Raw genomic sequence first — 115,343 nt, forward strand, 5'->3', positions numbered from 1 at the left:
GAACTCGGAAGTTAAGCTCTTCAGCGCCGAAGGTAGTGCCAGGGAAGCTTGGTGTGAGAAAAGGTCAATGCACCCTCTTTATTTTAGAAAAACCCCGAGCTTGTCTTGGGGTTTTTTGTTTTTAGGGGTCTGGTTTAACTCGTTTTTAAGTCTATCAAAATGCTTTTTCATTTCCAAAAAAAATTCATGATGTAGAATTTAAGTATGAATACAAAAATACTTAAATACGAACTGTTCGCTCTATTTTTCCTGACGATTATTACGCTTGTTGTGTTTTATTATAGAGACACTTTGCCGGATAATTATCTTTCGATTTCGTCTGCGTCCTCACATGGGTTCTTTGCTTATTATGGGACAAGTTTTTTAAATTTCATTAATTACTATTCTGGGCCGTGGGTTTTTATTCCATGTGCTGTCTTTACTTCATTCTATGTTTTAGTTTTTTCAAAAAGAGCTGACTGGATTGATGCCTTAAATATTATCTCACTTTCAATTTTTTCATTATTTACTATTTTTTATTTTCAACCGGGGCTTTTAGGAGCTGGGTTGTATCAGATTCTTGATATGACGTTTTCGGCGTTTTCTATGTTTTTAGTTTGGGCCGTGACTGCAACGTTATTTTTATGGGGGGCTTTCAGAGGAAGCTTTACTGATAAAGTTAAAATGGCAGCAGATGAAATTAAGAATTTCAATTATCAAGAGACTTCTGAAAATGTTCAGGAGAAGTTTTTATTACTTAAAAATAAATTTGGGATTAAACCTCGCGAAGATCAAGAGTTGTTAGAAGAAGATGAAGGTCTTCCGGCGATCGAGATGGCAAAACCTACTTTAAAAGAGAAAGTGGCGGCGAAGATTGCGAACTATGCGAAGCCTATTGAAGATAATTCTGAGAAAGAGGCGATTATGTTGCCGAATAATTCTCAGGAAAACCAAGAAGGAAAAGAAGTTGTCGATCCGGTTACAGGGGAGATTACGACTTCTACTGAAACTCAGACGAATGAAGGGATGTTTCTAGTTCCGATTACTGAGGCGAAGAAGATTGAAGCTTCTGATGACTTTGGGTTTGATGCAGTTGATGAGAGTTATCCGGTTGTGATTTCAGATGATGATGAATATGTGGATGAGTCTGAGATTTCTACGTTTAATAGTCATACAAATAAAGTTGAAACGTTTAATGAAGATAAATATTTTAATCTGGTGAAGCTGGCTTCGCATAAGAAACAAGATATGAAGTTTTCTCAGCCGGAAGATAAATACTTTCACGATATTATTTCTAAGATCCAGGCGAAGCTTGGGGAGTTTAAGATTCAGGGGCAGGTCATCAACGTTCTTAAAGGGCCGGTTGTTGATACGTTTGAATGGGAGCTTGGGCCTGGAGAGAAAGTTTCTAGGTTAACTTCGATTGCTGAAGATTTATCGTTAGCGCTTTCTGGGTCGCCGATTCGTATGGTTTATCCAATGAAAGGTAGAACGACCGTGGGGATTGAGGTTCCTAGGAATCCGAGAGATTTTATTTTCTTGGATGAGATTATTGGATCGAAAGATTTTACGAATACAAGTCATCAGCTTCCGCTTGCAATGGGGAAGGATGCGTTTGGTGAACCGGTTGTTGTGGATTTGGCAGCGATGCCTCACATGCTGGTTGCGGGATCGACTGGTGCTGGTAAGTCGGTTTTCATTAACTCTGTTTTAGTTTCTCTACTTCTTAAAAAGTCTCCTAATCAAATGAAATTGATTTTGATCGATCCGAAGCAGCTCGAGCTTGCGCTTTATTCACGTCTTCCGCATTTAATTATGCCGGTTATTACTGAGGCGAAAACAGCGACGACTGCACTACTTTGGGCGTGTCAGGAGATGGAGAGACGTTACTCGATTATGTCGGAATTTGGGGTGAGGAACATTGAAGGGTTCAATCATAAATTAAAATCGGCGGCGAGACCGGCGCTGGATAAGATCAGTAAATTTTATGAATTTGCGACTGAAGATACTTATGAGCTTCCATATATCGTTATTATTATCGATGAATTTGCTGACTTGATTCTGACTCAAAAAGGGAAAGAGATTGAGAATCATATTTGTAGATTGGCGGCCAAAGCGAGAGCTGCGGGTGTGCATTTAATGATCGCGACACAAAGACCTTCGGTTGATGTTATCACGGGATTAATTAAGTCGAACTTCCCTACACGAGTGTCTTTCCGAGTGACGTCTTCGACTGACTCGAGAACGATTTTAAATGCGATGGGAGCTGAAAAGCTGCTTGGTAAAGGGGATATGTTATATAAGCAAGGTGTGGACACGACTCGTATTCACTCGGCGTATATTGAAGAATTAGAGATTGAATCGCTGACTGAAAAGTTATCTGAAATGACTCCTTCGTTTGATCCGAATGTTATGGAATTTTTGGAAAATGGTGGAGAAGAAGAGCCTGTGACATCTGTTTCGATGAGAGATGGTGAGACAGCAGGTGGGAAAGATGACAAGTATGATGAAGCGGTGCGTGTTGTTCTAGAGCATCGTTCGGCTAGTGCGTCATTGCTTCAGAGAAGGCTTGGTGTTGGGTATAACCGTGCGGCGAATTTGATTGAAGAGATGGAATCAAAGGGAGTTGTGGGGCCTGCGCAGGGGTCTAAACCGAGAAAAGTTTTGATGGGATCTGAGTCTATTCCTTAATTAAAAAATGTTTTGGGCCTGTCTTGTGATGGGTCCAAAATAGTCTGTTTTTAACACTATAAATAAAATCGAATTTCATTGCGAAAATATCTGCGGCGAACTCTAAATAAGAAGTAAAAATGCTGCGCATTTTTTCGCCGCAGTCTTGCTCAAATTCAGGGCATATGTTATCAACATAGCTCATTAATAATTTCAGTTGTCTGAAATGTTGGTCCTTGAAAGAGGCTCACAGACAATTCGATTAACCAACGGAGTATCTATGTCAGAATTAAATCTAAAAAGCTTGCTTGAAGCAGGCGCACACTTTGGTCACCAGACTGAAAAGTGGAACCCAAAAATGAAGAAATACGTTTTCGGTGAGAAGAACGGTATCTACATTATCGATCTTGCTAAAACTATTCCTCTTGCAAAAGACGCTTACGACTTCCTTAAAAAAACTGCTTCTGAAGGGAAACCAGTTCTTTTCGTAGGAACAAAAAGACAAGCATCAGATACTGTAAAACAAGCTGCTATCGACTGTGGAGCTAACTTTGTTACTTCAAGATGGTTAGGTGGAATGCTTACTAACTGGAAAACTGTTTCTCTTTCGATTGATAAAATTCGTAAAGTAGAAAAAATGAAAGAAACAGGAGATTTCGGTCTTCTAACTAAAAAAGAAAGAATCAACATTGAGAAAGAAGTAATCAAGCTAGAAAAAGTTCTAGGCGGGATTAAAGATATGAAGAAGCTTCCAGGAGCTCTATTCGTTATCGATCCAAACAATGAAAGAATCGCTATCCTTGAAGCAAACAACCTTGGAATTCCTGTTGTAGCTATTACAGATACAAACTGTGATCCAACTGGTGTTGATTATGTTGTTCCAGGAAACGACGATGCAATTAAATCTGTATCAATGTTTACTGAATACTTCGCTAACTCAGTTACTGAAGGGATGAACCTTGCTAAGAAAAATAACAAGATTGAATCAAACTCTAAAGATTCTTCTCGTGACATGGCCCTTGAAAAAGAAATCATCAGCAAATACGAAAAAGATATCGATCTTGCTGACGAAGAATAGTTATAAGTTTTAGATTTTAATTTTTAAGTTTAAGGAAAATAGATATGACACAAATTACTGCAAAGCTTGTTTCTGAATTAAGAGAAAAAACTGGTGCTGGAATGATGGACTGTAAAAAGGCCCTTGGCGAAGTTGATGGTGACCTTGAAAAAGCGATCGATTACCTAAGACAAAAAGGTCTAGCTGCTGCTCAAAAGAAGCAATCTCGTATTGCTGCTGAAGGCTTAGTTGGATCATACATTCACGGTGGAAGAATTGGTGTAATGGTTGAAGTAAACTGTGAAACTGACTTCGTAGCAAAGTCTGAAGACTTCGTTACTTTCGTAAAAGACGTAGCTATGCACGTAGCTGCTGCTGATCCGAAATTCGTTAGAGCTTCTGAAATGGACCAAGCATTCGTAGAAAGAGAAATCGCAATCTACACTGCTCAGTTAAAAGAAGAAGGGAAACCAGAAGCAATGATCTCAAAAATCGTTGAAGGAAAAGTTAAAAAACTTTCTACTGAAGTATGTCTTCTTGATCAAAAATTCGTTAAGAACCCGGACATTTCAGTTCAGGATCTTATCAATGAACTTACTATCAAAGTTGGAGAGAAAATCGACGTAAGAAGATTTGTAAAATTCAACCTTGGAGAAGGTATTGAGAAAAAAGTTGATGACTTCGCAGCTGAAGTTGCTTCTATGACTGGTGGAAAACAGTAGTTATTATTTTATGAAAATTACAAAAAGGGGCTTTAAAGGCCCCTTTTTTTTGACCTACAAATTAAGGAAGAACTAATGAAGTACAATCGAATCCTTTTGAAACTTTCTGGAGAAGCACTTGCTGGTGAGCAGGGACATGGAATTTCGGCAGAAGTGCTGGACACAATTGCTGGAGAAGTTAAAGAGCTTCAAGTCATGGGTGTTGAGATCGCAATCGTTATCGGTGGTGGAAATATTCACCGTGGAGTAGCGGGAGCAACTAAGGGAATGGATAGAACGACTTCTGATCATATGGGGATGTTGGCGACAATTATTAACTCGCTAGCACTTCAAGACAGTCTTGAAAGACATGGAATCGATACGAGAGTATTGACTGCAATCGATATGCAAGAAATTGCAGAGCCGTACATTAGAAGACGTGCTGTAAGACACCTTGAAAAGAAAAGAGTGGTGATCTTTGCTGCTGGAACTGGGAATCCGTATTTTACAACGGATACAGCTGCGGCGCTTCGTGCGAATGAGATTGACGCACAAGTAATTATGAAAGCAACAAAAGTTGATGGAATCTACAATAAAGACCCAATGAAGTTTAAAGATGCCGTAAAAATTGATAAACTTAAGTTTATGGACGTTCTAAACCAAGGTCTTGCTGTTATGGATTCAACAGCTATCAGCCTTTCTATGGACAACGAAATTGATATTTTAGTTTTCAATATGTTTGAAAAAGGGAATATCAAACGTGCTGTATTAGGTGATAATATTGGGACAATTGTAACGAATAAATAATTTAACTAACTAACGAAGGGGATGTCATTATGATGAAAGAAACTCAAGCTTCATTAAATGATTCAATGAAAAAAGCGGTTGATTCGCTTAAGCATCAATTAACAAAAGTACGTACAGGAAGAGCATCAGCATCTGTTTTAGATGGTGTTCAAGTTGAATATTACGGATCTCTAACTCCGCTTTCTCAGTTGGGACAAATTTCAACTCCAGAAGCGCGTTTACTTCAAATCCAACCATTCGATAAAACGATGTTGGGTGCGATTGAAAAAGCACTTTTCGGTGCAAACCTTGGTGTTACACCAACTAACGATGGTAACTTTATCCGTCTTAACTTTCCTTCACTAACTGAAGACAAAAGAAAAGATATCGCTAAAGAAATCAAAAAAATTGGTGAAGATGCTAAAGTTGTTTTAAGAAACTTACGTCGTGATTCTAACGAAGCTGTTAAAAAAGCTGAGAAAGATAAAACTGTTTCAGAAGATGATTCAAAGAAAATCCAAACGGAAATTCAAAATATCACTGATAAGTTCACGAAAGAAATTGATACTGTTATTGCTAACAAAGAAAAAGAAGTACTATCAGTTTAATTGGATAAGATGGAACCACTTAGTCACAATATTAAGCACGTGGCCGTCATCATGGATGGCAATGGCCGTTGGGCCAAACAACGTTCTCACCCGAGAGTGTGGGGGCACGTGCGCGGTTCTGCAGTGGTTTCACATATTGTTCAGGAAGCAGATGACTTAGGGATCGAAGCGCTTACGATGTATGCGTTTTCTTCTGAGAATTGGAGTCGTCCACAGACTGAAGTTTTAGTTCTGTTTAATCTTCTTTATAAATTTTTAAAGAAAGAGCGAGCGAGAATTTTAAAAAACAATATCAGATTTAAAATTATGGGAGATATTTCTAATCTTCCGGAACAAACTAAAAAATTAATTGGGCAGCTTGAAAGTGAAACTGCTCATCATACAGGACTGAAACTGACGTTTGCTTTTGGATATGGCGCGAGAGCGGAGATTGCTTATGCAGTTAACCGTTTTATGAAAGCTAATCCAGGAAAAGACATTACAGAAGATGCTCTTAATGAATATTTAATGATCCCTGATTTAGGGGACGTTGATTTACTAATTAGAACTGGTGGAGATCACCGTGTTTCTAATTTTATGTTATGGCAAATTGCTTACGCTGAGATGTTTTTTACTGAAACGAAGTGGCCGGATTTTACGATCACAGAGTTCAGATACATCATCGAACAGGTGGCAAAAAGAGAGAGAAGATTTGGGGCAGTCGCTCCAGCAACTTCGCTTCAGGATAACATCATAGTAGCTCGCGAAAACCAAAGAATACTTCGAGGCTAATGATGTCGAATACAAAAGAAAGAGTTATTTCTGCGTTGGTAATGGCCGTGTTGGTTGTTGCTGCGGTTTACTTTGGTAAATCGACAACTCTGATTGCAGTGTTAGTGGCCAGTGTTCTTTGTATTGATGAAATGCTGATTAATTTTGCAAAACTCACACGTAAAGACTTTATTTATAAGTACGTGATGGTGTTCTTTAGTTTATTTTTCATCGCGATTAACGGGATGAACGCAAGAGTCTCGTTGAATGTTTTTACAATCGCGGCGATTCTTATGAACTGCTTTTTAATTTACTATTTGTTTAGAGTTCCTCTGGCAGATGGGTTTATGAAAAAGAGTACTGAAAAAAATCCTTCGATCATTGCAGTTCTTGTGGCCGTTCCTATGCTTTCTTTTGGGATTCACTTTGAGAGTGATGCCTGGAGACAAATTTTAGGGATGCTTTTGATTGTTACTTACTCAATGGATACTGGTGCTTGGTTTGTGGGCAAAAATTTTGGAAAACATAAACTCTGGCCAGCTGTAAGTCCTAAGAAAACTGTAGAAGGTTTCATTGGTGGGATAATCATCGCAGCTGTCTGTGGATCATTTGCCTGGGATATCTTTTTCGGTCAATTCAGATGGTATTACTCAATTATTTTTGGTCTTTGTGGGGCCATGTCACAAGTTGGTGACCTGATTCAGTCAAAGATTAAGAGAGAATTCGAAATCAAAGACAGTTCCAACCTCATTCCGGGGCATGGCGGGGTATACGATCGTATAGACAGCCTTATCTTTCTATCGCCTTTTTTCGTTATTGTTGTAAAATATCTAGGACAGCAAATCTCACTTTAGAACTCTGAAATTAAGAGGCTTCCAATGTTATTAGAAAAAATTGCAATTTTTATCATCTTTTTAGGTCCGCTCGTGTTCTTTCACGAATTGGGTCACTTTTTATTCGCTCGTCTTTTTGGCGTAAGAGTAGAAGTTTTTTCAATTGGTTTTGGGCCAAAGATCTTCAAGAAAAAATGGGGAGAAACAGAGTACGCTGTTTCTGCTATTCCACTTGGTGGATATGTAAAAATGTTTGGGGATGATCCGTTTAACAAAGACGACATTCCTGAAAGCGAGCGCAAGCACAGCTTCACTCACCAAGGTAAGTGGGCGCGCTTTTGGATCGTTATGGGTGGACCTCTAGCGAACTTTATTTTAGCGTTCGTGATTTTCTTTTCTCTATTAATTGTTGGAGAGAGAATTCCTGAAATTAAAATTGGTGCTTTAACTCCAGAGACTGCTCTTTACCAAAATGGTTTAAGAACAGGGGACGTTCTGGTTAAAGTTAATAACAACGATGTTTATAATCCTTCAGACTTAATGGTTGATGGCAATACTGCTGTTAGTTCGTTAACAGTAAAAAGAAATAATGAAACGAAAGTATTATCGGTGAACTTTGCTGGTGATAAGTTTTTTGAAGAAGTTTTAAAATACCCTCCATTTTTAAGAAAGCCGTACTTCGTTGATCAAAACGCAAACCGTTTTGTTGTCACTCCAGTTAAAGGGCAAATTGATTTCAAGCATTCGATTGAAGAGCTTGCGACAATGGAAAATGTGAAGAAGCTTTATGTTTATCCAATTGCTGCCGGAGAAGATCTTTCTACGGATACAGTAAAAGTTGATATGAACGCTGGAAAAGAAATGGCAGTGGAATACACTGACCTTAAATCTTTAATCATGGCACTTGATGGTAGAGGACTTCGTACGATCGATCTGATGGTAAGAAGTGTAAACATGGGTTCTCCTGCTGATAAAGTTGGGATTAAGAGCGATGACGTGTTCGCTAGTCTCGAAGGTCAGAAAGTTTATAGCTTTGAAGAGTTACGAACTAAACTTCAAACGATTGCAAAAGCTTCTGTGGACGTTGAAGTATACAGTAAGGGAGAGTTGAAGAAGTACACTGTGACTCCTGAAACGAGCATGCAAGATGGTAAGTCGGTTAAGCTTCTTGGAGTTTATAGCTTCGTTGAAGTCATGAAGACGAACTTTGTTTTAACGAAATCAAAAGGTCTGTTTAGTTCTGTGAGTGTTGCTGTAACACGTACATGGGACTCGATGAAAAAGACTGTTGATGGGTTTGTTAAGCTTATTACGAATCAAGTTTCACTGAAGTCAATCGGCGGGCCACTGGCGATTGGTAAAGTAGCACACGATTCATTTAATACATCACTATCGTATTTCTTCCAGTTAATGGCACTCATTTCTGTAAACCTTGGGGTTATTAACTTGTTTCCAATTCCAGTTCTTGATGGTGGGCATATTATGTTCATCGCGCTTGAGATTGTTAATCGCGGGCCTTTATCAAGACGTAAAATGGAAATTGCTCAACAGGTTGGTTTATCAGTTCTGTTGATGTTAATGGTTGGTGCGATTTTCAATGATGTGACTAGGTTCTTTTAATGCATTCTTTATATGTGGATAGTACTTCCGGATTAGTTATTGGCCTACTCGATTCAGAATTTAAATGGGTCGAGTACCATGATACAAATGAAAAAAAGCCTTCGGAAGTCATCCATGTTGAAATCTATAATCTGATTAAAAAATACAATTTAGATTTAAAAACGATGAACTTCTTCTTTTCTGCAGGCCCGGGGTCATACACGGGAATGAGATTGGGAGAGGGAATCGCGCAAGTCCTTGCGTGGGAAAATCGTAATGTTTTTTCATTTCTTCATTTTGAAGTGCCGACGTTTGTTGGTGTGAAAAAAGGATTTTGGGTTACCAATGCTTTTAAAGGGCAGGTTTTTAGTTATAACTGGAATCTTGAAGAAGGGACGAGTGAAAAAGAATTGATTAACTCGGCCGACTTTAAAATCATGGATACAACTTTAGGGTATACGCTGGCCGCAGACTCGAAAGATTTTTCTGAACTTAAAAATACAAAAGATCTGATTAAGAATTCTTCAGAAGTGATTTTTGCTCATGTTTATAAAGAAAAGATGAGAGAGCCACCTTATTATTTTAGAACTCTGGATGAGGAGTTTAATAAGTAGTTATGCTGAAATCTTATCTTCCGGCGAAATTTAATACACTCGCATTTATTATTCTATTCTTCCTTTGGGTTTTTAGTTGTTACAAAATCCTGACGGTGGCGTTTTTAGCTTACATCGTTTTGTATATCAGCTTAAGACGTAATAGAAACGACTTTCGTGATGATCCCATCGTAACGAAAGGAGTTATCTTTGCTCCGGCCAACGGGAAGATCATTCATATTGAAAATAATGTTTCACATGGAATGTATGGAGACCAACTGGTTGAAGTGCAGATCATGATTCCGTGGTGGAAAGAGATGGGTGTTTCGATGCCTTTATCAGCGGAGATTAAAACGCTGTTGGTTTTGAAAGGTCAGTCGTTCTTTCGTTATCACTACGCGGTTGAGAAAATCGGGACGAAAGATGGAAAAGGTGTTGCTCTAGCGTTAGATAACCGCGGCGAAACTGTGGGTCTTACGTTTTTCAAATGCAAATTAGGATTATGGCCGGAACTCATGGTTATGCCAGGGGATCGCGGAGGAAGACGAGTGAATATTGGCTACTTTCCCTTTGGTGGAACAGTGATGCTTTATTTACCAAAAAAATATGAGATACTACTTAAAATAAATGATGAAGTTACGGCAGGTGAAACAATCCTTGCAGTAATTCCTGACCATGCTTAAAGGTTATTAGAAATGTTGAACACACCACGCAGACTTGCTTTTTTTCTTCCGAATACTTTCACGGCACTTAATATGGCCTGTGGATTTTTCTCAGTTATTCTGGGATGGAGAGGAGAATTTACCCAAGCTTCATTGCTTTTAATTTTAGGTGCAGTATTCGATTCAGTTGATGGGCGAGTAGCACGTATGACGGGAACGCAATCTGCTTTTGGTGAGCAGTTCGACTCGATTTCTGATGTTGTAACTTTTGGTGTGGCGCCAGCGTTTTTAGTTTATAACAAATTCTTTTTTAATATGGGCCGTTTGGGTTTGATTACATCTTTTATCTTTCTTCTTTGTGGAGCGCTTCGTTTAGCTCGCTTCAACGCTAACATTGATAAAGTAAGTTCTGATTTTTTCCAAGGGCTTCCAATTCCAAGTGGAGCACTTGCTATTGTTGGGTTGATTCTTTTTACAGGAGAGTATCCTGAAGCTGGAATCATGGATCATCCATGGATTGCAGTTGTTTATGTTTTATTTTATGCCTTCTTAATGATTTCAAATATCCCTTTCAATTCTTTCAAGAATTCTCCGTGGGTAAAAAGTCATAAGAAGAGAGTGTTGTTTCTTATTTTCATTATCATGATTTTAATTGTGTTAGCTTATGAAATTATGATTGGTGGATTAATTCTTCTTTATGTTCTCGGGTCACTACTTTATTTTTTCAAAAATAAAGGTGCACTTGAAGAAATGTTTCACTGGAAAGGTGAGGAAGACGATGACCAAGGTCATCAGATCTAATTAGTTTTAAACTTTTTTTGATACGAGATACTTAGTAGGAGTATTGATATGCATAGAAGGAATCTAGCGTTTTTCATTTCCCTCTCAATTCTTTCATTCAACGCAGTGGCGGTGGATCTGGAGCATTCTGTTTCAGGTGATAATGAAATTGAGAACTCCTTAGAAAATACAGAAATCAAAGGGACGAGTCCTTATGTTGATGGCATAGAGTCTGGAGGCAGTGTCGAGACTGCAAAGAGTACTGGCGTTGATTATATTTTTGATCACGGTGTAAAGGAAGTTACAGATAAGCCTACACTTAAGAAAAAGTATGAAGACTTTGGTTACACCGCTCCAGGTACTTTTGATAAACAAGAAAACTACATTGAAACTGATAAAAAGATGCTAGCAAAAGACTTTAGAAAAGCTTCTGCTGGATCATTCAATATTACTTTCATTAAAAACGATTTTGACTACCAGTCTACGAATGACATTATTAACCGCACAATTGGAACGGGTTATAGGCACATCAAAGGTGGAGCTCTTTATTTCCGTAATGATGATTATATTGTAAAGAGAGATTTAATTAATGCTTATTGGTCATTAGGAGCAGGCGTTGGTTACAATTCGGGGAAAGGGATTTTCGCTTCTGATGGAACTCGCAGTGATGCGACTTTTAATCTTTGGGAAGTTCCGGTAGATCTAGGAGTGGGAATGGAAGTTCCACTTTATAGCTGGTTTAAAATTGCAGGAACCGGAGGAGCAAGTGTGCTGGGGTTAATGCAAAACAGATCGGACTATCAACGTGGTGAAGATGGTAAGAGAAAGTTTCAGGTGAGCCCTGGGTATTTTCTAAATGGGCAGATGAAAATTAATCTTACTGGTTTTAATGAAGACACAGCTAATGATTTATTTACATCAAGCCAGATTACAAACTTATTTTTAAATCTTGAGGCCCGTCATCAGTCCTATAGCAATTTTCAAGATGAGATTAAAATCTCAGGTACGTCATTCGGGATAGGTTTTACATTTGAATATTTATAGAATCACTGTTCAGTATAAAGGAACCCATTACTCTGGGTTTCAAGTTCAGTTGAGTGATAAGACCATTCAAGGTGAAATTAATTCTGTTTTAAAAGTTCTTTCTAAATCTGAAGATATTAAAAGTGTTGGTTCGGGTAGAACCGATGCAGGTGTGCATGCACTTGCTCAAGTGATGCGAATTGAAATTCCGGTTGATATTCCAGTTCAGGGTTTAGTGCGTGCGATGAATTCACTTTTACCTGAAGACATTCGAGTAGTAGATGCCGTTGTCGTGAATGATAAGTTCCATCCAATTTATAGTGCTAAATCAAAAGAATATAATTACGTTTTTACGACTGATGAAGTGATCTCGCCTTTTGCTCGCGAGCTGATCACTCATTTTCCCTTTGATCTGGATATTGAGTTGATGAAAAAAGGCTGCCAAATCTTTTGCGGTGAGCATGATTTTATCAATTACCAATGTGTCGGGACTGATATTGAGAGCACTGTGCGCAAAATTATCTCTTGCGAGTTAGTGCGCTTTGAGTCGAGTGGGCATTGGGGAAATCTTGCGGGAGAGTATTACGTTTTAAAAGTCGTAGGAAATGGATTTTTAAAGCAAATGGTACGTCTTCTCATGGGTGCGTTGATCTCGTTAGGTAAGGGCAAAATCACTTTAGAAGACCTCGAAAAATCGCTTAAAACACCGCTTAAAAATCGCCTGGGGCCAACGGCTCCGCCACAAGGGTTATATCTAAAAGAAGTCCACTACTAAATCTGTCTCTTTCACTGGGCAAATGTAGCCTTTACATTGACAATTATGGCCTTCTTTAATACTTTTGGAGAACTATTTTTAAGAGAGGATTTTTATGTCTTACACAGTAAAAAGCGTCAATGGATGCACAAAGAAAATTGAGTTCAATTTCGCAACTCTAGATCTATCAAAAGAAATCAAACAAGCGGTTGTTAGAAAACAAAGTACAACAAACGTTAAAGGATTCAGAAAAGGTAAAGCTCCTCTATCAATGGTAGAGCAAGTTTACGGACCTCAAATCGAATCAGACGCTCTTAATTCATTTGTTCAATCACAACTTTTCGAAGCTGTGACAAAAGAAAAATTCAAGACTGTTGGATACCCAGCATTCGAAAACATTAAGTACGATGCAGGTAAATCTGTATCTTTCGACGCTGTTGTTGAAGTTTTCCCAGAAATCAAACTTGCTGATTACTCTGGATACTCATTCAAAAAAGAAAGTGCTGAAGTGACTGCTGACGACATGGATAAGCTTACAAAGAACTACCTTGGTTCAAAAGCTGAAATGACTGAAGTAACTGACGCTAAAGCTGCAATCAAAAAAGGTGACTTCGCTGTGTTTAACTTCGAAGGTGTTAAAGCTGACGGATCAAGACCAGAAAACATGAAAGGTTCAGAATACCTTCTTGAAATCGGTTCAGGTCAATTCATTCCAGGATTCGAAGAAGGAATGATCGGAATGAAAAAAGGTGAGAAGAAGAATATTCTTTTAACTTTCCCAGCTGATTACCATGCTGTTGAACTTCAAAACGCAAAAGTAACTTTTGAGTGTGAACTTCTAGAAATTAAAGAAAAGAAATTCCCGGAACTTAACGATGAACTAGCAAAAGAATTCGGATACGAATCAGTTGCTGACTTCAACGAAAAAAATAAGAAGAACCTTGTTGCTCAAAAAGAAAGACAAGCTGCTGAAAAACTTCACCAAGACATCCTTGAAAAACTTGTAAACGAAAACAAGTTTGATGTTCCAGCTACTCTTGTTCAAAACCAAGAAAAATATCTTCAAGAAGATCTTGCTAAGAACCTTAAGGGTCAAGGATTCAATGAATCTATGGTTGCTGAGTACTTCGAAAGATGGAAAGGGGATATCCACACTAAAGCTAACTTCCAAGTGAGATCAGGACTTGTTCTAGATCATCTAGCTCAGGAATTTAAGATCGAAACTTCAGAAGCTGACTTCAACAAAAAACTTGAAGAAAGTGCTGCTCAAGCTGGAATTGATGTTGAAACTGTTAAGAAGTACTACTCTTCTAACGATCAAATCAAGAACAACATGATGTATGCAATCCGTGAAGAAAAGACATTTGAAGCTCTTAAAAAGAAAATCAAACTTTCTTAATACGTGTGTTAAAATTGAAATAACAGAGGCCCTGTCGCAAGACAGGGCTTTTTTTTATCTTTTTTGTCCACTTTTAGGGGAAATACATGTTGAAGCTTGTTCTTGGATTGTTTCTGGTAAGTAGTTCTGCATTTGCCGGCGCTAATGGATATGATCTGAAGTTTGACCTTTCTCTTAACGGAAAGCACATTTCATCACCACGCATGTATGTTTTAGAAGGTGCTGTGGCCTCTATTGAGCAGAAGAATTCGACAGACTCAAGTTACATTGAAGTGAAAGCAACTGAGACGATGGTGTCGAATAAAAAGCGCATCAAGATGAATTTTACTGTTGGGGTTGTGGATAAGTTTGGACAGAAGACAGTGATCTCAAAACAAAATATTATTGTTAAAGAAAATGAATTGATGAAAGTGACGTTGAATGAGAATGAAGATAATTCGAAGCATTTGGCGTTGTCTGTTGTAGCTAAAAGAAAATCATTATAAGAAAATAAAAGGCCCGCTTAAAGCGGGCCTTTTTTATTTTAGCCTTTAAATTGAACTAAATTTTCCTGGATACTTTGGATCTTCTCACGAAGCTCTCTTTCGTTCTGCTTTACTTCTTCACGCACATTTTCTGGTGCATTTGCCATAAACTTTTCGTTGTTCATTCTTGCTTCATAATTTTTATGGTCAGCAGTTGTTTTTGCTAATTCTTTTTCCAGTCGTTGGATCTGATCTTTTAGATCGATAACTCCATCAAGAGGAAGAAAGACTTCAGTGTGAGTCGTGATGTTAACGATAGATTTATTAGGACGATTTAATTCCTTGTTACCTACTGTTAAGCTTTTTACACGAGCTAGCTCCTGGAAGTTAACTAGGTTTGCTCTAAAGTACGTTACCAGCTCATTGTGGTCAGTGAAGAGTTCAACATTAACTTCGTCTTTTGGTTTAATGTTTACGCTGGCACGAAGATTTCTGATGCTAGTTACAACTTCAACGAACTTATTCATTTGGTCCTGGTCTTGTGTGAACTCCAGGGCCTTATCGTATTCAGGGTAATCTTGAGCAATCAATAGATCCTCATTTGCTTCTTTTAATTGTGACCAAAGCTCTTCAGTGATGAATGGCGTGATCGGGTGAAGAAGCGCCAGGATTTTTCTGAAAACGAATTTTAGAACTGATGCACGTTGAAGTTTAACAGCAGCGTTGTCACCATTTAAAATGTTTTTAGAAAGCTCGATGAACCATGAGCAGTACTTGTCGTATACGAATGAGTAAACGGCAGCACAAGCTTCGTCGTAGCGGTAAATTTCAAGGGAGTCGTTCATTACTTTTGTAGTTGTGTTTAGTTCTGCAAGAATCCATCTTTCATGGTGGTCTAGTTTGCTCATATCTGTGAGTTGAGCAGATCCAGCTTGAAGATGAGGGTAGATGAAACGGAATGCGTTCCATACTTTGTTAATGAAGTTTCTGTATCCGCCGATTCTATCCGGATCTAGGTTGATACCGCGGTTGTACCCGGCACCACTTGCTAGAGCGAATCTGAAAGCGTCTGTTCCGTATTGAGCGATCATATCGAAAGGATCAATTCCGTTTCCTAATGACTTACTCATTTTACGTCCCAGCTTATCTCTTACTATCGCGTGGATGTATGTATCTTTGAAAGGAACTTGGTCCTGAGTTTGAAGAGACATCATCATCATTCTAGCTACCCAGAAGAAAATAATATCGTAGCCAGTTACTAGAACTGTTGTAGGGAAGAAAGTATGAAATTTCTTTTCTTCCATAGCTTTTTCATCAGGCCATCCTAGTGTCGACATTGGCCATAGACCAGATGAGAACCATGTATCTAGAACGTCTGGATCCTGGTGAACCTTAGTTGATTTACATGTTGGGCATTCTGTATCGTTATGCTCGCTTGCCCATTGGTGATTGTTGTCACAATAGAAAACCGGAATTTGATGTCCCCACCATAATTGGCGAGAGATACACCAGTCTTTTGGATTTCTTAGCCATGAGTAGTAAGTGTTTTCCCATTCTTTTGGATAGAATTTCATATCGCCATTTTCAACAGCAACTACTGCACGTCTACTCATGTCGTTTACGTTTACGAACCATTGTTTTGAAACCATTGGCTCGATTGGAACACCTGAGCGTTCACCGTGACCAACTGGGTGCGTGTGAGGTTTTTTATCTAGTAAAAGTCCTAGTTCATCTAGTTTTTTTGAAACTACGTTACGAGCTACCTTTGTAGATAGACCTTTGAACTCTAGACAAATATCGTTAAGAGTTCCGTCTTTATTTAGGATGTTGATGATTGGAAGGTTATGACGTTTTCCGATTTCGAAGTCGTTGAAGTCGTGACCTGGAGTCACTTTTAAGCATCCAGTTCCTTTTTCAAGATCAACGTGTTCGTCTCCAATGATAGGAACTTCGCGGTTACATAATGGGATGATGGCCGTCTTACCGATTAGGTGTTTGAAGCGCTCATCACTTGGGTTAACTGCAACAGCAGTATCACCGAATAATGTTTCTGGTCTTGTTGTCGCAACTTCTAGAGTTTCATCAGATCCTTTGATCGCGTATTTAATGTGAAAGAAATTACCCGCAACATCTTTGTGATCAACTTCTTGATCTGATACAGCTGATTGAAGCATTGGATCCCAGTTAACGATATAGTCACTTTGGTAGATCATCTTCTTGTTGTACATATCAACGAAGAATTTCTTAACAGCTTTATTCGGGATTGGATCAAGTGTGAAAGTTAAGTAGTCCCAGTCACAGCTTGCACCCATAGCACGTTGCTGATCAAGGATATGATTTCCGTATTCTTCTTTCCATGCCCAGATTTTTTTAACGAATTCTTCGCGCGTGAAATCACGACGAGTTTTCTTTTCTTTTTCAAAAACCATTTTTTCAACTACTGATTGAGTTGAGATACCAGCGTGGTCTAGTCCTGGTAAGAAAAGTGTTTCGTATCCTTTCATTCTTTTGAATCTGATCAAGGAATCCTGAGTCGTGATATCAAGAGCGTGACCAGCGTGCAGTTTACCTGTTACGTTTGGTGGAGGAACGATGATACAGAAAGACTTGTTAGCTTTCCCTTTTTTCGGTTTGAAGTATTTTCCTGACTCCCACTGTTTGTACCATTTAGATTCAACGTCAGCTGGAGAGTAGGTTGTTGCAAGTTCATTTGTATTATTATTTGTTGTCATAATTAAGCCTTAATAATTTTCAGAATTGATTCAAGGTCGTTTAAATCAATTGTGTGTTGTTCTTTAGTCGCCAGGTTCTTTAATTGAATTTGGTTTTTTGCAAATTCATCGCTTCCCATAAGTGTGACGAAGCGGACTCCTTTTTTCTCAGCGGTAGGAAAGACCTTTTTAAACTTGATGGCATCTAAGTTTGTGACGACTTTTAAACCAGCTTTTCTTAAAGAGCGTGCAAGCTTCATTGAAACTTCAATGGCCTGGTCTTCTTGAAAAGTAATCATGATGTCATTAACTGGATGATCAAAATTGGGTAACAGATTGTGGACTTCAAGGAAGTCTTGGAAAGTGACGTCACCTAAACCGAATCCTACTCCTGGAAGTGGGTCTTCGTTAAAGATTTGAAGTAGGTTGGCAAATGCTCCACCACCACAAAGAGCTCGACGGTTATCAGGGTGCTTATCAAAAATTTCAAACACGATACCAGTATAGTAATCAAGTCCTCTTACGATGCTTGGGTCATATACAAGGTATTCAGACAGGTCGTTACTTTTAGTTAATGAAATGAAATTTGCAAATAAATCTGCAATCTCAGTTTCGTTATTCTTTTTTAAGAAAGCATCAACCTCATCAAAAGTTTTTAATTGTAGATAACTGTAAAAAATATTTTCAGCTGCGGGAGTTAATCCTACTTCTGCGACCATCTTCTTCAGACCTTCTTCATTTACTTTTTTAGACTTATCAGCAATTTTGTAAAGTCTGTAAGTTTGAGCATCAGTTGCTCCCATAATTTTTTTGAAAACTGTATCAACAATCGCGCGGTCGTTTAAAACGATTTCAAAGTGAGACTTGTTAGCACCGTAGTTTTCAAATAGTTCTACAGCGACTTGAAGAATTTCTACTTCACCTGTTCTTCCCGGAGCTCCAAAGATATCGCAGTTAAGCTGCCAGAATTCACGCATTCTTCCGCGCTGAGGTTTTTCATATCTCATTAATCTTGGAATTGAATACCAACGCAGAGGCTTACTAGACTCGCGGTGAACCTGTGCCACAAGTCTTGCAACCGTAGGAGTCATCTCTGGTCTAATGGCCATATTGCGTTCACCACGATCGATGAAAGAATAAATTTGTTCATTGATTAACTCTTCACCAGACTTAGCTTTGTAAAGTTCAACTTCTTCCAGAAGTGGACCATCGTATGGTTCGTAACCGAAACTCTCAGAAGTTTTAATCATTATCGAAAACAAGTAATCTTGAATCCTTTTATCTTTCGGAAAAAAGTCACGTGTTCCGCGGTAAGGCAGTTTATTTAGCGCCATTGGTAATCCTTAAATATTCATTAGGAGAATAGTGGGTTTTCAGAGGTAAAATATAGCACAGAATGGACTAAAAGTCTTGTAGCCATTCAGCGTCATTGCTAGGTTTTGGAAGATTCTGAAGAGACGGAGGAGTGTTTTCGTCTTCGAGCCAATTTTCTTCAGTTGGCTTAGGAAGATCGGCCGGAGTTATGTCAGTGATAGGGGCCAAAATATCTTCCACGCTTTTTTGTCCAGCAGCAACAGGCGCCTTCGGGGCCTTGGCCGGAGCGACGTCTTTGACTGCGAAGAATTTTAAGTCGGCTTCACTGGTAAGAGGAGCTGGTAGAGGAGTCATGCTGGCCTCTTTGGCCATTAGGTAAAAGCTGTTTTGGATATTTTTTAGAGCATCAAGCATTTTTGGAGTCAGCTCATTAGTAAATGCATCTAAACCTTCAGGGGTAATCTTAGAAACCCAGAACTGAATAAGTTCAGCTTTCTTTTCCAGCTTTCTGTATTCAATCTTTTCATTTTTTACGTTGGCATTTTTTTGTAATAAAAATTCTTTATAAATCGGGCTGCCGGTTAAATCTAAACTGTCTTTCAAAAGTGCCTGCAGGAACCATTTCACAAAATTGTCGTTTGTTTTTTTCATGGCCGAACGCAAAGTTGCGACAGTTGCTCCATCAATTGGCGTTTTGATGGGAGTAGCGTAATTCTTTAATAGAGTTTTATAAACTTCGATTTTCCCAATGAGAAAAATATCTTCTTTGGACATTGAGCGGGCATACAAGTCAATGTTCATCACTAAAGGAAGAATCTTTTTATAGTTTTCAGGACTTGTTGCCTGAACACTATCAACAAGCAAGTTGATTTCAAGTGGAAGATCTTTTGAGCCTGATATAGTTTTTTCGGCATAGGCAGACCCTATGCAATTCATTGCAAGCAATATGAAGACTAAATATAAGTTTCGTCTTTTAGTCATTTTCTCTTTCTTTATCTATCGCTTTAATGGCTTCGGTCGCTCCACTTGGTGGGAGAGACTTTAGTGAATCAATATTTTTATAATCAGTATTACCTTTAACGATAAAATACTTTCCTTTATCAAGTGCCAATAGAGTTCCATCCATATTGATAACACTTGTAATGGTTTTCATTTCACTTAAGAGAGTCAGTGCCTTGGTTTGTGTATTTAGGTCCACCAGGTCGGTACTGAAGTGCTCGTTTGTCCCGTAGTTTTTAATAAAAGTGATGTTGTCTTTACTGTAGTCACAAACCAGCTGACCGAAATCGTTGACCAGAGAATTGTAAATCGTGTCGCGTTTTGAGAAATCAGTAATAGGAAGAGGGGCGCGGTAGATGGTCGTTCCTTCTTTAGAATAATTGATTCCAAAAAGTCCCATGATCAAACTGTTATTATGCAGGCAGATTTCTGCTTTTAGCATTGGAGTATTCGCTTTAAAGATAACTTCTGCTTTATTAGTATTTCTTTGGTACTGCAATAAACCAACGGCACCTGTTTCACCAAGGTCAGTGTAGTAAATGGTATTTTCATCACTCATTAGCACCTGAGGAGTGAAATAAGGATTAATTTTATTATTCAATTTAATTGTAAATTTTAAGGCCTTATTGGCCGTGCTTTCAAACGTGATGATTTTTGTATAATAGTCATAATATGAAATCCACGTGTCATCTAAGTGAAGAGCTGGAGCTGATCCCATTCCAACTTCTTTAAGAGTGGTATCGCCAAAATTGAGCAAGAAGATTTTTTCCTGAGCTCTCAATGCATAAAAAGTATGGAAGATCTGATTTTGCATGACGATGATTTTTTTACGAGCAGCTGTCCCAATCAATGTGTACTGAGTTCCGATCTGACCTTTTAAGATCTCCATCACTTTATAGTTACTAGAGTAAAGAAGGCTTCCTGAACGTTTTTGATAATAAGTAAATTTTCCATCCTGGCTTAAAAAGCGGATGTTGCTCACAGCTTGCTTAGCAAGAAGCTCAGGCAGAATAATCTTTGCCTGAAGAGATCCTGCTAAAAGGAATGTTAGTAAAATGAAAATTTTCATAACCTTATTATTTTTTAATGCCATATAACGTCCATGTATTTAACGGGTGAAGTTCTTGATAGGCACTAACGGCATTAAAAATATTAGGCCACATCAAAAATCTTGGAGTGTGAATATCGTCAATTGATAAGCGCGCTACTAAAAGCGATTCGCCATCTTTTTCTACGTGTCCATCAACGATGAACGGTAGTGGGTGACACTGGTTAATGGCTGTTCTCTGGAATTGCTCAGGCATTAAGTCTTCGGCACAGCCGATCCCGTGAATCACACCATTAGGCATTTTATCCAGCCAGTATTTAACATCAGTTAAATTTCTTACAATACGTTCCTGAGTTCCTTTCACTTCATTGATTAAACTCGTAAAAGCGTAACGTTCACTAATGTAAGCAGTAGGAAAATAATCAAAGACCGGAAAGCCGACAAAGTGGATATCTTTTTGTTCTTTTTCTTCCCAGATCACTTTTTTATTACAAGCAAGAGTTGAGCAGGTTTCAGGGTTGAATACGATGAAGCATCCGAACTTAAACTCTGATCTAAGCGGATTATAGTTTTTAGCATCCACTAGCTTACATGTAGTTTTTTGTGGAGCACCTTTTTGAGCGTAAAGAATTTTGGCCACAACCTGGTCTTCACTTAAAGGCTCATCTGCTCTGGCACCAGGAATGTAAGTGTCACATGTTTCTTTGCCTTCAACTCGGTTCATGTAACAAACTTTTAGCGGCCAGCCTGATTCGTGTTTAATATCGAGATTTAATCTCGCTAAAGTATAATTGGCCTCGCCACGACAAGTTTCTTTTGAAGTGATGATTTTTCTAGGTGCAAAGTGGTTAACCAAACGGTGGATGTTGGTTAGAGCTTCATTATCAATATTTCCCGGGCAATCCTGATAGTCAGTTACGAGCTTTGATTTATTTAAAGCATCTGAAATATTGTTACAGTTTTGCAATGGGAAATTGGATGGAAAATCCTGAGTTCCTCTTGTTTCACAAAATTTATTATCTGTTGCCAGTTTACTTGCACAGTTTCTCATTTCCTGAACAGTCAGCTTTATTGTTTTGTTGTACATCTGCTGGCATTTGTAGCTCATTTTATAGTCAGGCATTTCAGATGTTAGGATTTTATTCCAAACATCGCCTTTTAAATAACTGCTGCAGAAGAGTTCTGGGTTACTGATAGAGTTACAAATATTATCCAGGTAAATTCTCTGCATAAGAGGAATGCGCTCGCGGTAGTAGTCAGCGATTTTTCTTAAAGCAGGTTTTTTAAAAACTTGTTGAATTCTGCAAAGATAAGGAGTGTAAGGGTTATCCAGCCATTCATTGTGGATTGCCGTACATTCATTCTTTGTTTTAGGAACTGTGAACTTGATTCCTTCAATTGTTTTTTGAGCGTTGGCCTCAGTAAATAAAATTGAGTACTCGCGATTGTTTAAACATTTTCTTTTATAGATCTGATCAAAGAAATCATCCTTGAGCATTGTCGCACTTTCAATTTTTCCGTCTTTGGTTTTGTAATTGATAAGAATATTGTCGATGTTTCCTTCAGTCGTTTTTAGAAGATTGGTTTCAAGCATCGAAAGGAAGCGGCATTCGTCTTTAAGGGCCAGTTTAACAAAACGCTCATCAGAGTGAAGGATAAGTGACTTCACATATTGTGGGTCGAGTTTAACTTCTTCAAAACCACTGAGGCTTGAAACTGCTTTTAGGTTTGATTGAATGCTGATTTTGTTTTTTTGGAATTGGTCTTTGTGGAGTTCTAAGAGTCTTTCGAAACTTTCGATGATTCCAGGATTAGTCGTTTCATTAGAGCCTTGAGAAAAGGCCTTACCAGATAAACTGGTAAGGCATATAAGCATAATTATCTTATAAAACTGATCTGGCCAGAATAGAGGCGATATCTTCAACTTCAAGGTTTTCCGTTTCCTTAACGTGAGCTTTCGACGAATTAAAGTTAATCATACAATAAGAACAGGCCGTAGCCAATTTGTTAACTTCTTTTTCACCGATGTCTTTAAGTCGGTTATTCGCGATATGCTCTCCTTCCGGAAGCTCGTACCACATATTTCCTCCGCCCATTCCGCAACAAAGGGCCTTATCTTTGCTTCTTTCCATTTCTTTTAACTTTAGACCTTGGATTGAATTTAAGATCGCTCGAGGTGCATTGTACTGGCCATGGTGGCGGCCAAGGTAACATGGATCGTGGAAAGTCAGTGATTCGTTGATCGGTTTTTCAGGGAAAAGTTTCCCTGTATCAATCAGTTCAGCAAGAAGTTCAGTGTGGTGGACTGTATCGAAGGCCCCATCATCGAATTTAGCGTACTCTTTTCCGATAGTGTGAAGACAGTGAGGACAATGAGTCACAACTTTACCAAAATCGTATTGGTTCATGTTGGCGATGTTCTCGATTGCGATTTCATAGAATGAATACTCATCGCCGAAACGTCTAACCGGGTCACCATTACATTTTTCTGTTTTACCCATAACTGCGAAACTCACGCCTGCTTTTTTCATCATGGCGATCGTGTCTTTAACTACTTTTTGGTTAGATCCATCATATGAACCTGCACACCCAACGTAGTATAGGTAGTCCACTTTTTTACCAGCTTCAATTACAGGAATGTCTAAACCATCGGCCCATTTGAAACGGTCATGTTGAGCGATACCCCAAGGGTTACCTTGGTTTTTAATTTTGTTGATAGCGTCTGCAGCTGCTGGAGGAATATCTCCAAGAGTTAGAGCTTTGTAGCGTTTAGCTTCCATGATGATGTTAACGTGTTCGATGTTTGCAGGACACTCTTCCATACAAGCACCACAAGTCGTACAGGCATCAAGTTCGTTAGCAGAGTAGATTGGAGCGTCTCCCCAGATTTCTGCATCTGTCTGACCAGCTTCTTTAGTTGCATAAGCAAGATCGCGAGCTTTTGTAATAATCTTTTTCGGATCAAGGATTTTTCCAGCTAGGTTAGCTGGGCACACTTGTGTACAACGACCACATTCAACACATGAAAGCAGGTCGAGGTTGTTTTTCATCGAAAGCTCTGAAAGTTTACCAAGACCAAAAGTCTCAGCATTTTCATTTTCAAAGTTCATTGGGTTTAAAACAGCTCCACGTCGCTCAGGAGTTAGTAGTGCTTCGATTGGAAGTAAGAAAATGTGTCCAAACTTCGAGTAACCAATACTTGCAACGAATGCCATGGTGTTAACCATGTGAAGAAACCATAGTGATCTGAAAGTGTAAGCTAGGATTGAATCAGAAAGATTTAGGTAACCAAATGCACTTGCAATGGCCCATCCGATTGGTGACCAGTGAGATTCATTGATTGGCATTCCTGTTCCAAGAATTCTCAGACCTTCAATGAAGTAACCGATAACAACTAAGGCAACAAGCATTCCGTACATGAAAAGTTCTTGTTTTGGTTTTGTTGCTGATAAGTAATCAGGCTTCTTGATGTAACGGCGGTGGTAAGCGATAGCGATACCAGCTAAAACCATTAAACCAGCAAAGTCGGCCAGAAAAGAGACAACGATATAAGTTGTACCTTCGAAAATCTTAAATGGAGTATCTGCATGAACTGCAACGATGTCTGTTGCGATAAACAGAATTAAAAATCCATAAAAAATTAAACTGTGAAAAAATCCTACGTATTTAAAACGTGGAACCTTTCCGGTTAAAATTGATGTGAAAAAGAATTTCGACCAGTTTAACTTTTCAGGAAGTAACGATTTAATTCCTTTGAAGCCTTCACCTTTGGTAACGAATAATAATTTTTCGTACATTCCTTTTACTAAAATAACCATGCTGCAAATAAATAGTGCGTACATAGCGTATTTGAAAGAATGCGGAATATTCCACATGATTTCTCTGGTGGCGAGTGTAGTTACATCTCCCATAGCGTCTCCTAAATAAGGTCGAGTGAATTAATCTGGTATTAAATTTTGTGAACATAGATAGAATAGATGAGATTGCCTTAGAATTAAATGAGAAATTTAGTTAAAATGGAGGCATAATAAAAGTCCCAATATCAATTTAGATTGGACCATTTCCATGAAAAGAATTTTACTTCCTCTCCTTACGATTTCTCTTATCAGTTGTGCCAGAGTTCAGACTCTGAATTTGCAACCGCATTCTTACTCGGAACGTCCGAAACATATCGTTTGGATTCAAATCGCAGGATTTACGGAAGGGCATTTGCCTCTTTTAAGATTCAATGTGGCGGATGCAGGACATAAAACCAACATGGAACAAGTGGATTGTGTTGGAAAAATGTGGAGTTACAATCTTTATCAACTGCGTCCAGAAGCAAGTAAGAGTTTCATTTCTCAAATGACCGGCTCTAAAAATATCAAAGGAACTTGTGAGGACTACGAAGCGAAGGCCTCGACTTCTTATTTAGAGAACATTGGTTATGAAGTGGCAGTTTTGGAAAGTGGTGCAGCTGCTGAGCAAAGTTTAGAAAAAGCGTTAGGCTGCTCAAACAATAACACACTCGATCTTAGTAAAATGAGACTTTATAAAATGGGTGCAGAGTCATCATCAGCGCTTAAAACTTTTCACTATCAAGATTCTCCTGAACAAGTCACAGAGTCGATGAAGCCGGGAATGTATTATGACCGCTCATGCCAGAAAGGGATTTGTTACTCTAGTTTATCAAATAATTTTAAAACTCTTTGGAGTCGCTTAACGAAAGATCGTTTAAAAACATTTTTCATCGTCCGCGATTTTAATTTTCAAAAGGCCTTGAAGAAAAAAGATTTAACACTCGCTAAAGAAGCTTTATTAGAACTGGATAGAATCGTTGGATCATTCCCAACGGATAGATTAGATGAAATTTTAGTTATTGTGAGTGGAGCAGAGTCTCAACCAATGGAGTTCCCACTTCAAGGAAAAGAGTGGTCTGACTTTGAGAAGACGGGAAAAAATGTGATTTATAAAAATACTGCATTGATGTCACCGGTACTTGCTCGTGGTCCAATGGCCGAAAATTTTTGTGGGATTTTTGATGAATCAGAAATGTTGAAAAGAGTGATTTATAAACCGGAAGGGAAGAAGTTCAACTGGGACAGCGTGAATCCGTTCTAGCTTTCGAATTCTTCGCGAGTTAAAAGATAGCTGGTTTTGCAGTAGTCGCACTTAGTTTCGATATGTAATTCACTTGGGTCAAAGACTGAGTCCATTCCATTTGCCCAAATGATTGAGCGAATTCCCTCGAACATTCTTTGTCTTGAACAAGTGCATTTGAAAACGATTTCTTTAGAACCTAAGAAGATTAATCCTTCGCGCTCGAAGTGGTCTTGAATGTCTTTTTGTTCGGTTGTTCCAAGATCGTAAAGCTCTTGAGTCTTCTCACCAATTCTTTTCCAGTAGTCATCAATCGATAAAATATAGTGTGTTTGAACTCTATTAACATTGATTTCCGGAAGCTTCATAATCATGACACTTTGATCAGACGTCTGACTTAAAAAAACTTCACTATTAATTTGATAAGACTCTTTTAGGATTTTATTAACAACCTGATGGAAGTCGATATCATCTAATTGAATAATTGATGTATATGGTTGCGGATCGTCTGGAGAAAGTTTAACGATACGGCATTTACCAATAATTGTTTTAGGGAATTCATTAAAACTTTCCGGTAAAAGAAGAGTTCTCATTTGCCCTTGGTCACTCATTTCAATTTTTAAACGGAAATAAGGTTCTTCTGAATCGATGTAAATCCCGAGACCTTCGCCTGGTTTTAGAAAAGAGATCATTGGTTGAAGAGAAAGAATTGCGTCACGATAATATTGGAAACCGCCCCCGACAACCGCGTGGATGATGGCCAAGTCATTAATTAACTTTTGCCCTTCTAAGAAGTTTACTGTGAAACCTTCTTTTTGATCAATAAAACTATACAATCGACTTTCTGGAAGCATAAAATCTTTTTACCCTAAATTTAGAGCTTTGTCTTGGAGAAAAGCGTTGTGCTAGAAGTAGTCTTTTATCAAAACAACCAAGATTTATTGCAAAAATTGCAGGATGAAAATCCTCCCTTGGTTATTTGTCCCAGCCCACAGGTGGCCGATAATTTAAGAAGCCTCGCTCCAGAACTGGATATCATCACTATTTCTAAATGGACTTCAGACCACTTAAAAAAATTAGGTCTGTCTCGTTCAAGAAAATCTGAACTCATGATTAAACTCTCGGCAGTCTGGAGACATTATTTTCCAACTGAGTCGACAGCTGTTTTTTTAGAGGCCTTTGAACTTTTCACAGAACTGCGTTCATACACATTGGACATGGGACTTTTAAATGAATTCCTCCAAGAGCTGGATGAAGTGGTCAGAAAGTCGATTCATGTCTTCTGGCTTTATTTAGATCAAGAAAAAATTATTGATGAGCATTTAAGTTACAACAAAGTGACTGAATCAAAACACCATATGAGTATGTGGTTTGTTGGATTCAAGCACATGAGTGGCGTGCAGATCGATATGCTAAAAACATTAAGTGAAACTCAGGATATTGAAGTTTTATTTCCTTATCCTGTTTACACCGACTCTCTTCCAAATGACTGGATTAGATGGTTGTCAGCTGATGAAATTAAAAAGACGAAAAGAGAAGGTCCGATTTCAGAAGTACGTGTCGCGCTTATTCCGAAAGGGAAAGCGAACATTGTTTTAAATAAATTTTTTGAAACTCATCCGAGTTTTGATTTAGTTATGGCCGGGACTCAAGTGGGCCTTGTGTCTTATCAGGAAGCGCAGAAAGAGCAATCGTTTTTTAAAACGACGGAAGACTTGTTTGCTGTAGAGCTTGAGCTGTTAACGAATGATCTTAGAAAGAAGCTTAAAGAATTAAAAGTGATTACTGTTGAAGAGATTAATACTTATTTTGAAGAAGTGAGACTTGCAGCGATTGCAAAAGGCGAATACCGCAAATTAAAAATGGTTGAGCTAATGGGAGTTGCGGTTGTTGATTATTCTGAGTTTCAAAAAACCATTGATGGGTTTGCGATTGATATCTTTGAAGTCATCGTAAGACTGAATTCTCCACGCGTTTCGTTTTTATCCCTGGAAGAACACAACCAGCGATCTTTCCTGGATATGAATGGATTGAACTTTAGAGATGAAGAGCGCGAAATCGTCCTGCTTGCTACTGAGAGCATGGGTGGGTTTAGAGCGAATGAGAGAATTTTAAGTGAAGCGATGACGAAAGCTTTAAGAGTGATCGGGCCGATTAAGAGAGCTGGACTTGATTTCTTATTTCATAAATATGAACTCCTATCTATTTTAGCTGATTCTAAGAATGTTCTTTTAATTGAAGAACAAGTTATGGAAACAGATTTATCGTGGAGAGAAGTGCTAAAGCATTTTGATGTTATGGATTTTGATTTAGGTGTTAGGTATTCAATTAAGAAAATTCAAGAATACTTAAGTCCTAAAAAGAAAACCGGACCTTTTGAGCAGAAGTATTTTTCTGCTTCAAGACTGCAGTCTTATATTGATTGTCCTCAAAAATATTATTTCAACTATATTGAAAAAATTGAGAACCGTCCGGAAGAAAGATCAACTCTTGGGCCGGATGAATTAGGGAATCTTGAACATAAGATTATTGAAACTTATTTTGTTGAGAATGGGTTTAAAAAAGATGATGTGATCAATCTGGATCATCACCGCAAAGCTTGTGTGCGAGTTTTTAATGAGTACATTACAGCAAGCAGACTTATTTTAAATGAAACTGAAAAAGCGAGAGCTTATAACGAGATCATGCACTATACGTGGAATGGTATTGTTTTCTTACTAGATTTGATGGGAACAAAGTCAGCTACTGGGATTCGTTTTGAAATTCCACTGGGGACAAACCCGTGGACGCTTAAAGGGTCTATCGACTGCTTGATTGAGATTGGCGATAAAAAAGCGATCGTTATTGATTTTAAAAGATCAAGTAGTGCCACTGGAACTAAGGCCGAGACTTTGGAGTTTAAGAAAATCCAGTTATGGGTTTATCTTTTAACACTAAAACATCAAGGATATGACATCGACTCTTTTGGTTATTTGAATCTAAGTGATTTAAGTGATGATAAGTTATTTTTTGATACGACAGACGCGGAAAGCTTAATGAATTCGTCGATGGAGTTTGCAAAAGATGTTATTGAGAAAACTATTTCTGGAATTCAGACGAATACAACTTTTAAGCCTCACCCGCGTGAATCGAAAGTTTGTAATTACTGCCCGGTCAATTTATTTTGTCTGAAAGGGGAGGTCGTATGAGTTCATCAACAGGTGTAAAAACTCCCAACGCTGAACAGATGATTGCAATCAACCATCTTGGTGGAAAGATTCTTTCTGCTGGGGCGGGATCTGGTAAGACATTCGTCTTAATTGAACACATTATTACATGGCTTGATAATTTAAGAATGAAGACTCCTGCGTCTGACTGGCCGCAAGTGATTCCTTTTCAATTGCCAAAAGTCGTGTTGATGACCTTTACTAAAAAGGCCGCAGGGGAAATGTCGATTCGTATGATGAAGAGACTTGATGACCTGTGTGATAGTCATCACGATGATAAAGAGGGAGAGTTTTGGGAAATTGTCAGACAGTATCTGTCGATGATGAACATCACGACTATCTCATCTTTTTGTCATCAGTTATTAGGCCTTGGATATTTTCAGGATGTCGGAAGTGATGTTCAGATTTTATCTAATGTTGAATTTAAAAACAAAATTTCAAATCTTTTTAATCTTTGGTTTATTTCAAAGAGCAATAACCTAAACCAGGTTTTTCAGGCCAACTCGACAGCCCTTATTGGGGCCATGATTGAGATTTACAATTCACCGGAGCTTAGGCTTCTGTGGAAAGAGCCGCTGGTTAAAACATCTCCTGAGCGCGAGCTTAATGAGTATGTTGGAAAGATGATCAATGAATTAGGTCTAGAAGATCTTTTTGATGGATCACTGGATCTAAATGCAGATGCTAAGGAAAGAGAAAAGGGATGGTTTGTCCTTTTACAAAGTTTTGATCAGCTAATTCAGACTTCGGGGAATTTTTCTGCGGATAGCTTTAAAGCTTATGCTGAATGGGCGATGAATGTGGGAAGACTTCCGATTGCGGTTAAAGCAATGAGTGAAGATCAAAAGTTTCATTTAGAGAAAATCAAAGTATTAGTAAAAGAGTTAAGAGATATTCAAGAAGACTTTATTAATTTCATTGAAAACTACGACACTTATTGGTCGTGGGTTGAAATCTTTCAAGAAGTTTATAACTTCATTGACCGCAACTACTTCCTTGAAAAAGGTTTTGCTTTTGCCGATCTTGAGTACTACACGTGTGTTGGGCTTCGAAATTCAATGATCCGTGAAAAGATCAAAAAGAATTACGATTACTTTATCGTAGATGAATTCCAGGATACGTCATCAGTTCAATATGAAATTATTCAACACCTGGTAGGGGATAATCACCAGAGAATCTTTTGTGTTGGAGATAAAAAACAGGCCATTTACGGATTCAGAGGGGGAGAACTTTTAGTTTTCAACCAATGTTCTGAATTGTTGGGAACTGAGAATAATATCTGGTTAAAAAATAACTTCCGTTCGGAAGGGAACGTGATTCGTTTCAATAACCATTTCTTTGAAAGAATTTTTCCTCTAGGCCATGGTTTTGAAGGAATTGACCCTAATACTGTTTTAATGGAAGCTCAGGCAATTCCGGAAGCAAAAACTGCTGCTGGAGAAGTTGAGAGATTTAAAACTGAAATCATGGGACTTGAAAGCGATAAGAAGCTCGATTTAGATTTCTATGAAGCAGAAGCTTTATACCAAGTGATTACTGATTTATTGGCACGAGACGAAATTGAAAATGTTTGTGTGCTTTATCGAAAATTAAGACCTAGTGCTCTTTTACTTGATCTACTGGCGGAAAACGAAGTGGCCTTCAGTGCTCAGGTAAAAGTTCAGTACGGTGAAGACCCGATCATCAATTTATTCTTGCGCTCGATTGAGTTGAAGTTAAATCAGAACGATCCTTTAAAGTTATCTTCAACACATTTTTTAATGAACTCACTATTGGAAGTCTTAAATGTTAATGCCAAAGCGGCCGATATTCAGGAGAGATTCCTTGGGGATTTAAGTATCCTGGGACTAAGACTTGCTTTCCATAAGCTGGTTTACTCATTTGGGATTAGTAATTCTCAGTATCAGGAAAACAGCAAACTCATCGATTCGATTTGTAGAGTTTGTAATGAAGACCTGATTAAGGTTTTCCATTTGTTATCAAGTGAGAGTGAAGAAGCTTATTCTCTTCAGTTAATGAATGGAGCAAGAGCAAAACGAGTGATCATCATGTCGGCCCATGCTTCAAAAGGATTGGAGTTTGATGCGGTCTTGTTGGGAGGAATCCATAACAATGGCGTGCAGATGGGGAAGACGGATACCATTGGGAAACTTCCAAAAAGTTTTAGATGGAAAAAAGTTTATAATCAAAAGAAATTTTATAAGTCACCGACTTACTATCTTGAAGCTGATATTGATAAAGCGAAAGAGTTTTCTGAGAGTAAGAGATTGCTTTATGTAGCTTGTACTCGCGCTGTGAAGTATCTGGGATGGATTGATTTGTGGGCGACGATTGATGGGAAAGAAAAAATTCTTTCTACGGGATCGAATCACTGGATTAAGGCCATGAGGATAGCAAAGGAAAATGATAACCTGATTATTGAAAAGACGATTCAGCTTGGTTCAAAAGCTATTCATCAGGAAGCTGATATTCCCTTAATTCTAAAAGATTCATTGGGAATTGTTTCACTTGGGAATCATGGAAGGCTTGGGGTTTTTGCTGATACTTCAGTGACAAAACTTGCTCAACTGGCCCAGTGTCCGTTTAAGTTTTATCTTTCTAATATTTGTAAAATCACTCCGCCAAAATTATCTCCGAAAATCTTTATGGATATGGGAGATGATGAAGAGGGGATTGAGGCAGAAGAAGTATTCTATTCATCAATGGAGCGAGGGACGAGAGTTCACGCCGGGCTTTCTAAGTTAATGCTTGGTGAGATGGAATTATCTGATGTCGCAATCGAAGAGAGAGAAAAATTAGAATGGGTTCTATCGGAAGCAGACAAAGTTTTTGATGGAAAAAATGTCATCAGTGAAAAACAAATTAAATTTTCATTCTTCGGACAAATGATTTCAGGAACACCTGATTTAATCTTCGAAGACGACACCGAAGTCATCGTTTGGGACTTCAAAACAGGGACTCGAGACGAATCAAATGAAGAGAGCTATTGGTTTCAGTTAATGTGTTACGGGTACGCTTACGCTAATCTGAAGCATTTTACTCCGGAAAAAAGTGTTCCTCTTACTCTACTATATGTCGACCAGAAACAGTCGGTTACTAAAGTGCTTACATTGGGCCAAATTAGTGCACTTCTCTTTGAGAAATGGTCAAAAACAGAGTCTCTTAATCAAGTTAATTTGGAGCACTGTTTTCACTGTGACTACTCATCAATTTGCGTTCACTATAAAAGTTCTGCTCCTTAGTTGCTCCACTTCCATCCTGTGTTAAAATATTCTTAAATTCTAAACCTTAATGGTTGATGACACTCATAAAGCAGGATGCGTATGAAATCAAAAGTTTTGGCTTCTTTAGTTCTATTCACGTTAGTATTCACGACAAATTTATTCGCAAGTGAGAAAGACATTTATGAATTCTCATGGCTAGACCCGGACAAAGAAGTATTCGTTCTTCAAAACAGAAAGTTTAGAAAAGCAGGACATCTTCATTTGAATTTAGGTGCAGGTATTACGACATCTGGTGCATTCGTTGATGCGACATCAATTCAAGGTAGAGCAGGGTATTTCGTAACTGAAGACTATGGTCTGGAAGTTATCTACGCTAAAAATAGTGGTAAAGAAAATGATACAGCTAAGGCCGTTCGCAGCGGTGGAGGCGGTGGTACAGGAACAACTCCATTCAGAAGAATCGTTCAAAGTTACACAGGGGCGATGTTTTTATGGTCTCCGTTCTATAGCAAGATCAACACATTCAACAGTATTGTTTACATGGACTGGATCTTTGGTGTTGGTTACGCATCTCTTGTAGAAAAAAACAACAAGCTACGTTTCACTGAAGGTCAATCTGCAGAAGGGATTGAGACAGAAGAAACTCATAGTGGTGCAATGTGGGAAGCTGGTCTTAAATTTTACTTAACGGAACATTTAAATATCAGAACAGACTTAACTGCAATTCACTACAAAGCTGAAAATATTTCTGGTGATGGAAAATCAAGTTACAAATCTAACTTTGATGCAACTGTGTCTCTTGGTTACTCATTCTAATTAGGGAGAAGTTAATATGAAAAAATCATACTTATTACTTTTCTTGCTAACGGTTGGAATGAACGCAGAAGCTTCAATTTCAGGTGCAAGAAAATTATATCAGTCCGGGGATAAGTCTCGTTACGCTCAAGTCGCGGCGGAACTAGTTCAGGAAAAAATGTATTTCAGTGCTGTTCCATTTATCAAAGAATACCTTTCTTCAACTGGAAGAGTGAACGACGCTGCTGTTGATAAAGTTCTTGATGATGTGATCACGCAAGTTGGTGTAAAACAATTTGAAGTTTTACCGGAAAACATTTTACAAAAATCAAATGCTCCAACGGTTCGCTATATTTTGGCGAAAAAAGCATTTCGTTTAAAAAAATACGATCAAGCACTTAAGTACCTTGATAGAAAAATCGAAGACTGGCATCCAGTGAAGCCTTTCGCTCTATTGTTAGAGGCGAGTACATATGCTGTTAGTAAGAGAGAAGATAAGGCCGTAGGTATTTTTAGAGCGTGTATCGATGTTGCTGACTCTCAAATTAGCAAGCTTGATGCGAAAGAAAAAGATCGTATTAGACAATTAAGAATCACAAGAGACTACTGCGTAGTGGGAATTCCTCGCGTGCAGTTTGCTACAACTAAATTCGAAGAGGCCAATTCAAGTTACCTTGATTTGCCAAAGTCATCATACATCTGGCCGGAAATCCTATTTGAAGAAGCATGGAACAGCTTTTACTTAAAAGACTACAATAGAACTTTAGGAAAGCTTGTTACTTATAAAGCACCAGTTTTTGATTACACTTTCAACCCTGAAATTGAAGTTCTAAAAGCTCTTTCTTATATGGAGCTTTGTCTTTGGGATGACTCGAAAAAAGTCGTTGAAGAGTTTTACACGACTTATGAAAAAGACAACGTAAGTTACAAAAAGTTTATCGATTCTTTAGGGAAAGATTATCGTCAGTATTATTTACTGGTGAAGGATCGTGCAGAAGGGAAGTACAGAGAAAATAAAATCCTAAGTACTGCTCTTGCTCAAATTGGTAGAGACCCAGCTTACCTGGAGCTTTATAGCTCATTCAATAATGGCCGTGATGAAATCGAAAGACTGAAGAGCCTTCCGAATGATTCTCTAAAAGCTGCATTGAATGACAACCTTCGTGAAGCTTTAAGTCTTCAAAGAAACCTGATCGGAAGTTATATCCGTGGGCAACTTCAGCTTTATGCTGCTCAGGTAACAAGATCTTTTGAAGATATGAGTTATATCAGTCTGGAAGTTTTATCTAAGAGAAAGACTGAGCTATATGACGACGTTTCATTAAGAGAACCGGGGAGAGCAAGAGGAAATGTTGCTCACCTACGTAGAACTGACAAACAGTATTTTTGGACTTTTAACGGTGAGTTCTGGGCAGATGAGCTTGGGGACTATGTATTCTCATTAAAATCGGAATGTAAGTAATTATGAAAAGAAAAATGCTTTTATCTTTTTGTTTGGGATTATTTTTAACGAACGCTGCAATTGTTCCAGTGGCACACGCCGATGTTGAACAAAGAAGGGCGGAGTTAATTAAAGTTTTGGATGATGAGCTTCGTGAAGTGACTCGTCTTAATAAACAGCTTGGAGCGCAGAGGCCAGACCTCATGCTTCGTATGGCCCAAGTGCTTTTAGAAAAAGCACGTCTTCTGAAGGATCAGGAAAACCAAAAGTTTCTTGAAACTCAGGATTCAAAAAGAGATAAAATTAATAAAGACGAATACTTTAAAGAGTCTCGTCGTTATTTTGATCAAGCTCAGAAAACTGTTTTAGTGATGCTGAAAAAGTTTAAGAGATTTGATGAAAAAGGGGATGCGTATTACATCCTTGCTTATAACGCTAAAGAATTAAAGCAAGACGAGCAGTCGAGAAAGTTCTTCCAGAAAGCATTGGAAGAATCAAAGTCGAACTCAGTTATTGCTGATAAATCACGTATTGCACTTGCTGAAATCTACTTCAATAAAGGGTCATTCGATAAATCGATGCAACTTTATGAAGCTGCTTTAAAAAACAAGCGCGATAAATGGTGGACGAAAGATGCTTTCAACCTAGCTTGGTCATATTTCAAGATGGGAAGATACGATAAGGCCATTGATACAATGACTGAGTCTTATGAGCTTTCAAAAAATCCTAAGTATATCGATATGAGTAAAAGTATCGAGAGAGATTTAGCTTTCTTCTACACTGAAGCAGGGAAGTCTAACGAGGCCATCGCATTCTATAAAAAGAATGGAAAGTCAGTCTCAGACATCATGCTTAAAGTTGGTCGCTACTTAAAGCAACAAGGAAAGTTCACTCAAGCAGAGAAGACTCTTGCAGATGCACTTCAGTATAAGACGAGTGAAAAAGAAGAAGTTGATATCAATATCGAACTTATTTCTCTTTATGAGAAATTCGGTCGTGATCAAAAGCACCTTGAAACAAGCCGTTTTTTAAGCGCGCAGTTTTCAAAAGGTAATTTAAATCCTGATCAGGTTGAAATTCTAAGATTTAACGTTGATAAAATGTCAGCTCTTATTCAGCAGCAGTTAGTTGCTAAGACATACGACAACTCAGCTGATATTCGTGCAAAGAAAACAGACGCTGCTAATGAATATTTCATGATGAGTGCTCTGGTTACTCCCACAAAAGCTCAGGAAGCTTACTTCCACGCTGGGGAGACCTATTTCGCTGTAGGACAGTTTGATAAAGCAGTTCCACTTTATGCTGAGGCGATTAAGCGCTCTCAAGTAAATAAAGATAAAAAGACTGAAGGCCTTGCAAGTAACGCTTTAATGGTGTCACTTGGTAAAGGTGTGAACAAAAAAACAACTGAAGACTACCTGATTCCTGCTTACGAAGGATTTCTTTCGTCAGATCCAAAAGGGGAGAGATCAAGCGTTGTTTACCAACGTCTTTTCTCAGCTCAAATGGGGAAGAAGAATGTTGCTGGCGCTGAAAAAGTTTTAATGAACTATAAAGCGAATTTCCCAGGTGAAGTTGATACACAAGAAAAAATGCTAGCTCAGGTTATGGACTTTCATAAAGACTCTGGAAACAAAGCTGCTCTTGGTGAATGGTCAAAGAGAGTTGAGTCAGGAGAATTTAAAGTTAACCCTGAATACGCAGCAAAAGTTAAGACTCTTGTCCTTGGAATGCAATTTGAAAAAGTTGAACAGGCCAGTGTAAAAGGTGACAAGCGCGGAGCTCTTAAAGGGTATTTGGAAATTTACAAATCACCAGAGACAGACAACGAAGCTAAGAAGACAGCTGCTTATAACATCGCCGTTTTATTCTATGAAACAGGGGACTGGAAGCAGATGTACGGATGGGCAGATCGTGCTGTTGTGATGATGGCACCAGCTGAAATCAATAAATTTGAAAAAGACTTTATTCTTTTCACAACAGATCTTTTCCAACGCCGTCAGTTCGCTGAATCAGCGGCATTAAGTGAAAAGATTTTTGATAAAACATGTCAAACGAGCTCAAAGAGCTTAAAAACATTTTTTAAGAATGCGAACGTTATTTATCTTGCTGATAAACAGTTTGATAAAAGCGCGAGCCTTTTAGATAGAGCTCCAAAATGTGGATTAGGTAACGATGTTATCCTTCCTGGATACCTTGATCATTTAAATGAACTAGCTGCTTCAAGCAAGTGGGGATCATTCAATGAAATTATCAAGAAACTGGAAGCTTCTAAAGAAATGTGGCCCCAGCTAATTTATCCATCAAGCTTACTTGCTAACGAACTTGAGAACATCGGACGTGTTGATGATGCCAAGAAAGTTAGAGTGAAGATGATTACATATTTTGAAACGGCTAAAAAATCTAAAATGAATGTTCCTTTAGAAGGATTAGATGCGATTTCATTAATCAGACTTGCTGCTCTTGAAGATCAAGTGAAGAGATTAACGGCGACAAGACTAGCTTTCCCGGAAGCAGAGTATAACAAAAACTTAAAAGCAAAATTCGTAATGCTGGATAAGATTACAACTGAGGCGATTTCAATTGCTGAACTTGGATCTGGTATTGGTATCGTAAAAGCTTATCGTTATCTGGTATATGCTCACGAGTCGCTTAAAAATGAAATCGTAAACTTCAAACCTGAAGGGAAGTCTGCTGAGTACGTTTCGTCTTTCCAAAAAGGAATGCAGAAACTTGGTGCTCCTTTAGAGAAACAAGCTGAAGACTTCAGAGAAACAGCGATTACGAAAATTGAAAAAGAAAACATTTTATCCCCAGACAATGGTTGGTTCTTAGTTAAGAACGACGCAATCATTCCAGAGTACTTTAATGACAATGGAAACGTATTGATGGATAAGGCAGGCGCAAAATAATGAAAAAACTATTACCAGTATTACTTTTATTCTTATCAGCTTGTTCAACGACTCCGGGAAATGTCTCGGGTGATAAAGTTAACAAAAGAGCATTGAGCTCATCTGAAGATGATTTCAAATGGGTTGAAGGCCTGGACTTTGATAAAAAGTCTGAAGAGAAGTATAGAGCGGATAAAGATGAGTTTGATTTTTCATCATCTGATGAATCGGCACACGCACTTGTGAAAGAATCGTTAGCTTCACTTCCAGCAGCAAAGTTAGAAGAGGCCGTTTCAAATACGAATGATCCTTTAATGAAAATCAACGTTAAATGTTACCAGGGTAAATTTGATGAAGCGCTAAAGATCGCTGACGATCAATACTCAAAGTATAAAAACAATACGAGTTACTGGAACCAATTGGGAACGTGTTATTTCCTGAAGTCAGACTTTGCTAAAGCAATTCTTTTCTACAATAAGTCGCGCGACCTTGATGCTAAATTCATTCCACCGGTTAATAACCTGGGAGTGGTTTATCAGAGACAAGGAAAATTCCAGAAGGCACTGGCAGCGTTTAAACTTGCTGCTGACTTAAATACATTTTCTGTGACGCCAACTTACAACCTTGCTCAATTGTACCTTCGTTTTGGTACAGTTGGAAAAGCACTTCCTATTTTCCAAGGACTACAAAAGCGCAGTCCAAAAGATGTTGAAGTGGGATCTGCTCTGGCATCAGCTAATTTAATTAAAGGTGATTACCAAACAGCAGTAGATATCTATGCACGATTCGATAAAGCAACATTAGCGAATCCATCAGTAGGTCTGAACTATGCCGTGGCCTTGAAACTGTTAAACCGTCCGCAAGACGCTCAGACAGTACTATCAAACGTATCTGGACCAACAACAGGTGCGATGGGCGAATATGCACAAAGAGTTGATAAATTTGTAAGGAATTAATATGAAAACATTACTAGCAATGCTTCTTCTTTCAACAACTCTTCATGCTCAGGATTTCGCTGACGGACAAGAGGGTAAAGTCGGAAATAAAAAAGTTATTTATACTTATAAGCAGTATGAAAAATTTGATTTTGATGACCTGAACATTGAAGGGGATTCGGGAGCGCCGAACGATCTTTCAATTTCACCTATTCATGAGAAGCGTTTTACGAATCGTCTTCCATATAGAAAGTCGTTTACTGTAGAAATTAAAAAAGGGATTGAGCGCGTTCGCTAATACCTATGCTTAAATTTGTATTTGCCTTATTTTATTTTTCTTTAACAGTGGCTCAGGCCGCTGATCTTGATACTAATTATGTGACCTTCAATGTTTCGGAAAGAAATATGGAGCTCTCTCATAATGAGTCATCGGCTGCAACGAATTTTAAATCAATCAATGCAACATATTCGATTCCTGTTTTTTCTTTAAAAGCAGGATTAGAAAAAGAAATTTTTGAAAACCAACCACTCTCTTTCACGCTTGGTGGAAGTTATGGTCTTATGTATGGTAAAAAGAAAAAAGATTTTCTGGCAACCGACACGCAAATCAGCGACAAAGTTTCAGGAACATTTTATACGCTTGGTGGAACGGCCAATGCGAATTTCATGTGGCAAAAAATGCGATCACAGGTTTTTGGCGGACTCAATATTGTGAAGAGTGATACAAAGTATAGAGTTACAAGCGGACTATTTTCCAGCGATGCTTCACAAACCAACCTTGATTATAAAGAAGATGGAACTCAGTCATTTCTTACTGCTGGTGTGCGCTTTTTTGATAATAAGCTGGGGCTCTTTTCAATCATCTCTCTAGAGTATGAAGTGACTTCAACTTTTACCAATAATCTTACCGCTTCGAAAGTCGATGGTGCGAGTGTTTTAATCTCAAATCCGGCCACAATCGAACATAAGCCTCTGGTGATTAATTTAGGTTTCGGGATCACCTTTTAGCCCAGTGACAGTCTTTTTTGGCAGGCCTTTCCCAATGCACACACTACCTTTCAATGACTTAACTTAGGGCCAAGGTTTTAAGCTCATCATCGGTTATACTAACTTCATGAATGTTTTAAAGAACCTCTCAGGAATACAACTCACGAGGATAAAGCTAGCGTTACTTCTAGCGTTTAGTACTTTGATGTTGTTCCAGTTTTTGATTGGGTTTCAGTCTTTCGATGATTACCTCATCGCGTTTGTGTATGTTCTTTTCTTAAACGATCTTTATATCAAAGTTAAAAAACCAGATCTTTGCTTTTATCACGACGAGAGATTCAAGCGCTCGGTGATGTCGATCATCTTTATGGTGCTTTTTACTCTGCCGTTTCTCTTGGATGGATTTAATGTCACTGATGCCACTAGAGGGTTTATATACCGCTTAGGATTTATGTTGTGGGCACAGATCTTCTTGTTGGATGCTTTTGTTCAATACAGACAGACGCAATCGCGCAACTGGCTTGTGATTACCAATATGGCAGCGTTGTTAATTATCTTTGGGGCGTTTGCGAATATCTAAAAGTTAGTAGTTCTCTGGGAACATACTTCTTTCGATTCCTTCAATGAAGATGTGAATACACTTAATGTGAACTTCCTGAATGCGATCACTCACTGGTGAATCAACAACGATAGCTACATCAACCATATTCTTTAATTTCCCACCGTCTTTACCTAAAAGCCCAATAACTTTCATTCCCTTTTTTCTAGCAGCTTCAGCAGCTAATAAAACGTTTGGTGAATTTCCAGATGTTGAGATTGCAAGAAGGACATCACCTTTATTTCCCCAAGCTTCAACGTAACGAGAGAATACGACATCGTATCCATAGTCATTTGAAACACAAGTCAGGTGAGAGGGATCGTTGATTGCCATAGCGGCAAGAGGAGCTCTTTCTTTTCTAAATCTGCCAGTAAGCTCTTCTGCAAAGTGCATAGCATCGCACATAGATCCGCCGTTTCCACAGCTGAACATGCGACCGTTGTTTTTGTACGACTCGACCATCATGTTGATGGCCGAATTAATTTTTTCAACGTTGTCTTTATTTTCAATAAATGAAGTTAAGACTTTCTGTGCATCCTGAAGTGAGCTTAAAGCAAACATGGATTATGCCATCTCTTCTAGAGATTTTTTGATTTCGTCTTTTGCTTGAACTCCAACAAGAGTTTTTGCAGCTTGACCATTCTTGAAGAAGATCATTGTTGGGATCCCACGGATACCATACTTTTGAGCTAGCTCAGGATTGTCATCAACGTTAACTTTTACGATTTGAGCTTTTTCGCCTAATTCTTTAGCAACGTCGTCAAGTATTGGTCCAAGAACGCGACATGGTCCGCACCACTCAGCCCAAAAATCTACTAGAACTGGTTTGTCTGATTTTAATACGTCTGTTTCGAAATGCGCTACGTCTGTCTTATTTACTGAACCCATAAGGATCTCCTTCATTAGTTGAATATTCATTCTACATAACTCTAAGTGTGATTGAAAACTTAAAAATATAGCGCTTCGCAATTGTCTAGGTGTCAGAATGGTAACTAACACAGGGCTTTTCCTTTGCAATTTCTTTGGTGTGTCACTAATATTGGTTTATGGATAGAAAGTATGTCCTCGAAAAAGCGATACGTGTCGCAAAATTAACTCGCCTCATAGCAAAAGCAATCGATCTCTTTATCGTATTGTGTTTTTCTATTTGGTTTTTTCCCCTAGGAATTGTCCTGGGAGTTATTTATATGTCGGTGTGCGACGGAATGAGTAATGGGCAGTCTGCTGGAAAAAAGTTTATGGGATTTGCAGTGAAGTCTCTGGAAGATGGATCTCCATGTTCATACAAACAATCTGTTATTAGAAATCTTCCTTTTACTTTACCTTTACTCGTTGCTTCACTACCAATTGTGGGATGGATTTTAGGTCTTATTCTTGGTATCGTTCTCATTGGATTTGAACTCTATCTTCTTTACAATCTCGACTCAGGACACCGTCTTGGTGATGTCATGGCAGACACTAGCGTTATGGCCAACGATGACAACTTCGCCGGAGTAAAAAATCGAAAGACAAGTTGGTGGACTTCAGATACACCTGGGTCTATTTAATTTTCTATTTTTTTTAGGATTCACCTATGTCAAAAAAGCGTTTGATTATCGTCGACGTCTCTAATTTTATATTCCGTGCATTCTATGCCATTCGTCCTATGCATTCGCCAGAAGGTGTTCCAACGAACGCTGTTTATGGAATGCTGACAATGCTGATGAAACTTTTATCTGATCACAGACCAACTCACGTTTTTCTTGCAAGAGATACGAAAGGTGGATCTTTTAGAAATACACTTTACGATCAGTATAAGGCCAACAGAACGGCACCTCCTGAAGATTTAATTCCTCAGTTTGCGCTGATTGATCAGTTAATTCAGAAAATGAATCTTCCCACTTTTTCAATGGATAACTACGAAGCCGATGATATTATCGGATCAGCTTGTGTGCAGTGGAAAGAGCAGTTTGACGAAATTTTTATCGCTTCAGGTGATAAGGATTTAATGCAATTTGTTCACGGGAATACAAAACTTCTCGATACGATGAAAGATAAAATCTATTCACCGGACGACGTTGAAATAAAAATGGGCGTTCGACCTGAGCAGATCGTAGATTACTTATCAATCGTTGGAGATACATCGGATAACATTCCGGGGATGAAAGGGATCGGTGCCGTTGGTGCTGCAAAACTTTTAAAAGAATACGGAACATTCGATAACATCGTAGCTAACGTTGATAAACTAAAAGGTAAAAAAACGATTGAAGCTTTTACTGAGCATTTAGAGCTTGGGATTCTTTCAAAAAAATTAGTTCAAATTTATACGGAAATCGAGTTAGGCCATACGCCAGAAGAAACGGCCGTTTCTTTTTATCCAACTCAAGAACTTTCTGATTACTTAAAAGACTTAGGTTTCAAAACGATTTTAACAAAACTTCAGGACATGCGTTTTCAACATCACATGGGCCGTGAAATGGATAAACGTGTTGATGGAACTCCTGATGCAGGGCCAATTGATAGTCCATTATTTCATCAGACAAAGTCTTCTCCAGTGACAATTATCGAAGTGAATGAACATAACTTTGATGAAGTTTTAAGTGAAGCACTGGCGACAAAACAAGTTTCAATTCATAACTGCTATGACACTGACGATATCTACGCGAGAAAAATCACGCGTATTTATTTTGCTTACAACGACACTCACGCTTACACGGTGGAGAGTAATCTAGTTGAAAGTGCTTTAAAGAAACTTTGGAATGACCCTGAAGTGGAAATTGTAGGGGAGAGTTTAAAACGTGATTACGTTTACTCACTTGTCAATAATATCGGATTTACAGCAAAGAAATTTGACGTAGGTCTTGCTCACTTCAATACCGATTCTGTCTCTCGTCACGACCTAGATGTCATGATGAAAGAATACTTGAATATGGAACCAGGTGAAGATGAAAATCAAGCTAATGGAGAGCGTGCTTACGCCCTTCTAGTAATTGCAAAAATTCTAAAAGAAAAAATGGAAACATTGAAAGTTTTAGATATTTATAACTCGATTGATTTAAATATCATTCCGGTTTTAGCGAAGATGGAAAAAGAGGGGATTTCTCTTAACGCCAATTACCTTCGCGAATTTGAAGTTGAACTATCAACTGAAATTGAAAGAATTGAAAAAGAGATTTTCCGTATTGCTGAAACAGAAATCAACCTGAATTCACCGAAACAAGTAGGAGTTCTTTTATTTGAAAAACTACAGCTTCCTCCTGTTAAAAAAACAAAAACAGGTTACTCAACTGACGCCGAAGTTTTAGAAGAATTAGATGGAATGAATTTAAGTGAAGTCCCTGGACTACTACTTACTCACCGTGAATACGGAAAAATTCTTTCAACTTATGTAAAGGCGCTACCTGAACTGGTAAATCCTGAAACAAAAAGAATTCATACAAACTTCAACTTAACAGTGGCGCAAACTGGAAGACTTTCTTCAACAAACCCGAACCTTCAAAACATCCCAGTGAGAAGTCCTATGGGTGAAAAAGTGAGAAAGGCCTTCATCGCAAAACCAGGTAAAATTCTGCTTTCGGCCGATTATTCTCAAGTAGAACTTCGCCTTCTTGCTCATTTTTCTGAAGACCCGACAATGCTAAAATCCTTCCAGGACAATGTCGATATTCACACTCAGACAGCTTCTGAGGTGATGGACATTCCTGTAACTCAAGTGACGAGCGTCGAGCGATCAATGGCAAAAACAGTTAACTTTGGACTTATGTACGGACAGTCTTCATTTGGACTTGCTTCGACATTAAAGATTTCAAGAACTGAAGCAAAACAATATATCGATAAATACTTTGCGCGCTTTAGTTCAATTAAAACATTCCTGGATACACTGAAAGATAAAGCGGAACAAACTGGTTACGCAGAAACTTTCCACGGAAGAAAAAGATTTCTTCCAGATATCCATTCACAAAATAGAACGATTAAAGCTCAAGCAGAAAGAATGGCGATCAACAGTCCTATTCAGGGAACTGCAGCTGATATTATTAAAATCGCCATGATCAATATCGACCGTCAGATGACAGAACAAAATCTGAAATCAAAAATGCTTCTTCAGGTACACGATGAACTTATCTTTGAAGTCGTAGAAGAAGAATTAGCGGTGATGAAAGAGCTGGTACGCGCAGGTATGGAAAATGTTGTCGAACTGCGCGTACCACTTAAAGTTGATATGGGAATCGGGATTAACTGGTACGATCTGAAATAATTAGAATGTCTTGTAGTGAAAAACTACTGGGATATTCATTTCAGAACTTAAACTTCTTGTAACCGGACAGGTGTGAGCGATTTTTTCTAAAGTCGCTCTCTCTTCCGCAGATAACTTCGCCGGTAGCGTTAATTCCACGGCCAGTTCATGAATCTGCCTTGGCTCCATTTTCATTTTCTTTGTCACATGAAAGGCAGACCCCTTTAAATCTATTCCATTTTTTTCGCCGTAGATGGCCATTGTTGTAAGAATGCAGCTTCCTAGAGCTGCGCCCACCATATCCGTAGGGGAGAAGGCCTCGCCGCGCCCATTGTTGTCCTTAGGGGCGTCAGTGTGGATGACATTCCCCGATGGGCCGTGAGTAATCGCGCAATGCTTATCTCCTTCGTATACTCCTGTCATTGTAACCATTTGAGTTCTCCCATTTAAATATTTAATAAATCCCAAAAATACTGCTCTCAACGCCATAAAAAAGCAAAAATAACAATCCGTGTCGGTATCTTATAAAAATATTTTGCCAGCTACCCTTGACACTAACGAGGTCCGACACCACATTGAGTAGGTACATTTTTTATTGGAGGAAGTTTATGCAATTAAAGCCATTACAAGACCGCGTTGTCATTCAACGTTTAGATGAAGAAACAAAAACAGCTGGTGGAATTATCATTCCTGATAGCCATACAGAAAAGCCGTCTCAAGGAAAAATCCTTGCAGTTGGAACTGGATATAGACTTACTGACGGCTCACTAAGAAGCCTTGACGTAAAAGTTGGTGATACTGTTCTTTTCGGAAAATACTCTGGAACTACTGTGAAAGTTGAAGGGAAAGACGTTCTTGTTATGAAAGAAGACGAAATTCTTGGGATTCTTAACTAATTTCAAAGAAAACAAAATTTATTAGGAGATATATATGGCTAAGGAATTAAAATACTCAGAAGACGCAAGAACTCTGATTCTTAATGGTGTAAACGCTCTGGCGAACGCTGTAAAAGTAACACTTGGACCAAAAGGTCGTAACGTTGTTATTCAAAAATCTTTCGGTGCTCCACACATCACAAAAGACGGTGTGACTGTTGCTAAAGAAATCGAATTAGAAAACAACTTCGAAAATATGGGCGCGCAAATGGTTAAAGAAGTTGCGCAAAAAACTAACGAAGATGCTGGGGACGGAACAACAACTGCAACTGTACTTGCGCAAGCAATCTACAAAGAAGGTGTTAAACTTGTTTCAGCTGGTCACAATCCAATGGACCTTAAGCGTGGTATCGATGCAGCTGTAGCTGCTGTTGTTACTAAACTTAAAGAAATGTCTAAAGAAGTTAAGACTTCTGAAGAGATCGCTCAAATTGGAACAATCTCAGGAAACAACGATATCGAAATCGGGAAACTTCTTGCAGAAGCAATGTCAAAAGTTGGAAACAACGGTGTTATCACAATCGAAGAATCAAAAACTGCTGAAACAGAACTTACTGTAGTAAAAGGTATGCAATTCGACCGTGGATACTTATCTCCATACTTCGTAAACAATCCAGAAAAAATGGAAGTTGCTTTCGATAACTGCTCAATCCTAATCACTGAAAAGAAAGTTTCTAACATGAAAGAACTTCTTCCATTACTGGAAAAAACTGTTCAATCAGGAAGACAACTTCTAATCATCGCTGAAGATATTGACGGTGAAGCACTAACAACTCTTGTTGTTAACAAACTTCGTGGAACTCTTCAGGTAGCAGCTGTAAAAGCTCCTGGATTCGGTGACAGAAGAAAAGAAATGTTAAAAGACATTGCATGCTTAACTGGTGCAACTGTTATTTCTGAAGAACTAGGAATGTCTCTAGAGACTTCTGGAGTTGAAGTTCTTGGATCTGCAAAACGCGTAACAATCGACAAAGAAAATACAACTATTGTTGATGGAAACGGAAACAAAGCAGACATCATGGCAAGAGTTGGAGCGATCAAAACACAAATCGCTGAAACAACTTCTGACTACGATAAAGAAAAACTAAAAGAAAGATTAGCAAAAATTGATGGTGGAGTTGCTGTAATTAAAGTTGGAGCACCTACTGAAACTGCTATGAAAGAAAAGAAAGACAGAGTTGAAGATGCATTACATGCAACTCGCGCTGCTGTTGAAGAAGGAATTGTTGTTGGTGGTGGATCAGCTCTACTTCACGCTTCAGTTGTTTTAAACGACCTTAAGGGACGTAACGAAGAAGAAAATTTCGGTATCAGAATCATCAAGAGAGCAATCGAAGAACCTCTAAGACAAATCGCTACAAACGCAGGTCTTGAAGGATCAGTTGTTGTTAACGAAGTTAAAGCTAACAAAGATCCTAACTTCGGTTTCAACGCTCGCGATGAAAAATTCGAAAACCTTGTTGCTGCTGGTATTATCGATCCAACTAAAGTTGTTCGTTCAGCACTTCAAAACGCATCATCAGTTGCTGGCTTAATGCTTACAACTGAAACTATGATCGCTGACATCAAGTCTGACGCTCCAGCAATGGGTGGCGGCGGAATGGGTGGAATGGGAGGCATGGGCGGAATGATGTAATTCATTCGCAGTCCACGTTCGCAGAAGTAAATTCAAGCATTCGTATAAAAAAGGAGACCAGTAATGGTCTCCTTTTTTTTGTCTTCTAAAATCTGCAACACAAATGTTTTCTAAAGTTTAATTTAAATTGTCATACGCAGCTTCTGGGTGATTAAATTTATTTAATAAATAAATTGGAGGAACTCATGAAGCTACTACTTGTACTTTGTTTTTCAATGTTTGCATCTGCTGCTATGGCATGCACTGACTTTTCTGGAAATTATAGAAATGGTGAAGGCGTGCAAACACAAATTCAACAATCAGGTTGCACAAGCGTAACTTTCTCAAACGTTGAGGGTACTGGAACGATTATCACAGACGGACAATTTAGAGTGTTACAAGACGATGCTGACGTAAGAATTTTAACATCTGCTGCATTCGTTGGTGCAACGTTAAATCTTGAAGGAAAGTTTGAATACAAACAACCAGCTCCACCAGAGATGCCATCTGAATATATCGCGAAACGTTTTTCAATGGTGTACACAAAAAGTAATTCGGGTGACGTCGTTGCTGTAATGTCAGTTTATAACTCGCAAAATCAAGTTATCTACTCTTTGACAGATTCTTACTCAAAACTATAAGAAAACTTATCTTTCTCTTACAATTTGGCCCTTCGGGGCCCTTTTTGTTTGTCACGCTCACTACACCAGTGATTAAATATTCTTAAATAAAAAAGTTCATAGAATTGTACACCAGGATCGTGTACGCAGCGTCAAGGAGTTGATCTATGGAAATCGTTTTAAGTTCTGTTCTTTGTATTGCTATCATCTACTGCCTGATTGAAATTTCTTCAATTAGTTTAACGTCGTTTCGTAAAGAGATGAGTTTAAAAGTAGCGGAATAAAATGAAAGCGATCTTCACATTAGTTGCCTTAGCCTTTTCAATAAATGCATTTGCTTGTCCAAATATTACCGGGAAATTTTTTGATGCAGATTCTGAGTTGGTTCGTACCATTACTCAAAATGGTTGCGTTGATACAACATGGTCTGATGAAGATGGTTCAACAACTCTGATCGCAGATAATGTTGAGAGAGTTTTAGAAAGCGAAGGCAGTACTACTGCTTATGCAAAAGTTTCATATACGGTAGAAGAGTTGGTTGTCGACATCCGCATGGATTGGGGTGGACACAATGATTTCGATCTTCCTGTTCGTTGGTTGACTTCTTATAGAGTCGACAAGTTTAATAATCTCGTAGAAAAAATCATTCCATTCAAGGAAGATGGTTCAGTGCTTGCCACTGAATTTATAACTTACAGAAGAGTAAAATAATGAAAAAACTAGTATTAATTTTTGGGGCTCTATTATCAGCTCAAGCTTTTGCATGCCCTGATTTAAGTGGAACTTATCAAGATAAGAATGGAGAGAGCGTAGTGCTCGCTCAAAGAGGTTGTGATGAGGTTTCTGTTTTATCCCGTCCATTAACTCATACATTGCTTCTAGATAACGTTTTCACGGTTGTCCAGGACGACAACGATGTGACGGCCTATGGTAGAGGAATTTTCGAAGGTGACGTTCTTGTACTTGAAGCAAAGGTTACATACAAAAGAGACCCAGGGATTCCAAAGTTCTTACTTCCAGTTAGGGCCGTGAATAAATACACGTCAACAACAACTGGTGATCTTCAAGAGTTGGGCACGATCTATAACTGGTATGATAAAGTCCTAACGACAACTAAGACTGTTTACAAAAAAACGGCCTACTAGTCGTTCACGTAAAACATATTCCCGTTAAACTCTTTAAATTTTACACCTAAGTATTCTGGTTTAAAGTCTTCACCATTTAAAATCGGATTGAAGACTTTATACATAAGAACTGTTTTTGAATCAAAATATCTATGGTGTGTACTAAGAGATTTCGAGAGATCAATATAGGTTGTATCTGGCGAAGTGTACTTAGCAATGGTTTTTTTTGTTAAGTGCAGGTCTCTAAAACCAAGTCCAAGTTTGTAGTATTGTGGTTTAAGAGCTTTGAGATCTAGCATATAAGATGATCTCAATACGAAGTCTCCATCATTCATTGTAATGTATTTTTTTCCAACGAAATCAATAGCAGCTACCCAATCTTTGTGATCAGTAAGGCCGACGTCTGCTCCAACTGAAACCCAGGTATTAAAGAGAGGGTGTCCGGCAGCATCATTAAGATCATGTTTATAATGTTTTTCAACATAATCACGGAACACGACATTTCCCATACTGTGAGTTAGCAGAGAGATCTTTTTATGTTGAAAGATTTCCGGATTTGCTTCTTTATAATCTTTAATTTGTTTAAAGACTTCAGCGAGCTCATCAATCGCATCCGAGGCCTTATCAGTAGGTCTCGATGTCATAGATGACCACGACTGCCAGTGAAACATAATTATCTTAGCGTTGTATGTATCTTCTAATGGTTTTAGGGTGTCCCACTTCTCGTCAATTGCACGTCCACGGCCGTGTATATAGATGATGATGTTTTTCTCAGGAGCTTCTTTCTGAAACTGATCCATGATCTCCGCTGTCTGAGCTGGTTGGCGAAGAATGAATTCATCTTTGGTGTATATTCCAATTTCATTTACATATTCCCTAGACATCGCTTGGAATGTTGTAAAACTGAATAAACCGACTAAAGCAATTTTTGTGATTGTTTTCATACCGTATTAGTCGGTTATTAATTAAAAAATCTTGAGTGTTATCTGCTTGTATAAGTGCCTCATAGCCCGTGTAAAAAAGTAATGAGGTCAAAAATTTGAATCTGACATTTTCTTTTGACACCTAAAAGGTCGGTTTAAGTGTCCTTTCGTCACTAGGACTTGAGGCTTGATTCTGGCTATCAAGGTGTTACAATTTTGGCGGTCTTGGCATTAAGAGTGCAATGTATCTAAGTAGGAGATCAGGAAGATTTCCAACCAAGTACGGTTACCTCAAGGAAGAATATTTAAATCGGGAGCTTTAGGATGAAGCAAATTACTAGACTAGGGATGGTCATGATTTTTGGTTTAGGATTTACCATCATAGGGGTGCAGGAAGCACAATCAATGACGGCTTTTAATCTTTCTTGTCCTGAAAAATATATCGCTACTGTAACTAATGTAGAAGAAGTTGATTCAAAAGCATTAGTACCCAAAGTCGAAGTTGATTTCCAAATTATACAGACATTGAAAGGAGATAACATAATCTCCAAGAAGATCCAGGTCGCTAAAGACGGGCCAGTACAATTCAAGAGCGGAGAGATTTATACACTCGAAGCAAATGATGTCTGGTTATGTTCGGCAACTGTATTTTCAAAACTATAAATTCTTTTAAAATCTTTCCAAGGATGGGAAGAAGTTAATAGTGAATATTTTTACAAGGAAGTAAAATGAAGCACACAAAAAAATTGGCCATTAGTATTCTCCCCCTCTCGCTAATGGCCATTTTCTTCGTCACAACTCTTATTTCAAAAGCGGAAGCATATTCATTCACATCAGACTTTAAAAATGGTTTTTATTGGGCAAGTTTCCCAATTAAAATGAACAAATTCGCTGCTGTTGCAAGTGATTCAGCGATGCTTGAAAGTCTTGCCAACTCAGCGGTTGCTGAATGGGAAAGTGCTGTTGGTAAAGATATTTGGGAAATGAGTGCAGTTCAAAATACATCAAGTTATTCAGGAAATTATATCCGCTGGTCTGATAATTTCGGAACTGAGACGGGATACGATCCTTCAAGAACTCTGGCCATCACTATTAGATATAATCAGGGAACTTTCTTTCAATCGACAGTTATTATTTTGAACGGAAGCATTAGTTATCTTCGTCAAAACTATGCCAACAGTTTAAGAACAACAATTTTACATGAAATTGGACATACAATTGGTTTAGATCACTCTTCAGATAGTGGCGCAGTTATGGCCGCAAGCTTGGGATCAGTTTCAAGACTGCAGTCTGATGATATTCAGGGAATGAACGCCTTGATGGATGAGACTATAAACAGACAGGCCACAGGCTATGTTTCACCTTTAGCAGCTTCAGAAAAGAAAGTAGCAGCTTGTGGATCGATTGAAGACATATCGAAAAACTCGGGTGGATCAGGTGGAGCAATGGCGAATTTCCTGGGATCTCTGATAGTTGGAATGATGTTCATTGCAGCGATTGGAAAGCTGGAAAAATCCAGACGCCAAAAAGTTTTTGTCAGGTATTAAAAAGTAATTTTTAATTGGGAAATGCCGATAAAAATGGCATGAGTGAAAACAACAACCCAACAATAAATTATCTTTTTTACCTACAAACCAAAGCTGAGCTGGATAATACGTATTATGTATTAGCAGAAGTACTAGCTAAGATTAATATAAGTTTATTACCCATTGAAGCTCAAGACCTTCAAGGCATTGATAAAGGTAAAAAGAGCCATGTAATAGTAGTGAGAAACGATTTTGCATCTGCGTTTGCCTTCAAAGAAATTCGCAAAAATTTTCTTGATAGTGCCATGGCCTCTGGTAAAGTTATGGTCTATGATGTGAGTTCGTTTTCTGAGATAGAAAACGCTTTGAAGTTTGAACAGAAAAACGTTTATCGTTACTTTCAGCTTCCACTGAACATCAAGCAAGTGGCAATGACAGTGGCAGTAGAATTTTACAAAGACAGGAATGCAGCTCCCACGGTGGAATGGCCAGGTGGAAGAAGATCGAAATTACCGTCTATGACAAATTCAAACTAAGAATTATAATGACTCTATGAAGATAAAAATTAGTGAAGAAACGCAACGTATGCTCATGCTACTAAAGCTTGATGCCAAAAGATTATTTGAGCGAATCAAATACCGATCTCCAGAATACATGTACGAATTTTCACTTAAGCGCTCCAGAGACCATTTTCCAGCAGTGTTCAATAATCGTTATGAATCATCAACGATTAGAGACCTGATGTTATGTGGACAGGAAGTTATCGCAGGACTGGATCAGTTTTACAGTCTCGTCGATGAAATGCGCTGGTACTTGAACCATACACAGGACATGCCTAATCGTATGGAAGATAAAGTGCATTCTTATGTTAGAGAACTGGAAAAACTTTTCGAAACACTAAACTTATATATCGACGTAGAGATGGGGCTACTTAAAGAACAAACAAATGAAACAGACAGTTAACATCATCGCATTTTTTTTCGTACTCTCTATTCCTTTTGCACTTTCATCGCAAACGAGAAAGGCCATTCCTGCGGGAAGGTATGAAGCGCTGTCTGGAATTAAAAACTCTAGAAGCCCAAAAGCTGCAGATACGACGACTGTTGATAGAAGAGATGCTACCGCTTTGTTTTGGAATGAAGTTCTCAACCACGTTCCGGAAAATACATCAGACCTTTCATATTTCTCAACTGGCAAAATGGATGAATTCTCTACATCGCTTCTAACGACGAAGGGATTAAAGACATCTAAGAAACTAGGGGCGAAAACAAATATCGTTTTCAGTGATGACCTAAACCGCGACCGCGAAATTCTTAAAAACCTAAAGAATAAAAATGGCCTGGTTGTTCTGAAAGACCCGCACCAGCTTAAAGACGTTATGGCGTCGCTTGGACAATTTGAAGTTCTGCTTTACCAGGCAGAAGACCAGTCAAATTATTTCTTGTTAAAACTTAAGCAGTAAACTCAAGTATAATCTTCCTCATAGACGAAAATCCAAAGACTCCTGATAATAGGATTATGAAAACTATTTTCAAAATCCTGCCGCTTACAATCTGGTTATTATCAACCAGCGCGTTTGCTGCATTATCAGAAGACGGATTTTTTTCCGGTCGCATTTCAAAAATCAATAATGATATTTCAGTCGTTCGCGTGAAAGTGGATTTCGATAACGTGAAGTACATCAACGTGAAAGACAAGATTGAATTCTGGGATGAAAAAAACGATACCAAAAAATGCAAGAGTTACGTGATCGGCAGAACTGCTGATTATATTCTATTAAAAGTTCCCGACATGAAATTCTGTGAACGCAGTTTATATTTTACGACAGGTGCCTATTTTAAATTCTTCAGTGAAGACCTTTTAAATAATGTGAAGATGGGCCGTGAAGTGGTTGGTATACTTATCAAAAAACGCATGGCAGTCCAAGGTCAGATGGAACTAAAAAATAAAGAAATTCAGGCCCACATGGACAGAGTCGGAGCGATCAATGCACGCTATCAGACACTCCGCGACAAGTTAGAACAAGAATGGCAAAAAGAAGTCCATGCTCTGGACGAAGATAAAACATTCTCCCTAAGGTCTTATAAAGATTTAGAACGCCGCCGCGACGAGATCGATCAAAAGCTTGAACAATATAAGCTTAAAGATGAGAATCTTACACTCGACAGATGGTCTCTGGACTCCAACCTGTACTTCAAAAAATAATTGAACTCAGGGTACTTCTATTCTAAGCTGTATTAATTTTTTAAAAGGCGGAAATACTATGAAAAAGTGTATTATTACTCTTTCAATTCTCCTTGGTGCAATGAATGCGGCCATGGCGATTGGAAACCCAACAGCTCCAATTGGTGGAGATTTTAAAATCAACATCGATCAGGCCCCAACAACTCTGAATGCGTTGTCTTCTACAGATGCTTACGCAACTCAAGTTCAGACCATGATTATGGATTCTCTTCTGACAAGAAATCTTGATACGAGAGAATGGGAACCTGCTCTTGCAAAAGAATGGACAATTTCTAAAGACGGAAAAACTTTTGAATTCACTTTGAGAGATGGAGTGAAGTGGCACGATGGTAAACCATTAACAATCGAAGACGTTAAGTTTTCTTTCGATGCGATCGTCGATCCAAAAGATAAATACAAAACAGCTCACTTAAAGCCTTACTATGAAAACATTAAGTCGGCAGAAGTTGTTGGACCTAACAAGATCAGATTCACAGTTGGAACTCCTTACTTCGACAACTTTACAGTTGTGGCAGGTCTGACAGTTGTTCCAAAGCATTTATATGCAAATCCTTCTAAAGAGCAGGAAAAAATTCTTAACAGAACATTAGTTGGAACTGGTCCATACATGTTAAAAGAATTCGACCGTGCAAAAAGAATTGTATTAGTTGCTAACCCGAATTGGTGGGGAAGAACTCTTCCACTAAACAAAGGGAAGTATAACTTTAGCACTATCACTATGAGATTTATCCAGGACCCAACGATTGCTATTCGTTCACTTGAAAATGGCGATATCGATTATCTTGGTCTTCAGCCAGATGAATATGTTCAAAAAGCTGTTGGACCTAAATGGGGAAAGACTGTTCATAAAGTGAAGACTGAAAATAAGCAGCCAGGTGGATTTGCTTTCGTAGGTTTCAACCTGACAAACCCAATTTTTAAATCTGTTAAAACAAGAGAAGCACTTGTTCAATTATTCGACAGAGAGAAGATGATCAAAAAACTTCTTTTTGGTCTATCTATTCCAGCTACAGGTCCACTTTACTTACAAAGTGATTACGCTGACCAATCAGTGAAGCCAATTGCCTTCGATCCAAAAGCAGCACTTAAGAAATTAAATGATGACGGATGGAAAGATACAGATGGGGATAAAATCCTTGATAAAATGATTGATGGTAAAAAAGTAAAACTTAGTTTCACAATCCTTGAGCCACTTCCGGATTTCGTAAAATACTTAACGACTTTCCAGGAAGACGCTAAAAAGGCCGGAGTTGATGTTCAGGTAAAAGTTATTGAGTGGAACGCATTCATTAAACTTCTTGATGAAAGAAAATTCGAAGCTGTTCGCCTTGCATGGGGTGGCGGAGATGTTGACTGGGATCCAAAACAAATCTGGCACTCTGATTCTATCAAGAACTCAGGTTCAAACTTTGTTGGTTACAGCAATCCAAAAGTAGATAAGTTAATTGATGAATCTCGTGTCATCATGGACAAAAAAACAAGAATCACAAAGCTTCGCGAAGTTTACAGAACAATCGCAGCTGACGTTCCATACATCTTTTTATTTAACGGAAAGTATAGATTCTATGCTCACTCAAATCGTGTAGGTAGAGAAAAAGATACATACACATATGGTGTTGGTTCAGAATACTGGTGGCTTTCAAAATAATTAGAGGTTCTGCTTGTTTACTTATATCTTAAAAAGAATATTGATCATGATCCCAACTTTGCTTGGGGTCACGATCGTAACTTTCGCAATCATTAACCTTGCTCCTGGAAGTCCTATTGAACAACGAATTCAGCAAATGAAATTCGGTGGAATGGGTCATGAAGGTGCAGGCGGCAACAATAAAAGTAGCGGTGTTAGTCAGGAAGTTATTGAAGCGCTTAAGAAACAATACGGCTTCGATAAACCCGTTCACGTTCGTTACTGGATCTGGTTAAAGAATATTTCACGTTTAGATTTCGGTGAAAGTTTCACTTATGAAGAACCGGTTCTCGACGTTATTACCAGCAAATTCCCGGTGTCTATACAGTTCGGGGTTATCTCACTAATCATGTCCTATCTGGTTTGTGTGGTCCTGGGTGTTTTAAAAGCAGTTAAACATGGAACAGCCTTCGACTACGTCTCAAGCTTCCTATTGTTTGTGTTTTATTCAATTCCTGGATTCATGCTCGCCATTCTCCTCATCGTTTATTTCGCCGGTGGAAGTTTCTTCAACTGGTTTCCGATGGGAGAGTTATATTCAGACAATTATTACGACCTGACTCTTTGGGGAAAAATCGTAGATCGCGTTCACCATTTTATCCTGCCATTAATTTGTTATATGATCGGATCATTTACCGTTTTAACTATGCTTATGAAGAACTCTCTTTTAGATGAAATTAAAAGAGACTACATTCGTACAGCTAGAGCAAAAGGTGTTCCTGAGAAAATGATTTATTTGAAACATGCTCTTAGAAATGCCCTTATCCCGATCGTTACTGGTATCGGTGGATTTCTTTCAGTATTCTTCGCCGGATCACTTCTATTAGAAAGTATTTTCCAGTTAGATGGAATCGGTCTTCTTAGTTACAAATCAATTCTTCAAAGGGACTACAACGTCATTATGGGATTGATTTTTATTCAAAGTGTACTGATGCTGCTTGGAAATTTACTGAGCGATCTTGCCTATGTTGCTGTTGACCCAAGGATTGATTTCAAATGATAGAACGATTATTAAAAAACGAGTTAAGTCGTAAACGTTGGAAAATTTTTAGAAAAAGTAAAACTGCAGTTTATTCTTCAGTGATTCTTTTCATACTTATCTGCGCTACTTTTCTTTCACCATTTTTAGCTAACAGCAAACCGTTGTACGTGAAGTACCATGGAGTTAGTTATTTCCCGATGTTTAAAGAATACTCTGCCGAAGATTTTGGCATCACAGATACAATCGATGTGAATTTCAGAGAACTAAAAATGGACAAGGGAGACTACTCTCTATGGCCAATCGTTCAATGGGATCCGTTTGAAAGTAACTCAAAAGTAGAGTCGTACCCATCACCACCAAGTGAAACAAATTACTTTGGGACTGATGACCGTGGAAGAGATGTTTTCACAAGACTTCTTTATGGATTCAAATACAGTATCACTTACGCTGTTGCCGTTTGGTTTATCTCACTAGTTATTGGAACAATTCTAGGTGGGACAATGGGATACTTCGGTGGGAAGGTCGACTTTGTTGGACAAAGAATTGTTGAAGTCCTGAGTACAGTTCCACAGTTCTTCTTATTGATTATTTTAATCTCTATCTTTTCGCCGTCGCTTTTTATGCTAGTCATGATTTCATGTATCTTTGCATGGATCGGGATTTCGTATTATATCCGCGGAGAGTTTTTAAAGAATAGAAATCGTGAATTCGTTGAGGCCGCGAGATCTCTTGGAGCTTCAAACTTCAAGATTATTTTTAAGCACATCCTTCCAAACTCACTGACACCAATTATTACGTTTGCACCTTTTACAATTGCAGCAGAAATCGTGGGCCTTGCTGCTCTTGATTACCTGGGTTTTGGTTTACAGGTTCCAACACCAAGTTGGGGAGAGCTTCTAGCTCAAGCACAAAAGAACTACACGATCGCTTGGTGGCTGGCATTTTACCCGTCGCTTGCATTGTTCATTGTACTAACACTTCTGAACCTTATCGGTCAGGGCGTGAGAGATGCAATGGACCCGAACATGACTTAATTAAAAGATATATTTGAGACCAAGGGTGGCAGATCTGCCACCCGTCCCATAACCATAAATATCTTCATAATCCTTATTCAATATATTTCTGATTTTTGCATACGATGAAAACTTCTCAGTGAAGTTGTAACTGTAATTCATGTTGAAGACGATATTTGAACCCAAGCTTACAGTGTTTCCAAGATTGTCGACGTCAGGTCTTTTTCCTGTGAAATCTCCTTCAACAGTCACTGCGTGCTTTTCTTGTTTGTAATTGAAGATTACTTTGGCATTGAAGTTCGGACGGCGTGCGAGCTTTTGTTTTGCTGTTAAGTCACGAGCACTCATCCATGTGGTTGCGATTCCTAAATTCATATCAGGAGAAAGAGTCGTATCGAAAACGTTTTCAAAACCAATAATGCGAGCTCTGCCGCGGTTTTGATTAACGAAAGTGACTGGATCATAACTTAGGCGATTATCGATTTCAGTATAGAAAAGTGTCGCTGTATTCACATGAATAACAAATGGGATTTCAAAACCAACTTCAGCTGACTGGCTTTCTTCAGGGGTAAGATTTTTATTTCCATAAGTCGGGTCATATAATTGATTTAAACTTGGAGCGCGAAATCCCGTAGAATAACTCATCTTTAGTAGAGCAGGGTCGAAGTTATGTAAGTAGGCCGCTTTATAAGTTAAGTGTTCACCGAAAGATTGATTGCTATCGACTCTGACACCCAGGTTGTAAATATTAGTATCAACTTCATACCTGTTATATAAAAACAAACTGGTGTTCTCGTTAGAGTTTTTAAGTTGATCTTCTTCGTGTTGATAATCCAGATTTATATTTTGAGTCAGTCTGTCTGTCGTGTATTGAGTGTGATTAATCGCAACTGCGTTGATATCACCTTTAGAAGTTACAGCAGAAGAAGCAGGATTGGCGGTATCAGGAAGAACTCTTAATGTTCTATGATGCGTACTTCTTGTAAGGCTTAGTTGTGTTTCACCCTCCGACCAATTGTAATTGTAACCTGCTTTTAGGTAATGCTCTTCTGAGTTTTGTGAGTCATTAGGATCATCTTGTCCAGCTCCACCACCTTTATCCAGATCGGCCTCATCAAATACACCACGGTAATTAAGAACCACTTCACTTTTTTCACCAAGGCCTTGATTTAATCCTGCACTAACTGTCGTCAGTTTTTGTCCGTCATCATCAGCATTTGGATTAACATTAACATTCGCTGCAGAAAATCCTTTGGTCTTTAAATGATCAATACCAAAACTCATTGCCGTATTGTTTACTTTTTTCTGGACGTTTACAGCGCTGCTGAAAGTATCGAATGTTCCATAATCAACTAGTGCTGATCCAGAAAAATTATTCTGCCCTTTTTTAGAAGTGATCAGGATCACTCCTCCAATAGCATTAGACCCGTATAACAACCCTTGAGAGCCTTTTAAAATTTCAATGCGCTCAACATTGTTAAGACTCAATCGTCCCAGGTCAAACTGGCGATTTGGATTACTTGGATCATTCATGATAATTCCATCAATGATCACTAGAGTGTGAGATGAATCACTCCCTCTAAGAAATAAACTTGTATTGGCGCCGAGTGGTCCTGATTGGGCCACCTTTATGTCTGATTGAGTGCTGAGTAAGTCAGCAATTGATGTCGCTTTAGAAATTTCTTCTGTTTCAAAAACTTTAATATCAGAAGGGGATTTATCCAGAGAGCTCTTAATTCTATCGGCCGTAACTATGATTGTTGAGTCATCGGCGTGAGCAATTGAATGAGTGGTAAGAGTTAAGGCAATAAGGGCCAGGTGCGTGAGATTCTTTTCAAGCATGATTCCTCCTCGGGGTAAATAAGAGATAAAAATGGATCGGGCTTTACCGTTGCGGGACAGCGTTGGAATCTCACCAACTTCACTAGATTTTTATCTTGAACCTATTATAGGGAAAGTATGAAGCTTTACAATAAAAATGAGGGCGCTTAGACTTTTTAGATGAAATCAATTTTACTTATTTTGGGTTTATTCACGACGATGACAGCAATGGCGCTTGATTGTGAATCTCAAAAACCCATGAGTGAGTATAAACCTCGTTACGCTAAACTCTTTTTTATTAAGTATTATAAAGATTTTAAAATTGTTGATTCTGTTAATGATCATTTTATTGTGACTGATAAAAAACTTAGTTGTACGACGAAACTTCCAGTTATGTCTTCTAAGGTTGAGCGCTTTGTCGCAACTTCGACCACTCATATTCCTTTTTTAAAAGTCTTCTCTCTGGAAAAAACATTAATTGGTTTTCAGGGAGTAAATTATATTTTTGATCCGACTCTTCGTGCTCAAAATATCAGAAATATTAATTATCAGATGAATCCTGAAGAGCTTATCTCTCTTAAGGCCGATCTGGTGATGGCCTATGCTGCGAACATCTCTTCTGAGAAAAGACTTAATGATTTAAGACAACTTCAGATCCCGATCGTTCTTAACCGCGACTTTCAAGAGCAGCATCCATTAGCAAGAGCAGAGTGGATTGTTTTTTCAGCATTATTTTTTTCAAAAGACCTGGAAGCTCAAAAGATCTTTAAAGATATCGAAGTTAATTACTTAAAAATAAAAAATGAAATCAAGAAAACCAAACCAGTCATCCTGGTTGGTGACATTCAAAATGGAAAGTGGGCAACGTGTGGTGGGCTTAGTGACCTGGCCATCTTAATCAATGATGCCGGCGGAACTCTTTTATTAGACCGCAAAAATCCCGAGACTCAATACTTTCCTCTAGAAAATGTCCTTTCCATGAAAGAAGTCCCACAGATCTGGCTTTCACAAAATACCTGGGAAAATAAGACTAAGATCACAGCTGACCCAAGATATAATCGTTTTAGTAAGATTTCAGTTTATAATAATAACAAATTGCTCAATGCTGCTGGATTTAACGACTACTGGGAAACAGGTCTCTCAAGACCCGATCTTTTATTAAAGGATCTCTATAGTATTTTTCATCCAGAAAAAAACCTCAACCCGAAGCTAGTTTGGTATAAAGAATTAAAATGAGACCATTAATTACGATATTTAGTTTTTTATTGATAACAGGGCTACTGTCGCTGGTTCTGTTTGCTTATGGCGATGCTGGATTCACTTTAAGCAATGAAGTCGTTTTATGGCAGCTTCGTTTTCCTAAAATAATTGTCGCAATCATGGCCGGCGGAATGCTTGCTTCATCTGGACTTTTGTTACAAGTCTTTTTCCAAAACCCATTAGCCGGCCCAGATCTTTTAGGGATTAATGCTGGTTCGTGTTTAGGTGTGGCCATTGCCATTATGGGAGCAAGTTTTATCCCTGCTGGTTTAGTTGAAATCAGCCAACCAGTCATGGCGATGTTGGGTGCACTTGCTGTTTTTTTAATTTTAGGATTTTTAGTTCAAAAGAACTTAAGCCGCATCAGTTTACTAATCTTAGGATTACTAATTGCGAATTTTACTTCAAGTTTCATAAGCATCCTCGTAAGTATGACTCCAAGTCTGCAAGTAAAAAATTTTTTAGTTTGGTCGATGGGAAGCTTTCAGGGCTTAACGATTGTTGAACTTCCATTGTTTGTAACACTGGCCTCGATTGGCCTAGTTTCAATGTTATTTCTTCCTAAGAAATTAAATCAATTTATCATTGGTGAAAATTACGCAAAAAGCATGGGAGTCAATGTTCGCACCTTTAAAATCATCTTGATTTTAATTTGCTCATACCTGGTTGCGATTGTAACAGCTTATTGTGGGCCAATTGGTTTCATTGGAATCATCGCTCCTCATATCGCGAGATCATTTATTAAAAGAAGTGATATCAGCTTAGTTATGCCAGCGGTCTTTCTAGTGGGAAGTATTCTCGCATTATTTACAGAACTCATCTTAATCATCACAAGTCCATACTCGCTGACAACCAATTCGATTCTCGGATTAATTGGAGCTCCTTTAATTGCAATCTACTTGTATAAAGAAAGGAGAATGCTGTGATTGAATTTAAAAACCTTTCAGTAGGTTTTAACAACAAAGTAGTTCTCTCAAACCTAGAAGGCGAAATTGCAGAAGGGAAGTTGATTGCTCTAATGGGAATCAATGGAGTAGGGAAAAGCTGCTTTTTAAAAACCATGACGACGATTAATCCACCAATCAGTGGTGAGTTTAAAATCGACGGTAAGGCAGTTAATGAATTTTCCAATCTAGAAATGGCAAAAATCATGGCCGTGGTTTTAACTGATAAAATCCAGGCAGACTTTCTAAAAGTTGAAGAGTTAATAAGACTAGGCAGATCACCACATACAAACTTCTGGGGTGGGCTATCTGAAAATGATAATCAGACAATGGATGATGTTGTTAAGCTCTTAAAGATTGAATCAATCTACGACAGATACTTTTCTGACCTAAGTGATGGGCAAAAACAAAAAGTGCTTCTGGCACGTGCTTTAGTCCAAGGGCCTCGTTACTTGTTTCTTGATGAACCTACAACATATCTTGATATCCCTTCGAAAATCGAATTGATGAAGATTCTAAAAATCATCAGCCATGAAAAGAAGATGGGAGTGTTTTTTAGCACTCACGATTTAAATTTAGTTGAAGATGTTGTCGATGAGATCTGGCTGCTTGACTCTGAAGGTGTCCTTCATAAGAAAAACCCTGCAGATATGCATCTATCAGGGCTTTTACAAAAGAACTTTAATATTTAAATTTGAACTAGAGTGATGTCTACCAGTTTAGGTTTTCCATCGCGGATGATTTTAACTTTAATCTTATCGCCAATTTTATATTTATTAACTGTTGAGTATAAATCATCATATGATTTAATTTCATCGTTATTGATTCCTACAATCACGTCACCAATATAATACTGTCCACGGCGGTCTCTCGTAATACCTTGCAGACCAGCTTTTGAAGCAGGACCTTTTGGATCAACAAACTTCACCATGACACCTTCTTGTAGGCCAAAACGAGCAGCATATTGCTCTTCTAAAACCGCAACTCCGAGTCCCGGACGATTCACTCTTCCGTATTGAATAAGTTGAGGGACAACATCTTTAACAATGTTGACTGGAATCGCAAAACCAAGACCCGCACTTGCTTGAGATCCACCGGCATTGAAGATCATTGTATTGATCCCAATTAATCTTCCTTGTGAGTCTAATAAAGCTCCACCAGAGTTACCCGGGTTAATGGAAGCATCCGTTTGAATCATTCCATTAATCGAAACACCACCGTAACCTTTAATCTTTCTATCAAGAGCAGAAACAGATCCAGTTGTTAACGTGTGATCAAGTCCTAAAGGGTTACCGATCGCCAGAGCTTTTTGTCCTACTAATAAACCTTTTGAATCACCACGAGGAATTGATTTTAAATTTTTTGGAATTTCTTCAAGCTTTAAAACAGCGAGATCGTTTTTTGGATCACCACCAACAAGCTTCGCGCGGTATTGTTTTTTATCTTCACGGAAAGAAACGATGAAAGCATCTCCGCCTTCAACAACATGGTAGTTCGTCACGATATGACCGGCACTATCCCAAACTAATCCAGAACCCATTCCGGCCTGAACTTCGGTTGCATCCATATCGAAAAAACCTTTAGTCTTTCTCAGGTTCGAAACGTTGACTACGGAATCTGCCGTATTTTGAAATACACTAATCGAATTTCTTTCGCTCTCAATCAGCATTGAGGCTTCTTTTATGGGTTTTGCCTGCTGTGAAAACGCTGGACTGGCAAAGGCCATTGATAAAACGACTAAAAGACTTAACTTCATCATGAACTCCTCCTTGCATCGAATGTACTCTATAGATATAATCCCGGAAGACTTTTTGATCAAGAGGCCATTATGGAAATTAAATTTTTTAATCGTGTTACAGGTAAAGAAGACATTGAAATGGTCTATGGTGACAAGTTCATCGAATGGCTTTATGAATCAACTAGCGGAAAGAGTTTATCGACACTTATCTGCAAAGCGCCGCTCAGCAAATTTTATGGAGCGCTTCAAGACTTTCCTTTAAGTCAGCAAAAAGTCGCACCGTTTATTAAAAAATTTAATATTAAAATGGAAGATTATCTTCCTGAAGATGGAAGATCAGAAAAATCTCCATACTCTTCTTTTAATCAGTTTTTTATCCGTCGTTTCCGCCCAGGAAGACGTCCAATCGTACAGGCCCCTCAAGAGATGGCCGCATTTAGTGAAGCCCGTTATTTCGGCTATGAAAGCGTTAGAGACGATGAAACTGTTCCGGTTAAAGGATTCAATTTAAAACCTAAGGCACTTCTGGCCAACACGAAGTGGGAAAAAACTTTTGAAGATGGGCCGCTGCTTTTAGCTCGTCTTTGTCCGGTTGATTATCACCGCTATCACTACCCAGATGACGGAAGTATTGTAGATGACTATAGAGTAAGTGGACTTTATCACTCAGTGAATCCATTGGCGCTAAAATCAAAACAAGATATTTTAATCACTAACGAAAGACACGTAACGATTATCGACACTGTGAATTTCGGAAAGCTTGCTTACATCGAAGTCGGTGCTATTTGTGTTGGAAAAATTATTCAATCAAAACCACTTGATAAAGGCAGAGCTTTTGCCCGCGGTGAAGAAAAAGGTTATTTCTTATTTGGCGGATCAACAGTGATCGTTGTTGGTGAAAAAGGAAAGTGGAAGCCGAGTGCTGATATTTTAGAAAATACGAAAAAAGGAATGGAGACTTATCTTCATTTAGGAATGACTGTCGCCAATAAGGGATAGTGATCTGATGGATAGACGTTCTCAATAGAGCGCTTATCCATAACCAGACTTGTGCACTCGAAATTCTTCGGCATTAAAATCCAGTCAATACGATCTCCCGTCACAGCTTTTGTTCCAGAAAAACCATGGTGACTTGTTTCTTCAGCATAATTTTTTTCAATCCACGGATCCTTTAATCCAAAAGCATCCATCAAATCTTTTTTGACTTCAGTTAATGGCGATTCATTAAAGTCACCCATGATCATCAAAGGGCGATCGTTAATTTTTTTCACTTCGTTAATCAACACATGAATCTGGCCCAAACGAGTTGAGCTTAAAATATGATCGAGGTGAGTGTTCACGATCATAAGTTTTTCACCGGATACTTTCACTGTGACTTCTGCCCAAGTGCAAAGTCTGGGAAAAGCACTATCAAAATCTTTTGATCCGGGAACGTGAGGAGTTTTTGAAAGCCAGATGTCTCCGGACCTCTCAACAGAAATCGTTTGAAGGTTTACAAACAAGCACGGGTACATTCGTTCATCAATCCATGAGCGGTGAGAGTCAACTAAATCCAAATCAGGAATCGAATCATCCAATTCTTTTATTTGAATCTGACGTCCCTCTTGTGTCGCTAAAATATCTGGTTTGAAACTCTGATAAAGATCAGCGAGTAATGGAAGCCGGTTAGGCCAGTCATGACTGCCATCACTAGGATTGGAAAATCGAATGTTACTTGTGATGATTCTTAGTTCAGTCATGATGTCCTTATTTTAAAACACTTCATTCTCATATGAGAACACTATTCTCTGAAACTGTGAATTTCTCTCTCATAAATTCCGTCAGTTAGACCAATTTTTCTTTGGCACAGGTAATGCTTTAGTGAGTCATAACGGAGGAACTCATGGACTTACAAATGACAATTTTAAATCAATACATGCTTTTGAATAATAAACCGACTTTAAAGAAAATTTCGGCCGACACTGGGATTCAACTTACAAGAATTTTTAGGCTTTTTAACGGAAGCACGATGAAACTTTCTGAGTACCAGATTTTTAATCGCAAAGTGAAAGAGAAAATGGGTCTAACTGATGGATTAGAGGCCATTGCTTTTGAATGTTCGATGAAATTAAGTCCTGATGCCATCAAGGATTTAGAAGTTTTTTTAAAACGAAAAATCGAAACATGGAAACTTTCTCAAATCCAAAAACAAACAAGAGTCACAACTTTAACAGCGTAAATAACGCGCGGAGAATTTATGAAAGACGGACTATTAATGATCGAGAGAATTGTTATTGAATCGCTTAGTAAAAAAGAAAAGAACATCCAAGAGATTGAAATTGATACGAATTTAGCTCACGGGTTGTTACTAAACATCCTTCCTAATTTACTAATGCGTAACATGATTAAATATAAAAATGGTACTTACTCGATCGATAAAGAGCAGTGCTTTTCATGGCTGGCAGAAGTGAATAAGAAGGAAAACGTGAAAGAAGAGGCCAAAGAAATTTTCACTTCTCTGGTTAATCAGTACTTTAAAAAAGATCCGCTCCTTACTCCGCAAGTTGGTCCACAATTGAAGATTCAAAAAATGTGGTTAACCCGTGATGAAGAAATGATTTTAAAATCTCATATGGCAACACTCGAAGCTTTTTTCAATGGAGTAAAAGAGACAAGAAAGTATCATCCTCAGAGGGAAAAAACGTGTGAACAAAGAGTCGTTATTTGGGGGGCAACTTGCTACTCGGATTTAGTAGAGGGAGTTTTACAGGCAGTTTAGACAAAATATTTTTCACTTTTTTTTACGAAGACAGTTGACTTAAATACCATAAAAGTAATATAAATTTAGTAATCATTATTGTGCACGGTAACACGTCATCATCGTTATTAATTTTAGGAGATTTGAGATGAAAAAATTATTAGTTCTTGCTCTTGTTGTATCTGCAATGTCTTTCGGTTGTTCAAAAAAAGAAGAAACAACTACAACTACTGAAACAGCTCCAGCTGCTACAACTGAAGTTGCTCCAGCAACTGAAACAACTACAACTGAAACTACAGCTACAGAAGCTGCTCCAGCTGCAGAAGCTGCACCTGCTGCAGAAGCTGCTCCAGCTCACTAGTTATTAATTCACTCTTAGGAGTGTTTAGATAATATAAAAAAGGCTTCCTTCGGGAAGCCTTTTTTATTTGTGCTTTTTGAATTGTTTTTAGCCTTCGAATCCATGCGTCGTGATCATCTCTTCTACAAGATCCACTAACTTATGCTCAATATCCTTATTCTCAGGAGAGTCTTCACAACATTGAAGATAACCCAGCATTTTCGGAAACGGAGTCGTGCGCCCTTCTTTCTTCAGCCATTCAGTAAAATAGGTAATGGCGTTAAGCCAGGCATAGAGAGAGTATTCGGAGTGATCGATCACGCGGAAGAAATACTCCACTGCGGATGATCCAGTCGGGCGCTCTTTTGAATCTTGATAGAGAAGTCTCACCATCATTTCAGTGTGAGCAATAGTCGCGTCTCCCTTTGTCAGGCGGACGAGGTTTCTGTCAGACAAAAACTTTACAGGAATAGTGGCTCTGGCATATTCCAGAGTCGCACGCCATTCTTCGCCCTTAAGCTCGATGACTTCTTCTATCGTAGTAACGTTCTTTTTATATTCAACTTTATTTTGGTTCATATCCTAAATTCGGTGAAAGCCATTTTTCGATGTACTCTTTCGAGAGACCCTTTCTTTTAGCATAGTCCTCAATTTGATCTTGTCCAAGACTTCCGACATTGAAATATTTTGCCTCAGGGTGATTGAAGTAAAATCCTGAAACTGAGCTTGGTGGATTCATCGCGAAGTTTTCAGTTAGAGTTACGTGAGTTCTCTCGTCGGCCTCTAGTAGATCCCAAAGGATTTGCTTTTCAGTATGGTCAGGGCAGGCAGGATATCCTGGGGCCGGACGTACACCTCTGTATTTTTCTTTGATCAGGTCGTCGTTTGATAAGTTTTCGTCTAAACCGTAACCAAAAATCTCGCGCACTTTTTTGTGAGCAAGTTCGGCCAGGGCCTCAGCGACACGGTCTCCGATGGCCTTCACCATGATAGATGAGTAGTCGTCATTTTTATCCTGGAAGCTTTTAGCGAAAGTTTCGACTTCATGACCGGCAGTCACAACGAATCCACCAAAGTAGTCGTTATGGCCTTCTGGTGCGATGAAATCGGCAAGGGAGTGGTAAACTCCGTCGTCACCAAGTTTTTCTTTTTGCTGGCGAAGGAAGTGAAGAGTTGTCTTATTATTTACGACAACATCGTCGCCTTGTGAATAAGCTGGAAAAATACCAACCAATACCTGAGGTTTGAAGATTTGTTTTTTAATGATCTGGTTTAGTAAAAGTTGAGCATCGTTAAAAAGCTTTTGAGCTTCTTGTCCGTACTTTTCGTTACCCAAAATTTTTGGATAAGTTCCTTTTAGTTCCCAAGTCCAGAAGAAAGGAGACCAGTCGATGTAAGGGACAACTTCTTCAAGAGAGATGTCTAGATTGAAAATTCCTGTTTTGTTAGGTTTTGCAATTTCAACTTCATTCCAGTTTGTTTTAAACGCGTGAGCTTTTGCTTCAGTGTATGGGATCAGAACATTTTCCTGAGCTTGGTTTGCGTGACGTTGTCTTAATGATTCGAAAGATTCGTTCATTTGAGCAACATAAGCGTCTCTGCGTTCTGGAGATAATAGGTTTGTGCAGACTTCGATAACTAACGAAGCATCACCAACGTGGGCCATAGGAGATTTGTAATGTTGAGCGATTTTAATAGCTGTGTGAGCTTTTGAAGTTGTTGCTCCACCGATAAGAAGAGGGACTTTAAAACCCTGACGTTCCATCTCTTTTGCTACGTGAACCATTTCATCCAATGAAGGAGTGATAAGTCCAGATAGACCGATGATGTCTGCTTTGTGTTCAATGGCAGCGTCCAGAATTTTCTGAGCAGAAACCATAACTCCCAGATCGATCACTTTATAACCGTTACAAGCTAGAACAACTCCAACGATATTTTTTCCGATATCGTGAACGTCACCTTTAACAGTCGCGATTACGAAGACACCTTGTTCGCGGACAACTTCTTTGGCCTCTAGTTTTTCTTGCTCCATAAAAGGTTCAAGATAAGCTACGGCCTTTTTCATCACTCGAGCCGACTTAACAACTTGAGGAAGGAACATTTTCCCTTCACCAAATAGGCCACCAACGATTTTCATCCCGTCCATTAGGGGACCTTCGATAACATTTAGCGGGCGACCAAGTTTTTTTCTAGCTTCTTCAGTATCTAGTTCGATGTATTGATCTAGGCCTTTAACCATGGCGTATGAAATGCGCTCTTCCAGAGAGAAGTTTCGCCATTCATCAACTTTGACTTCAGCTTTATTTGAATTTTGACTTTTTAGTTTTTCGGCCAGCTCTAATAGTTCTTCAGTTGCGTTGTCATGCAGGTTTAAAACCACGGCTTCGCATTTTTCTTTTAGATCAGGGTTTAGGTCGTCGTATACGCCAAGCATTCCGGCGTTAACGATTCCCATGTCTAATCCAGCTTTAATCGCGTGGTATAAAAAGACTGAGTGGATAGCTTCTCTTACGATATTGTTTCCACGGAATGAGAATGAAAGGTTTGAAACTCCACCAGACGTCAGTGCACCTGGACAGACTTTTTTAATTTCTCTGACGGCTTCAATGAAGTTTACTCCGTAAGAGTTGTGCTCATCGATACCTGTTGCAACGGTTAGGATGTTGGCGTCGAAGATAATATCGCACGGATCAAAATCTAGTTTTTCAATCAGAAGGTCGTAAGCGCGTTTACAGATGCGAACTTTTTCACTTTGGCTTGCGGCCTGACCTTGTTCATCAAAGGCCATGATGACGGCAGCAGCACCGTAACGTTGGATAAGTCTGGCGTGCTCAAGAAATGTTTCTTCGCCTTCTTTTAAGGAAATCGAATTTACGATCGCTTTACCTTGAACGCATTTTAATCCAGCTTCGATGACTTCCCATTTAGAAGAGTCAATCATAACTGGGACGCGAGAGATATCGGGTTCACTTGCTACTAAATTTAAGAAGTGGACCATGCATGCTTTCGAATCGAGTAAACCTTCATCGAAGTTAATGTCGATAATGTTCGCGCCGTTTTCTACCTGTTGTCTGGCAACTGAGAGAGCTTCGTCGAAATTTCCTGCTTTAATTAATTTTGCGAATAAAGGGGAGCCGGTGACGTTTGTGCGTTCACCGACCATATAAAAAGGCTTGTTGTGTGTAACTTCAATTGTAAATGGTTCTAGACCAGAAAGCCTAGTAGCTTTTTTGATTTCTGGCTTAATTCTTGGTTTTTTTACTCTGCACTTTTTAGCAATAGCGTTGATGTGATCAGGAGTTGTTCCACAGCATCCACCAAGAATGTTAATAAAGCCGGCATCAACGAACTCACCAACGAACTTTGCAGTCATCACTGGTGTCTCATCATAGCCTGTCGGGCTTAGTGGGTTAGGCAGTCCGGCGTTCGGATAGCAGCTCACATAGCAGTCAGCAATGTTTGATAATTCTTCTAGGTATGGACGCATTTCTTTTGCACCAAGGGCGCAGTTTAATCCAACCGATAATGGTTTTGCGTGACGGACAGAGTTCCAGAATGCTTCTGTCGTTTGTCCAGAAAGTGTTCTACCGCTGGCATCAGTGATTGTTACTGAAAGCATAAGCGGGAATTTTATTTGGACTTCTTCCTGAAATTTTTCAACAGCGAAGATGGCCGCTTTTAAGTTTAGTGTATCGAAAGTTGTTTCTGGCAGAAGAATGTCAGCTCCACCTTCGATTAAAGCTTTCACTTGTTCGTAGTAGTTTTGAACTAGCTCGTCGAAAGTGATTGTTCTAAAGGCCGGGTTGTTTACATCCGGAGACATTGAGAGTGTTCTGTTTGTTGGGCCTAGGGCGCCGGCAACGTAGCACTTTCTATCTGGGTTTTTTGCCATGAAATCAGTACAAGCTTTTTTAGCGAGTTTTGCTGATTGGAAATTGATATCGTAAACCGCGTGTTCCAGATCGTAATCTTTTTGCGCGATTCTTGTTCCTGAAAAAGTATTTGTCTCGATGATGTCAGCGCCGGCTTCCAGGTATTCTGTGTGAATAGCATAGATGACGTCTGGTCTTGTCAGAGACAGGAGATCGTTGTTTCCCTTGAGGTCACTTGGGTGATTTTCAAAATGACCTTTCCTGAAGTCTTCTTCTTGAAGCTTATAGGTTTGGATCATCGTTCCCATGGCGCCATCGAGAAATAGGATTTTCTCTGAAAGAGTTTTTTCGAGTTCAATAAGAGTTGAATGTTTTTTCATTTTATTTACTTTTGATATTTTTTTACAATATCTACAACGTTGTTAGTATCGTTCATGATGTAGAAGTGAATGCACGGAGCTCCACCTTCTAGTAATCCCTTCACTTGATTGTCTGCCCATCGTTTTCCGATTTCGCCGACATTCTTCGGGTCTTTCGTTACTGTTTCTACCAGTTCATCTGGGAAATCGATATAGAAATTTTTTGGGATCGAAGTAAGTTGAGTCGCGTTCTTTAGGATTTTGATTCCTGGAATAATGGGAACAGTGATTCCTGCTGCGCGAGCTTGTCTTACGAATTCGAAATAGTGATTGTTGTCAAAAAACATTTGAGTGACTACGTAGTCTGCACCAGCATCGACTTTTTTCTTTAAGTTGAAAAGATCTAGTTTTAGGTTGGGAGCTTCGAAGTGTTTTTCTGGGTAAGCGGCAACACCTACACAGAAATCGAATTTTGATCCGCCTTCGATTTCATCAAGGAATTTTCCTTGATTGATGTCTTTGATTTGTTCAACTAGATCTGAAGCGTAATAATTTGTCGTACGGTTCTTTGAGATTTCTTTTTTATAGTTTGGCCCGTCACCACGAAGGGCAAGGACATTATGGATGCCTAAGAAGTTTAACTCTAATAGAGCGTCTTCTGTTTCTTCTTTTGTGAAACCTAAGCAAAGCATATGCACAACGGTGTCGATTCTGAAGCGGTTTTGGATGATTCCGCAAATGCCGATTGTTCCTGGGCGCTTTTTGAAAATTTTGCGTTCGATTGATCCGTCTTCTTTTTCGTTGTAGTAGGCCGAAGATGAATGGGATGTTACGTCGATCCAAGCTGGGCTGACCGGGCTTAGGGTTTCGACGATGTCGATGATGTCTTGAACCGATCTACCTCTTGGAGGTGGGACGATTTCGTAACTGAATAGAGGATTTTTAGCGAGTTCTAAATGTTCTATTACTTTCATAGGGAGGATTATAGCAGGATTTTGGCCATAGATCACTCGATTAATGATTAATTTAAACTGGGTTTAAGCTAAATTTGGAACGACTTTTAAGCTTATGCCTTCATCTGGATTATAATCGAAATGTAGGATTTCAAGGCCGATAACCTTACCGTCTTTATTCTTCATGACTATGATCTCATCGTCAGTCAGTTCAGAGACAAACTCTTCTTTGGCATCACTAAAATGAATTGTTAAGGTTTTTCCAATATTGTCGTGAATGAGATTTATTTTAGCCATAGAATTTCTCCGCTTTTGACGCTATCACTAGATCGAATAAATGTCAGTTTTTGAATATGTAGCTAAAAATCTTTTGTAGTAGAGATCCTCACCACTTATACTTAGAGTATTATGAGCGATTGGTACCAAATAGAAAGTAATTCATTAATTGTCCAAGTCACAAGCAAGGGTGCTGAAATGAAGCGCCTTTTTTCGAAAGAGTGGCATCGTGAGCTCTTATGGCTTGGTAATGAAAAAGTGTGGAATCGCTCTGCCCCAGTATTATTTCCGATTGTGGGAAGACTCAAAGATGATGAGTACAACTTAAAAGGCAAAAATTACAAGATGTCGCAACATGGCTTCGCTCGTGATTTTGAGTTTAAGTGCACAGAATGTGGTACATCGGAAGTTGAGTTTTTGCTTGAGGCAACCCAGGAGAGTTTTAACTTCTGGCCGTTTTGTTTTGAGCTTAGAGTTCGATACAAGATCCAGGACAGTAAGGTTGTCGTTTCTTATTTTGTTAAGAATGTTGATCGTCAGGATATTTATTTTTCTATTGGTGCTCATCCGGGATTTGAAACCAAAGATATTGCAAACTATGAAGTTAGATTTGAAATACCTGAGAAAGAGTACTTTCAGCTTAATAATGGATTAGTTGATTGGAACACACCTCATGAGTTTAAAGAGCAAAAACTTAGCGTGACTAAGAATTTGTTTAAAGACGATGCTCTGATTTTTAAAAAATTGAAATCAAAATATATAGATTTAGTTGATACTAAAAGACGTGAAGTTATTCGAGTTCATGCCAATACTCCTTATTGGGGGATTTGGGCAAAAGCTGATGTTCCATTTGTTTGTATTGAGCCTTGGTATGGGGTTGGAGACGGGATGGAGCATGATAAGAATTTTGAAAATAAGAATGGGATAGTGACTTTGGGGGAAGGAGAAATTTTTGGTTTTTCTTACACTTTAGAGATGAGATTACTTCCGACTGAAATGGAAGAGAAGAAGAAATGAGAGTTACGCCGATATTTTTCCAGAATAGAGATCTTCTATTGGAAAAAGAAGATCAAAGTCTCCCCAAAGTAAGTCATGATCTTTAATCTTGAAAGCTTTGAATTTTTCTAAAATTAGATAATCTCTAATTTGTGGATTAGTTGAAGATTTTAAGAAGTCATAAAAATCTACATTGACCTCTTTTCCGTCTTGGAAAGTAATAAGTAATTCGTAGTTTTTAATGTATATAGCAGATTTAATTTTTAGAATTTTCTTGCTCATAATTTTCCAGTAATTTTTTTTGATACAATTTTTTTATGTAATACAAAATAATTAATCCAACTTTGTACAATCTCATCGGCCAAAGCAGAAGTTAGTCTAATAAATTTTTCTTTATTTTTGGGACTTAAAGGTTTTTTACCAGAAACTTCTTTATATCTTACTCTTGTTACATTACCAAATTCTACAAAAATTTCTATTTTCCCCTCTGTCTGACCTTGTCTTGCATGAACATGAATTGGTTCATGCTCATTAGAGTAAAAAAATATAGTAAGACCCATGTATTCATAAAGTTTAGGCATATCATCTCCTAATAACGAGATATGCAAAACTGATTAGAATAATGTATTAGAGATAATTGAAATTACTAAGATGTTTAGGATATCGAACACAAATTTGTAATTTACTTTTAAATTTCTGAGTTAATATATAAATAACTAGTTAATTATACTTAAAAGAGAAGAAGAAATGAGTTTTTTAATTCCGCTTGTTCATCGTGGCGATTCAGCTTCATCTAAAGACAATGTTCTTTGGAATGAAGGGAAAGTTTATGTGATGGACAATCATAGACTGGCGCTTTGGTGCTGGTTTCAGAAGATCGATAAAACTAAAAGATACAATTTAATTCACATTGATGCTCATCCGGATATGAGCGAGTCGGCACTTAAGTATTTTAAGCATGATTTGTTTGCAATGAGTTTACAGGAATATCGTGAAGCCTGGCAGAGTGATATTAATATGCCGCTGTTTAGGTGGGATAATTATATAGAAGTGTTTTTGAGAAAGTATCCAGAATTGGTGGGGAAGACTGTGTCGGCCACGCATCATTTGGGGTCTTCGAAAGAATTGTCGGAAGAGATTAGGGCCTATGATTTGGTGAAGTATCTTGGAGGAGTTTTTTCGGGTTCGATGTATGTTAATGAGTTGCCTTGGATTGTGAACTTGGATCTGGATTACTTTTTTTCGGCGGCGCCGGAGAAGTTAGAGTTGTTTAGTGAAGAGTTTGTGGAGAGTGTAGCGGCCGCGATTAAGCTTGGGATGGAGAGTGGGATGGTTGAGGTTCTAACTATTTCGCTTAGTCCGGAATGTTGTGGGTCTTGGGAGAAAGCAGAGAAAATGCTTTCTAAATTTGGAGTGAGTTTTAATTAAAAAATACTTACGTTCATGTGTATGAACGTAAGTATGTCGATGCTATTTTCTGTGCTTCATCATTTTGTCATGTTTCATCATTTTACAACCTTCAGCTCCCATCATGCTTTTGCAGTTTTCTTTCATTTCAGAGTGGCAAGCTGCGACGGTTTTGTCTGATTTTAGACAAGTGGCCATGTTTTCGTGAATGGTTGCCATGTTCACTCGTTGTTCTGGTGTCATTTCCATTGGCATCATTTTGTTGGATTGTTTTGTGGCTGCGTAGAGTGAGTTTGTGGCGAGTAGCAGAAAGATTAGTGTGAATTTCATTTTTGACTCCTTAGTTTTTAACGTTGGAGTTTTAGTGAGCAAGCTTGGTGCCGAGGGAATGTTTGGAATTTGCGGGGAGAATTGCCTAGGGATAGAAATTGATGAGTCAATTCATCCTTAAAGTTAAGAAGAGCTTAAGTTCGAATTAACCAAATTTTACATCTTCAAGTTCAAAAAACTTTTGAGCATTTGCATGAAAATTATCCGAAGCCTTTTTATTTTTTGAAGCAATGAGAAGAATTTCCAGATAGCTTAGCAGCTTATCTAGAGTGACTTTTTCGATATGGCCGTTAAGTATTCTGCTTAAGTTTCCAGGGTCAACTTCTAAAAGATTAGACATGTCTTCAAGAGAGAGCCCTTTAATTACCTTAAATTCAACAATTTTTTGTGAAATTTTAAACTTCCAATGTAACAGAGGAGAAGCATCTTTAGAAAGAGGTTTAATTTTGCGAATTTGTCCTTTTGCTTTTTTCTTTTCAATTTTTAACATCATTTGAATGATTTGTTCTTGTGATGGGTATGTCATATGGATTCCTAGTTTTTAATCTTATATAAAGTAATTATACCTGCAGTTCGGGGATCATTTCTATCGATACAAAATGCGATCAAGTATGACTTTTTCATATACTCAATTTCTTCAGCAAAATATAAATAGTTATCTTGCTTTCCAACTGGCTCTAAAAAGCAATCATTAAGTAAACTAAAAATATGGGCCACTTCAATTTCATTAAAGGCTGACCTGGTCTTTTTTTTGTAAGATTTCGTTTCTTTGTCATAACCATAGTTAATATGATTAAGGTCTATTTCAAGAGTTGATATCGTAGTAATTCCTAGTGATACAGGTGAAATCTTAACAACACTTAGGTTCGTGGGCTTCATGACGATCCTTGTTTTATAATACAATTATTTGTAAAATTTTACAAGATAGCTCTTGCTGAAGTTTAGATTCAAGGATGGAAGGCGACGGAAAGTGAGTAAGGTATTGGAATTAAAGTTGTTTTTGAGTTTTGGCGTCAATAATTAATATGTGAGGACTCATTTATTGAATCAGCAATCTACTAAAGGGGGCTTAGGAATTATTCTAAAGAACTGCTGGCACGTTTTACGTTTTAGCAGAATTATTTTCTAAGTAATTTTTGAAAAAATGTTTTTTTAGGTTTTGATTCTAAAAGCTTTTTCCATGCATTGATGTCAATTGAAGCAATGGCCTCATCAATAGAATGCATTTGTTTTAGAGTTTTAGTGAAGAAGTTGTTGATTGCTTGGAGTAGTTCTTCTTTGTTACCCCAGTAATGAGCAAACCACTGATCGGCCGGTTTTAGTTTTCCAGTTGAGGCCAGTGCTTGAGAAAGACTGAATTGTTCAATAAGCCATTTCGTTACATCGGCTTCACACATTCCATCAGTTGATTGAAGTGCTTTTTGTAATAATTCAATCTTGCTTTTTTCATCAAGGGCCACAATTCCAGCATTCCACATGGCAGATTCTTTTTGCACAAGCATGCCGCCGAACTCTTTGTTCTTGGTTTGTTTCCACATTAAACATTTATGTTTTGCTTTATCTTCTGAAAGGAGACTTTCCTTTACGTGCATGAAGCATGTGCCTTTATCGAGCTCTTCAACCATGGGGGCCAAATCAGCTTTAGCAAATGTATCACCGTCTAAATAAACGAGATGCCCTGGATCGTTTTGAGCACTATCTAGCATCGCCATGATTTTGATTCGCCACAAAAAATCATGAGGACCTTTCCAGTCTTGCATTCTTTCTTTACCGAGAGGACGTAGTTCAACTATTGATGAGAGAAAATTATAGTATTCGGGCTTATCAGTGTAGATGAGAAAACGCGAATTTGCGGGCGCATATTTTCTTAAAGATAATAGTGAAAAATTAGTCATTGAGTGATTATTGAGATTATCGCCAAAGGAAAAGAATAAATATGTCGTTTGCATGGCGATCCTTCAAAATAATTAAGTATTTGATTAGTATATTGCTTCTAAGGGAGTTTTTCAAAAAGATAGTTACTCTACCAATAAGCTTTTAGAGTGGAATACTGCTTAAGCATATTGAATTATACATTATTTTCATGGCATTTCATGATCCTTCTTCTATAATTATTTTTTATTCTAACAACTGAGAATATGTATGAGCATTATTATTACTGGCGGAGCAGGGTTTATTGGGTCAAACTTCGTTAGGCTTTGGTTATCTAAGGGACTTAATGAAACAATTGTTAACCTTGATAAATTAACTTATGCCGGTTCATTGGAAAATCTTAAAGATTTACCGAACTCTGATCAATACGTTTTTGTAAAAGGTGATATTGGTGATGAAAAATTATTCAATCAACTTTTAAATGAATATAAACCACGTGCAATATTAAATTTTGCAGCCGAGTCTCATGTTGACCGTTCAATTGATGGGCCAGCTGAGTTTATTAAAACGAATATTAATGGGACATTTAATCTTCTGGAATGTGCACGTAAGTATTACAGCACTCTAGATAATAATTTGAAAAAAACGTTCCGTTTTTTACATGTCTCAACAGACGAAGTTTACGGATCATTGGAATTGAATGACCCAGCTTTTACAGAAAATCATCCTTATCAGCCAAATAGTCCTTACTCTGCAAGCAAAGCGAGCTCAGATCATTTGGTACGTGCTTATCAGCATACTTTTGGTTTACCGACACTAACTACAAATTGTTCTAATAATTATGGGCCTTTTCAAAATACAGAAAAATTGATTCCTCTGGTGATTCATAATGCTTTAAAAGAAATCGCCCTTCCTATCTATGGAGATGGGAAAAATATTCGCGATTGGCTGTATGTTACAGATCATTGCGAGGCAATTATGACTGTTCTCGAAACAGGAAGAGTGGGAGAGACATATAATGTTGGTGGGAATACTGAAAAAACTAATTTAGATGTAGTGACAACAATTTGTGAAACTCTCGACCAAGTGAAACCAAGAACTACGGGGAAACCGTATAAAGATTTAATAACTTTTGTTAAAGATCGTCCAGGACATGACAAAAGATACGCTATCAATGCGAATAAAATTAGTAGCGAATTAGGTTTTTCACCGAAAGAAAATTTTTCTTCTGGGATAAAAAAGACTATTGAATTTTATTTGAAAGATCTATGATTTCACAAATGAAGATTGGTATTACTGGTGGACTCGGATTAGTGGGGAAAGCGCTTCGAGGTAGTCTGTCTGGTCCTGTCTCTTTACTGGTAAGACGGGTACCAGAAGAACAATTAAATTCAAATGAAGAATGCATTGTTGGTAATTTTTCTGATCCAGTAATCACGGATATCTTTCTTTCAAATATAAGTGTTCTTGTTCATGCTGCAACAGGAGTTGGTCCGAGATCTGAATTTAATGATCAATTTATTAGAGATGATTTAGTTGGAACTTTAAATTTAGCGAAAGCATTTTTTAGAAAAAATCCGGATGGTCACTTTATTTATCTTAGTACTTCGGGAGGATTATATAACCTTGAAGATCCGAGCGTTAAAACAGAAGATAGTGAGATTGTACCAAAGAGCTTGTATGGAGCGATCAAATTAATTATTGAGGATTCGTTAGAGCAAATATGTAGCAACAATGGCATGGTTACTATTGTAAGAGCAGCTGCAATTTATGGAGATTCATTTAAAAAGAATCAAGATGTAGGATTAATTGATAAGCTTTTAAAATCAACATTGAAAGAGTCAACAAATAGTTTAGTTCCGATTTTTGATAAGTTAGAATCGGCGAGAGACTATCTTCATGTTGATGATTTGGCGAAAGCAATAAAAGTATTGATTAATAGAAATTCTGAATCTCGCTTTGAAATTTATAATGTTGGAACAGGAAAAGAAACATCTATTGATGAAGTTATTAAGACAATAAATTCTCTAGGTGAAGAAAAGGTTCGAGTAGAGATTCTGCCAACACCTAACAACAGAACATCACTCATTGTGAATTCAAATAAAATTTTTAATGATGTAGGATGGAAATCAGAAATTTCATTGAGAGATGGAATATTAAAAATGTATCAGGATTTAAAAAACAAGGATTTGGTATGAAAGGTATTATTTTAGCAGGTGGTTCTGGAACTCGTTTATATCCAATGACGAAAGTAATGACGAAGCAGCTTCAGCCAGTTTATGACAAACCTATGATTTATTATCCTCTTAGTTTTCTTATGCTTGGTGGAATTAAAGATATTCTTCTTATTACAACTCCACATGATCTACCTCACTTTCAAGAGCTATTGGGAGATGGATCTCAATTCGGGATTAAATTAAATTATAAAATTCAAGATAAGCCTAATGGTCTTCCACAGGCCTTTATTTTAGGTGAAGAGTTTATTGCAGGAGAAGATGTCTGTCTGATTCTTGGAGATAATTTATTTTACGGAGACATTAGATTTTTCAAGAGCGCGATAGCTGCTCATAAGGAAAAGAATGACGGAATTTCAGGGCGAGTATTCGCTTACAGTGTAGCCGATCCAAGAGCTTATGGGGTTGTTGAATTTGATAAAAAAACAAAAATGGTTAAGAGTATTGAAGAAAAGCCAGCTGAGCCGAAATCAAATTATGCTATTCCGGGACTATATATTTTTGACTCGACTGCTGCTGCGAGGGCCAAGTCACTAACGCCGTCACCACGAGGTGAAACGGAAATTGTAGACTTGATTTTATCTTATAAAAAAGAATCAAAGTTAGGAGTGGAGATTATTACGAGAGGAGTTGCATGGCTTGATACAGGAACACCACGCTCACTTTTGGAGGCTTCTTCTTATATTGGTGCCATTGAAGAGAGACAAGGGTTGAAGGTTGCGTGTTTGGAAGAGGTGGCCTTTAGGATGGGGTTCATTGATACAGAAGGGTTACAAAAATGTATCGCGGCTTTACCTAAGTCAATCTATAGGGCTTACTTAGAAAGATTTTTAAAAGAGATACTAGAAGAGTAAACTGAACATAAAAATGCTCGGATAAACTTAATATTGTTAGACATAGATAAGAGAGTTTTTTAGAATCGGAAAATGGAAAAAATTAATCCGACACTTGAGAAAACCTTAAGTTATATGACTTATGGCTCTTTGATGATTTTGGCCCTAGGCCTTGTAACATCAACCACCCTTCTTGCTCTTTCGCATATATTGATTATTGTTCCTGCAATATATTTTCTTACTAGAGCTGATTACAAAAATTATTCCAAGAGTGCTTGGGCCCTTCTTGCAATGACATTTATAATTATTATTTCTGTTTTGGTAAATCAAGATATAGCGATTAATGGTTACAAACCGATTTTCAAAGCTAAGTACTTTCTTTTTGGATTTTTAGCAATAGCACCTTTCTCTTGGTATTTTAAAAATAATCTTAATAAAAGAAAAATTTCTTGGCTGTTGTATGCATTCTTTATTGCAACTACTTTTGCGACAATTGTAGGAATTTACTCTAAATATTCACTTTTTAATCCAGTGACTTTAAGAAATGTGAGTAAAGACAGAAATGCCGGACTTTTTGGAATGGTCATGAACTATGCTCATAATATGGCTTATTTTCAGATTATTATCACTTCATTAGTCTTTTATAGGAAAGAAATTCAGAAATATATTAATTCTTATTTCCTCTATATCATTTTCGCGATCAATTCAATGGGGTTATATCTTACTTACACAAGAGGTGCTTGGCTTGGATTTTTAGTAGGTATTCCTTTTTTATTTTTTAAGAATAATAAAAAATGGTTTGCAACGATCATTGTTGCTCTCGCAATTTTAGGGATAGTTGTTTACAGCGTCGCTGGAAAAAATGTGATCAGACCTCAATCAGATCAAGAAAGGTTAAGTCAGTGGCAAGCCGCTATTATGGCCTTCAAGGAAAGACCGGTTTTTGGCTATGGATATCTTAATTTTGAACAACATTCAGTTGAGATAAAAAAGCGTTATAATATTGGGCAAATTCAATTCGGTGGACATGCTCACAGCAATGTCTTTGAAATGTTAGGAAGTACAGGGGCTTTAGGACTTATTGCATTCTTTTTTTGGATTACGCTGTGGTTTTTAGAAATGTATAAGCGCACTGATGTTATTGCTAAAACTGCTTTGCCATTTATTGTAGTCTTCTTTGTTAGTGGATTAACTCAATCTACAATCTCTTTAGGAATTAATCTATTTTTTATCATGGCCGCTTATTCAATAACTCAGATTAATATAAGAAATATTAAGAACTAGTTTTTGACATGCTTAATAAAGAAAAAAATTCCGCAAAAATCAAAAATAAATGAAAAGGCGAAAAAAATAGTAAAGACATCTGCACCATTTGGAATATCAAAGATTTTAAGCAAGCTGGCAAAGGCTACGTGGCCCACACCAATACCAGAATAAGAAATTGGTAAATTAGTTAGAAAAATACCTACAGGAACGATACACATTAACTCGAGGATATTAACTTGAGATTTTGGGGTTAATTGATAAATAATTAAGACAAAAGAGAGTGTATTCAGAATTTGTATTAATAAGCTACAGGCGAGAGTCTTTATCCAGATTTTGCGATCCTGAATAATTCCTAAAGTAAAAATTTTAAAATTAGCTATTCTTCGTTTGATGAAGTCACGTGAGGCAAATCTAGGAAGAGGTATAAAGCAAGAACTCATTTTAGAGAATATAATATTTCTAACATAAAATAGTCCTATTAGCGCTATAAGTACCAAGTAAGAGCATATTATGAAAGTCCTTAAGGCTGGGATCTTTTCCATAATGAAAAGTCCAGAAGCCATAGAAATAAGTGCTAAACTTAAAACTGAAAAAAACTTAGAAAATATGGAAGAATAGATGAAATTATCTTTTTGCGTTAAAGAGTCCATATTCATGAATTTTTTAATTCTAAAAATATCTCCAATTACGGAAGTGGGAACAATACAATTTAAAAATAGAGATCCCCAAGAGACAGAAAGTATTTTTTTGTATTCCAAAGGACTATTTTTAGTCAATTGAGTTAAAACTTGAGTTCTATAGGAAACGATTAAAAGCTGTAAAAAGGTTAATACAAAGAAAATAAGAGCTAATTTATAATTTAACACTCCAATTTTAATATTATTCCAGTTTAGTTTGTCACTCTGCACTATCCACCAGATAAGTAAAATACTTATTACTGTTCTTATAAATAACATTATTTTGGGATTTAATTTCATTTGCACAGAGACTATCATGTAGAAAAACAAAAAGTAAGTAAAATGGTTTAGTTAGTCTAAAACGTAAGTAGAAATTATACACAATAAAGACTTAACGAATTTTAGTATGGGTATTGAAAAATGAACTTGAGTCTTGTTGCCTTATTTCGAATTATTTTTTTAGTATTTGTTGCAATTATTTTTTGCATAACCTTAAATGCCTACGTAGGTAAATGGTATATTTATACAATATTCACCATATTGATTAATGGCTTTGTCCTCTTTGGTTTTAGAGAGAAAAAATTTTTCTTTGAAACATTTCTTGGTATTTTTATTTGGCTTGGATATTGGTTGAAGTTTTCATGTAGAGTAGCTTTTTATGAAGGTTCTTTTGTTGACCCCGTAGGGCAATTTAGCTTTCAAGGTGAAGCTTATGATCGAGCATTAACGGTTATCATTTGTAGTGTTTTTGCCTTGTTATTGTCGTCATATGTAAGAGATAGACTGCAGTTTAACTATTCAAATAAAAAAAAATCTTCCAATAGTCAAAAAATTCCTATTAAGACCCAATATTTAAAAATTGGTTGGATATTATTTTTTCTTTTAATTGTGATAATTACCTATACCAATTTCAAATTTGGTATTTATCAAAGAGGAGTGCCTCCAAGGACATTGTTACCCCTTGGCCTGAATGGAGTTTACACTTGGCTTCTATTATTTGGAATGGCATCAATTTCTTCAGTTTTTCTTAATTATGAATTTAAGAAAAATGGTAAACCTTCATATATAGTTTTTTTTCTAGCAATTTTTGAAACATTTTTATCTAGCATTTCAATGTTAAGCCGTGGTTTTGTTTTAAACATAACGGCTCTAGGGTTAGGTACTTATGAAGAGGCAAAAAATGCAAAGATACAAATCAACATCCGTAAATTAATTCTTATTTTTATAGGTTTTCTCTTTGCGTTTTGCCTTTCTGTTTTTGCAACAAACTATATTCGTTCAGATGTTTTTCACGGACCTGAAGAAAGCATGGTTAAGTGGGAAGCCAGTGTTTTGCAGAAAGTTCAAGCGGTAGCAAAAAGTACAACGGTGTTATTTGTAGATCGCTGGGTTGGAATTGAAGGTGTAATGGCAGCAAGTAGTTATGATAAACTCGGATGGGATCTATGGAAAACAGCGTGGAAAGAAAAATTTTACAATACAGGCACGAGTTTCTACGATTTGACGTTAATTCAAACACCTTATGAGGCTACTAGAGTAATAGATCATCATTTTATAACATTACCTGGATTCATTGCTTTTTTCTTTTATCCTGGCTCTTATATATTTTTATTTTGTTCAATGCTGATTCTTTATATTTTAGGGATAGTTTTAGAATGGCTAGCTTATAATCTTAGTGGCGGAAATCTTATTTTATGTTCTCTTTTAGCTCAAGTTTGGGCTTATCGATATGCACATTTTGGTTATGTTCCTAAACAAACCTATCTGCTCTTTGGCTCAGTTTTGTTTAACATTTTTCTGGTTTTTATTGTTATTAATTTTATAAAAAAAAGAAAATCAATCCTTTATGATTATTAGGACGTTGTAATGCTTTTTAACTCTCTAGCATTTGCTATTTTTTTTCCAATTGTAACTACTTTATATTATATACTTCCTCATTCATATCGCTGGGGAATGTTGTTAGCAGCGAGCTGCTTCTTCTATATGTGGCTGGTCCCTAAATATATTCTTATTTTGCTACTTACAATTGTTGTTGATTATGTCGCTGGGATAAAAATTGAAGAATCGACCGGGAAAAAGAAAAAGTGGTGGTTATATTTTAGTATTATTACAACCTGCTTAATTCTTTTCTTTTTTAAATATTTCAATTTTTTTAGCATTAACAGTGCAAAAACTTTAACAATGCTAGGGTGGAATTATTCACCGATGTTGTTAAATTTTTTACTGCCAGTTGGACTATCATTTCATACTTTTCAAAGTTTAAGCTACGTTATTGAAGTTTATCGAGGTGAGCAAAAGGCAGAGAGACATTTTGGTATTTATTCACTCTACGTTATGTTTTATCCGCAGTTGGTTGCAGGGCCAATTGAACGTCCTCAGAATTTACTTTGGCAGTTTCATAAGAAACATTCATTTGAATACGATAATATTGTTAAAGGACTCAGGCAAATAGCTTGGGGATTGTTTAAAAAGGCTGTTATTGCGGATCGTTTAAGTATTCTGGTAAATAATGTCTATTCAAACCCTGGAGAGCAATCAGGACTAGCTTTAACAATTGCAACTGTCTTTTTTGCTTTTCAAATTTATTGTGATTTTTCTGGTTATTCCGATATGGCAATTGGCTCAGCCAAAGTCATGGGCTTTAAGCTTATGACTAATTTTAATACACCATACTTTTCAAAAACAATCTCAGAGTTTTGGAAAAGATGGCACATCTCTCTGTCGACTTGGTTTAAAGATTACGTTTACATCCCTATGGGAGGAAATCGTTGCAGCGAGCCTCGCATTTATACTAATTTGTTTATTACATTCCTTTTGAGTGGTCTATGGCATGGAGCAAATTGGACATATATTTTCTGGGGAGGAATCAATGGTGTGTACTTAGTCTTTGCCTTGATTAAAAATAAATTTGTAAAACAAGACTTACATCGTCACAAATGGTTCAATGTGTTTGTCACATTCGCTTTAATTTGTTTCTCATGGATTTTCTTTAGGGCCAATAACATTGAAGATGCTTTTACAGTAATTAAAGGGCTTGGATCAGGTTATTCGAGCTTGTTTTCAAATATTAGACAGCATGGATTCTCATTAATTGCCCAAGATACTTTCTTAGGATTAAAGATGGGGATGAGCTTCTATAATTTTGCTTTCTCATTACTGCTAATTGCTTTGCTTGTCGTACTGGAACGTTTTCACCAGTTGTATCCATTTCAAAAAATATGTGATGAAAAGCCAGCATGGATACGTTGGAGTGCATACTATGTAATCGTAATTGTCATTATTTTAAGCGGAGTTTTTGGTGGAAATCACTTCATTTATTTTCAATTCTAGTAAAAAAGATTTGTGGAAGTTAACTATTAAGATTCTAGCCTTTACACCATTACTATTGCTAATTGTATTAGCAAATCTTTATATTGATCCGGCCAATATATATCGTAAAAAAAGTTACGAAGATGGAATGGGAAAACTATTAGCATCTGGTCAGAATGTTGGAAACTTTGGTGACTGTGATGAGCGGTTAGTCCAAAAGTATTTTATCGAACACCTCTCTCGTCCAATTGATACAATTATTCTTGGATCTTCTCGCTCAATGCAAATTGGGAAAAATATTTTTCCTGAAAATGTCATTAATAACTCTGTTTCTGGAGGCGTTTTAGAAGATTACTTAGCGATTTATTATAACTATTACATGAAAAATACTAATCTTAAAAAGGTAGTTATTGGAATTGATCCATGGTTGTTCAATGGAAAAGGGCAAGAGGTCAGATGGCAGTCTTATGAAGACGATGTCAAAGCAATGAAAGCTAAATTAGGTGAAAAAAATCACTTTAAATTTAAAGATTTAATTTCTGAAAAATATCTGAATATTATTTCACTAAGTTATTTTCAAGAATCTATCTTGAGTCTTTTCTCTGCAAGGAAAACTCATGATTATATAGCCACGAATGAAATAGAGGCTGATTACATGATTAAGGTTTCAGATGGCCGTTTAATTTATGATAAAAAGAGAAGAGAGATAAGTACTGAAAAAGCAGAAGAGGCTGCAAAGGTCTATGGTAGCGAAAAAGTCGTCTATGGTTTTAGTGATTTCGTCGAAGTAGATCCTAAATTAAAAAAGATGCTCGAAAACTTTATCCATTTCATGCAGAATAAAGGAATTAAAGTTGTCATTTTTCTTTCACCATATCATCCCACAACTTATAAAATGCTTATCACTAGAAGTGATACGAAAATTCTCCTTAAAGTAAGTGAATTTTTAGATGATTTAGCAAAAAGAAATAATGTAGAATTAGTCGGTAGTTACAATCCTGAAGATCTTGGACTCGATGGAGGAATGTTTTTTGATGGTATGCACCCCAAAGGGGAAGCAGTGGAAAAAATATTTCGAAGAAAATGATTTGCATCACAAATAGGTTTAAATATAGAAATGAATATTGGAAAAAAACTCAAGTCGTTATTACAAAAGAATAAAAAATATTTTAATTACTTGAAGCATCTCACTTTGAAGTATCCAAAAAAAAATGATCTGCTTGTCTATGATGTTGTAGGAAGTGAGGAAATAAAAAAAATTCTCTTCCCCGATAGAGACTTTACTGTTTTAGCTGTTCGTGGGGAATGGTTTTCTGTTCATCCTATTTTAATTATAAAGGTTTTATATTACACAGTGATTAAAAAAATTAGACTTAGAATGTCTTATGACTTGGCTTTTATTTCACTAGTAAAACCTAAACTTCTGATTACTTTAATTGATAACAATCACAATTTTCACAGATTGGCTAAATATTACAAAAGTGAGTTTGTATGCATTCAAAATGGGTTTCGCTCACATAATTGCGCTAAAGAGTTTGATGAAATTCCAACGCTGTTTTGTTTTGGTAAAAGAGATATTGATCTTTATAAAGATCATGGAGTTAAACTCAATGAAACTTTTCCAATAGGATCAATTCGCTCGAGTTATTTTTTGAAAGATATTGCGCCGACTTTAGAAAATAAACCAACTTACGATATTTGTCTCATTTCCGAGTATCTCTTTGGAATGGAAAAACCAGATTATGAAGTGACAGAAGAAGGCGTTCGCCTGTTGTACGAATGGACTTTCATCTTGTCAGATTATATTAAAAGATATCTTGATGGTAAAAATCTTCGAATGGTTATTGCTGGCAGGCAAAGATCAACAGAGAGCGCTGGTGAAAAAGAATTTTATAAAAAATATTTTGGAAACAATGTAGAGGTTTTTCCATCGGATAAAGAATATTTAAATTCTTATCGCTTGTCTTATAAAAGTTCTTTAGTGGTTTCCTACTGTTCAACTTTAGGTTTTGAAGCCTTGAGTTGGGGGAAAAAGGTCTTGTTTTTTCCACATCCAGATGAAAAAAACTTAGCAGTGGATCATTCAAAGTCTAGATTTTTCAAAACTCAAATTGGAACTTTTGAAGAATTTGAAAGTAAAATGAATACCCTATTATTTAATCTTTCATTGGATCAGTTTGAAGAAGAAGTAGCTAAAGACAAAGAATATTTTATGTCAAATCATCTAGACACTTATAAAATTATCAAGTCTTATGTAGATAAGATTCTAGACAATTAATAGACTGAGTTCTGATAAGGCCATAGTACTAATCTTTTTAATAGGTATTTTCTCATGTTTAACAAGTTAATAAAATTTAAAAAATTTATTGGTTTAGAAGCGTGGAAGTATTTTTGGATATCTGCTTGTATCGGAATTTTTTGGTTTGCCGTAGAATCATCTTTTATCCTTATTATGCAGGGATTTCTTTTTACTATTGGATTGTTATCCCGAGAACAGGCTATCTTGCCAAGTTGGTATCCTGTTGGCCTTACCTCATCAGTTGTAATGTTAGTTTTGTTTGGAGTTTTTAGAGCGTCTATTTATATGCTAAAAACCCATTTTGCTAGCCTGACTCAGCTTTCATTTACAAGCAGACAAAGAATTAATTTATTATCCTTTGGCTTAAAAAATGCGCATTTGATTTCATCTAAAGAGCTCGTGTCTATATTTACTGAAATCACTTCTCAATCAGGAGTTGTAATCTACAACTCTTCTATGTTGATAAATACATTACTTTCCGCATTCCTTTTTTTCCTAACTGGAATGAAGCTCGCTCCCTATGAGATGATGGTGGGGGTTTTCTTTTTAGCACTATTTCTTTTTCCCCTGAAGTACATAACTAGAAGAATAAATGGGTATGGTGTTGGACTAGTTCAAGAGTGGGAAAATTTAAGTGAATCTCTTTTGAGAGGACTAAAAAATAATTTTTTTCTTTCAATTTACAATCAAGTTGATAATGAAATATCGAGAGGAAATACTAGTTTAGATAACTATAAGAGGCACTACCTAAGTTACTCATTGGTGGCGGGGTTTGCCAGTGCATTTCCACTTTTAATTGGAGTGGTAATTTTAAGTTTGATTACTTATTTAAGTGTAAAATATTTTAATACAGAAGCTATTAAATTAGTGTCGTTCTTTTATATTTTTATCAGACTTGCGCAAGCTGCAAGTGAAGTTAACGCAACGGCTGCGAGCCTCAAATTAAATATTCCTGGACTAAAAATTTTATATAATTGGAATAAGCAAATGGATATTGCAAATTCTCAAAAAGTAGAAAAGAAAATGATCATTGATGATCAGAAAATTGATTTTGAATTGGTTAATGTTTCTTTTGGATTCAATGATCAAAAAATTCTTTTTAAAGATCTGAATTTCAAGGTTAGACAGTCGGAGATGTTATTGATCAAGGGAGAGTCTGGAGTCGGGAAAAGTACACTTTTGTCAATAATTTTAGGACTGCGTGTGCCAACTAAAGGTGAGGTTCGAATTAACTCTCACTCATCAAAGACCGTTCTTTTTGATCTTCACAGAGTTCTTGCCTATGTAGGACCTGAGCCTTATTTAATCCAAGGCTCAATCCGCGACAACTTAACCTATGGCTTGGATCGAGATGTTATTGTGAGAGATGAGGATTTGTGGGAGGCACTTCGCCTAATGGGCCTTGAAGAGTTGGTTAAGGAGCTTCCCGGACAATTAAAAGAAGTAGTAAATGACATACCGCAACTGTCTACTGGTCAGAAGCAAAGGCTATCTTTTGCACGTGCGATTGTGAGGAAACCATCATTTCTAATTCTCGATGAAGCTACAGCAAATCTTGACCTTACTACAGAGAGGAAAATCATCAGTAATTTGAAGAGCGTTCTTCAAAACTGTACAAGCATTGTAGTGACTCACAAGAATTCTTTTGACGATGTAGCAACTTATCATCTTGATCTCAATGTTAAAAAGTAGAATAGTTTAAATGGCTACCGGCGTCACCGCGGTTCAATAGCAGAAGATACTGTTGACTCTAGTGACTCATAAAAATTCATTTGTTAAGATATCAAATCTATTATGGGTGTATTTAGTTAAAGGTATTTTCCAATGAATAAATGGCATGAGCTTTGTCTCAAAGAAAATGTATCGATCTATCAGGCCTTGGAGAAATTAAACGTAACAGCAGAGAAGTTTTTAGTAATTATTTCTGAAGACTGGCATCTTAAAGGTACTCTTACTGATGGTGATATAAGGCGAGCATTGCTTAGCGGTTTGAATGTTAATGATTCAATTACTAAAGCTATTAATCAAAAACCCATTATTGCTTCTCAAACATTAAGACACTCAGAACTTCATGAATTGATGAAAGGAAATGGGATTACCCATGTGCCGGTCATTGATGAAAAGGGAAAACTCATTCGCATTGTTTCACTAAAAGAGGTTGTCAGTACTGAGCCTAAAAAGGAAAACGCTGTCGTTCTTATGGTTGGAGGACTCGGGTCACGTCTTGGAGATTTAACAGCAAATTGTCCTAAGCCAATGTTAAAATTAGGCGATAAGCCAATTCTCGAAATCATTATTGAGAATTTTAAAGAATATGGATTTCATCACTTCTTTCTTTCGGTAAATTATAAATCAGAAATGATTGAATCCTATTTTGGAGACGGCACTCGTCATGGAATAGACATCACATATATACGTGAAAGAGAAAGAATGGGAACAGCTGGATCTTTGAGTTTGATGGAACCTATCAACGATCTCCCAATAATTGTAATGAATGGGGATGTACTGACAAAAGTTAACTTCTCTTCTTTGATTGACTATCACGAAACAAATGAATTAGATGCCTGCATATGTACTTTTCGTCATGATTATCAGGTTCCTTACGGAGTGATTCATTTTGATGGCGAAGGTGAACTTGTAGATCGAATTGAAGAAAAACCGATTCATACTTCTTTAGTGAATGCAGGGATATATTCTTTAAATCCAAAATCTTTATTATTAATACCAAAAAATACTTTTTACGATATGCCGACATTTTTAGATAAAATGATTATGGAAAAAAAGCGTGTGGGAACATTCCAAGTTCAGGACTACTGGCTGGATATTGGCCGTAGCGACGATTTTTATCGTGCAGAAGCAGATTACAAGAATAAATTAAAATAGGTGGATACAATGACAAGTTACAGCGAAAGATTAAACAAAGTTATTCCAGGGGGAGCCCATACATACAGTAGAGGAGATGATCAGTTTCCAAGTAATGCTCCTCAGATTTTATCAAAAGGAAAAGGAGCTTATGTCTGGGATGAGAAAGGAAATAAGTTTCTTGATTATGGGATGGCATTAAGAGCTATTACTCTTGGATATAGCAATGAAGAAGTTAATCGTGCAGCTATAGAACAGATTGAATTAGGAAATAATTTAACGAGAGCTTCTCTAATTGAATTGGAAGCAGCAGAAGCCCTAGTTAATCTTATTCCATGTGCAGAGATGGTGAAGTTTGCAAAAAATGGATCTTCAGTAACTAGTGCAGCTGTAAAATTAGCACGTGCTTATACTGGAAAGAAAATGATTGCAAGATGTTTACAACAACCTTTCTTTTCTTATGATGATTGGTTTATTGGTGACACTATAATTAAAAGAGGAATACCTTCTGAAATTTCAGAGACAACAGTAAACTTTAATTTCAATGACATCAAATCATTAGAGAATCTTTTTGAAAAATACCCGAATCAAATTGCAGCTATTATTCTTGAACCTGCAGCTACTGAGGAACCTAAAAATAACTTTCTCCAAAATGTGAAAAGTGTATGCGAAAAAAATGGAGCCGTTTTTATTCTCGATGAAATGATATCGGGTTTTAGATGGCATCTTCAAGGAGCACATACATATTATAATGTGCAACCTGATCTAGTAACTTTTGGAAAAGCAATGGCTAATGGTTTTTCTGTTGCGGCCTTGGCTGGAAAAAAAGAAATCATGAATCTTGGTGGAATTAAAGAAATGGGACAGGAAAGAGTTTTCCTTATGTCCAGTACTCATGGAGCTGAGATGTCGAGTCTTGGAGCTTTCGTAGCAGCATTAAATATTTATCAGCGTGAACCCGTTATTGCTAATTTATGGAGTTACGGAAGTAAGCTAAAAAGTGGAATGAATGCGATTGCAAATGAAATTGGAATCCTAGACTACATAGGATTCGATGGAGTTGATTGTTCTCCAGGATATTATACAAGAAACAAAGATGGACAAGTTTCACTTGAATTGAGAACACTTTTTTCTCAAGAGATGATTAAGAATAATGTACTAATGCCATGGGTTTCAATATGTACAGCTCATACAGATACAGAACTTAATATCACATTGGAAGCAGCCCAAAAGGCTATGAAGGTTTATGCTATGGCCTTAGAAGAAGGCGCTTCTAAATATTTAGTTGGACCTGCAATCAAACCAGTCTTCCGTAAAGTTAACTAGGATATTTATGAAAGGTTTAAAAGTAGGATTAATTGGATACGGACTTATTGGAAAAGCAATCCATGAATCTCTTAAAAAAGAGGGAGTGGAAGTTTTTATTTTTGATAAAGCATTTATTGCCGAAAGTAATTTTTTCGAAACAGATATTACTTCGACTTCTGTACTCGAAAATACAATAGATGATCTTCATGCAAAGAATATTAAGCTGAATGCAGTTGTTAACTGTAGTTATCCAAGAACAAAAAGTTACGGACAGAAACTTGAAGATGTAACTATCGAATCATTTAATGAAAATGTTTCTGTTCACCTGGGCGGATATTTTAATGTGATGAAACAGTTTGGTATGTATTTCAAAAAAAATGGAGGAGGTTCTATCGTTTCATTTTCGTCTGTGTACGGAGTAAATGCACCACGGTTTGATATTTATGAACAAGAAAAATTCACAATGCCGGTAGAATATTCAGCAATTAAATCAGCTGTCATTCATATGACGAAATATATGGCCGCTTATTTTAAAGGAAAAGATGTGCGCTTTAATGTTCTTTCTCCTGGTGGCGTGTTCAGTGGGCATGAGGAATCTTTTGTCAAAGCTTATGGGAAATACTCGTTGAGTTCTCGCGGTGGCATGCTCGATCCACAAGATCTAACAGGAGCTGTTAAGTTTCTTGTGTCTAATGAATCAAAATATGTAAACGGACAAAACTTAATTGTCGACGATGGTTGGACTTTATAAAGTTCACAAAGGAATAATATGAAAAAATTTGTAGTAATTGGATTGGGATCAATGGGAAAAAGACGCATTCGCTGTCTTCAAAAACTTGGCTATAAAAATATTTCTGGCTTTGATCCAAGAGAAGATAGAGGCACGGAAGCAAAAAATACTTATAATATTGAATTAATCTCTGACGTTGAAGCTTATGTCGCTGAAAATAAGCCTCATATAATTATCTCTGTGCCACCTCACCTCCATAATATTTATATGAAAGTGGCAGTTAAGTACGGTTGTCATTTTTTTGTTGAAGCCAGCGTACTCGATGATGATTTTACAGAAATTATAGCTGAGGTTTCTAAGAAAAATATTGTTGCAGCTCCATCATGTACTCTACTTTTTCATCCAGCAATTCAATTAATTAAGAAAATGATTGATCAAAATGAATTAGGAAAACTTTCTAACTGGCTTTATCATTCAGGACAATATCTTCCTGATTGGCATCCTTATGAAAAAGTTTCCGATTATTATGTTTCTAGAAAAGACACTTCAGGGGGAAGAGAAATTGTTCCTTTCGAATTGAGCTGGATTTGTAGCGTTTTTAATTTTCCGGACACTGTAGCTTCAACTTTTGGGAAAACAATCGAATTTGAAGGAGGGGAGGATGTTGATGATACTTACAATCTGCTCATGAAATACAAGAAAGGTTTTTTTGGTGTTTTAACGGTTGATGTTGTTTCAAGATATGCAACGAGAAGATTGATGATCAATGGACAAGATGGTCAATTAAGATGGGACTGGGAAAATGCTCATATCGATGTATATCTGGCAAAAACTGGTAAATGGGAAAAGGTAGAGTTTGAAAAAGGTGAAGCTCATGAAGGCTATAATCCTAATATTGTCGAGGATATGTACGTAAATGAAATTAAATCTTTTTTAAGTGCTGCAGATAAAACAGGTCAGTATCCGACAGACTTGTCATATGACTGGGATGTTTTAAAGACATTATACAAGGCAGAGAAAAATGCCATCTAAGCGTTTTGCACTATTTATTACAGCTAGGCTTGGTTCAAAGAGGCTTCCAAATAAGCACCTGCTTGATCTGGGAGAAATTCGCCCTATTGAAATTCTGATTCGAAGACTAAAGAAATTAAATTTGCCAATTGTTCTTACGACAGGGAATGAAGAGATTAATTACGGCTTTAAGGACTTATGTAAAAAAGAAGGAATTGAACTTTTTTTTGGTGATGCAACGAATATTCCCAAGAGACATCTTGAAGCGGCAAGAGAGCTTAATTACGACTTTATTTTTTCTATTGATGGTGATGATATTTTAACTGCTCCGGAAGGAGTTAAAGCAATTTTAAATAAGATCGAAAATGCTGATTACTCAAATGGATTTTATCATACTGATGGTTATCCATTTGGAGTGAACTCAGGGGGATATTCGAGGATTTTTTTAGAGAATGCTTTAAAAGAATTTACTGGAAATTCTCTTGAAACCGGATGGGGAAGGATTTTTCCAAAAAACAGTTTTGTTGCAGTTTCATGTCCTTCTAAAAATGCAGAAAATTGGCGTTTGAGCTTAGACTATAATGAAGATCTGATTGTATTCAAAAGTATTTGGGATCACTTTCAAAACTCATTATTTGAAGCCAGTACAGATGAGATTTTGGAGTATTTTTTTAAAAATGAACTCTGGAAATTGAACGGACATATTATTGAAAAGTATTGGGAAAATTTTCACGCTGAAAGAAATAAAGAAATTAAAAAAGAAACGAAATAATATAATAAGGAAAGATAATGAAGCGAGTATTAGTTACCGGAGCAGATGGATTTATTGGGTCTCATTTAACAGAATTATTAGTCCGTGAAGGTTATCAGGTTCGCGCATTGGCCCAGTATAATTCTTTTAATGATTGGGGTTGGTTAGAAACTATTAAAGACTTGAAAAAAGTTGAAGTTGTTACAGGTGATATCCGTGATCCATTTTTTTGTAATGAAATCACTAAAGATATTGATATTGTATTTCACTTGGCAGCTTTAATTGCTATTCCATTTTCTTATAAAGCTCCTCAAAGTTATGTTGAAACAAATATAACAGGAACTTTAAATATTTGTAAGGCAGCTCTTGATAACAAAGTGAAGAGAGTTATGCATACATCGACAAGTGAAGTTTACGGAACGGCCCTTTATGTTCCAATCGATGAAAAACATCCACTTCAACCTCAGTCGCCATACAGTGCTTCAAAAATTGGTGCTGATGCAATGGCCATGAGTTTCTTCTTGTCTTTCGGTCTGCCTGTAACAATTGCCCGTCCGTTCAATACATTTGGACCAAGACAATCGGCAAGAGCAGTTATTCCTACAATCATTTCACAAATTGCAGCTGGTAAAACAACGATTGAACTAGGTGACACAACTCCAACGAGAGATTTCAACTTTGTTGAAGATACTTGTCTTGGAATGCTAAAAGTTGCAACGTCTGAAAATACAATCGGTCAGACAGTAAACATTGGTTCTAACCGCGAGCATACGATTGAAGAAACTTTTAATCTTATTCGTAAAATTATGAATAAAGAAAATGAAGTGAAATTAATCAAAGACGAAAAAAGAATTCGTCCGGAGAACTCTGAAGTTCACAGACTTTGGTGTGATAACTCACTGGTTGATAAGCTTACAGGTTTCAAACCCAAATATAGTTTTGAAGATGGTCTGAAAGAAACTATCGAATGGTTCTTAAATCCAGAAAATCTAAAAAGATATAAGGTAGATATTTACAATGTATAAAGACATCGTTGAATTTGTAAAAACGCTTTACCCGAATGAAAGCTTCGTTCCTCTTCATGCACCACTTTTTCAAGGTAACGAAAAAAAATACGTGGATGACTGTATCGATTCAACATTTGTTTCGAGTGTCGGTCAGTACGTTAATAAGTTTGAAGATATGATGTGCGCTTATACGGGTGCTAAGTATGCTATTGCTACGACAAACGGAACATCTGCCCTTCATATGGCCTTGATGTTGGTTGGTGTAGAAAGAGACACTGAAGTTTTATCACAGGCCTTAACTTTCGTGGCAACTGCAAACGCAATTTCTTATATCGGTGCAATTCCAGCTTTTATCGATAGTGGAAAAGAAAATCTTGGGATGTGCCCAAAAAGTCTTGAAGAGTTCTTGACTGAAAATACTGAAGTTAGGGACAATGCAACTTTCAATAAAAGAACTCAGAGAAGAATTTCAGCATGCGTTCCGATGCATGTTTTTGGACATCCAGTAGAGATGGACGAAATTCAAAGACTCTGTAAAAAGTTTAATATCCCTCTAGTTGAAGATGCAGCTGAGTCACTTGGAAGTTTCTACAAAGGTGAGCACACCGGCCTTAAAGGTGATGTGGGAATCCTGAGTTTTAACGGCAATAAGATTGTCACTTGTGGTGGTGGTGGAATGATCATCACTAACAATGAAACTCTTGCTAAAAGAGGAAAGCATTTAACGACAACGGCAAAACAACCACACAAGTGGGAGTTTTATCACGACGAGATTGGATATAACTACAGACTTCCTAACCTGAACGCGGCCTTGGCCTGCGCGCAGATGGAAAACCTTCCTGCTTTCGTAGAAAACAAAAGACAGACCGCTGCTGAATATAGAAACTACTTTGCAAAAAAAGGAATTCGTTTTGTTGATGAACCAAAAGACACTCAGTCTAATTTTTGGTTAAACGCAATAGAATTCAATTCTAGAAAAGAGCGTGATGAGTTTTTAGAATATTCAAACAACAATGGAGTTATGAGCCGTCCTATCTGGAGACTTATGACTGACCTTCCAGCTTTCTCTCATGCTTTTAAAATGCCGATGACAAATGCTAGTCATTACGTTGATACAATTATCAACATTCCCAGCAGTGTAAGGATGAATAAATGAAAGACCTGTACCTAATTGGTGGAGGGGGGCATTGCCGTTCATGTATCGATGTTATCGAACTTGAAGGTCAATATAGAATCCTTGGGATCTTTGATCGCAAAGAAAATATCGGAGGAGAAGTCCTTGGATATAAAATTATCGGAAGTGATGATGATCTTGCTCAATATGTTTCTCAATCTACTTTCTTTCTGATTACAGTCGGACAAATTAAGACGGCAGACATCAGAATAAATATCTTTGATAAATTAATAAGTCTTAAAGCAAAGCTAGCGACAGTGATTTCTCCAAGATCATATGTCGCAAAACATGCAGCAGTTTTAGAAGGAACGATTGTCCTTCACGATGCTCTTATCAATTCAAACGCTAAAGTTGGTATGAATTGTATTATCAATACAAAATCATTAATTGAGCACGATGCAGTTGTCGGTGATCACTGTCACGTTTCAACAGCAGCTGTTATCAATGGTGGATGTATTATCGAGAATGGATCTTTTGTTGGAAGTAATACTGTCTTGAAAGAGAGCATTACAGTGCCAGAGAAATCAGTTATTCCAGCGGGGAGTTTTTATCGTGGAAAATAAAAGTGTGTTAATTATTGCTGAAGCAGGTGTTAACCATAATGGTGATATAGGACTTGCAAAAGAATTGATTGATTTAGCAGTTGAGGCCGGCGTGGACATTGTTAAGTTTCAGACTTTCAAATCTGAAAACTTAGTGACGAAAAATGCTGCTATGGCCGGTTACCAGGTTGAGAATACAGGAAAAGAAGACTCTCAGCTGGCAATGTTAAAAAAACTAGAACTTCAAGATAATGAGTTTAAAGAATTACAACGTTATTGTGTTGAAAAGAAGATCAGATTCTTCTCAACAGGATTTGATATCGAAAGCCTGATATTTTTAAAATCTCTCAATATGGGGTTATGGAAAGTTCCATCGGGAGAGATTACAAATCTTCCTTACCTGGAATTTATCGGAAGATGCAATGAACCGGTTATCCTGTCTACTGGGATGGCGACACTTGAAGAAGTTGAAGCGGCCATTAAAGTTTTAGTGAATGCAGGAACAGATAAGAAAAATATATCTGTCCTTCACTGCAATACTGATTACCCGACTCGTTTTGAAGATGTTCACTTGAATGCTATGAAAACGATGAGAGAGCGCTTAGGTGTAGAAATTGGATACTCTGACCACACGGCAGGAGTTGAAATTTCAGTAGCAGCGGTTGCTCTTGGAGCAAAAGTGATAGAGAAGCATTTCACTATTGATAAAAATCTTCCAGGTCCAGACCATAAAGCTTCATTAGATCCAAATGAGCTAAAAGCATTGGTTATTCAGATTAGAAACATTGAAAAGGCTTTGGGACGATTTGAAAAAATTCCCACTGAAAGAGAATCTAAAAATATTCAAGTGGCCAGAAAATCTATTGTTGCTAAGGCTGATATAAAAATAGGTGATGTCTTCACTATGGAAAATTTAACGACGAAACGTCCAGGAACAGGTATTAGTCCAATGAAATGGCATGAAGTTCTTGGAACGAAAGCAGCTAAGAATTACCAAGAAGATGATTTAATATGAAAACAGTTTGTGTCGTAACAGGAACTAGAGCTGACTATGGTCTTCTATATTGGCCTATTAAAGCTCTACTTGATTTAAAAGATATACGTGTAAGCCTAGTTGCAACTGGCACTCATATGAGTGAAAAACATGGCTATACAGTTAATGCAATAAAAAAGGATGGGTTTCAGCTCGATGCCGAAATCGATATCGAAATTCACGGCGACCGTCCCGGTGATATTGTCAGAGTTATGGCCGTGGCACTCAATAAATTTTCGACTTATTTTGAAAAGAATCGTCCTGATCTTCTTTTAATTTTAGGCGATCGTTATGAAATTTTCTCAGTAGCTCAAGCGGCCATGGTTCATAACATTCCTATTGCTCATATACATGGTGGAGAAATTACAGAAGGTGCTATTGACGACTCCATTCGCCATGCTCTTACAAAAATGTCTTACCTGCATTTTTCTTCAACTGAAGAATATCGCAAAAGAATTATTCAGATGGGAGAAGAGCCTGGACGAGTATTTTGTACAGGTGCTCCTGGACTTGATAATATTAAAAAATTGACCCTGCTTTCAAAAAGCGAAATGGAAAAAGAATTGGGATGTGCTTTTAATGAGAAAAATATTCTTGTCACTTTTCACCCCGTAACAATTAGTGAAGAGCAGACTATTAAAGAAACAACAAACTTCTTTTCAGCTTTAAGTAAACTCCCAGCCAATATTTCGTTTTATATTACGATGCCAAATGCGGATACTTATTCAGAAAATATTTTGACAATTATCAATGAATTTAAAAAACAGAATCTGAACCGTACCCATATTTTTACTAGTTTAGGGCAATTGAAATATTTAAGCTTAATGAAGCATGTCGATGTAGTTGCAGGAAATTCATCGAGTGGCATTATAGAAGCTCCTTTTATGAAAAAAGCTGTGTTAGATGTAGGTGCTCGTCAAAAGGGGCGTATTACAAGTACTCATGTCGTTCATGTTCAAGGTGTTACGCAGGATATTTATCAGGCCCTAGTAAAGATTCTTTCAGATGATTTTCAAAAGAAGCTGGATTCACTTCCAAGCATATATGGTGACGGTGAAGCAGGTCCAGTGATTGCCGGAAAAATTCACGATGCACTGATGACAGGAATGAAGACTAAGTCATTTTTTAATCTTTAGATTTAAAGATCCTTTTTAAATAACCGGAAAACACATCTTCACTTTTGGTATTCTGAGTTTCTCGAGTTGTTAGGTAGTTCAAAACGAAATTGGCATATTTTAAAGAGTCAATTTCAAGGCTTGTTACAGAGTTTATTGAATCACTATCATCAATATTGATTATAGGCTGATTAAGGGCCATGGAAAGATTCAAAATGTATTCTTTGATTGGTTGATTTTCTTTAGAAAATTCCTCAATTGCTTGATTGTAAGTAAAAAGTATCGGTTTTTTATAACAAACTGCCAGACTTAAAGAAGAGCTATAGTGGCAGATGGCAAATTTACATTTTTGAATGAGTTTCGGACTTTCATTTCTAATAATTTTTCTATTTCCAAAAAAACCAGGCGCATACTGAACCTTTGGATGTCCTGAAATAATAACTTCAAGATTTAGTTTCTTTTCAAGATAATCGAAAAATAGATTCATCGATTTTTGATAACGAGTGATTAATTCAGGAGTAATTTTGTTTCCAACAATGGCATCATCAGGATGTTGAAAAATTCCGTCATCTAGAAAAACAATATAATCTCCTATTGAGCTTTCTTGATTTTCAAGAAAATAATCATAATCGCAGTAATTGATAGGATAAGCTTCAAAATGAAAAGTTGAAGGCTTGGTTGTTTCCCCAGCATAAAAAATATATTTTGGAAGAGAGTAGATATGAATCTTAAAAAGAATTTTTTCTAAAATTTTTATGACTATTTTTTTTAGAGAACCAAATGGAGATGAAATAATTTTTCCAATGATTTTCTCTAGTTTTCTTTGATTTTGGAAAGGGAGTTGACCAAAAAGAAAAAGAGAGAAATGATGCTTGGGATATCTGGCGATTAAACGAAAAAGTTTTCTAAATCTCCACTCGTATCCAATCTGCACATTAATAAGCGTATTCATGATTGAAAGGTTTTTGATGAAATCGTCTAGTTCAGAAAAGCTTGTTAAGTGTTTTACTAAACTTGCATTTTGCTTAGGAAAAGTTGGCTTTGGGAAATTATAGATTGCACTAATATCAAGAATGATAACATTCATTCCTTTTTTCTTGCACGAATCAATTTGCAACCCATAACTATTGCTGTCGGAAATGGTAGAGTAGGTGATGTGAATAATCGTGTGCATTGATTTAAAGTTTCTGGATGAAATCAAAAATACTCATAGGTTCATAATCAATGAGTTCTCTTAATTTTTTAAGGTTAGCGCGAGAATAGATAGCTTCGTCCGGTTTATTGATTTTGTTGACTTTAATCATACCAAATTTTGCTTCAATGGCCTTGACGAGATCGAGAATTCTGACAGATTCACCCGATCCAACATTAACGATGGCGTTTGAAAGATTTTTCTCCATAAGCATGTAAGTCATCTTAGCAACGTCTTCTACATGAATAAAATCTCTTTCAGCGATTCCTCCGTTGGCCAGATTAAATACCTGGTTATTTTGAGCACAGAAAATAAGTTTTTGTACAACTGAGAAAGTGTCGTTTCCACCGTAAGAATTAAATGGTCTCAAAATCAGATAGTTTATATTATTGGCCTTGCAAAAACTCATCACTAATTCTTCATTATAGGCTTTAGTAAAACCATTCATTGTAATGGGGGTCTTGGCCTTTTCTTCTGAAGTATTGCTTGAATCACCATAGACAGAACAGCTACTGATAAAAACAAATTGCTCAATCCCTGCATCTTTACAGAGTTTAAGGCTTCTTCCTGTAGAAACAATGTTTGAATCCAGAACTTCTGCCGGATCTGTATTTAAATCTTTTTTTAAGTCATAAGCACTATGAATAATTGCACGTACAGAATTGAATGGTGTTTTTGACAATTCATTCCAGTTGTTTCGATCAACTAGCACAAGTTCATATGGGCTATGTTTTTGAAGCTGTTGCCCTAAGTTTCCACTGGCGCCAGTGATAATAACAGTTTGTTTTTTTATAAAATATTCCTTTTAAGTGCAGATCTAATTTAGCATCTAGTGCAAGAAATGTGAAATATGTTCCTAGAGTGTCAGAAAGTGAGAATCTTTTTTCATTCTTTCCAAAGTAAACTCATTGAGAAAGGTTGCTCTTGCGTTATTGGACATCTCAATCCGTTTCTCAGGATGAGAGATCATGTAATCGAGTGCTTGATAAAGGGCATAGGTATTGTGAGAAGGAATAAGCATTCCTGAAAAATTGTGTTTAATGATTTCAGGTATTCCACCAACATTGGAGGCGACAAGTGCACAGTTTGACATAGCTGCTTCAATCAAGCTGTAAGGCAAACCTTCTTGATAGGAAGGAAGAACAAAGATATCAATAGTTGAAAGAAGTTCTTGAATGTTTCCTGCAAAGTGCCCCAGGTACTTAACGTTGGTGTATTTTTTAGAAAATTCAAAGACTTCATTTTTTAGAGATCCATCACCTGCAATAATTAATTCAATATCAGGATAAATGTTATGAAGTTTGTCGAAAGCCGACATTAATTCTCTTATTCCTTTAGCTATTTCAACGCGAGAAACGAAACCAATTGATAGGGATGTCTTTTGAGTCCGGAAAAGGGGAGTGGAGTCAGCTATTCCATTTCGTACGATAAAAATTTTTTCTTCTTCAAAGTTATGATGTTCAACCAGCTCTTTTTTGATTGCGTGAGAGTTGACAACAAGTGAGTGAGAATTCTTGCGGACAATAAGATCCAGAAAATTTCCGTATAAACTCAAAAGATAAGATGTTTTTCGTGTTGGTGTGCTTACGATTGTCATCGTAGGGTGAAATTGTTTTTTTATGAATAAGCATGAGTAAATGAGATATAAAGAAGCTGGATACCCCCCATTGCATAAAAGTATTTTTGTTGGTTTGATTTTTTTAAGCTTAATTGAAAGTTTAACAAGCGATAAGAAGTTAATCACAAAAGAAAAGGGAAAGAAAAGTAGTCTAAGAATCACTCTTTGAATTTTTTTATGCCCCTTAATAAGTTCACTAGTATTGAATATATTAATAGATTTTAAGGTTATTTCAGAAGAAATGCGAGAGCGATTGATTGTCTTAATCGCTTCAGGATTCCCCCAGATCTCAATGTGCTCAAAAGAATTAGCCACAGAGTTGATAAGATCTTCGCTATATTTATTAGCTCCGCCAATAGCATAATTTTCAATTAAAACAATAAGAGTTTTCATTTTTGAAAGATCGCAATTTGATAGCTTGAGCTGTAGTTAGAATTAATATTGCCAAAAAAGAGATCCAGCACTCGCATAATAATTTTGCAGAAAATTCGATAAGGAGAATTTTTTATTTCAGCAACCGGAAATAAACCTCTTTCAAATCCGCCAATATATTTATTACTCAAGATTTTTAAGCCATGTTTTTTGCCAAAGCGTTCATATATTTCTAGGTTCATCGTTTTTAAATTATGAGCAGGAAGTAGTTTATTGATGATCTTTTTATCAATAAGCTTTTGCATGTAATAATTCATTCCAACAAAGCGGGGAATTCCCATGATTAAATACCCATTTGTGGCAACAAGTGAAAGTTGTTGTTCTAAAACAGTTTCGAAGTTGTCGAAGTGTTCAATAAAACCAAGTGAAAGGACAATATCGTATTTTTCTTCGGTGGTGTATTTGAAAAAATCCCCGGTGATGATTTCAAAATTTTTTATATTTTGTAGTGTTAAATTTTCGACTGTTTTATTGGCAGCTAGGGAAACATATTCAATTCCAGTTACTTTACACTGAAGTTTACGAGCTAGAAAGCTAAGCCATTTGCCGGGAGCGCAGCCGATTTCTAAGGCGTGAAAATTTGGATTTGCAGGGATTGCATTCAGTATTTCCTGAGCAATAACGTGGTCATTTTTAAAGCCTTCATCTACAGATATTGGGAGTTGTAAATTTGACCAATAGTGTATCCAAAAATCTTGATTTGTAAGATCGTTTTCCATATTTAATTCCTTGCAGCTTTAGCTGCTAGAAATAATAAACTTATTGTTAATTGTTGTCATGATTTAGTTGAATAAGAGTATTTCTTATCTCATCTTCAATTGTAATGCTAGGAGTGTAACCGAGATCGCGTATCTTTTTGCATTGATACTGAAAATCAGCCACGGTTTCCAGAAGTGGCAATTCTGAGAGCTTGGTAATTTCAGGTTTTCTTTTTAGTTCCCTCTGGCAGAGATCGCGAATCATTTCGGCCATTTTTATTATGCTTAATGTTTGTCCAGACCCTAGGTTATAAACCGGAGTTTTCTCTTGGTGTTTTGTTTTTAAAAGGACATCAATTGCGTGTCCAATGGAGCTTGCTGGGATAAAGTCCCGCTTTTGGAGTCCGCTGGATTTCAAAATCATGTTGTTGTTTTCCACGGCTTGGCGGCACAAGTCATTTACTACTAAGGACCATGCACTGGTCTCTCTCGTAAGCGGAGATCCTATTGCATTGGAGAGTCTGATCACTTTTCCTTCAATGTGATCGTGATATTTAAGAAGAAGTGTTTCTGCTTCTAGGTGAGTTTTTGCATAAATTGATAGTGGAGAAGGAGGTGTTTTTTCGCTGATTACACCTTGAGTATTTCCATAAACATGAAAAGTAGAAAAATAAATAAACTTTTGAACATTAGATGTAATAGCGGTTTTAATAAGTTTGTCAGTCATGTCGACATTAATCTTTTGGGCAAGGCTTGGATTGGATTCAGAGTCTTGATGATTCATTGAGGCAAGGTGAATGATGTCATCAATTTTAATCAAGGCGCTTTTGAAAGTTTCTTCTGAAGAAATATCTAGCACTCTGCATTCTGCTTCTGGAAAAATCTGAGTCAGCTTTTCAGTATTTCTCGCGGCTAAGATACAGTTATAGCCCAGAGAGCTCAGGGTTGTATAAATCCTGCCTCCGAGGTATCCACTGGCGCCAGTTATAAGAACATTTCTTTTAGTTTTTTCCATACAGACTTCTTGGAGCTGATGCTAGAGCTTTCATGACTAATAAGAAGAATCCAACATAAGTTTTCATTCGGAAAGGATTCAATCGAATAGATTTAGAAAAAAAACGTGCAGAGTTGGAAAGTTGTCCTTGAGAGGCAAATTGTCTGGCTGCGCCGTAAGTAATGACGGCTTGGCATGCTTTTTTTATAACTGAAGATTTTGAAGACGTTGGCAATTTTTCAAGATGATCTTCTAAGACTTGAGAGACGGCATTGAAGTGTTTTACAACAGCACCGCTATTATTATTGGCATGTTTAAGATGAGCACCTAGGATTTCATGAATAAATTTAAAGCGGCATCCGGCTTTCGCCAGACGAAGCCAGAGATCATAATCTTCAGCTGTAATAAAACGAGTATCTTCTCGGAAGCCATTGAGCTGAGTCAAAAAACTTTTTCTAACGATAGTGGCCGAGGTGGAAACACAATTCCCCTTCACTAAAAGCTGAGTATAGGTGCCGCGATTGTCTGGTCCATGGTGCCATGTTGCAATTTTTTGATTGTTTTCGACAAAATCCTCACTATTGCAAATCAGATCACAGGTACCTTCTTGGAGAAGTTTGAGAGAGCGAGCAAGCTTATTTGGATACCAGTAGTCGTCAGAGTCGAGAAAGGCTACATACTCACCTCTCGAGTGCTGGATTCCTTGATTGCGGGAAGCTGCAATAACTCCATTATTTTTAAAGTTGATAAGGCGGAATCGTTCATCGGAAAATGATTGAACAACTTCTTCAGTATTATCCGTAGAGTAATTATTAACAATAATGGCTTCCCAATTGGTAATAGTCTGCTCTTTAAGCGAGGAAAGTGCTTTGGTAAGAAAATGAGCGTGATTGTAGGTTGGAATTACAACTGACACAATGGGAGTAGTATTATCTGTATGTGGTTCATTTATCACTCTTACACCTCTATCTTATCTTTAATTAAAATATTAAAATCAATTATACATTTCTGAAAGATAAAACTGATATGTTTTTGGACTGAAGGCCGAATAGGCATTTTCAATTATAGAATAATCTTTTATAAATTTAGCATAACTTACTTTAATATCATTTTTTACTTAGGACAGTAGTATGAAAGTTATTCTTTTATGTGGCGGATTGGGAACACGATTGAGCGAGGAAACAAACCTTGTTCCAAAACCAATGGTCAGGATTGGTGATCTTCCAATTTTATTGCACATTATGAACATTTACGAAAAACACCAAGTTAATGATTTTACCTTGGCCTTAGGCTTCAAAGCAGACGTAATTAAAGAATATTTTCTGAATTTCTATGCTCTAAGTAATGACTTAAGAATTGATCTGCAAACTGGGGCAGTGAAATATCTAAGAGAATCTCATAAAAGCTGGAATATTGATTTAATCGATACAGGATTAAATACTTTGACTGGGGGACGTCTCGCGCGCTTAAAAAATCACGTAGGGAATGAAACATTCATGCTTACTTATGGCGATGGTGTTTCTGATGTTAATATCACTGAGCTTATTAAATTTCATAAGTCTCATGGAAAAATTGCAACTTTTACCGCAGTAAGACCACCTTCTCGTTTTGGAGTAATTGAATTCGATGGGGATCAAGTTACCTCTTTCAAGGAAAAACCTCAAACTCAAGATGGTTGGATCAACGGTGGATACTTTGTTTTTGAACCAGAAATTTTTAATTATCTAGATGAAGGTGATGAAACAATTTTAGAGCGTCGTCCTCTTGAGAAATTGGCTGAAGATGGACAATTAATGGGCTTTAAACACGAAGGATTCTGGCAGTGTATGGATACACTAAGAGATAAAACATACTTAAATAAAATTTGGCAAGATGGACAAGCACCTTGGGCTTAAAAAAGGATTTTTATAAAAATGTTTCAAAATAAATTTAAAAATAAAAGAGTAGCAATTATTGGTCACACTGGGTTTAAAGGCTCATGGTTAACGATGTGGCTGAATAAGTTGGGTGCAGAGGTTGGAGGATTTTCAAAAGATGTTCCGACAACACCTTCTCATTTCGATTTGGCACATATTGGTCAGCAAATTCATGATGTTCGTGGAGATATTACAAACTATCAAGAGTTACTGAAATTTTTGCAAGATTTTAAACCAGAAATATTACTTCACTTAGGTGCAAACGCTATCGTGAGTGAGTGTATGGATAACCCACAAGATGCGTTCATAACTAACACTATTGGAACGGTAAATGTTTTAGAAGCTATTCGTGCAACACCGAGCTTACGTTCTGTAGTTATTGTTACGAGTGATAAGTGCTATGAGAACGTAGAGTGGGAGTTTGGTTATAGAGAAAATGATCGTCTTGGTGGAAAAGATCCGTATAGTGCTTCTAAGGCTTGTGCAGAATTAGCTTTCTCGTCTTACTACCGTTCATATTTACAATTTATTCCAGAACTAAAAATAGCTACAGCAAGAGCTGGAAATGTTATTGGTGGAGCAGATTGGGCAAAAAATAGAATTGTTCCAGATTGTATTCGTTCGTGGACATTGAATGAATCTGTAAAAATTAGAAATCCCAAATCAACTAGACCTTGGCAACACGTACTTGAACCTTTGAGTGGGTACTTGGCACTTGCAGCAGCCTTATTAGAGAAAGACTGTATTTTTAACGGAGAGTCATTCAATTTTGGGCCTAAAGCTGAGGTGAACAAAGAAGTTGAAGAGCTAATCCACGAAATGAAAAAGCATTGGGCGAATGCAAGCTTTGAAGTTGAAGAAGGTCACTCTTTACATAAGAAAGAAGCCAATCTCTTGAAGCTTTGCTGTGATAAAGCCCTTACACATCTATCATGGATGCCAACTTTAACATTTGAAGAAACTGTAGAGATGACTGCGTTATGGTATAAAAGTTGGCATGAACAAAATCAATCGTTACAAGATTATACTTTTAAACAGATTGAAAATTTTGAAAAACTTGCAGTACAAAGAAGGATTCCTTGGACCAATCAGTAAAAATAGAAAACATTAGTAATGTTGAAGTGATTCCTTTAAAAATTATAAGGGATCATAGAGGTGCAGTAATGCATATGATGAAAAGTTCATCAGATGGTAAGCTGGACATTGGAGAAATCTATTTTTCTGTAGTGAATAAGGATGTAGTTAAAGGATGGAAAAGGCATAAAATAATTAAGCAAAATATGGTTGTGCCTGAAGGATTAATTCGTTTGATCATTTATGATGATCGCGATCAATCTAAAACAAAAGGCTCTATTCAGATTATTGATTTTGGTCCTGAGAATTATGTTTTAGTTAAGCTGCCACCAATGGTTTGGTATAGCTTTAAATCAATAGCTGACGGGCATTCAATTATTGCAAATTGCATTAGTGATCCTCATGATCCAGGTGAATCAGAGACTCTTCCTCTAGAGACAACCCAAATTCCATATATTTGGAATTCTAGGGTGGATTAGATGGATTTAGTTAAAAGATCAAGTCTGTATGATTATTTTATATTGCCTTGTTTTGCATTACCACTTTTGGGTTTTTTTTGGCCAGCCTATATTTTGGCAGGATTGCATAGCCTTTTTAAAGTTCATTGGAATGATATAATCCAAGAAAAAGTACTTTTTATTTCTTTAGTTAGCTTTTGTATAATTAAATTTCTTCAAGACTCATCACTAGCTACAATCCTTTTTTTCAAAACGTTTGTAGGCCTTTATTTCTTCATTTTTTATTTTTCTTATATTAATAAAAAATCATTTGAAAAAATTTTAATTGCATTAATGACATCCTATATAATTGGAGAATTTTTTTATAGGTTATATATTCAAAAATATATTTTCGGTAGATACTTTTGGCGTTTAGCATATCCTCGCCCTTTGGGATTTGGGGAAAATGCTTCAATTACAACTGCAATCCTTGTAGTTTTTCTCTTGTTTTTCAGTAGAAGTCTTATAAAAAAATGGATCATTTTACTTGTAACGACTATTATAATTAGTGGTTCTGGAGTTGGGTATTTTGGTTTAATATATTATTATTTTAGCTCGAAATGGAAGTGTATTAAAAAGAATCCGAAATCTGCTGGAATTGGTTTATGTATTGTACTGTCATTATATAGTGCTTTTTATATTTTAATGGGCGACAATATTTCTACAAGCAATTTCCTCTATAAAATCTCACCTTTTTACATAATATTTTTAATAAAAATTAAATATTTGTTATTGCTTAATCATGTGGATTTAAATTTACTCAAATGGGATGAAATACTTTTTGGTATTCGTTGGAGTAATTCACATTATTCTGGTAGCGATTGTGGCTGGTATGAAGTTTTTTTAATGTCAGGTGTTGTGGGTGTAATTATTAATTTCTTTTTAATTATTAATTATTTTAAAGATAAACGTATAAGTATATTTATACTCATCTCCTTGTTTCATTATAGTGTAATTTGGTGGCCAGCAGGGCAAATCTTTTTAGGGTTTATAGCTGGGTTGAATAAAAGATCTAAAGAATCCGAAGATCACGATCACATTGCTTTCTCTAACACTGAAGCAAGCTCTTCAGTTGTTTTAAATGGAATATGATTTTTCATAGGAGCGAAATCATTTTCAATAAGTATGATTTTTTGTTTCAAGTATTCTGCTTCTAGAATTGGTAAACCACAAGATTCAAAACGCGATGGCCATACGAGTGCCTTTGCATTTGCTAATTTTTCTAGAACTTCCGATCTTGGAACATTATATAAAAAATCTATGTTGAGTTTATATTTTTTCTGAAACTTAGTTATTTTTTTTATTACGCTGCCATTTTCTTCAGGCGAGATAGTAAAAATCATTTTAGGGTAAAGGTTTTTTTTAGCAAGAATACTTAGCGCAGCAACAATCATCCAATGATTTTTATGAGGAAAAGCAGCGGAAATATAAATAAAATATTCCGATTTTTCATTTGATTTTTTTATTGGAATTAATTCGTCGTAATCAAAATAATTCTTTAGAAGAATTTTCCCGTTAAAACTCTTTTTTACCTTTTTAGCCATAATTGGCGTTTGCACTTCAATTTCAGAGACGTGGTTAATAAATAACTTAAACCAAATTAGCTCGATAGCTGATTGGATCAAATTTTTAAATCCAGAAAAATTGAAAAAAGGTCTATCTACTAAAAAACGATTTTGTAAAAATAGTGTTGATTTGTTCGTGATTTTTTTTATAGGTGGCAAATTTCCAAGAAAGTAGACTTTAGAATCCTTCCTGATAATTTTCCTTATATTTATTTCAAAATCCATTCTCTCTCTAATAGTAGAATGTATTGGTAAAAATTGGACCTTGGGATAAAGTTCTGAGGGAAATTTCAATCGTGCATCACAAATGCAAAGGATTGAGTCATATTCTTGAGATTTTTCTTTGAGAAATCCATGCAGAACAACGCGCCCCCCCCCTGTGTGAATGTTATATGCAATAACGTCGAGAGTTTTTTTGTTCATTACGAATAGGCTTATTGTTGTAGGTTGATTTTAGAAAGTGTAAGCATTGTCATAATCATGGTAAAGAACAAAGTGGAATTCATCCCAGCATTTTGTTGAAATTCCTGTAGAAACTAAAGTAAACTCACTTGACTATAATTGGAGGTTTTTTTGACCAAGAGCAAGGTTATCCTAGTATTAGGAGCATCGGGAATGTTGGGCCATGTGCTCTATTCTGAGCTAAGGAAGAACCATAATGTTTGGGGAACTGTTCGTAGTAATAAATGGAGCCCTGAGTTATTGTCGGGATATGAAGTTAATGACCTGGATAAAATTGAAAAACTTGTCTCAGAAATTAAGCCGGATTTTGTCATAAATTGCATTGGTATTATTAAGCAATTAAAAGAAAGCAAAAATAAAATTGTTTCAATTGAAGTAAATTCTCTGTGGCCTCATCAGCTAGCAGAAATTTGTGAAAATCATAAAGCTCGAATGATTCACTTCAGTACAGATTGTGTTTTCTCAGGAATTAAGGGTAACTATTTTGAAACAGATTTAGCTGATTCTAGAGATATTTACGGACTTTCAAAATATATGGGAGAAGTTGATTATCCTCATACTCTGACGCTTAGAACTTCGATTATTGGACATGAGCTAGATACAAGTGTCAGCTTGGTGGATTGGTTTCTGTCTCAATCGGGTGAGTGTAAGGGATTTACGAAGGCCATATATTCAGGCTTTCCTACAATTGAAGTGGCAAGATTTTTAAATGAGTATGTTTTTAATGATTTTTCGTCAGGTATATATCAATTTTCATCAGAGCCAATAAATAAATATGAACTTTTGAAATTGATAGCTGAAATATATCATAAGAATATTACAATCAATCCAAGCGATGAAGTAAAAATTGATAGGAGTTTAAATTCTGACCGATTAAGAACACGATATGGCTTTACACCAGATTCATGGGCCCTCATGGTTTCTAAGATGCACGAACACTTTTTAAATTCAGGTTTATATAAAAATAAGGAAATAAAGTAATGAAGTTATTCGAAAACAAAACAATAGTTATAACTGGTGGTACTGGTTCTCTTGGAAAAGTTTTAACAAGAAGAATTTTAGAAGGAAAGAATGGTACACCTAAAAAAGTTATCATTTTCTCACGAGATGAAGCTAAACAGCACTACATGCGTTTAGAGTTTCTTCAAAAGAAAGCAGCAACTGACGAAGTTATCTTTAAAAACTTTCAATCTCTGCTCGAGTTCCGTATTGGAGACGTTCGCGACTACTCTTCGGTTGTAGGTGTTTTAAAAAGTGCAGACATTGTTATTAATGCTGCAGCTTTAAAACAAGTTCCTTCGTGTGAGTATTTCCCATATGAAGCAGTAAGAACAAATATCGAAGGTGCTGAAAACATTGTAAGAGCTATTCGCGATCATGATATGAAAATCGAAACAGTCGTAGGAGTTTCTACTGATAAGGCTTGTAAGCCAGTCAATGTTATGGGGATGACAAAATCTATCCAAGAAAAAGTATTCATTGCTGCAAACGTTACAAGTCCAGGGACACGCTTTATCTGCGTTCGCTATGGAAACGTACTGGCTAGCCGTGGATCAGTGATTCCACTTTTTCATGACCAGATTAAAAATGGCGGACCTGTAACAATTACAACTGCTGATATGACTCGTTTTCTATTGCCACTTAATCGTGCAGTTGACACGATTTTTAATGCTCTTCAAAGAGCTTTACCAGGTGAGACTTTTGTTCCAAGAGTGCCAGCTTGTAATATGGTGACACTTGCCAAAGCGTTGATTGGCGATAGAAAAATTGAAATTGAATATACTGGAATTCGTCCAGGTGAGAAAATTGATGAAATCATGCTTTCAGATGTCGAGGCGCCAAGAGCTTATGAATCAGGAGAGTACTACTCAATTCAGCCAATGCTTCCTGAGTTAATCAAGGAATTCAAAACTGGTCCACTGACTAAAGAGTATTCGTCAGGTGATATTCTAATGGATCTTGAACAAACAACTGCTTATTTAAAAGAGCATAATCTTCTGATAAACCAAAACTTTGTTGAAGATGGGGAATTCTTAAGATGACTTTAAAAGTAATGACTATTGTTGGTACTCGACCAGAGATTATAAAACTTAGTCGAGTAGCTGCTTTGATGGATAAATATTTTGAACATATTTTAGTTCATACTGGTCAAAATTATGACTACGAGTTAAATGAGGTCTTCTTTAAAGATCTTGGAGTCAAAAAACCAGATTATTTTCTAGAAGCTGCAAAAGAAACTGCTGCTCAGACAATAGCGCAAGTTATTGCTAAGTCAGATGAGTTAATTCAAAAAGTAAAACCAGATGCAATATTGCTATATGGTGATACCAATAGTTGTTTATCAGTTATTTCGGCTAAAAGATTACAGGTTCCTATTTTTCATATGGAAGCAGGAAACAGATGCTTTGATCAAAGAGTTCCGGAAGAAATCAATCGCAAAATCGTTGATCACCTTTCAGATATCAATATGGTTCACAGTGAGCACGCCCGCCGCTATTTAATTAATGAAGGACTTCGCCCTGAGCAGATTATTAAAACAGGAAGTCCGATGAAAGAAGTATTAAGCTTCTATTCAAAAGATATTGATAACTGCGATATTTTAGACAGGCTTAAGTTAAAATCAAAAGATTATTTTATTGTAAGCGCTCATCGTGAAGAAAATGTTGATTACGACGAGAACTTTAATAATTTACTTAATTCACTTAATCAGGTTGCAGAAAAGTTCAATAAAAGAGTTATTGTTTCGACCCACCCAAGAACAAGGAAAAAGCTTGAAGCACTTGGATCTAAAAGCTTCAATCCCAAAGTTGAATTTTTAAAGCCAATGGGATTCTTCGATTACAATAAAATGCAGAAAGAAGCTTATTGTGTAATTTCTGATAGTGGGACTATTACTGAAGAATCTTCAATTTTAAAATTCCCGGCAATTATGATCCGTCAGGCGCACGAACGTCCTGAAGGAATGGATGTTGGAACTGTTATAATGTCAGGTTTAAGTTCAGAGCGAGTTATTGAATCAATTAATATCGCAGTCTCTCAATTTGAAAAGTATAAGCCTCTTGATATTGCTGATTATGCTTCTGACAGAGTTTCAGATCAGGTTGTTAAAATTATTCAGAGTTATACTGATTATATTAATAGAGTTGTGTGGCGTAAAAAAATCTAATGAAGATTCTTGTCGTCACTCAATATTTCTGGCCTGAAAATTTTAGAATTAATGACTTATGTGATGCTTTAATTGAACGCGGACATGAAGTAACTGTATATACAGGTCTACCTAATTATCCAGAAGGAACTTTCTTTAAAGGCTATTCTTATTTTGGACCTTATAAAGAATATAGAGGAAAAATCAAAGTTATTCGTTCTCCTCTCATTCCAAGAGGTAAAAATAAAAGCCTTAAACTTGTGTTCAATTATTTCTCATTCTTTTTTCTATCCTCTTTGCTCGCACCTTTTTTAGTGCGTGGTAAATTTGATAAGATTTTTGTTTATGAACCTTCTCCTATTACAGTTGCGATTCCTGGAATTGTTTTAAAGTATCTAAAAAATGCACCAATGTTTTTTTGGGTAACAGATCTATGGCCAGAGAGCTTAGAGGCCACTGGAGTTGTTAAGAATAAAAAGATATTGAATGTTGTTGGTAGCCTTGTAAAAGTTCTCTATAAGCATTCAGATAAAATTCTCGTAACTTCCAAGGGATTTATCCCAAGAGTAAAGGCCTTAGGCGGAAAAGACTCTCAGATCGTTTATTTTCCTCAATGGGCAGAAGAGCTTTTCTCACGAACACCAGATCCTCACTTTCATGATTCATTAATCCCGCAAGAAGGATTTAAGGTCATGTTTGCAGGTAATATTGGGTCTTCTCAGGATTTTGAAACTCTCGTAAAAGCGGCCACTATTTTAAAGGATAATAAAAATATCTATTTTTTGATTCTTGGTGATGGTCTTATGAAGAGCTGGGCGGAACAAGAGGTCGCTAAACAAGGTATTGCAAATAACTTTATTTTTCTAGGTAGAAAGCCTGTCGACCTGATGCCAGAGTATTATTCTAAAGCTGATGCCATGTTAATGAGTCTTACAAATACAGACTTATTTTCAATTACTGTTCCATCGAAACTCCAATCCTATTTAGCAAGCAAGAAACCTATTATTGCTTCTATGAATGGTGAAGGGGCCCAGATTGTTGAAGACTTTAAGGCCGGCCTGACTTGCCCGGCAGGAAATCCTCAACTTTTGGCCGAGAAAATTTTAAAAATATCGACCTTTTCTAAGACTGAATTAGACTTAATGGGAGAGAACTCACTTAAGTGTTACCAATCTGAGTTTGAGCGTGAAAAATTAATCACATTACTTGAAGAAGAATTTAAAAAAGTATGAAGAAAATATTTATAACTGGCTCTAATGGTTTTGTTGGTAAGAGCTTAATCAAAGAATTAGATCAAAAACACATTCTCTATCTGGCCGGAGATCGAAAATACTACGGCGACATTGAAAAACAGACTAACTGGAAAGAGCTCTTAGACGATTGTGATGTGGTAGTGCATTTAGCCGCACGTGTTCATGTAATGGAAGAAAAAGAAATAGATCCTCTTGTAGCTTTTAGAAAAATCAATGTTGAGGCCACTATCAACCTTGCTCAGGCTGCAAAGCAAGTAGGTGTTAAGAGATTCATTTACATAAGCAGTATTAAAGTAAACGGCGAAGAGACAGGTGAAGCGCCTTTTAGTGCAGATGATAAACCTCATCCACAAGATCCTTATGGGGTCTCCAAAATGGAAGCAGAGATAGAGTTAATGCAGCTTCATGAAGCAGGAATATTTGAAGTCGTTATTATCAGACCTCCGTTGATTTACGGGCCAGGTGTAAAAGCTAATTTTGAAAAATTATTTTGGTTAGTAAAAAAAGATTTACCGATTCCTTTTGGGAGAGTCCTTAATAAAAGAAGTTTGGTTTCAGTTTTTAATCTAGCTAGTCTGATTATTCATTGCATGGATCACCCTAAAGCTTCCGGTGAAGTTTTTCTGGTTTCTGATGATAAGAATTATAGTCTAAGAGACCTCATTATATTAATGGGAAAAACACTTGGAAAGCACCCTCATATTCTTCCTGTTCCTGTTGGATTGATGAAGTGTGGATTATCTTTTATTGGTAAAACGTCCTATGCAGACCGACTTTTTGGAAATTTACATGTAGATATCGAAAAAACAAAAATGCTTTTAGATTGGAAGCCACCTTTTACTTTTGAAGAAACATTTAAAAGATAGCTAGTGCTGAATGTTGGCCCTTTTTATAACTTTATAAGCTGTTAAGAAAATTATTTTAATATCAAACCATAACGATTGCTGATCGAGATATTGCTTATCAAATTTAACTTTTTCTTCAATTGAAAGTTCATCGCGTCCATTAATTTGGGCCCATCCAGTAACTCCGGGAGCAAGAGTGTGTATATTGTATTTTGTTCTTAGTTCTTTTAAATCATCTTGATTGAAAAGAGCAGGACGAGGTCCTACCAAGCTCATGTCGCCTTTTAAAACAGACCAAAGCTGAGGAAGCTCATCGAGACTAGATTTTCTAAGAAAAGAGCCAATTGGAGTAAGATAGCTTTTCCCATCCCCTAAAAGATGCGTTGCTAGTTGCGGCGTATTTATTCTCATTGTCCTAAATTTAGGCATAAGAAATATTTCGTTTTTTTGCCCAATTCGCTTAGACCAATGAATTGCAGGCCCAGGGCTAGTAATTTTAACCAAAATCCACACAATACAGAAGGGAATGCTCAGGAATAGCATTGCAATCAAACTTAAAAATACATTAAATACGCGTATGGCCATTACTTTCTCTCATGACATCAACAAAAAGGAATTATAAGATAAAATTCTTAAATTTACGAAGAGAAACGACTATGGCTAATTTATTTTCAAATTTTAGAAACCCTCGCGTTTTGATGGCATTTGCCTACGATCTTCTAGTTGCAGGGTTGTCTTTTTGGGCTGCGCTTTATCTTCGTTTTGATACCTTAAACATTCCTCTTGTGGAAGATCTTACTTTTAATCGTTTTTTCTTTTTAGCGATGGTCATTCATGCGACAAGTTTTGTTTTAAATGGTCTTTATAAAGGCGTGTGGCGATTTAGTAGTATGCACGATCTTATTCGTGTTGTGAAAGCAGCAGCGATTGCAATCATTTGCTCTTTAGTTGTTTGTTTTTTTATGACGAGACTTAGTGGTGTTCCTCGTTCGATGTTTTTAATTGAATTTTTGCTTCTAGTAATTGGTCTAGGTGGTGGACGCTTTGTTTATCGCTTTTTAAAAGATCAAACTTCACTTCGTTCAGTTATCGGTGGATCTGATGCCGAAGTTAAAACTGTGCTTATTGTTGGTGCCGGCCGTGCTGGTGAAAAACTTCTTCGTGATATTTATTCTACTCCGGCATTAAAAATCAATGTCATCGGTTTTTTAGATGATGATAAATTTAAAAAGAATGCTCTTATTCATAATGTGAAAGTATTTGGGGGAGTTGAGCTTATTCCTTCAATAGTGTCTGACTATGCTGTAGATAAGATTTTTATCGCAATTCCCTCAGCAAATGGTGATGACGTTAAAAGAATTGTAAATTATTGCAAAGAAACTAGCGCTGAAATTAAAATTCTTCCTAAGATGGACCAATTGCTTTCAGCTCAAGTTGAAATATCTCTTTTAAGAAATTTAAATATTGAAGACTTACTTGGTAGAGAACAGGTTCAATTGGACACTTGTCATTTGAGTTCAATGATTACTGATAAAGTCGTTTTGGTAACAGGCGCTGGTGGTTCAATTGGAAGCGAGCTTTGCTGTCAAATTGCAAAGTTTCAACCAGGTATGCTTATCATGGCAGACTATTGCGAACTGTTTATGTATGAACTCGAAATGAAGTTCAAAGAAGAATTTCCAGAAATTCCATTTTTTCCTAAAATTATTGATATTAGAAATGCATCAAAAGTGGATACGTTATTTGCAGAGTATAAACCGCAACTAGTGTTTCACGCGGCTGCTTATAAGCATGTTCCTATGATGGAATACAATCCAATGGAAGCTGT

General features: G+C 37.0%; 112 protein-coding genes and 1 riboswitch (1 of these 113 running past the window's edge). Of the genes, 79 read left to right on the forward strand and 33 right to left on the reverse strand.

The features are described from left to right. Positions 1–204: 204 nt before the first annotated feature. From SHI21_RS09990 to SHI21_RS10060, 15 genes are all read left to right on the forward strand, one after another. The gene (locus SHI21_RS09990; protein WP_323576284.1) at positions 205–2,670 is read left to right on the forward strand and encodes a DNA translocase FtsK; all 2,466 of its coding nucleotides are present in this window, start codon (positions 205–207) and stop codon (positions 2,668–2,670) included. A 259-nt stretch (positions 2,671–2,929) separates the two neighbouring features. After that, complete coding sequence (gene rpsB / locus SHI21_RS09995; RefSeq protein WP_323576286.1) at positions 2,930–3,727, forward strand: 30S ribosomal protein S2; 798 nt, start codon at positions 2,930–2,932, stop codon at positions 3,725–3,727. A gap of 44 nt (positions 3,728–3,771) precedes the next feature. Further along, entirely contained in the window at positions 3,772–4,428 is a 657-nt protein-coding gene (gene tsf, locus SHI21_RS10000; protein ID WP_323576287.1) for a translation elongation factor Ts, read from the forward strand. A 75-nt stretch (positions 4,429–4,503) separates the two neighbouring features. After that, positions 4,504–5,214: a UMP kinase gene (pyrH, locus tag SHI21_RS10005; RefSeq protein WP_323576289.1), complete on the forward strand. Its 711-nt coding sequence runs from the start codon at positions 4,504–4,506 to the stop codon at positions 5,212–5,214. A gap of 29 nt (positions 5,215–5,243) precedes the next feature. Then, positions 5,244–5,801, forward strand: coding sequence for a ribosome recycling factor (gene frr / locus SHI21_RS10010; RefSeq protein WP_323576291.1), 558 nt, complete (start codon positions 5,244–5,246; stop codon positions 5,799–5,801). 9 nt (positions 5,802–5,810) lie between these two features. Next, positions 5,811–6,572 carry a polyprenyl diphosphate synthase gene (gene uppS, locus SHI21_RS10015; RefSeq protein WP_323576293.1) on the forward strand — a complete coding sequence of 254 codons (762 nt, stop codon included), beginning with the start codon at positions 5,811–5,813 and terminating at the stop codon, positions 6,570–6,572. Further along, positions 6,572–7,405: a phosphatidate cytidylyltransferase gene (locus SHI21_RS10020; protein ID WP_323576294.1), complete on the forward strand. Its 834-nt coding sequence runs from the start codon at positions 6,572–6,574 to the stop codon at positions 7,403–7,405. The genes uppS and SHI21_RS10020 overlap by 1 nt, the downstream gene beginning before the upstream one ends. 24 nt (positions 7,406–7,429) lie before the next feature. Next, on the forward strand, positions 7,430–9,004 hold the full coding sequence (gene rseP, locus SHI21_RS10025; protein WP_323576295.1) for an RIP metalloprotease RseP: 1,575 nt from the start codon (positions 7,430–7,432) through the stop codon (positions 9,002–9,004). After that, positions 9,004–9,597, forward strand: coding sequence for a hypothetical protein (locus SHI21_RS10030; RefSeq protein ID WP_323576296.1), 594 nt, complete (start codon positions 9,004–9,006; stop codon positions 9,595–9,597). The genes rseP and SHI21_RS10030 overlap by 1 nt, the downstream gene beginning before the upstream one ends. A gap of 2 nt (positions 9,598–9,599) precedes the next feature. Beyond that, positions 9,600–10,259, forward strand: coding sequence for a phosphatidylserine decarboxylase (locus SHI21_RS10035; RefSeq protein WP_323576298.1), 660 nt, complete (start codon positions 9,600–9,602; stop codon positions 10,257–10,259). Between the two features lie 12 nt (positions 10,260–10,271). Continuing rightward, positions 10,272–11,039, forward strand: a complete 768-nt coding sequence (gene pssA / locus SHI21_RS10040) for a CDP-diacylglycerol--serine O-phosphatidyltransferase (RefSeq protein WP_323576300.1) — start codon at positions 10,272–10,274, stop codon at positions 11,037–11,039. A gap of 48 nt (positions 11,040–11,087) precedes the next feature. Beyond that, the gene (locus tag SHI21_RS10045) at positions 11,088–12,062 is read left to right on the forward strand and encodes a hypothetical protein (protein WP_323576302.1); all 975 of its coding nucleotides are present in this window, start codon (positions 11,088–11,090) and stop codon (positions 12,060–12,062) included. After that, positions 12,049–12,816, forward strand: a complete 768-nt coding sequence (gene truA / locus SHI21_RS10050) for a tRNA pseudouridine(38-40) synthase TruA (protein ID WP_323576304.1) — start codon at positions 12,049–12,051, stop codon at positions 12,814–12,816. The genes SHI21_RS10045 and truA overlap by 14 nt, the downstream gene beginning before the upstream one ends. 94 nt (positions 12,817–12,910) lie before the next feature. Next, on the forward strand, positions 12,911–14,194 hold the full coding sequence (tig, locus tag SHI21_RS10055; RefSeq protein ID WP_323576305.1) for a trigger factor: 1,284 nt from the start codon (positions 12,911–12,913) through the stop codon (positions 14,192–14,194). Positions 14,195–14,280: 86 nt separating this feature from the next. Beyond that, positions 14,281–14,679 (forward strand): hypothetical protein, encoded by a 399-nt coding sequence (locus SHI21_RS10060; protein ID WP_323576307.1) that lies wholly within the window; start codon positions 14,281–14,283, stop codon positions 14,677–14,679. Between the two features lie 38 nt (positions 14,680–14,717). On the opposite strand, the gene SHI21_RS10065 is transcribed toward SHI21_RS10060, so the two are convergent. From SHI21_RS10065 to SHI21_RS10090, 6 genes are all read right to left on the reverse strand, one after another. Beyond that, the gene (locus tag SHI21_RS10065) at positions 14,718–17,390 is read right to left on the reverse strand and encodes a valine--tRNA ligase (RefSeq protein ID WP_323576309.1); all 2,673 of its coding nucleotides are present in this window, start codon (positions 17,388–17,390) and stop codon (positions 14,718–14,720) included. A 2-nt stretch (positions 17,391–17,392) separates the two neighbouring features. Continuing rightward, positions 17,393–18,703, reverse strand: coding sequence for a histidine--tRNA ligase (gene hisS / locus SHI21_RS10070; RefSeq protein WP_323576311.1), 1,311 nt, complete (start codon positions 18,701–18,703; stop codon positions 17,393–17,395). Positions 18,704–18,770: 67 nt separating this feature from the next. Beyond that, the gene (locus tag SHI21_RS10075) at positions 18,771–19,619 is read right to left on the reverse strand and encodes a hypothetical protein (RefSeq protein WP_323576313.1); all 849 of its coding nucleotides are present in this window, start codon (positions 19,617–19,619) and stop codon (positions 18,771–18,773) included. Between the two features lie 37 nt (positions 19,620–19,656). After that, positions 19,657–20,751 (reverse strand): hypothetical protein, encoded by a 1,095-nt coding sequence (locus tag SHI21_RS10080; RefSeq protein WP_323576315.1) that lies wholly within the window; start codon positions 20,749–20,751, stop codon positions 19,657–19,659. Positions 20,752–20,758: 7 nt separating this feature from the next. Beyond that, complete coding sequence (locus SHI21_RS10085; RefSeq protein ID WP_323576317.1) at positions 20,759–22,606, reverse strand: hypothetical protein; 1,848 nt, start codon at positions 22,604–22,606, stop codon at positions 20,759–20,761. A gap of 7 nt (positions 22,607–22,613) precedes the next feature. Then, positions 22,614–24,641, reverse strand: coding sequence for a (Fe-S)-binding protein (locus SHI21_RS10090; RefSeq protein ID WP_323576319.1), 2,028 nt, complete (start codon positions 24,639–24,641; stop codon positions 22,614–22,616). A gap of 154 nt (positions 24,642–24,795) precedes the next feature. On the opposite strand from SHI21_RS10090, the gene SHI21_RS10095 reads away from it, so the two are divergent. After that, positions 24,796–25,830: a hypothetical protein gene (locus tag SHI21_RS10095; protein ID WP_323576320.1), complete on the forward strand. Its 1,035-nt coding sequence runs from the start codon at positions 24,796–24,798 to the stop codon at positions 25,828–25,830. On the opposite strand, the gene SHI21_RS10100 is transcribed toward SHI21_RS10095, so the two are convergent. Further along, the gene (locus SHI21_RS10100; protein ID WP_323576322.1) at positions 25,827–26,663 is read right to left on the reverse strand and encodes an Hsp33 family molecular chaperone HslO; all 837 of its coding nucleotides are present in this window, start codon (positions 26,661–26,663) and stop codon (positions 25,827–25,829) included. The genes SHI21_RS10095 and SHI21_RS10100 overlap by 4 nt on opposite strands. A gap of 48 nt (positions 26,664–26,711) precedes the next feature. Here SHI21_RS10100 and SHI21_RS10105 point away from each other — a divergent pair, with 48 nt between their 5' ends. From SHI21_RS10105 to SHI21_RS10145, 9 genes are all read left to right on the forward strand, one after another. Next, positions 26,712–28,997, forward strand: coding sequence for a PD-(D/E)XK nuclease family protein (locus SHI21_RS10105; RefSeq protein ID WP_323576324.1), 2,286 nt, complete (start codon positions 26,712–26,714; stop codon positions 28,995–28,997). Continuing rightward, positions 28,994–32,257: a UvrD-helicase domain-containing protein gene (locus SHI21_RS10110; RefSeq protein ID WP_323576326.1), complete on the forward strand. Its 3,264-nt coding sequence runs from the start codon at positions 28,994–28,996 to the stop codon at positions 32,255–32,257. Before SHI21_RS10105 ends, SHI21_RS10110 begins: the two co-directional genes overlap by 4 nt. 81 nt (positions 32,258–32,338) lie before the next feature. After that, positions 32,339–33,055, forward strand: coding sequence for an outer membrane beta-barrel domain-containing protein (locus tag SHI21_RS10115; protein ID WP_323576328.1), 717 nt, complete (start codon positions 32,339–32,341; stop codon positions 33,053–33,055). A 16-nt stretch (positions 33,056–33,071) separates the two neighbouring features. Next, the gene (locus SHI21_RS10120; RefSeq protein WP_323576330.1) at positions 33,072–34,496 is read left to right on the forward strand and encodes a hypothetical protein; all 1,425 of its coding nucleotides are present in this window, start codon (positions 33,072–33,074) and stop codon (positions 34,494–34,496) included. 2 nt (positions 34,497–34,498) lie between these two features. Then, positions 34,499–37,387 (forward strand): tetratricopeptide repeat protein, encoded by a 2,889-nt coding sequence (locus SHI21_RS10125; protein ID WP_323576332.1) that lies wholly within the window; start codon positions 34,499–34,501, stop codon positions 37,385–37,387. Continuing rightward, positions 37,387–38,322, forward strand: coding sequence for a tetratricopeptide repeat protein (locus tag SHI21_RS10130; protein WP_323576334.1), 936 nt, complete (start codon positions 37,387–37,389; stop codon positions 38,320–38,322). The genes SHI21_RS10125 and SHI21_RS10130 overlap by 1 nt, the downstream gene beginning before the upstream one ends. Before the next feature lies 1 nt (position 38,323). Then, entirely contained in the window at positions 38,324–38,599 is a 276-nt protein-coding gene (locus SHI21_RS10135) for a hypothetical protein (protein WP_323576339.1), read from the forward strand. A 5-nt stretch (positions 38,600–38,604) separates the two neighbouring features. Further along, positions 38,605–39,309 carry a hypothetical protein gene (locus tag SHI21_RS10140; RefSeq protein WP_323576342.1) on the forward strand — a complete coding sequence of 235 codons (705 nt, stop codon included), beginning with the start codon at positions 38,605–38,607 and terminating at the stop codon, positions 39,307–39,309. Positions 39,310–39,493: 184 nt separating this feature from the next. Continuing rightward, positions 39,494–39,868 carry a hypothetical protein gene (locus SHI21_RS10145; protein WP_323576344.1) on the forward strand — a complete coding sequence of 125 codons (375 nt, stop codon included), beginning with the start codon at positions 39,494–39,496 and terminating at the stop codon, positions 39,866–39,868. Positions 39,869–39,871: 3 nt separating this feature from the next. Here SHI21_RS10145 and gmhA read toward each other — a convergent pair whose 3' ends face one another. Both gmhA and trxA read right to left on the reverse strand, forming a co-directional pair. After that, entirely contained in the window at positions 39,872–40,447 is a 576-nt protein-coding gene (gene gmhA / locus SHI21_RS10150; protein WP_323576346.1) for a D-sedoheptulose 7-phosphate isomerase, read from the reverse strand. A gap of 3 nt (positions 40,448–40,450) precedes the next feature. Beyond that, on the reverse strand, positions 40,451–40,774 hold the full coding sequence (gene trxA, locus SHI21_RS10155) for a thioredoxin (protein WP_323576348.1): 324 nt from the start codon (positions 40,772–40,774) through the stop codon (positions 40,451–40,453). Positions 40,775–40,932: 158 nt separating this feature from the next. On the opposite strand from trxA, the gene SHI21_RS10160 reads away from it, so the two are divergent. Both SHI21_RS10160 and polA read left to right on the forward strand, forming a co-directional pair. After that, positions 40,933–41,433, forward strand: a complete 501-nt coding sequence (locus tag SHI21_RS10160; protein WP_323576350.1) for an RDD family protein — start codon at positions 40,933–40,935, stop codon at positions 41,431–41,433. A gap of 26 nt (positions 41,434–41,459) precedes the next feature. Further along, a complete protein-coding gene (gene polA / locus SHI21_RS10165) occupies positions 41,460–44,120 on the forward strand; it encodes a DNA polymerase I (protein WP_323576352.1) in 2,661 nt (886 codons plus the stop codon). Here polA and SHI21_RS10170 read toward each other — a convergent pair whose 3' ends face one another. Further along, positions 44,121–44,531: an OsmC family protein gene (locus tag SHI21_RS10170; protein WP_323576355.1), complete on the reverse strand. Its 411-nt coding sequence runs from the start codon at positions 44,529–44,531 to the stop codon at positions 44,121–44,123. Between the two features lie 176 nt (positions 44,532–44,707). Here SHI21_RS10170 and SHI21_RS10175 point away from each other — a divergent pair, with 176 nt between their 5' ends. The 5 genes from SHI21_RS10175 (at position 44,708) to SHI21_RS10195 (ending at position 48,414) form a co-directional block, all read left to right on the forward strand. Then, positions 44,708–44,995 (forward strand): co-chaperone GroES, encoded by a 288-nt coding sequence (locus SHI21_RS10175; RefSeq protein WP_323576357.1) that lies wholly within the window; start codon positions 44,708–44,710, stop codon positions 44,993–44,995. 34 nt (positions 44,996–45,029) lie between these two features. Continuing rightward, positions 45,030–46,670, forward strand: a complete 1,641-nt coding sequence (gene groL, locus SHI21_RS10180; protein ID WP_323576359.1) for a chaperonin GroEL — start codon at positions 45,030–45,032, stop codon at positions 46,668–46,670. Positions 46,671–46,855: 185 nt separating this feature from the next. Continuing rightward, positions 46,856–47,290, forward strand: coding sequence for a hypothetical protein (locus tag SHI21_RS10185; protein ID WP_323576361.1), 435 nt, complete (start codon positions 46,856–46,858; stop codon positions 47,288–47,290). Between the two features lie 264 nt (positions 47,291–47,554). Next, entirely contained in the window at positions 47,555–47,980 is a 426-nt protein-coding gene (locus tag SHI21_RS10190) for a hypothetical protein (protein WP_323576363.1), read from the forward strand. Then, positions 47,980–48,414, forward strand: a complete 435-nt coding sequence (locus SHI21_RS10195) for a hypothetical protein (protein ID WP_323576365.1) — start codon at positions 47,980–47,982, stop codon at positions 48,412–48,414. Before SHI21_RS10190 ends, SHI21_RS10195 begins: the two co-directional genes overlap by 1 nt. Here SHI21_RS10195 and SHI21_RS10200 read toward each other — a convergent pair. Next, positions 48,411–49,337 (reverse strand): alpha/beta hydrolase, encoded by a 927-nt coding sequence (locus tag SHI21_RS10200; RefSeq protein ID WP_323576367.1) that lies wholly within the window; start codon positions 49,335–49,337, stop codon positions 48,411–48,413. The genes SHI21_RS10195 and SHI21_RS10200 overlap by 4 nt on opposite strands. Positions 49,338–49,640: 303 nt before the next feature. On the opposite strand from SHI21_RS10200, the gene SHI21_RS10205 reads away from it, so the two are divergent. From SHI21_RS10205 to SHI21_RS10245, 9 genes are all read left to right on the forward strand, one after another. Then, complete coding sequence (locus SHI21_RS10205; protein WP_323576369.1) at positions 49,641–49,979, forward strand: hypothetical protein; 339 nt, start codon at positions 49,641–49,643, stop codon at positions 49,977–49,979. A gap of 65 nt (positions 49,980–50,044) precedes the next feature. Further along, positions 50,045–50,863, forward strand: a complete 819-nt coding sequence (locus SHI21_RS10210) for a matrixin family metalloprotease (RefSeq protein ID WP_323576370.1) — start codon at positions 50,045–50,047, stop codon at positions 50,861–50,863. Positions 50,864–50,901: 38 nt separating this feature from the next. Beyond that, positions 50,902–51,378: a hypothetical protein gene (locus SHI21_RS10215; RefSeq protein WP_323576373.1), complete on the forward strand. Its 477-nt coding sequence runs from the start codon at positions 50,902–50,904 to the stop codon at positions 51,376–51,378. Between the two features lie 16 nt (positions 51,379–51,394). Beyond that, positions 51,395–51,805, forward strand: a complete 411-nt coding sequence (locus tag SHI21_RS10220) for a hypothetical protein (protein ID WP_323576375.1) — start codon at positions 51,395–51,397, stop codon at positions 51,803–51,805. Continuing rightward, positions 51,789–52,304, forward strand: coding sequence for a hypothetical protein (locus SHI21_RS10225; protein WP_323576376.1), 516 nt, complete (start codon positions 51,789–51,791; stop codon positions 52,302–52,304). The genes SHI21_RS10220 and SHI21_RS10225 overlap by 17 nt, the downstream gene beginning before the upstream one ends. A gap of 56 nt (positions 52,305–52,360) precedes the next feature. Then, positions 52,361–53,047 carry a hypothetical protein gene (locus SHI21_RS10230; protein ID WP_323576378.1) on the forward strand — a complete coding sequence of 229 codons (687 nt, stop codon included), beginning with the start codon at positions 52,361–52,363 and terminating at the stop codon, positions 53,045–53,047. Between the two features lie 58 nt (positions 53,048–53,105). Further along, positions 53,106–54,734 (forward strand): ABC transporter substrate-binding protein, encoded by a 1,629-nt coding sequence (locus SHI21_RS10235; RefSeq protein ID WP_323576380.1) that lies wholly within the window; start codon positions 53,106–53,108, stop codon positions 54,732–54,734. Between the two features lie 46 nt (positions 54,735–54,780). Continuing rightward, complete coding sequence (locus SHI21_RS10240) at positions 54,781–55,773, forward strand: ABC transporter permease subunit (protein ID WP_323576382.1); 993 nt, start codon at positions 54,781–54,783, stop codon at positions 55,771–55,773. Further along, positions 55,770–56,789, forward strand: a complete 1,020-nt coding sequence (locus SHI21_RS10245) for an ABC transporter permease subunit (protein ID WP_323576384.1) — start codon at positions 55,770–55,772, stop codon at positions 56,787–56,789. The genes SHI21_RS10240 and SHI21_RS10245 overlap by 4 nt, the downstream gene beginning before the upstream one ends. Here the strand turns inward: SHI21_RS10245 and SHI21_RS10250 are convergent, their stop codons facing one another. After that, positions 56,790–58,610: a TonB-dependent receptor domain-containing protein gene (locus tag SHI21_RS10250; RefSeq protein ID WP_323576386.1), complete on the reverse strand. Its 1,821-nt coding sequence runs from the start codon at positions 58,608–58,610 to the stop codon at positions 56,790–56,792. It lies immediately after the preceding gene. Between the two features lie 23 nt (positions 58,611–58,633). After that, positions 58,634–58,706, reverse strand: a riboswitch (adenosylcobalamin-variant (AdoCbl-variant) riboswitch). Positions 58,707–58,769: 63 nt separating this feature from the next. Here SHI21_RS10250 and SHI21_RS10255 point away from each other — a divergent pair. The 3 genes from SHI21_RS10255 to SHI21_RS10265 are packed head-to-tail and all read left to right on the forward strand — an operon-like array spanning position 58,770 to position 61,485. Then, on the forward strand, positions 58,770–59,825 hold the full coding sequence (locus tag SHI21_RS10255; protein ID WP_323576387.1) for a TroA family protein: 1,056 nt from the start codon (positions 58,770–58,772) through the stop codon (positions 59,823–59,825). After that, complete coding sequence (locus SHI21_RS10260) at positions 59,822–60,775, forward strand: FecCD family ABC transporter permease (RefSeq protein ID WP_323576389.1); 954 nt, start codon at positions 59,822–59,824, stop codon at positions 60,773–60,775. Before SHI21_RS10255 ends, SHI21_RS10260 begins: the two co-directional genes overlap by 4 nt. Beyond that, a complete protein-coding gene (locus tag SHI21_RS10265) occupies positions 60,772–61,485 on the forward strand; it encodes an ABC transporter ATP-binding protein (protein ID WP_323576390.1) in 714 nt (237 codons plus the stop codon). Before SHI21_RS10260 ends, SHI21_RS10265 begins: the two co-directional genes overlap by 4 nt. Here SHI21_RS10265 and SHI21_RS10270 read toward each other — a convergent pair. Beyond that, a complete protein-coding gene (locus SHI21_RS10270) occupies positions 61,482–62,552 on the reverse strand; it encodes a S1C family serine protease (protein WP_323576391.1) in 1,071 nt (356 codons plus the stop codon). The genes SHI21_RS10265 and SHI21_RS10270 overlap by 4 nt on opposite strands. A gap of 69 nt (positions 62,553–62,621) precedes the next feature. On the opposite strand from SHI21_RS10270, the gene SHI21_RS10275 reads away from it, so the two are divergent. Further along, a complete protein-coding gene (locus SHI21_RS10275; RefSeq protein ID WP_323576392.1) occupies positions 62,622–63,530 on the forward strand; it encodes a phosphatidylserine decarboxylase in 909 nt (302 codons plus the stop codon). Here SHI21_RS10275 and SHI21_RS10280 read toward each other — a convergent pair. Beyond that, the gene (locus SHI21_RS10280) at positions 63,497–64,270 is read right to left on the reverse strand and encodes an endonuclease/exonuclease/phosphatase family protein (RefSeq protein WP_323576394.1); all 774 of its coding nucleotides are present in this window, start codon (positions 64,268–64,270) and stop codon (positions 63,497–63,499) included. The genes SHI21_RS10275 and SHI21_RS10280 overlap by 34 nt on opposite strands. A gap of 143 nt (positions 64,271–64,413) precedes the next feature. On the opposite strand from SHI21_RS10280, the gene SHI21_RS10285 reads away from it, so the two are divergent. From SHI21_RS10285 to SHI21_RS10295, 3 genes are all read left to right on the forward strand, one after another. Further along, the gene (locus SHI21_RS10285; RefSeq protein WP_323576396.1) at positions 64,414–64,749 is read left to right on the forward strand and encodes a hypothetical protein; all 336 of its coding nucleotides are present in this window, start codon (positions 64,414–64,416) and stop codon (positions 64,747–64,749) included. Between the two features lie 18 nt (positions 64,750–64,767). After that, positions 64,768–65,289 (forward strand): hypothetical protein, encoded by a 522-nt coding sequence (locus SHI21_RS10290; protein ID WP_323576398.1) that lies wholly within the window; start codon positions 64,768–64,770, stop codon positions 65,287–65,289. 127 nt (positions 65,290–65,416) lie between these two features. Next, positions 65,417–65,629 (forward strand): hypothetical protein, encoded by a 213-nt coding sequence (locus tag SHI21_RS10295; protein WP_323576400.1) that lies wholly within the window; start codon positions 65,417–65,419, stop codon positions 65,627–65,629. 87 nt (positions 65,630–65,716) lie between these two features. Here SHI21_RS10295 and SHI21_RS10300 read toward each other — a convergent pair whose 3' ends face one another. The 4 genes from SHI21_RS10300 to SHI21_RS10315 all read right to left on the reverse strand — a co-directional run bounded on the left by SHI21_RS10300 (position 65,717) and on the right by SHI21_RS10315 (position 71,089). After that, positions 65,717–66,187, reverse strand: coding sequence for a hypothetical protein (locus SHI21_RS10300; protein ID WP_323576401.1), 471 nt, complete (start codon positions 66,185–66,187; stop codon positions 65,717–65,719). Then, a complete protein-coding gene (gene metH, locus SHI21_RS10305; RefSeq protein WP_323576402.1) occupies positions 66,174–69,860 on the reverse strand; it encodes a methionine synthase in 3,687 nt (1,228 codons plus the stop codon). The genes SHI21_RS10300 and metH overlap by 14 nt, the downstream gene beginning before the upstream one ends. A 5-nt stretch (positions 69,861–69,865) precedes the next feature. Next, complete coding sequence (locus SHI21_RS10310) at positions 69,866–70,813, reverse strand: methylenetetrahydrofolate reductase (RefSeq protein ID WP_323576403.1); 948 nt, start codon at positions 70,811–70,813, stop codon at positions 69,866–69,868. 63 nt (positions 70,814–70,876) lie between these two features. Beyond that, positions 70,877–71,089: a DUF2283 domain-containing protein gene (locus tag SHI21_RS10315; RefSeq protein ID WP_323576404.1), complete on the reverse strand. Its 213-nt coding sequence runs from the start codon at positions 71,087–71,089 to the stop codon at positions 70,877–70,879. Between the two features lie 111 nt (positions 71,090–71,200). On the opposite strand from SHI21_RS10315, the gene SHI21_RS10320 reads away from it, so the two are divergent. Further along, positions 71,201–72,085, forward strand: a complete 885-nt coding sequence (locus tag SHI21_RS10320) for an aldose 1-epimerase family protein (RefSeq protein WP_323576405.1) — start codon at positions 71,201–71,203, stop codon at positions 72,083–72,085. A 3-nt stretch (positions 72,086–72,088) separates the two neighbouring features. Here the strand turns inward: SHI21_RS10320 and SHI21_RS10325 are convergent, their stop codons facing one another. Together SHI21_RS10325 and SHI21_RS10330 are read right to left on the reverse strand one after the other, a co-directional pair. Next, positions 72,089–72,346 (reverse strand): DUF2442 domain-containing protein, encoded by a 258-nt coding sequence (locus SHI21_RS10325; RefSeq protein ID WP_323576407.1) that lies wholly within the window; start codon positions 72,344–72,346, stop codon positions 72,089–72,091. Further along, a complete protein-coding gene (locus SHI21_RS10330) occupies positions 72,343–72,645 on the reverse strand; it encodes a DUF4160 domain-containing protein (protein WP_323576408.1) in 303 nt (100 codons plus the stop codon). The genes SHI21_RS10325 and SHI21_RS10330 overlap by 4 nt, the downstream gene beginning before the upstream one ends. Before the next feature lie 166 nt (positions 72,646–72,811). On the opposite strand from SHI21_RS10330, the gene SHI21_RS10335 reads away from it, so the two are divergent. Next, positions 72,812–73,492, forward strand: coding sequence for a peptide arginase family protein (locus SHI21_RS10335; RefSeq protein WP_323576409.1), 681 nt, complete (start codon positions 72,812–72,814; stop codon positions 73,490–73,492). 42 nt (positions 73,493–73,534) lie between these two features. Here SHI21_RS10335 and SHI21_RS10340 read toward each other — a convergent pair whose 3' ends face one another. From SHI21_RS10340 to SHI21_RS10355, 4 genes are all read right to left on the reverse strand, one after another. Then, on the reverse strand, positions 73,535–73,801 hold the full coding sequence (locus tag SHI21_RS10340; protein WP_323576410.1) for a hypothetical protein: 267 nt from the start codon (positions 73,799–73,801) through the stop codon (positions 73,535–73,537). A gap of 145 nt (positions 73,802–73,946) precedes the next feature. Beyond that, positions 73,947–74,327: a helix-turn-helix domain-containing protein gene (locus SHI21_RS10345; protein WP_323576411.1), complete on the reverse strand. Its 381-nt coding sequence runs from the start codon at positions 74,325–74,327 to the stop codon at positions 73,947–73,949. Between the two features lie 8 nt (positions 74,328–74,335). After that, the gene (locus SHI21_RS10350; protein WP_323576412.1) at positions 74,336–74,680 is read right to left on the reverse strand and encodes a hypothetical protein; all 345 of its coding nucleotides are present in this window, start codon (positions 74,678–74,680) and stop codon (positions 74,336–74,338) included. Between the two features lie 239 nt (positions 74,681–74,919). Continuing rightward, entirely contained in the window at positions 74,920–75,696 is a 777-nt protein-coding gene (locus tag SHI21_RS10355) for a hypothetical protein (protein ID WP_323576413.1), read from the reverse strand. Positions 75,697–75,943: 247 nt separating this feature from the next. On the opposite strand from SHI21_RS10355, the gene rfbB reads away from it, so the two are divergent. The 4 genes from rfbB to SHI21_RS10375 all read left to right on the forward strand — a co-directional run bounded on the left by rfbB (position 75,944) and on the right by SHI21_RS10375 (position 80,024). Further along, on the forward strand, positions 75,944–76,945 hold the full coding sequence (rfbB, locus tag SHI21_RS10360) for a dTDP-glucose 4,6-dehydratase (RefSeq protein WP_323576414.1): 1,002 nt from the start codon (positions 75,944–75,946) through the stop codon (positions 76,943–76,945). 8 nt (positions 76,946–76,953) lie between these two features. Beyond that, complete coding sequence (locus SHI21_RS10365) at positions 76,954–77,871, forward strand: NAD-dependent epimerase/dehydratase family protein (RefSeq protein ID WP_323576415.1); 918 nt, start codon at positions 76,954–76,956, stop codon at positions 77,869–77,871. Next, positions 77,868–78,761: a glucose-1-phosphate thymidylyltransferase RfbA gene (gene rfbA, locus SHI21_RS10370; protein WP_323576416.1), complete on the forward strand. Its 894-nt coding sequence runs from the start codon at positions 77,868–77,870 to the stop codon at positions 78,759–78,761. Before SHI21_RS10365 ends, rfbA begins: the two co-directional genes overlap by 4 nt. A 72-nt stretch (positions 78,762–78,833) precedes the next feature. After that, on the forward strand, positions 78,834–80,024 hold the full coding sequence (locus tag SHI21_RS10375) for an O-antigen ligase family protein (RefSeq protein WP_323576418.1): 1,191 nt from the start codon (positions 78,834–78,836) through the stop codon (positions 80,022–80,024). On the opposite strand, the gene SHI21_RS10380 is transcribed toward SHI21_RS10375, so the two are convergent. Continuing rightward, on the reverse strand, positions 80,021–80,983 hold the full coding sequence (locus SHI21_RS10380; RefSeq protein ID WP_323576419.1) for a lysylphosphatidylglycerol synthase transmembrane domain-containing protein: 963 nt from the start codon (positions 80,981–80,983) through the stop codon (positions 80,021–80,023). The genes SHI21_RS10375 and SHI21_RS10380 overlap by 4 nt on opposite strands. A 120-nt stretch (positions 80,984–81,103) precedes the next feature. Here SHI21_RS10380 and SHI21_RS10385 point away from each other — a divergent pair, with 120 nt between their 5' ends. From SHI21_RS10385 to neuC, 15 genes are all read left to right on the forward strand, one after another. Continuing rightward, positions 81,104–82,540 carry a hypothetical protein gene (locus SHI21_RS10385; RefSeq protein WP_323576420.1) on the forward strand — a complete coding sequence of 479 codons (1,437 nt, stop codon included), beginning with the start codon at positions 81,104–81,106 and terminating at the stop codon, positions 82,538–82,540. A 9-nt stretch (positions 82,541–82,549) separates the two neighbouring features. Then, positions 82,550–84,013 (forward strand): MBOAT family O-acyltransferase, encoded by a 1,464-nt coding sequence (locus SHI21_RS10390; protein ID WP_323576421.1) that lies wholly within the window; start codon positions 82,550–82,552, stop codon positions 84,011–84,013. Then, positions 83,982–85,079, forward strand: a complete 1,098-nt coding sequence (locus tag SHI21_RS10395; RefSeq protein ID WP_323576422.1) for a hypothetical protein — start codon at positions 83,982–83,984, stop codon at positions 85,077–85,079. The genes SHI21_RS10390 and SHI21_RS10395 overlap by 32 nt, the downstream gene beginning before the upstream one ends. Before the next feature lie 30 nt (positions 85,080–85,109). Beyond that, the gene (locus tag SHI21_RS10400) at positions 85,110–86,270 is read left to right on the forward strand and encodes a hypothetical protein (RefSeq protein ID WP_323576423.1); all 1,161 of its coding nucleotides are present in this window, start codon (positions 85,110–85,112) and stop codon (positions 86,268–86,270) included. 54 nt (positions 86,271–86,324) lie between these two features. Continuing rightward, complete coding sequence (locus tag SHI21_RS10405) at positions 86,325–87,983, forward strand: ABC transporter ATP-binding protein (protein WP_323576425.1); 1,659 nt, start codon at positions 86,325–86,327, stop codon at positions 87,981–87,983. 132 nt (positions 87,984–88,115) lie between these two features. Then, entirely contained in the window at positions 88,116–89,174 is a 1,059-nt protein-coding gene (locus SHI21_RS10410; protein ID WP_323576426.1) for a nucleotidyltransferase family protein, read from the forward strand. Between the two features lie 9 nt (positions 89,175–89,183). Continuing rightward, positions 89,184–90,479: a glutamate-1-semialdehyde 2,1-aminomutase gene (locus SHI21_RS10415; protein ID WP_323576427.1), complete on the forward strand. Its 1,296-nt coding sequence runs from the start codon at positions 89,184–89,186 to the stop codon at positions 90,477–90,479. A gap of 7 nt (positions 90,480–90,486) precedes the next feature. Next, positions 90,487–91,212, forward strand: coding sequence for an SDR family oxidoreductase (locus SHI21_RS10420; RefSeq protein WP_323576428.1), 726 nt, complete (start codon positions 90,487–90,489; stop codon positions 91,210–91,212). An 18-nt stretch (positions 91,213–91,230) separates the two neighbouring features. Next, complete coding sequence (locus tag SHI21_RS10425) at positions 91,231–92,223, forward strand: Gfo/Idh/MocA family protein (RefSeq protein ID WP_323576429.1); 993 nt, start codon at positions 91,231–91,233, stop codon at positions 92,221–92,223. Beyond that, positions 92,213–92,974, forward strand: coding sequence for a cytidylyltransferase domain-containing protein (locus SHI21_RS10430; protein ID WP_323576430.1), 762 nt, complete (start codon positions 92,213–92,215; stop codon positions 92,972–92,974). The genes SHI21_RS10425 and SHI21_RS10430 overlap by 11 nt, the downstream gene beginning before the upstream one ends. Positions 92,975–92,991: 17 nt before the next feature. Next, positions 92,992–93,978, forward strand: a complete 987-nt coding sequence (locus tag SHI21_RS10435; protein WP_323576431.1) for an NAD-dependent 4,6-dehydratase LegB — start codon at positions 92,992–92,994, stop codon at positions 93,976–93,978. Further along, positions 93,971–95,116 carry a LegC family aminotransferase gene (locus SHI21_RS10440; RefSeq protein ID WP_323576433.1) on the forward strand — a complete coding sequence of 382 codons (1,146 nt, stop codon included), beginning with the start codon at positions 93,971–93,973 and terminating at the stop codon, positions 95,114–95,116. The genes SHI21_RS10435 and SHI21_RS10440 overlap by 8 nt, the downstream gene beginning before the upstream one ends. Further along, positions 95,113–95,697 carry a NeuD/PglB/VioB family sugar acetyltransferase gene (locus SHI21_RS10445; protein WP_323576434.1) on the forward strand — a complete coding sequence of 195 codons (585 nt, stop codon included), beginning with the start codon at positions 95,113–95,115 and terminating at the stop codon, positions 95,695–95,697. The genes SHI21_RS10440 and SHI21_RS10445 overlap by 4 nt, the downstream gene beginning before the upstream one ends. Beyond that, positions 95,687–96,691, forward strand: a complete 1,005-nt coding sequence (neuB, locus tag SHI21_RS10450; protein WP_323576436.1) for an N-acetylneuraminate synthase — start codon at positions 95,687–95,689, stop codon at positions 96,689–96,691. The genes SHI21_RS10445 and neuB overlap by 11 nt, the downstream gene beginning before the upstream one ends. Continuing rightward, positions 96,688–97,845 carry a UDP-N-acetylglucosamine 2-epimerase gene (neuC, locus tag SHI21_RS10455; RefSeq protein ID WP_323576437.1) on the forward strand — a complete coding sequence of 386 codons (1,158 nt, stop codon included), beginning with the start codon at positions 96,688–96,690 and terminating at the stop codon, positions 97,843–97,845. The genes neuB and neuC overlap by 4 nt, the downstream gene beginning before the upstream one ends. On the opposite strand, the gene SHI21_RS10460 is transcribed toward neuC, so the two are convergent. From SHI21_RS10460 to SHI21_RS10485, 6 genes are all read right to left on the reverse strand, one after another. Further along, on the reverse strand, positions 97,835–98,998 hold the full coding sequence (locus SHI21_RS10460) for a hypothetical protein (protein ID WP_323576438.1): 1,164 nt from the start codon (positions 98,996–98,998) through the stop codon (positions 97,835–97,837). The genes neuC and SHI21_RS10460 overlap by 11 nt on opposite strands. A gap of 4 nt (positions 98,999–99,002) precedes the next feature. Then, the gene (locus SHI21_RS10465) at positions 99,003–99,809 is read right to left on the reverse strand and encodes an NAD-dependent epimerase/dehydratase family protein (protein ID WP_323578338.1); all 807 of its coding nucleotides are present in this window, start codon (positions 99,807–99,809) and stop codon (positions 99,003–99,005) included. A 63-nt stretch (positions 99,810–99,872) separates the two neighbouring features. Beyond that, positions 99,873–101,027, reverse strand: a complete 1,155-nt coding sequence (locus tag SHI21_RS10470) for a glycosyltransferase family 4 protein (RefSeq protein WP_323576439.1) — start codon at positions 101,025–101,027, stop codon at positions 99,873–99,875. Continuing rightward, positions 101,024–101,785, reverse strand: a complete 762-nt coding sequence (locus tag SHI21_RS10475) for a class I SAM-dependent methyltransferase (protein WP_323576440.1) — start codon at positions 101,783–101,785, stop codon at positions 101,024–101,026. Before SHI21_RS10475 ends, SHI21_RS10470 begins: the two co-directional genes overlap by 4 nt. 46 nt (positions 101,786–101,831) lie before the next feature. Next, positions 101,832–102,779, reverse strand: a complete 948-nt coding sequence (locus SHI21_RS10480; protein ID WP_323576441.1) for an NAD-dependent epimerase/dehydratase family protein — start codon at positions 102,777–102,779, stop codon at positions 101,832–101,834. Then, positions 102,766–103,713, reverse strand: coding sequence for a glycosyltransferase family 2 protein (locus SHI21_RS10485; RefSeq protein WP_323576442.1), 948 nt, complete (start codon positions 103,711–103,713; stop codon positions 102,766–102,768). The genes SHI21_RS10480 and SHI21_RS10485 overlap by 14 nt, the downstream gene beginning before the upstream one ends. 175 nt (positions 103,714–103,888) lie before the next feature. Here SHI21_RS10485 and rfbF point away from each other — a divergent pair, with 175 nt between their 5' ends. From rfbF to SHI21_RS10505, 4 genes are read left to right on the forward strand one after another with little or no spacing between them, the layout of a single operon-like run. Continuing rightward, positions 103,889–104,653 carry a glucose-1-phosphate cytidylyltransferase gene (gene rfbF, locus SHI21_RS10490; RefSeq protein ID WP_323576443.1) on the forward strand — a complete coding sequence of 255 codons (765 nt, stop codon included), beginning with the start codon at positions 103,889–103,891 and terminating at the stop codon, positions 104,651–104,653. An 18-nt stretch (positions 104,654–104,671) separates the two neighbouring features. Beyond that, the gene (gene rfbG / locus SHI21_RS10495; RefSeq protein ID WP_323576444.1) at positions 104,672–105,769 is read left to right on the forward strand and encodes a CDP-glucose 4,6-dehydratase; all 1,098 of its coding nucleotides are present in this window, start codon (positions 104,672–104,674) and stop codon (positions 105,767–105,769) included. Beyond that, positions 105,754–106,227, forward strand: coding sequence for a dTDP-4-dehydrorhamnose 3,5-epimerase (locus tag SHI21_RS10500; RefSeq protein ID WP_323576445.1), 474 nt, complete (start codon positions 105,754–105,756; stop codon positions 106,225–106,227). Before rfbG ends, SHI21_RS10500 begins: the two co-directional genes overlap by 16 nt. Next, on the forward strand, positions 106,228–107,337 hold the full coding sequence (locus SHI21_RS10505; protein WP_323576446.1) for a hypothetical protein: 1,110 nt from the start codon (positions 106,228–106,230) through the stop codon (positions 107,335–107,337). Here SHI21_RS10505 and SHI21_RS10510 read toward each other — a convergent pair. After that, complete coding sequence (locus tag SHI21_RS10510; RefSeq protein WP_323576447.1) at positions 107,280–108,233, reverse strand: glycosyltransferase; 954 nt, start codon at positions 108,231–108,233, stop codon at positions 107,280–107,282. The two genes, SHI21_RS10505 and SHI21_RS10510, sit on opposite strands and share 58 nt — an antisense overlap. Before the next feature lie 150 nt (positions 108,234–108,383). Between SHI21_RS10510 and SHI21_RS10515 the strand changes: the two genes are divergently transcribed. From SHI21_RS10515 to SHI21_RS10535, 5 genes are read left to right on the forward strand one after another with little or no spacing between them, the layout of a single operon-like run. Then, positions 108,384–109,253, forward strand: coding sequence for a dTDP-4-dehydrorhamnose reductase family protein (locus tag SHI21_RS10515; protein WP_323576448.1), 870 nt, complete (start codon positions 108,384–108,386; stop codon positions 109,251–109,253). After that, complete coding sequence (locus SHI21_RS10520) at positions 109,253–110,314, forward strand: polysaccharide biosynthesis protein (RefSeq protein WP_323576449.1); 1,062 nt, start codon at positions 109,253–109,255, stop codon at positions 110,312–110,314. Before SHI21_RS10515 ends, SHI21_RS10520 begins: the two co-directional genes overlap by 1 nt. Next, complete coding sequence (gene wecB, locus SHI21_RS10525; RefSeq protein ID WP_323576450.1) at positions 110,311–111,438, forward strand: non-hydrolyzing UDP-N-acetylglucosamine 2-epimerase; 1,128 nt, start codon at positions 110,311–110,313, stop codon at positions 111,436–111,438. Before SHI21_RS10520 ends, wecB begins: the two co-directional genes overlap by 4 nt. After that, a complete protein-coding gene (locus SHI21_RS10530) occupies positions 111,438–112,649 on the forward strand; it encodes a glycosyltransferase family 4 protein (RefSeq protein ID WP_323576451.1) in 1,212 nt (403 codons plus the stop codon). The genes wecB and SHI21_RS10530 overlap by 1 nt, the downstream gene beginning before the upstream one ends. Further along, on the forward strand, positions 112,646–113,536 hold the full coding sequence (locus SHI21_RS10535) for a UDP-glucose 4-epimerase family protein (RefSeq protein ID WP_323576452.1): 891 nt from the start codon (positions 112,646–112,648) through the stop codon (positions 113,534–113,536). Before SHI21_RS10530 ends, SHI21_RS10535 begins: the two co-directional genes overlap by 4 nt. Here SHI21_RS10535 and SHI21_RS10540 read toward each other — a convergent pair whose 3' ends face one another. After that, the gene (locus tag SHI21_RS10540; RefSeq protein ID WP_323576453.1) at positions 113,537–114,100 is read right to left on the reverse strand and encodes a sugar transferase; all 564 of its coding nucleotides are present in this window, start codon (positions 114,098–114,100) and stop codon (positions 113,537–113,539) included. A 71-nt stretch (positions 114,101–114,171) separates the two neighbouring features. Between SHI21_RS10540 and SHI21_RS10545 the strand changes: the two genes are divergently transcribed. Beyond that, positions 114,172–115,343: the 5' portion of a polysaccharide biosynthesis protein gene (locus SHI21_RS10545; RefSeq protein WP_323576454.1), read on the forward strand. Its footprint extends 724 nt past the window's final position; 1,172 of the gene's 1,896 nt are visible here — the first part of the coding sequence; it begins with the start codon at positions 114,172–114,174; its stop codon lies off the right edge, out of view.

Source organism: Bacteriovorax sp. PP10, from assembly GCF_035013165.1.
Classification (GTDB): domain Bacteria; phylum Bdellovibrionota; class Bacteriovoracia; order Bacteriovoracales; family Bacteriovoracaceae; genus Bacteriovorax; species Bacteriovorax antarcticus.

Bases quoted from the DNA above. Each gene is read 5' to 3' on its own strand.
- SHI21_RS09990 (WP_323576284.1), top strand. From the start codon at position 205: ATGAATACAAAAATACTTAAATACGAACTGTTCGCTCTATTTTTCCTG.
- rpsB (WP_323576286.1), top strand. From the start codon at position 2,930: ATGTCAGAATTAAATCTAAAAAGCTTGCTTGAAGCAGGCGCACACTTT.
- tsf (WP_323576287.1), top strand. From the start codon at position 3,772: ATGACACAAATTACTGCAAAGCTTGTTTCTGAATTAAGAGAAAAAACT.
- pyrH (WP_323576289.1), top strand. From the start codon at position 4,504: ATGAAGTACAATCGAATCCTTTTGAAACTTTCTGGAGAAGCACTTGCT.
- frr (WP_323576291.1), top strand. From the start codon at position 5,244: ATGATGAAAGAAACTCAAGCTTCATTAAATGATTCAATGAAAAAAGCG.
- uppS (WP_323576293.1), top strand. From the start codon at position 5,811: ATGGAACCACTTAGTCACAATATTAAGCACGTGGCCGTCATCATGGAT.
- SHI21_RS10020 (WP_323576294.1), top strand. From the start codon at position 6,572: ATGATGTCGAATACAAAAGAAAGAGTTATTTCTGCGTTGGTAATGGCC.
- rseP (WP_323576295.1), top strand. From the start codon at position 7,430: ATGTTATTAGAAAAAATTGCAATTTTTATCATCTTTTTAGGTCCGCTC.
- SHI21_RS10030 (WP_323576296.1), top strand. From the start codon at position 9,004: ATGCATTCTTTATATGTGGATAGTACTTCCGGATTAGTTATTGGCCTA.
- SHI21_RS10035 (WP_323576298.1), top strand. From the start codon at position 9,600: ATGCTGAAATCTTATCTTCCGGCGAAATTTAATACACTCGCATTTATT.
- pssA (WP_323576300.1), top strand. From the start codon at position 10,272: ATGTTGAACACACCACGCAGACTTGCTTTTTTTCTTCCGAATACTTTC.
- SHI21_RS10045 (WP_323576302.1), top strand. From the start codon at position 11,088: ATGCATAGAAGGAATCTAGCGTTTTTCATTTCCCTCTCAATTCTTTCA.
- tig (WP_323576305.1), top strand. From the start codon at position 12,911: ATGTCTTACACAGTAAAAAGCGTCAATGGATGCACAAAGAAAATTGAG.
- SHI21_RS10060 (WP_323576307.1), top strand. From the start codon at position 14,281: ATGTTGAAGCTTGTTCTTGGATTGTTTCTGGTAAGTAGTTCTGCATTT.
- SHI21_RS10065 (WP_323576309.1), bottom strand. From the start codon at position 17,390: ATGACAACAAATAATAATACAAATGAACTTGCAACAACCTACTCTCCA.
- hisS (WP_323576311.1), bottom strand. From the start codon at position 18,703: ATGGCGCTAAATAAACTGCCTTACCGCGGAACACGTGACTTTTTTCCG.
- SHI21_RS10075 (WP_323576313.1), bottom strand. From the start codon at position 19,619: ATGAATTGCATAGGGTCTGCCTATGCCGAAAAAACTATATCAGGCTCA.
- SHI21_RS10080 (WP_323576315.1), bottom strand. From the start codon at position 20,751: ATGAAAATTTTCATTTTACTAACATTCCTTTTAGCAGGATCTCTTCAG.
- SHI21_RS10085 (WP_323576317.1), bottom strand. From the start codon at position 22,606: ATGCTTATATGCCTTACCAGTTTATCTGGTAAGGCCTTTTCTCAAGGC.
- SHI21_RS10090 (WP_323576319.1), bottom strand. From the start codon at position 24,641: ATGGGAGATGTAACTACACTCGCCACCAGAGAAATCATGTGGAATATT.
- SHI21_RS10095 (WP_323576320.1), top strand. From the start codon at position 24,796: ATGAAAAGAATTTTACTTCCTCTCCTTACGATTTCTCTTATCAGTTGT.
- SHI21_RS10100 (WP_323576322.1), bottom strand. From the start codon at position 26,663: ATGCTTCCAGAAAGTCGATTGTATAGTTTTATTGATCAAAAAGAAGGT.
- SHI21_RS10110 (WP_323576326.1), top strand. From the start codon at position 28,994: ATGAGTTCATCAACAGGTGTAAAAACTCCCAACGCTGAACAGATGATT.
- SHI21_RS10115 (WP_323576328.1), top strand. From the start codon at position 32,339: ATGAAATCAAAAGTTTTGGCTTCTTTAGTTCTATTCACGTTAGTATTC.
- SHI21_RS10120 (WP_323576330.1), top strand. From the start codon at position 33,072: ATGAAAAAATCATACTTATTACTTTTCTTGCTAACGGTTGGAATGAAC.
- SHI21_RS10125 (WP_323576332.1), top strand. From the start codon at position 34,499: ATGAAAAGAAAAATGCTTTTATCTTTTTGTTTGGGATTATTTTTAACG.
- SHI21_RS10130 (WP_323576334.1), top strand. From the start codon at position 37,387: ATGAAAAAACTATTACCAGTATTACTTTTATTCTTATCAGCTTGTTCA.
- SHI21_RS10135 (WP_323576339.1), top strand. From the start codon at position 38,324: ATGAAAACATTACTAGCAATGCTTCTTCTTTCAACAACTCTTCATGCT.
- SHI21_RS10140 (WP_323576342.1), top strand. From the start codon at position 38,605: ATGCTTAAATTTGTATTTGCCTTATTTTATTTTTCTTTAACAGTGGCT.
- SHI21_RS10145 (WP_323576344.1), top strand. From the start codon at position 39,494: ATGTTGTTCCAGTTTTTGATTGGGTTTCAGTCTTTCGATGATTACCTC.
- gmhA (WP_323576346.1), bottom strand. From the start codon at position 40,447: ATGTTTGCTTTAAGCTCACTTCAGGATGCACAGAAAGTCTTAACTTCA.
- trxA (WP_323576348.1), bottom strand. From the start codon at position 40,774: ATGGGTTCAGTAAATAAGACAGACGTAGCGCATTTCGAAACAGACGTA.
- SHI21_RS10160 (WP_323576350.1), top strand. From the start codon at position 40,933: ATGGATAGAAAGTATGTCCTCGAAAAAGCGATACGTGTCGCAAAATTA.
- polA (WP_323576352.1), top strand. From the start codon at position 41,460: ATGTCAAAAAAGCGTTTGATTATCGTCGACGTCTCTAATTTTATATTC.
- SHI21_RS10170 (WP_323576355.1), bottom strand. From the start codon at position 44,531: ATGGTTACAATGACAGGAGTATACGAAGGAGATAAGCATTGCGCGATT.
- SHI21_RS10175 (WP_323576357.1), top strand. From the start codon at position 44,708: ATGCAATTAAAGCCATTACAAGACCGCGTTGTCATTCAACGTTTAGAT.
- groL (WP_323576359.1), top strand. From the start codon at position 45,030: ATGGCTAAGGAATTAAAATACTCAGAAGACGCAAGAACTCTGATTCTT.
- SHI21_RS10185 (WP_323576361.1), top strand. From the start codon at position 46,856: ATGAAGCTACTACTTGTACTTTGTTTTTCAATGTTTGCATCTGCTGCT.
- SHI21_RS10190 (WP_323576363.1), top strand. From the start codon at position 47,555: ATGAAAGCGATCTTCACATTAGTTGCCTTAGCCTTTTCAATAAATGCA.
- SHI21_RS10195 (WP_323576365.1), top strand. From the start codon at position 47,980: ATGAAAAAACTAGTATTAATTTTTGGGGCTCTATTATCAGCTCAAGCT.
- SHI21_RS10200 (WP_323576367.1), bottom strand. From the start codon at position 49,337: ATGAAAACAATCACAAAAATTGCTTTAGTCGGTTTATTCAGTTTTACA.
- SHI21_RS10205 (WP_323576369.1), top strand. From the start codon at position 49,641: ATGAAGCAAATTACTAGACTAGGGATGGTCATGATTTTTGGTTTAGGA.
- SHI21_RS10210 (WP_323576370.1), top strand. From the start codon at position 50,045: ATGAAGCACACAAAAAAATTGGCCATTAGTATTCTCCCCCTCTCGCTA.
- SHI21_RS10215 (WP_323576373.1), top strand. From the start codon at position 50,902: ATGAGTGAAAACAACAACCCAACAATAAATTATCTTTTTTACCTACAA.
- SHI21_RS10220 (WP_323576375.1), top strand. From the start codon at position 51,395: ATGAAGATAAAAATTAGTGAAGAAACGCAACGTATGCTCATGCTACTA.
- SHI21_RS10225 (WP_323576376.1), top strand. From the start codon at position 51,789: ATGAAACAGACAGTTAACATCATCGCATTTTTTTTCGTACTCTCTATT.
- SHI21_RS10230 (WP_323576378.1), top strand. From the start codon at position 52,361: ATGAAAACTATTTTCAAAATCCTGCCGCTTACAATCTGGTTATTATCA.
- SHI21_RS10235 (WP_323576380.1), top strand. From the start codon at position 53,106: ATGAAAAAGTGTATTATTACTCTTTCAATTCTCCTTGGTGCAATGAAT.
- SHI21_RS10240 (WP_323576382.1), top strand. From the start codon at position 54,781: ATGATCCCAACTTTGCTTGGGGTCACGATCGTAACTTTCGCAATCATT.
- SHI21_RS10245 (WP_323576384.1), top strand. From the start codon at position 55,770: ATGATAGAACGATTATTAAAAAACGAGTTAAGTCGTAAACGTTGGAAA.
- SHI21_RS10250 (WP_323576386.1), bottom strand. From the start codon at position 58,610: ATGCTTGAAAAGAATCTCACGCACCTGGCCCTTATTGCCTTAACTCTT.
- SHI21_RS10255 (WP_323576387.1), top strand. From the start codon at position 58,770: ATGAAATCAATTTTACTTATTTTGGGTTTATTCACGACGATGACAGCA.
- SHI21_RS10260 (WP_323576389.1), top strand. From the start codon at position 59,822: ATGAGACCATTAATTACGATATTTAGTTTTTTATTGATAACAGGGCTA.
- SHI21_RS10270 (WP_323576391.1), bottom strand. From the start codon at position 62,552: ATGATGAAGTTAAGTCTTTTAGTCGTTTTATCAATGGCCTTTGCCAGT.
- SHI21_RS10275 (WP_323576392.1), top strand. From the start codon at position 62,622: ATGGAAATTAAATTTTTTAATCGTGTTACAGGTAAAGAAGACATTGAA.
- SHI21_RS10280 (WP_323576394.1), bottom strand. From the start codon at position 64,270: ATGACTGAACTAAGAATCATCACAAGTAACATTCGATTTTCCAATCCT.
- SHI21_RS10285 (WP_323576396.1), top strand. From the start codon at position 64,414: ATGGACTTACAAATGACAATTTTAAATCAATACATGCTTTTGAATAAT.
- SHI21_RS10290 (WP_323576398.1), top strand. From the start codon at position 64,768: ATGAAAGACGGACTATTAATGATCGAGAGAATTGTTATTGAATCGCTT.
- SHI21_RS10295 (WP_323576400.1), top strand. From the start codon at position 65,417: ATGAAAAAATTATTAGTTCTTGCTCTTGTTGTATCTGCAATGTCTTTC.
- SHI21_RS10300 (WP_323576401.1), bottom strand. From the start codon at position 66,187: ATGAACCAAAATAAAGTTGAATATAAAAAGAACGTTACTACGATAGAA.
- metH (WP_323576402.1), bottom strand. From the start codon at position 69,860: ATGAAAAAACATTCAACTCTTATTGAACTCGAAAAAACTCTTTCAGAG.
- SHI21_RS10310 (WP_323576403.1), bottom strand. From the start codon at position 70,813: ATGAAAGTAATAGAACATTTAGAACTCGCTAAAAATCCTCTATTCAGT.
- SHI21_RS10315 (WP_323576404.1), bottom strand. From the start codon at position 71,089: ATGGCTAAAATAAATCTCATTCACGACAATATTGGAAAAACCTTAACA.
- SHI21_RS10320 (WP_323576405.1), top strand. From the start codon at position 71,201: ATGAGCGATTGGTACCAAATAGAAAGTAATTCATTAATTGTCCAAGTC.
- SHI21_RS10325 (WP_323576407.1), bottom strand. From the start codon at position 72,346: ATGAGCAAGAAAATTCTAAAAATTAAATCTGCTATATACATTAAAAAC.
- SHI21_RS10330 (WP_323576408.1), bottom strand. From the start codon at position 72,645: ATGCCTAAACTTTATGAATACATGGGTCTTACTATATTTTTTTACTCT.
- SHI21_RS10335 (WP_323576409.1), top strand. From the start codon at position 72,812: ATGAGTTTTTTAATTCCGCTTGTTCATCGTGGCGATTCAGCTTCATCT.
- SHI21_RS10340 (WP_323576410.1), bottom strand. From the start codon at position 73,801: ATGAAATTCACACTAATCTTTCTGCTACTCGCCACAAACTCACTCTAC.
- SHI21_RS10345 (WP_323576411.1), bottom strand. From the start codon at position 74,327: ATGACATACCCATCACAAGAACAAATCATTCAAATGATGTTAAAAATT.
- SHI21_RS10350 (WP_323576412.1), bottom strand. From the start codon at position 74,680: ATGAAGCCCACGAACCTAAGTGTTGTTAAGATTTCACCTGTATCACTA.
- SHI21_RS10355 (WP_323576413.1), bottom strand. From the start codon at position 75,696: ATGACTAATTTTTCACTATTATCTTTAAGAAAATATGCGCCCGCAAAT.
- rfbB (WP_323576414.1), top strand. From the start codon at position 75,944: ATGAGCATTATTATTACTGGCGGAGCAGGGTTTATTGGGTCAAACTTC.
- SHI21_RS10365 (WP_323576415.1), top strand. From the start codon at position 76,954: ATGAAGATTGGTATTACTGGTGGACTCGGATTAGTGGGGAAAGCGCTT.
- rfbA (WP_323576416.1), top strand. From the start codon at position 77,868: ATGAAAGGTATTATTTTAGCAGGTGGTTCTGGAACTCGTTTATATCCA.
- SHI21_RS10375 (WP_323576418.1), top strand. From the start codon at position 78,834: ATGGAAAAAATTAATCCGACACTTGAGAAAACCTTAAGTTATATGACT.
- SHI21_RS10380 (WP_323576419.1), bottom strand. From the start codon at position 80,983: ATGAAATTAAATCCCAAAATAATGTTATTTATAAGAACAGTAATAAGT.
- SHI21_RS10385 (WP_323576420.1), top strand. From the start codon at position 81,104: ATGAACTTGAGTCTTGTTGCCTTATTTCGAATTATTTTTTTAGTATTT.
- SHI21_RS10390 (WP_323576421.1), top strand. From the start codon at position 82,550: ATGCTTTTTAACTCTCTAGCATTTGCTATTTTTTTTCCAATTGTAACT.
- SHI21_RS10400 (WP_323576423.1), top strand. From the start codon at position 85,110: ATGAATATTGGAAAAAAACTCAAGTCGTTATTACAAAAGAATAAAAAA.
- SHI21_RS10405 (WP_323576425.1), top strand. From the start codon at position 86,325: ATGTTTAACAAGTTAATAAAATTTAAAAAATTTATTGGTTTAGAAGCG.
- SHI21_RS10410 (WP_323576426.1), top strand. From the start codon at position 88,116: ATGAATAAATGGCATGAGCTTTGTCTCAAAGAAAATGTATCGATCTAT.
- SHI21_RS10415 (WP_323576427.1), top strand. From the start codon at position 89,184: ATGACAAGTTACAGCGAAAGATTAAACAAAGTTATTCCAGGGGGAGCC.
- SHI21_RS10420 (WP_323576428.1), top strand. From the start codon at position 90,487: ATGAAAGGTTTAAAAGTAGGATTAATTGGATACGGACTTATTGGAAAA.
- SHI21_RS10425 (WP_323576429.1), top strand. From the start codon at position 91,231: ATGAAAAAATTTGTAGTAATTGGATTGGGATCAATGGGAAAAAGACGC.
- SHI21_RS10430 (WP_323576430.1), top strand. From the start codon at position 92,213: ATGCCATCTAAGCGTTTTGCACTATTTATTACAGCTAGGCTTGGTTCA.
- SHI21_RS10435 (WP_323576431.1), top strand. From the start codon at position 92,992: ATGAAGCGAGTATTAGTTACCGGAGCAGATGGATTTATTGGGTCTCAT.
- SHI21_RS10440 (WP_323576433.1), top strand. From the start codon at position 93,971: ATGTATAAAGACATCGTTGAATTTGTAAAAACGCTTTACCCGAATGAA.
- SHI21_RS10445 (WP_323576434.1), top strand. From the start codon at position 95,113: ATGAAAGACCTGTACCTAATTGGTGGAGGGGGGCATTGCCGTTCATGT.
- neuC (WP_323576437.1), top strand. From the start codon at position 96,688: ATGAAAACAGTTTGTGTCGTAACAGGAACTAGAGCTGACTATGGTCTT.
- SHI21_RS10460 (WP_323576438.1), bottom strand. From the start codon at position 98,998: ATGCACACGATTATTCACATCACCTACTCTACCATTTCCGACAGCAAT.
- SHI21_RS10470 (WP_323576439.1), bottom strand. From the start codon at position 101,027: ATGAAAACTCTTATTGTTTTAATTGAAAATTATGCTATTGGCGGAGCT.
- SHI21_RS10475 (WP_323576440.1), bottom strand. From the start codon at position 101,785: ATGGAAAACGATCTTACAAATCAAGATTTTTGGATACACTATTGGTCA.
- SHI21_RS10480 (WP_323576441.1), bottom strand. From the start codon at position 102,779: ATGGAAAAAACTAAAAGAAATGTTCTTATAACTGGCGCCAGTGGATAC.
- rfbF (WP_323576443.1), top strand. From the start codon at position 103,889: ATGAAAGTTATTCTTTTATGTGGCGGATTGGGAACACGATTGAGCGAG.
- rfbG (WP_323576444.1), top strand. From the start codon at position 104,672: ATGTTTCAAAATAAATTTAAAAATAAAAGAGTAGCAATTATTGGTCAC.
- SHI21_RS10505 (WP_323576446.1), top strand. From the start codon at position 106,228: ATGGATTTAGTTAAAAGATCAAGTCTGTATGATTATTTTATATTGCCT.
- SHI21_RS10510 (WP_323576447.1), bottom strand. From the start codon at position 108,233: ATGAACAAAAAAACTCTCGACGTTATTGCATATAACATTCACACAGGG.
- SHI21_RS10520 (WP_323576449.1), top strand. From the start codon at position 109,253: ATGAAGTTATTCGAAAACAAAACAATAGTTATAACTGGTGGTACTGGT.
- wecB (WP_323576450.1), top strand. From the start codon at position 110,311: ATGACTTTAAAAGTAATGACTATTGTTGGTACTCGACCAGAGATTATA.
- SHI21_RS10530 (WP_323576451.1), top strand. From the start codon at position 111,438: ATGAAGATTCTTGTCGTCACTCAATATTTCTGGCCTGAAAATTTTAGA.
- SHI21_RS10535 (WP_323576452.1), top strand. From the start codon at position 112,646: ATGAAGAAAATATTTATAACTGGCTCTAATGGTTTTGTTGGTAAGAGC.
- SHI21_RS10540 (WP_323576453.1), bottom strand. From the start codon at position 114,100: ATGGCCATACGCGTATTTAATGTATTTTTAAGTTTGATTGCAATGCTA.